Origin of the sequence: Streptomyces sp. NPDC055243, from assembly GCF_044544025.1 — a bacterium.
GTDB lineage: Bacteria > Actinomycetota > Actinomycetes > Streptomycetales > Streptomycetaceae > Streptomyces.
The window spans coordinates 1-112,265 of the sequence record NZ_JBITWR010000001.1; the positions used below are offsets into that span (position 1 = coordinate 1).

The following is a 112,265-nucleotide window of genomic DNA, read 5'->3' on the forward strand; positions in this document are numbered from 1 at the left end:
GACCAGGTACGACAAGACCGCCTCCTCCTACGAAGCAGCGGTCACTCTCGCGTCATTCCTGCTCTGGGCAAGATCAGTTTGAAGACGGACCCTAGTCGACCAAGGTGCCACGGAGCTTGGGGCTTAGGACGCTGGCGGTCTACGAGCCTGCTCCTGCTGACGCCGTTCGGGATCGCGTGTATCTGATGTAGTGGCGGATGCTGTCGTAGGTAACCAAGTAGTCGTACTGATCCATGAGTTCTGTCCAGATCTGCCTTCCGTTGCGCCTTCGGCTGATCATGCTCTCGATCAGGTCGGCAAGTTCGCCTGTGACGGGGTGGGTCACCGGTCCTGCCTCTGTGGTGGTCAGGCGTGGGGTCTCCAGGGCGAAGCGGACGTCGCAGCTGCGGAGGCTGTAGCGCTTTGCGAGCGTGCGAATGTGGCTGCCGCTGAGGGCCTCTTGGGTGATGCGGTGGGCCAGGTCCTGGCGTCGGGTGAAGGGGTTCTTCCTGGGTAGGCGCCGGCGTGATCTGTTTATGCCGCCCAGGGAATTGGCGTCGGCGAGAGCCCGTTCGAGCGCTTCGGGCGAGTGGCCGGCGGTGGTGGCGAGGTTCTCGAGGAGCGGCCTGCCGAACCACTGCGGTGGGCCGCAGAGATAGCAGTGCAGGAAGCTGGGATGGAGATGGTTGGCGCGGGCCAGGCGCCGGATGTAGGAGTTGGTGGATTCTCCGAGGCAGGGGCGGACTCGGATCGGCAGCGGCGCGTACCGGGGCGGCAGTTCGCTTTTCATCGGGACGTAGCGGTCTTCGTGGCCATCGATGCCGTGGTGCGGGCGGTGTGGTCGAGTGGAATGGCCTGGAGGCTCCTCTTGGTGATCCTCTCGGTGCCGGTGAGGATGGCGTCGAGGGCGGCTCCGCGGATGGCGTGGGAGAGGGATCCGATCATGCCGCCGGTGTGGTTGTGCAGGAAGCGATCCAGGCCCGTGAGTGTGCCGGGGCGGTGGTCGTGCAGCCGCAGGGTGTCTTCCATCGTGGCGACCAGGCCCTTCCATTCACTGTTGCAGGGGAAGGGGCGGGAGGGGAGCAGGGTGAAGCGGCCGGCGATCTGGGCCCCGCGTGTACCGGACAGCAGCCCGGATTCATCGATGTCGATGCCGGCATAGACGAAGGTGGCGGGCAGGCGTTCGGAGAAGTACTTGAGGGTGTCGGCGACTTCGGAGCCGTGGCGGCTGGTGAGCGAGATGTTGTGGAGTTCGTCGACCAGCACCAGAGCGGTGCGGGTGTCGGTGCAGACACCGACGACAGCCTCGATGATGTCCGTCATGTTCGAGCGGGCCCGCACCGGCAGGCCCAGGAAGCGGGCGAACTCGGTTGCGATCATGCGGGCGGTCGCGGCGGGCGGGACCGTGACATAGACGACCGGAATCCGGTCTGTGGCATGGGGGTGCCGGGCCCGGTCCAGAAGCTCAAGGGAGCGCCCCAACTGCGTGATGGCGATGGTCTTTCCGGTTCCCGCTGGGCCGGAGACAATCAGCCCGCGGCGGGCGCTGATCGCGTGCCGGTTCAGCAGCACCAGGCGACGGCCGCAGATCGCCGTCCGCTCGACGAACGAGGTGGCGACGGTGAGCATCCGAGCGTGATGGTCAAGGCGGGACTCGTCATAGAGATCCCGCTCGGCTGGGTTCATCTGCTGCCAGGCACCGCGCGACGCCAAGACCGGGGGAGGGGGTGGGCCGTCGATGAACCTGCGCCATCCAGTCAACGTGTTCAGTTGCCGGTCGGTCTCGGCGTCGGTCTCGTGCAGCACGGTGCGTCGGGCCACCGGTTTGGAGATGGTCACGTGCGCCTCCAAGGATCGGCCAGCGGGTCAAACAGGCCCAGCGGGATGACCTCTGCCAGCGCGGAGTCCGCCGTGCCCTCGTCCATGGGCTCGCTCTCGGCCGATGGATCAGGGATCTCCCGGCTCGGGGCGGTCGCTCGGGTGCGGGCTGCGACCCGGCGATCCTTCCTTGATCGTTTGACCGGAGGGTGCTCCTCGCCGTCAGGGCCGTTGTGGGCGCGCTTGAGCAGGGCGGCTGCCGCTTCCGCGATCTGAGTTTCGTTGCCGTTCGGATTCTGCCGGCGGGCGTGGTCCCAGGCCATCTCGCCGAACGGGACGCCGACGCGGTGCAGGTGCCGCCAGAACACGGTGATCCACCGGTCCCTCTCGCCGCGGCCGTCGCGTACCCAGATCCGCGAGATGTCATAGGGGTCGTAGTGGACCTCCCACAAGCCCTTCTTCTCCGCGACCCCGGAGTGCTGACGGCGCAGCGGATTCAACTCCGTGCTGTCGTAGGTGCGATGCTTGATCCGGATGCCGTATGCGTTGATCGCGTGCCACCGCTCCGGCAGTAACTCGACGTAGTCCTCACCACTCAACGGGGCCGGAACGTAGCCGCAAGACTCCAGCAGCATCGCGTACTTCTCGTTCGGCGAGAACGCCCGCTTCGGCGCGCTGGGATCGCGCAGCGCGTCGTGCGGCCGGTTCTGCCACACCGTGACGATCCACTCGTCCAGCAGGTCCTGCAGCTCGGGCAAGGACCACAGCGGTCCGTCCTCCACATGCCGGCCACGGCGGTCGACCGAGCGGCCGGTGTACCCGGCCACGAACTGCGCGAACAGCGTTGCCACCGATCCCAGCGTCTTCTCGATCACGCCCTTCTCGAAGGGTGACGCCTTGTGCGTCGGCTGCAGCGAGACGCCCAAGAAGCGGCAGGAGGCACGGAAGTTGTGCGAGATGAACACCTTGCCGTGATCGCAGACGATCGTCTCTGGAACGATCACCGGCCGCGCCGCCGCCTGCTCCAGCCGCTCGTCCAGGGCCAGCAGCCGCCGGTGCGGCAGGACCGACCGGGACATCCGCAGCGCCTGTGGCCAGCCCGGTCGCATCGTCTCCGGTGTGATGCTGCGGGCCAGGAGGGAGGAGGCGTCGGCCGCCTTCGTCGTCGGACGCAGCACTGCCGCCGTGATCGACCTGGACGCGATGTCGACCAGCGCGGTCAACTCGACCTTCTCCGCGATGCCGTCATCCAGCCGTACCAAAACGTCCAACGGAGTGGAGTCGATCTGCATCAGCTCGCCTGGCGCGATAGCCGGGACTTCCCCGAACGGGCCGGCCGGACGCGCCTGCAACGAACGGCGTGTCCTCGCCGAACCGGTCGCGTGCGTGCCGACCGCCAACTTGTCGAACAGCCGATAAAGCGTGCGCTCAGTGGGCAATTCGATACCGTCGGCGTCCTCGCGGGAGGCCAGGATCTCCTTCGTCCGCCAGATGGTGAACCGGACCGTCCTCGAGGAAGCATCGGTCGTCTCGGCGATCGCCTGCCTCATTGCCTCGACCACCCACGGAGAAATCTGGCCGAAGTCCGGCAGCTTCTTGGCCGACCGGCCGTCCGCCAGTCCAACCAGCCCGTCGCGCTGATAACGCTGGCGTCGCTGCTTGATTCCACTGGCCGTCATCCGATGGCCCGCTGCTGTCAGCTCGGCGGCCTTGGCCCGCTCCCGCTCGGCCAGGCTACGGTCCCGAGGGTCGAACTCCGGTCGCGGCACTGCCCCGTGGGGAGCATCCGGCGGCAATCCGTGCAGCACCTCAAGGATTTGGCCTTCCCACCAACGGGCCTGTTCAGCAGCCTTCTTAGGGAACTCCGCGATCCGCGCCGTCGGAGGGACCCGACGCTCCTCGCTCGTCATCCGGCACTCCCGCCAGCCCGGCGCACGACCGTGCGCGGCCCGAGAAGTTCGATGTCCATCCGCTCGGCCGACACCTCGTGCCTCCACAAGAGGTGGAACAACACGGGTAGCGTCGCGAGCCGGTCGCCAGCCGCATCAGCCCCGGCCATCAGCGGCCCCGGCTGCGAGAAGATCTCCAACAGCCGAGCTGCGACCGGCTCCCGTCGGCAGCGGGGGTGCCGGTAGCGCGATAGCCACCGGACATTCGCCAGTAGCACTGCCTCCGGCGTCCCCTCCCGCTCGAACCTCCACCCAACTTCCGCGCAGGCCCGGCGCGTCAAGTCGAACGCTTCGGCGTCCCGCGGAGCGATCCAGTCGTCGGCACGGACATCGACGACCGCCGCCGAGCCATCGACCCGGCGCACGAAGAAGTCCGGGGCATGCTGGCGCTCACGTTCCCCGTCGTGCCAGTGCAGCCAGAACGGCTGGGACGCCATCCCCACCACCGCAGGGTCGAAGTCCATGAGCACCAGCCGGTCCCGCTCCAACCACGACTCGAAACCGACGTGCTGTTCTGTCGTCGCCGCCCAGTACCACCCAGGGAAGTGGCGCCCACCCCACGACCACCGAAACGGTCGGACCGGCACCACGTCTTCGAACCTGACCGTCGCGCAGTCCAGCAACGGACGACGCCGCTTACTCCCGCGCTTGTCGTCCACACGACACGACACCTCGACGTACGGGGCAGTGCTCTCCACCCCTGTCGATACCGACATTCGACCCCCCAGCGTGATCACCCCTCCGACTAGATTCACTGTCAGAAAAGCTGAAACGACTGAGTTCGCTGTCAAACGCCTCGATTGGATGACAAAGGACACAAGTTCGCCGGGGGCAGACAGGAAAGAGCGCGGAAAGACTGGCCAAGGTGTGCGAGGGCATGTCAACGTAGACGACCTTGCAAGAAACCCCAGGTCAGAGAGGTGATTGCCCGTGACCGTAGCGCCTGTGGGCCCTGGTTTCGCCACCACCATGGAAGCCCTGCGGCTGCGCGAATGGCAGCTCGGCCCCGGCCGGCCCACGCTCGTAACAGACCAATTCTCCGCAGACGACTTCCACCTGATCGTGGACGACCGCGCGGACGTGCACGTCAGCTCGAAGGACGGCCGTTTCTACCTCGGCTGGTTCCCGAACGGCCGCCCCGGCACCGACGGCGAGGGGTGGACGATCGCCGTCACTGGCACGGCCAAGGTACCCGGCTACCGCCTGTCGTTCGACACCGAGACACCGGCCGACATCGTCGCCGCCGCCGTTGCGCGCGTGCTGGAGACCTCACGTCGCGTATGACCGCGCTGACTCCGACCGGCGGCCCCAACTCGGAGGGCTGGCCTGTGCCAGCGGCCGATCCGTTCCATCGCTCCCCGTTTCCCCCACCTCAGGAGGCTGTTCGTGACGTCCTCGGAGATGACCGTCAACGATCTCATCGACCTGCTGTCCGGCTGCGACCGGAGCGCTCCGGTCCGCCAAGCCATGAACCCGTTCTTTCCGATGGCACACCGCCTGGCGCAGGTCGTGCAGTCGGTGGACGAGACCGGCCGGACCGTCGTCTACCTCGCCGAAGGGCAGGAGGAGGACGCACAGCTCGGCCATCTGCCGCCCCAGGTCGCCGTCGCCCTGACGTGGCAGGGCCCCGTTCAGGCACCCCCGCGCCGCCCCCGCCGCCGCGCCAGCGGCAACTAGACCCGCACCGAGCCCTTGGAGGCGCCCCTGTACCCCGACTTCCCGCTCGACCCGTCCAGCCCGCGTGGCGGCCAGACCGCGTTCTGGGTCGGTCCCCGGCATCTGGCCGGTGACGATGACCGTCTCTACGACGCCGTCGCCGACACGCTCTCCGGTCTGGGCTGGACGAGCCTGACGATCGTCCGCGGACGTCAGGAGCCGGACGAAGCAGCGGAGGACCGCCAGGTCCTGCGCAGCACCGTTCTGCACATCAGCCCCGACACCCTCCGGTGGGCGCAGTGGGTGCTGGCGGACGAGCCGTTCCACCTGGGCGACCTGCCGATCGCCTGGCAGATCTCCGCCCGCGCTGAGACGAGCAGCCCGCTCGCCTCGTGGTCGTCCTACTTCACCCCCGACGTCCCCGGCGAGGCCGTGGCCGACTTCCTGGTCGCGCTCGACGCCCGCGACCAGCCCGTCGTCCCGCTCGCCGACCCCGAGCTCGTCCTCCACGCCGTCGCCGCCCACGGCTGGCTCCGCGACATCGACCAGCCCCACGCGGCAGCGACAGACCCTACGTTCACCTCGCACATCAGCGTCGGCGAGGTACCGCCCCTCATCCAGGACGCCGACCCGCGCGCCCTGACCACCGAGGCCGACGAGGCGGGACCCGTCGGATGGCAGGCATGGGCCGAGCCCGCGCTCGGCGCCCCCTGCCTGTGGGCGGTCTCCTTCGGAGCCAGCGTCCCGCACGACCTCGTGGCCGCCTTCGCCGCATCCCTCAGCTCGACCGCACCGGTCCTGCGCCGGGTGCTGCCCGAGGCCACCCAGGAGCGCCTCCTGCGCGCGCCAGCCATCTAACATCCCGCGCCCAACTCCCGATGCACGCAGCCCGGTGCCCTCCCCGTTGGAGGGCACCGGGCTGCGTGCTCGTTCCCGCAGGCGCGTACCTACTCGTCGACGCCTCCAGCGGCTACCGGCCGCACAGCCACAACCCGAACGTGCTCTACGTACAGCCCGGCCAGGTCCGAGCCTTGGGTGCCGGGCCAAGCGGCTCGCCCCGCTCAGCGGGCCGGCACGTCACGCGCTGCTGCCCCGACCCATGGTCCATCGTGGTCGGGGGCAGCAGCTTGGTGGGCGGAAGGGTTAGCTCGTGGCCGTGGCCTTGGCGAGGGCCTTGTTGAGGTGGCGGTCGACGAGGGCCGGGGAGCCAGAGACGATCAGCAGCAGACTGCCGTCGCGGATCGCGGTCTGCTTGACCACGGTGCTGCGGCCTCCGGTGGAGAACGTTAGGAGCTGGCTCCACTGCTCGTCACCGAGGCCGCGGGGCGCGGTCAGCTTCTGCGAGGCCATATCGATCGGAGTGCCGCCCGCGACGACCTGATACGTGGGGCATCCCGTCATGGCGTCGAAGGTACGGCCGATGCCGTCAGACAGCTTGTTCGCGCTGTCGCTGTACAGCTCCTCGGCGATCTCCGAGGAACTACCGCCGTAGGTGAAGTCCGCCTTCGCCTTACGCGGGAACGTCAGCGTGCCGCCGGTCGCCGCGTCGCCGCCCAGCTCGCTCAGGGCCGGGCAGCCGATGACGGTGACGTCGTCGGGCTGGGTGGGGCGCTCCGGCTTGCGCAGGTAGCCGGAACCGAGGTCGCTCTGGTCGAGCAGGCGCGTCCGCAGCGCGGCCGACGTGAGCGGAGTAACCCGCTGGGCTGCGTCGGCCGGCTGCCCGGCACGGGCGGAGGGGGCGGTGTCGGGCTTGGTGTTGGTGGTGCAGGCGGGCACGGCGAGGAGGGCGGCGGTGATGCCGAGGGCGGTGGTGGTGACGCGAACGCGCATGACGGAACTGACCCCTTGGTGCAAGGTGACGGGTGGTCAGTACGGGCCCGTGGGCCCGGTGGGGTCGTAGGAGTGGGGGTCAGTGCCCGAGGTGGCGCAGGCAGTCCTCGAACGTGGCGTGCGTCGCGTCCGCCGGCCCGGCGTTCCGGTTGAACCAGGCGGTGTCGAGGCGGGTTTCCTGCTGCTGGTGGCCGACCTGGCAGCGCAGCCAGATCTGGTCGCGGGTGGAGAGGATGAGCCAGTCCCGGTACGCACCGCACTCGGCGCAGGAAACCATCTCACCGTCGAGGACCAGCGGCTGTTTCCACGGCATCATGCTGCCGTCGAGCTGGTCGTGGCTGGGCACCCGGAGCTCCGGCGGAAGGAAGTCGTCCACCACCGTGGATGTCGGCTCGGTGCGCTCCGGCTCGGCCCGCGGTACCCGGATCCCGGGCGGGACCTGGTCCTGCATCCGCGCATGCAGCTCGGCGAACTGGCGCTGCGCCTCGCTGGGCTCCTTGGCCCGGCGGCGTATTCGGTGAAACACCCTGGCGTCCTCCTTTGCCTCGTCTGCTCGCTTCATGATCGTGCCCCACGCCCCCGGCGGTTTCAATTCACAAAGTCCACAGTCACCTTCGGGCAGGTCGAATGGTGTTTCCTCGCTTCCCGAGGCCGGCGATGCGAGGACCGTCTACCGTGGCGTGCCATGGCTGTCCTCATCGTCGGCGGCAGCGGGTTCCTGGGCACCGAGTTGGTCCGCCAGGCATCTGCCGCCGGGCATCTCACCGCCGCGACCTTCGCGACCAGGCCGGGCAACAACCCGGAGGCCACTTGGTACGGCCTGGACCTGCGGGACGGCGACCGTGTCGAGGAGGTCGTCGCCTCGCTCGCCCCCTGCCTGGTCATCAACGCGAGCAGCGGCAGCGCCAACTGGGCCGTCACGGCCGAAGGTTCCGTCCGCCTGGCGATGGCCACGGCTAAGCACAACTGCCGTCTTGTTCACGTCAGCAGTGACGCCGTGTTCTCCGGCACCCGCGTCCACTACGACGAATCCTGCCTCCCCGATCCCGTCACCCCGTACGGCGCAGCGAAGGCCGCGGCGGAGACCGGCATCCGGCTTCTGGCCCCGGACGCCGCCGTCGCCCGTACCTCACTGATCATCGGCGGCATCCAGTCCGAGCATGTCCGCCTCGTCCACGCCCTCGCGACCGGGAGCCGAAGCGGATCCCTGTTCACCGACGACATCCGCTGCCCGGTGCATGTCGGTGACCTAGCCGCCGCCCTGCTGGAGCTGGCGTCTACCGACGCGCGCGGCATCCACCACCTTGCAGGTCCCGACGCCGTGAGCCGTCACCGGCTGGGTGTTCTCATCGCCCAGCGCGACGGGCTCGAGGCGTCCCGTCTGCCGGAGGGCCTTCGGGCAGCCACTGCGCTTCCCGGCGCCCTTGACGTCCGGCTGGACAGCCGTGCAACCCAGGGCAAGCTGCGTACCAGATTGCGCGGCGTCCACGAGTTCCTCTGACGTACAAGCGCAGAAACACCGGCGGCGGGGCTCATCGTGCATTGCCCGGCGACTCTTCACCGAAACGGCGGCCAGAAGCGGCGGTGCGAGCCGGCGGGCGTGCGGCAGTCGGGCCCTTTGCCGTGCCGTTCTCCGGCATCCCACTAGCGTCGGCTGGCAGATCGGCCAGGCGCCGCAGTCGCCACACCAGGACGTCGCTGACCGAGTCGGCGGTGTCGAGTTCGCGGCGCTCCACCGTGTGGGACAGGAGCGCCGCTGGGTCGTGGCCGGCGGCTTCGGCGTCGGTGATGGTCGAGGCCAGGGCATGCCAGCCGGGCTCGGCGAGGATCTTTTCAGCGAGCCCCGGCAGCGCCTCGCGCAGCAGGATCGTCTGCCGCTGGAGCACCGGCCGGCTCAGCCTCCGCCCTCGCTGGTAGAGCACGCCGAGGGGTTGTGCGGCGGCGGCCTGGTAGGCGGTGCGCAGATGTGTGGCGGCCCGGGTGGCGGCTTCGGCCTGCTGAGCGTGGCCCTTCCTGGCGTGCCAGTGTGCGGCGGCGGTGATCAGGAAGAACAGCATGTCGATCGCCATCGCCGTGGTGGCGCCGTCTTCACCGCGGCCGAGTGCCGGGCCGCCCTGGATGAGGTCGCGGGCGGCCTGCCGCAGTGCCCGGTCGTGTCCGCGTACGGCGCGGACGTGGGAGCGGGAGGCGCGTTCGAAGGCCGTTGCGGCGTCGCGGAGTTCGCGGCGGGTGTGGGCAGCGGACGTCTTGGCGAGGGCATCCAAGACCTCGCCGGTTGCGGCGATGTGGGCGGCGACGATCGCGTCTCCGCCGTGCTCGACGACGAGTACGGCCTGCCATCCGGCCGAGGCCGTCCTGCGGCGCGCGGCGGCGGGACTGCCCGGCCCCGTACGGATCGCCTCCTCCCGCCGGGTTGTTGTCGGGCTGTCCTGGGCGTCGCCGGACCAGCGCTCGCGGATGCGGGGCAGCGACAGGTCGGGGGCCAGGCGCGCGCCGGGGTAGAACACCGGCTGGCCGTCCTTGTTCAGGTCGCCGGGCAGGGCGACCTTGTATCCGAGCAGGTCACCCGAGGGCGCTTCGCGCTTTCGGAGCAGCAGGCCGGCGGTCGCGAGCCGGTCGAAGAACTCCTCATCGCTTCTCGCCCCGGTCACCGCGCGCCGTACGGTTTCGCGCAGTTCTTCGCGGGCGGTGCGCTCGCGGCCCTGGCGTTCGGCCTTGTGGCGCTCCGCGCTGGTGGGCCGCTGGGCTGCGGTGCCGTCGCCGGGCGCGACCTGGTGGAGGCCGAGTTCCTTCTCGATGAGCCGGGCTTCGGCCTGGGCGCGGGTGCCGGAGCGGAAGTCGTCGGGGCGGTGGCCGTCCTCGGTGACAAGGGTGGCGACGATGTGGATGTGGTCGTCGGCGTGGCGCACGGCCGCCCAGCGGCAGCCGGACTGTCCGTCGCCGGGGTCGATGCCGGTGGCGGCGACGATGCGGCGGGCGATGCTGTCCCACTCCTCGTCGGACAGGATCCGGTCGCCGGGGTCGGCGCGTACCGAGGTGTGCCATACGTGCTTGGCCGGGCGGGCGTGCTTGGGCAAGGCCATCACCGGCTGGTCCAAGAGCCGCTGGAGGTCCGTGAGGCCGTTCGGGTCGCGGCCGGGGTCGGGGGACATGCCGTCGAAGGAGGCGACGAGGCGGGGGTTGATGTGGTCCTCGTGCTTGCCGGTGTCGTAGAGGTAGTAGAGGAGCCCTCTGGTGTCCGATCCGGCCGGGTTGACGCTGGGGATCATGAGCCGTTGGCTCCGATCAGCCGTGCGGCGGCTTCGTGCGTGGTGTCGGCGGCACGCCGTACGGCGGCGACGGCTGCTTCGAGCTGGGGAGCGTCGGCACCGGAGTTGATTGCCTTGACTGCCTGGTTGAGGTTGCTGCCGGCCCAGCCGAGGCGACGACGGCTGTCGAACAGGGCGGTGATCACTTCACGTTCGTCGGCGATTTCGGCACTGGTGCGGTCGAGGTCGCGGGCGGCGGCGAGCGCGGAGCGGGCGAGGAATCCGGCGACGGACAGATTGCACCGGGCGGCGGCGGACTTGATCAGGGCGAACTCTTCGTCGTTGAAGCGTGTGTTGGGCTGATGCAGGCGCTTCTTCTGGGGCGACTGGCGCGGGCGCTGGCGGGCGCGAGACGCGGTCTGCTTCTCCTCCTGCCCCGGCTTCGATCCGCCCCCGGTCGAATCCCGAAGGACCTGCGCCCCCCGGTGCAGGTCCTCTCCCGCCCCCTCGGGGGCGGGTTTGGCGGAAGCTACGCTTCCGCCCCAACTTGCTCGCCCCGAGACCGAGTTGAAGCCGGGATCAGGTGCCGGGGTGGTGCCGTTCGTGCTCGGGTTCGTCATCGGGATTCGGTCCTCGTGGAGCGGATGCGTTGCTGGATGGTGGCGGCCAGGTCGACGACATCGGCCGGCCCCGTGAGGACGCGGACGGGCCCGTCGGGCGTGTGCTGGACAAGCCACTGGCCGGTCGGGGCAAGGACTGCAGCGTGCACGAGGCATCGGCGGACCAGCACCTCCGCCCAGGCCCCGGCCTCGGAGGACGAGGGCTCGGACGAGCGAGTGAGACGCGGGATCACGGTGGCCTCCTGGAGTGGGGCGGTGGCCCGGCGCCAAGCCGAGCCACTGATTGCGGTAGGGCGTTGAGCTGCTGCTTTGCTGGTTCAGCCGCACTCGGGGCAGCGCCCGACGTGGCTATTGAGCGCCCGCGCCATCCGCGCCTTCGTCGATGCGGCTTGCTTCGAGCTGGACTTCGCGGCCGGCCTGCCCTCGTGCCGTACGGAATGGGCGATCATGAAGCCGATCTCCCGCTCGTACTCCGCCCGCACGGTGTCGAACTGGTGGCAGGTCTTCATCGGGCGGTGCTCCTTGTCTTCGTGGTGTCGTCGCTCCGCAGTTCCTGGAGGACGAGGCTTAGTCCGTCGTTCCGGCCGCCCTTCAGGCCCTCGCGGCGGAGGATCTCCCGCAGCTGGACTCGGGTGACGGACTCGTTGCCGTCCCGTGCGAGCAGGGCAGGGACGTGGGGGCGGACCTGCTGGACGAGCTGGTCCACCGACTGCTCCGGCTCGCGTGGCGGGCGCTGTGTCTGTGGGGTGCGGGACCGGCTGCGCTTCCCGTTGTTCTTCGTCCGGGGCTTCGTGGTCGTCTTTCGCCGGAGGGGGACCTTGTGTCCCCGGTCCCCGGTGGGCTCGGTCCCCGTGTCGGTGTCGGTCGGTCCCCGGTCCCCGGTGGGCTCGGTCCCCGACTCGGCGGCGGTCGGTCCCCGATGCGAATCAGAGCCCTGAGCGGGTACTTCTCGCGTAGGAAGGTTGGTCCCCACGCTTCCGCTGTTCCCCGCCGAGGCTTCCGGACCGTCGCGACCGGTCCCCGGGACCGCGTCCGCTTCTGGATCCTCGGTCCCCAGGCTGGTCCCTGCGTCGTCGCCTTCGGTCCCCGCTCTGGACGACGCCTTCGAGTCCGCGGTTTCGGGGACCGGTCCCCTCGGGGCGCTCGGTCCCCGGTCCCCTTCCGACTCGTCGGGACCGGCTACGGGGACTGGCGAGGGGACCGTGGCTGCCATTGCGGTGCTGTGCACCGGGGACCAGGGAGAGGGCAGCGGGACCGTGGCGAGCGCGAGTGCATGCCGACGGGCGGCGAGCTGGTCGAGCAGCTGCGCGCGCTGGAGCGGGTCGGTGCCGACCGAGGCCCTGCCGACCGCCTTCGACAGGCGCCGCGTGAGCCGACGGCCGCGCCGGCTCCGATGCTGCTCGGGTGTGTGCTCGGCGAGACGGGCGGCCAGAGCGACCGCGCGGGTAGTGGCCCGGTCCCGGGTGATCTGCGCGGCGTCGCGGTCTCGCGCGGCGATGCCCAGGCGGGACAGCAGCCGCTCGCGTGCCTCCCGGCCCAGGACGGCGATCAGTCCGCGGGAGGCGGCGCCCGGGCTGCGCAGGCGCAGTTCGATTCCCATAGCGAGGTGCCACAGCATGGCTGCCATGACCGGCCCGACGAAGGCCCGGACCGTGCCGCCGACGGGGCCGCTCTCGGCGTAGGCGGGGATCACCTGCACGCCGGTGATCATCCAGACCAGCGTGCCCGGCAGACCAGGAGCACCCTGAGCAGTCAGATTCTGCCGTGCCATCAGCGCGGTCGCGAACAGGGCGAGCTCGGCCGCGGCGAACATCCCGACCCGTTCGGCGGTCCCGGCCATGTCGAGATAGTCGGCGGCGAAGCGCCAGCTCGTGTCTGCGCTGTAGGCGGTGCAGCCGAGGGCGGCAAGGGCGGCGACCTTGACCGCCGGACCGCCGAGACGCTTCTGCGTGCGGGTTCCCCGGCGACGGACCGTCCAGGCGGTCAGCACCAATACGAGGGCGGCGGGCACGCCGGCGGCGAGGAGGAGGAGGTCCGGAGCGGCGCTGAGGGCCAGGACGGGGTGGGTCATGCGGCCTTTCCGAGAGGGACGTGCGCCGGAGTTGATGCTGCCGGGCGGGCTGCCGACTGCTGTGTGGCGGGTGCGGCGGGTGCGGCGGGTGTGGGGCGGCCTGCTGTCGGGGTGGTCTTCTTCCGCTTCTTCTTGAGCCTCGGCACGCCGTAGGTGCGGTCGCGGTTGAACACCTTGTCGGCCGCTTGCCGGAGCAGGTCACGGGCGTGCTTGTGGCTGATCTGCAGGGCGGCGGCGAGCCGGTCGGGCCGCCAGCCGCGGACATAGGCGTGGCCGATGACGACCTGCCGCTCGGCCTCGGTCAGGTGCACCTCGCGCCCTTGGAAGAAGGCCGTCACACGCCGGTAGTCGAGGCGCTGGGGCAGCCCGTCGTGCCAGGGCCGCCGCTCGGCTTCGGTGAGGCCGCCCCAGATGCCCTCCTTGAGGACGTTCTGCAGGGCGAAGTCGAGGCAGTCGCGGCGTACTGGGCACCAGCCGCACAGTTCCTTCGCCTCGGCGATGGCTTCGTGGTCCCGAGGGAGAGGGAAGAAGACGGCGTCGGCGTCCTCGACGTCCATGCCGTGGCACGCTCCATGGCTGTGCCAGCTGGTGTCTGCGATGCCGCGCAGGCCGGTGGCCGGCGCGTCGTGAGTGGTGATGTGGCGCAAGGGGGTCTCCGATGTGCTGCCGCGTCGGCCGGCTGGGGCGGTGCTGGGCGGATGCGGCGTCGGGTGCCGGCTGCGGCGCGAGGGCGGGCGTCGCAGCAGGGGCGGGACGGTGGTGTTGTGTGGCGGTGCACCGGACGGGATGCACGGGCCGGCTGCGCTGCTCAGGCCATGGCGGGCTGCTGGACCTGCCCGGTCTGCTCGGCCTGCTGGGCGGCGGCGACGTCGAGGCGGCCGGGGTGCGGGGTGGCGCGCGGGGCGGTTCCGCGTGCCCCGCCGTCGGGGCCGATCCGGCGGCGACGACACGGCTCACCGGGCTGGGCCAGGCACCACTCGCACCTAACACTCAGGGCGTCGGGCAGCCCCTGCGCGACGGCGGCCTCGCGGGCTGCTCGGGCGGGCCGGTAGGGCACAAGGGCGGCACGGGCGGCGGGCGGTATGCAGGAGCCGATCTCCCGCAGCCGCGCCTGCAACTCCGGGTCGATCCCGTCACGACCGCTGGTGATCGCCTTGGCCTGCGAGGGCTGCGCGGTGCCGGCGGCCACGGCGCGACGGGCGCCGACCAGCTCGGCGGTCCAGGCGGCCTGGTCGTCCGGGTCCACGGACGGCGTGGGATCGGAGTGCCGGGCCACACGGTCGCGCCGATAGTTCTCCCAAGGCCGGCCGACATCCGCCGGCAGGATCTGGTACGGCGAGGTACGGATGTGCTGGCGGGCGGCGACGCAGGCATCCCAGCCGTGCGGGGTAGCCATCGGCACGTCGCCGAGCAACTCGTGCCACTGGGCGAGCTGGTCACGGGCCTCGCCCTGGTCGGTGCGGATGGTGCGAGGGTCGAGCCGGCCGATGTAGGCCAGCAGAGCGGCGATTTCGCGGCGGTCCACGGTCAGCCCTCCGTTCCGGTCGGCTCGTCGAGGGCGGCGAGAAGGGCGGCGGTGTGGGCCTCAGCCCGCGTCATGCCGCCCGGTGCAGCCGGGCCCTTGCCGGGCATGGCGTAGAGGTTCGGGCGGCCAGGGGCGTGCTCCCGGGCGACCCAGGAGCGCCAGTCGGCAGCCCAGCCATCCGCCGACCTTGGCTTGAAGTCGGCGCGGTGGGCACGCCACTTCGCGTCGGATGCCTGCAGGCCCTGCTCGCCGAGCCGATCGAGGTGTCCCTGCTGGCGGGCCCAGGTGTGGGTGGCGGAGTCGACCTGCCACTCGGCAGCCGAGAGGACGGCAGCACCACCACTGCTGTACCTCCGGTTCAAATCCCGTTCACTACGGTTCTGTGTGCCGGTTTCCGGTACATCGCTGTGCCGGATTCCGGTATGCCGGGGTGCCGGTTTCCGCCGGGACCTGCCGGTTTCCGGTACTGCCGGTTTCGGGACCCTCGCGGGGGATTCCGGCACCTCACGCGGGCGGATTCCGCACCGGCGCAGGGCCGAGATCCGAAGCGTCGGGGCGGCCTCGGGCAGCTCCTCCGACACCTGCTCGGCGCCCCCGTCGTCCTCAGCGGTCGCTGCCGCAGCCTTGGCGGCGAGGGGGAGGCGGTAGACCGTGCTGCGCTGGGGGCCGGTGAGGTCGTCGAGCTGCTCCAGCTCACCGGCGTGGACCAAGCGGTCGATGGCTTCGCGCACCGTGGAGACGGAAGCGCGCGTGCGCTTGGCCAGGCTCGACAGCGAGGCCCAGGAGATGCACTGCTCATCGGCCACACGGTCGGCGATCGACAACATGACCAGGCGCGCGGTGCCCCGGCTGGAGCTGTGCTCCCACACCCACTCGCGGGCTTCGCCGCTCATCGGCCGCTCCCGGTGAGCGGGCTGGGCCGACGGTTCGCCGGGGCCAGGATGGTGTGGTCCGGCTCGGGACACTGAAGCGCCCAGACGGAGGTGGCTGCCGCGCAGGCCAGGCGGAAGGGCCTCTTGCGCAGGGCAGGAGACATGCGATACTCCCCTTTGCAGTGTTGCCACGCTGAAGCGCCCCTCGGAAGGGATCAGCGTGGTGATGGTGGGCAACCTCCGCCCTTGCCGGGGCGGGTATGCCACTTAGCGTTCGGCGTCCGGGAGTTACCGCTCTCGGGCGCCGTCGCTGTTTTACGGGGACCTACTCGGTCCGTCTGTGCTCGCGGCTCCTTACATCCGTCGTCGCGGGCGGGCTGCCCGGGGGACGACGAACATACGCACGGACTCGGGTCAAGATCCAGAGTTGGTTCTTAAACCCTGTAGAAGTCGCGTGAGCTGGGGCGACGAGGGCGGAGTGATCATGGGCGGGTCCTAGCGTGTGCGTGCATGGTGAACGCCGGCTGAGGCAACGTCGCCGCACCCCACCCGGCGTCACAACACTTTGGTGATGCCGTGGCTGGAACTTACGCCAAAGTGATCCCGGCCTGTCAATACCAAAGTGGCCCGTCTCAAGGTTTGGCTGCTCGCCCTACACTGAAGTACTGTCCTGCCTTGGATGTGTAAGCGAGATGGGGTGGCGATGGTGGAGCCCGGTGGATCGGCGGAGGCGCCCGCCGACGCGGTTGATGCTCGGCAGGTGTCTCTGACTGACAAGCTCAATCATCTGTTCGACACCGTGAAGAACCCGGCGACCGGCAAGCGCTACACGAACGCCGAGGTCGCCCGAGCGATCCGCGAAAGCGGAGAAGCTGACGGGGTCACGGTGTCCGAAAGCGCGATCTCGCAGCTACGTTCCGGCGCCAAGCCCAACCCCACCGTGCGAACGGTTGAGGCTCTCGCGCGCCACTTCCATGTCACGCCGCAGTACTTCTTCCCGGACTACGACGGGGAAGAAGCTGACAAGGTCCGTGCCTCTATGGAGTTGATCGCGGCCGTTGGGGACAGCGAGGTGCGGGGGCTCGCGCTCCGTGCCAACGGCCTTTCCGCGGACAGCCTGAAGATGATCACCGAGGTCATCAACCAAGCGCGTCGCTGGGAAGGGCTCGACAGGTCCGGAGAGTGACGTGACCTCTCTCACCCCACGGGTGATTTGGCCTGTATGCCTTCGGGGTCCCAAAGATCGCGTTGAGCGAACTGCTGTGCATGTGTAAAGCTCCGCTGGAACCTAGTGGAAACTTTGTTCCGTTTAACGCGCGCCGTGCAAGCGCGCTAGCTCGGGGGCTACACAGCAAGGATCTCGGCCCATGTTTCACCGGCGATATGCACGCCGAGAGGCGCAGCTAAGGCGACACTGCGCGGAGCGGCTACAGGGGATAGAAATTTCCGACCCCTATGCGGTGGATGAGATATGCCGACAGCTAGCCGACAAACGTGGCCGCCCTTTGTATCTCCATGAATTGCCGCAGACCGGTGGGGCTAACGCTCCCTGCGGGATGGTGCTCTCCTTCGACTCCGGAGATCACGTATTCCATGTCGCGGCGACCAGCGAACGGCACCGCGCGCAGATCGTGCGGCACGAACTGGCTCACCTACTGCTTGGCCATGCCGGCAGCAACGCCAGTGTCGTCGATTCTCTGCTAGGCGTTCTCCCTGAAGGTGTAGAGCCAGCAGCTGTGTTTGCCGCGTTCGCGCGGACACGCTACGACAGCGAGACCGAGTACGACGCGGAAATGGCTGCCTCCTGCCTGGGGGAGCTGTTTGAAGAACTTGCCCACTCGGGCCGTGACCGAGGTCGGCCTGGCGCCATGTCACGGCTGGACGACGCCTTGGTGCACCCCCGGAGGAACCGCCGCTCATGACCACATCCACCGTCGTTGCCGGGGCTCTCTGGCTCGTGGCCTTGTGGCGACTGCCGTCCATCCGGCACTCCCACAAGCAGCGAAGCCTAGCGCTCACTCTCGTGGCGCTGGCTGCCGCGATGACGTTCGAAGTTCCCCAGGTCAGAGACGTGATCAATGCAGCCGTCGGCGCAGACGTCAGGCTGCCCCCGCTACTCAAACACCTGTTGGGTGTCACCTCTGCGGCCTACCTGCTCGACTTCGTCGTCGCTGTCGTCCGGCCGCAGGGTCTGGCGCACCGCACCCGACTCGTTGCGGCTGGTGTAACGCTGCCCCTCATGATCGTCTTCTACGCGCTGGCCAACTGGCTGCCGGGGGGCCCGATCAGGCTCGGCGAGGGCCGTGGCGCACTCTTCCCCGTCCTCTACATGGCGGTGTTCACGCTGTACATCGGTATCGCCATGGTCGTGGCGACGTGGCTGTTTCTCGGCGGCGTACGCCACAGCCGAACCTTCCTGGGGAAGGCCGGACTCGGGCTCCTGGGCCTGGGGACTTTCCTCGGCAGTGTGTATGCCTTGCAGCGCACCGTCTTTGTGGCGGTTCAGCTCTCCACCGGCACTCAGTACCCGGCTCTTGAGAACCTTCTTTCCACGACGCTCAAGCAGGCGGCGATCCTGTCTATTGCCCTCGGTGTCTGTCTGCCCCCTCTCTCCGTCGCCGTGGAGTACGTCCGGGCCTGGAACACCCTTCGCAGACTTCGCCCTCTGTGGCGGCAACTCACGGAGGCCGCCCCGTACGTGGTGTTGTCGGCGGGCATTGGCAAGGGACGCGTGCCTTTCCGGTTGGAGCGCTGCGTCATTGAGATCGAGGACGCCTGCCTCGCCCTTCGCGAGTACGTTACGGAGGACGTGCGCTCGCGGGCTCAGGGATTTGCACGACAAAAAGCGGTCGCTGCACAGGAAGTTGACGCGGTAGCAGAAGCAGCCTGGCTGCATGTGGCTACACGGCGTTCTTCAACCGGCGAGCGATTGGCGGGAGTTGACTACCCGCCTCTCGGTGCCACTGGCCGGGACAGGGCAAGTGAATTGACCTGGTTGCGCACCGTGGCCCGGGCCTACCTGTCGTCCCCTGTCGTCGCAGAATTCACCCGCCAGGAACAGTCGCCCACGCTTCACGCTGTGGGCAGTTCGGAAAGGTTTTCCTCCCATGACAGCTGAGGTCCGCCCCGCAGAATCGCGCATTGCCCGTCGTGTCACGGACTGGCTTGAGCCGAAGAACTGGATTATCGCCGTCACGCTGCTCGTTGGCTGGCATGCGGCGCAGTGGACTGGCGTGGCATGGGGAGTGGTCGGCGCATTCTTTGCTGCCGTGATCCCCATTACGTTCATCAAGTACGGCATTCGCAAGGGGCGCTGGGGCGACCGACACGTCGGAGCCAAGCCGGCGCGCCTTGTAGTGATGGCCGTGATCCTGCTCTCCGTAGCCACGGGCATCGTCCTGATGATCGTCGGCGGAGCACCGCGCACGATGATCGCTCTGATCGTGTCGATGCTCGTGACCCTCGCGATCCTTGCTGCGATCACCTTCGCTTGGAAGATCTCCGTCCACCAGGCCGTCTCCGCCGGCGCCTGCGCGATGCTCGTGCAGACCTACGGAATGTGGATGGCCCTCGGCTTCCTGCTGGTCGCTATTGTCGGCTGGTCCCGAGTTGAGCTGCGCGACCACACGCGCAATCAAGTGATCGCAGGCACGATCCTCGGCACCATTGTGGCTGCCGCTGTGTTCCATCTGGCGCGCTGATTCGCCGCGGGCCCCGTCGGAGGAGATGTCGCGAAGTCCCCCCGTGCTGCGAGCGGTGTGACAGGCCGCCAGCTGCCGGCACCCCGCACCTCGGATCGAGGTGCGGGGTGCCGGCAGAGGGTCTCGGCCTTCGGTGGTCAGGCGAGTTCGGTCAGGAAGTCGGCGTTGGCCTTCACGTCGTGCCCGAGCGTGAGCCCGTGACGAGGCAGGCTGTTGAGGGTCTGGGCGAGACGCTCGCGTACACCCCGGTTGGTGTGGGTCCGCAGTCCTGACAGTCGGCGCCCGCCGGGACGAGCTGGTCACGCAAGCGGAGCGGGAGGGCAACCCCCTGTGGGCCGAGGCGTGGCGGCAGACGCGCACCGCGTCCCGGCCCCCCCCCCGTGTTCGGGGACGAGAAGTTCACTCCGCCCTGGTCCACCCTGGACGTCGGCTCCGACTACGTCGAGGCCGCGGGGGCCTTGGTGATCAGCCTCTACCTGCTTGCCCGCGAACGCTCCTGGCCCCGGCCGACATCACGGTTCAGGATCTGGACGAGCTGGCTGACTCGGCGACCGGCGCCGGGAGGCTGCGCACGCAGGAGCAGATCCGAACTCGACTCGTGGCGCTGGGCCACGCGTTGGATGATCCCGTCGCGGTGCGCTCGGCTCCGGTGAGGACCGCGTCGGCCGCCGCTTCGCGGATGAGTTCCGTGAGGGAGCTGATGTTGCCTCCGGTTCGGCGATACAGGTACTCCCACAGGCCGACGAGGGTGCCGGGGCGGTTTGTACAGGACGAGGGCGTCTTCCATCGCGGTGATGACGGAGACCAGTCGCCTTTGTCGTCCCTGGTCCCTGATGTTGTAGGGGGTCATGTGGAGCAGGGTGTTGCGGTCGGCGGTCTGGGTGACGCGGGCGGCTCCAGTGCCTTCGAGGAAGAACCCGGAGTGCTTGAGGTCGACGCCGGTGTTGATGGAGGTGGCGGCGGTGTGGTTCGCGATGAGGTCGTTGACGACCTTGGCTTCTTTGAGGGAGAGGTCCATGAAGTGCGCGTCGTCGATGATCACGAGTTCGACACCGGTGCGGCGCATGTTGTCCAGGATGACGCGGGTGATGTCGCTCTTGGTGGCGCCGGACCGGTAGTTCTGGCCGAGGTTCTGGGCGAGCGCGATCGAGAGGACCTTCGGACTGGCCTGCGAGGGGATGTTGACGTACACGACGGCTGTGTAGTCGACCACCCGTCCGTCATCTGCGTTGGTGGGGCGACGCGCGCACCGGTCTGGACGCCCCACGTCGGGCTGGTTTGGGGCCCGCGGCTCCGTTTCCCGCCCGGCGAGGGGCCGCGTCAGCTTCCCGGTGAGGCATACGAAAGCCCTGATCACCCAGAGCGGTCAGGGCTTTCGTGTTGTGAGGCGGTGTTCCCTACGAACCGGCCGGGTGAGGGACTGGTGGGGCCGCCGGACCGGCGGGGCCCAACCAAGGTGTCACTGGTCCGGTAGCCCGGGAGTGCGGTGCCGGTGGGCGCCAGCAGGCTCCCCGGGGGTGCGATGCGGGGGCGGTGGGGGCCGCGCCCGCACCGCGCGGTCAGCGAGTAGGCCAGGGGTAGCGGCGGGCGAGGATCGTCCACTCCTCATCCGCCCGGCCGGGGACGAGCCGGCCGTCGTTCTCCCACTGCTCGGCGAGGGCGGTGAAGATCGGCTCCAGCTCGGGGCACGCACCCGTTTCACTGCCGCTTCGCTGCATGCCGATGAGGGGTGTGATCCGCATGGTCGTGGTCACGCCTTGTTCAACGCCGTCGGGGCGGTCGGGGTTACCCGCGGGCGCGGTCGGCTTCCCGCAGAGCGGTGCGGGCCTGGTCGGCGGCGAGGAGCAGGGCGAACTCTTCGAACTCCACCGCCATCACCTGCTCGGGGGTGGCCGGCTGGCCTTCCGGTGTTCGGCGGGCGGCGAGCTGGGCGGCGCCGCGGGCCACGATCGACTTGCGCTCGGCGTCGTCGAGGGCGGGCGAGGGCCTCGGCCCGGACGTGCGGCAGGCCGAGGCGGGCGGCGAAGTCCGAGGCCCAAAGGCTGACCAGCCGGAGCGTGTCGTCGGAGCGATCGGGCAGGGTGTGGACGTGCCCGAGGAAGAGACACGGGCCATCGCCCCAGCCCAGGGCGGGCTCACGGTCCAGGAGCATGCAGGCGAGCAGAAGCCCGTCCTCGAACAGCCCGGCCGGCTCCGTCGCTGGGGCACGAAAGAGAGCCGGGACAGCGTCTTGGGCGGGTGCAGGCAGACCGCGCAGGGTGAGCCAGCGCTGCCGGTCCTGGACGAGTGCGACGGCTTCGGCTCGTTCGGCGTCCGTGTGCAGAGAGCGCACCTCGTACGCGGCCGGTATCGCCGCAGTGCGCTGGAGCAGGGGAGCGGGGGTTTGCCAGGCGGCTGCGGAAGGGGATGGTGCGCTCATTGGCTCGCTCCGCTTTGCACTGTGCTGGTCGGGCTGGCGCCGAGCAGGCCCCATGTGTGGGCAAGGACGACGAGCTGGGTGGCGTCGGCCGTCCGGGTCTTGTCCAGGAGTTCGTTGAGGGCGGAACGGACATCGGCCGGGGCGATGTTGGCGGCCAGTGCGATGTCGCGGGGCTTGCTGTGCTCGGCGACTGCCTGCAGCAGGCTCTCCTGCTCCGGGCTGAGATCGGGTACCGGCATACCCGTCGTGGGAAGCTCGACCTCTTTGGCGGTGCACAGGAAGTGCACGAGCACCGGCGGCTTGCAGCGGGGTGGGCAGTGGACGCTTCTCCGGATCTCATAGACGTACTGGCGGATGGAGTTTGCCGACAGTCCTGTCCTCGTGGCGATGTCTCGGGTGGTGAGCCCTTCCACGAGGTGCTGGGCGATGCGCTGCAGGGTCGGTTTCAGCGGGGTGATCGGTGCGCTGGACGTCATGGGCAGGGTCACGGGTGTCTCTTTCTCGCTGGATTGACGGTCACCGGAAGAGGTGTCGCCGCCCCCTGCGGGGTCGGTGACACGGACCCGTGCGCGGCGGTCTGGATTCACGGAGTGCCGCGCACGGGGGCTCATGCGGCGGTGGGGTCGGGTTGCGCCCAGGCAGTTTCGGCGGCGAGGCGTTCGGACCACTGGATGTGGTCCTCGTTGAGTGCGGCGTCGGCGAGGTGTATGCGCTGGACTTCGCCGGTTCCGGCCGGTGGGTAGGTGTACTGGATGTCGCGCCACAGGCGCTGGAGGACGTAGGCGCCGTCGAGGGCGTGGGCGCCGTGCAGTTCCATGGCGTCCTGGGCTGACGTCCTGGCCCACTGGTGGCCCAGGTACTTTGCGTTGATCAGATCGGCGTCGCATGACAGGCCCTGGTCGAGGAGGTGCACGGACTGGTAGGCCAGGATGCGTCCGGCGCGCAGCCGGGCCTCCATGTCACCGACGCGGTGCCGCAGGACCGGCAGGTCGGACAACGCGCCCCGGTAGCGGGGGCGTGCCTTGAGGCGAGCAGTCGTGGTGGCGACGACCGCCTCGTGGATCCCGAGGCTGACCGCAGCGATGTTGGGCCGGCCGTACAGGATGCTGCTGCTCTGGGCCACGCTCAGCCCTTGGCCGATCTCTCCGACCACGTTGTCCGCGGGGACGCGGACCTGGTCGAGGGCGAGGCGGCCGACGGAGAAACCGTGTAGGCCGAGGCCAGGGCGGTGGTCGCCGACGGAGAGCCCGCGGCGGTCGGATTCCACCATGAACGCGGTCAGCGCCTGGGAGGTACGCACGCCGGCCTCAGCGGTTCGGGCGACCACGAGGTGGGCTCCCGCGAGATGGCTGTTTCCGATGTGGACCTTGCTGCCGGTGATCACCCACTGGTTCCCGGCGCGCTCGGCAGTGGTCTCGCTGCCGCCGATGCGCCCGCCGGCGGTCGGTTCGGTCACGGCGATCGACAAGAGCAGCGAACCGTCCGCCACCCGCGGCAGCCAGCGGTCCTTCTGCTCGTGAGTGGCGAAGTGCAACAAGGAGCCGACGGGGATGAGGGTGGCCTGAAGGATGGCCGCGGCAGCCGCCGAGACGCAGGCGATGCGGTGAATCAGGACCGTCTTGGCCACATGACCAGCGTCGAGACCGCCGAATGCGGCCGGGACGGTGACGGCGAACCAGCCCCGTGCGGCCATCAGGTCGGCGACCTTGCGCTCCACCCTGCCCGGAGCGGCCTCCATCCGTACGGCGCGCGGCGCGATGTGCTCGGCCGCGAAGGCGTCCGCCTCGTCCCACAGCAGTTCGTGGCGGGCGGTGAGGTAGGGGCTCAGAGCTGGCGGCGGCGTGGTGGGTGTGGCGGGCATGGTCGTCTCCCTCTCCCTGGGTGAAGGTCACACGGTGGAGTGGCTGGGTATCGTCTGCGGCTCCCGGGTGGTGGTGAAACGGCCTAGCTGGCGGGCACGCGGGTGATCAGGTCCATCGCCTGGGTGCCGGTGCTGATGGTGATGTCTCTGATCCGGCGGGCCTGGCTCAGGTGCCGCCTCTCGGGGTCGATGACGCCCACCGTGCCCAGCACGATGCCGCTGTCGTGGATGAGCGGTGCGCCGAAGTAGGAGCGGATCCCTACGGCGTCGACCACGTGGTTGCCGCTGAAGCGCGGGCTGGCGTGTACGTCGTGCAGCGGGAGGGCTTTCTTGCGGGCCATGACGTTCGGGCACCAGCCGTGGTCGCGGCTCATGGTGCGGCCGATGATGACGTACCCGCTGTCCTCGGGCGGCTGGTGCAGGCCGACGAAGGTCTGCTTCTCCAGGAAGAGGTTGACGAACCCGTACAGGAATCCGGTCTGCGTGGCCATGTCGTGGGCCAGCTCGTCGAAGTCCTGACTGGCCGCGGTGGGCACGCCCAGGCGCTCCAGCAGCTCATATCGCCGCGCCAGTTCGACCGCCTGCTGGGCTGGCGGGCCAGTGACGGCGTCGCCGGGCGAAACGGATGGCCCATGGGCGTTCTCCCGCATGCCGCGTCGCGGCAGTGACAGCGCGGGCGGGGCGGTTTGCGGTACGAGGTGTGGGTCGTTGGGCTGATATGACATCAGGCGTCCTGGAGGGTGGTAGTGGGTGTGAGGCGGACGGGGTCTGCCGGTGCGTTCTCGGCGTGGGCGACGAGGGTCAGCAGGACGCCGGCGACGTGGTTCGGATTGCGGGCGTCGCAGGTGACCACCGGTACGGAGCTGGGTAGTTCGAGGGCGCTGCGGACCTGCTCGGGGTGGTAGCGGTGGGCTCCGTCGAACTGGTTCAGGGCGACGACGAAGGGCAGGCCGATGTCTTCGAAGAAGCTGACGGGGGTAAAGCTGCTTTCCAGGCGGCGGGTGTCGACCAGGACGACCGCACCGACGGCTCCGCGGGAGAGGTCGTACCAGAGGTTGATGAACCGGTCCTGGCCGGGCGTGCCGAACAGGAACAGTTCCAGGGGTACGGGCGGGTCGGGCAGGCTGAGGCGGCCGAAGTCGAAGGCAACCGTGGTGGTTTGCTTGGCCTCGACGCCCTCCAGGCTGTCCACGTCCGTGCTCGCCTCGGTCAGGTACTCCTCGGTGCTCAGCGGCGTGATCTCGCTGACGGCGCCCACGGCGGTGGTCTTGCCCGCGCCGAAGCCCCCGGCGATCACGACCTTCAGCACGGTCGGTGGATCGGCATGCGGGCGCGATGGAGTCCGGAGCACCATGGCCGGGTCAGCCGGCCTGCGGGTAGGCGATGGCATTGGGCCACTTTCTTTTCAGGCCCGCTGAGAGGGCCGCCAGCAGTTGTGGGGAGGGACGTGCTTCCGCGCCTGTGCCGGATGCGGCGTAGGCAGCACTGACGGGAACGACCAGGGCGTCAGCGTCCAGGAGGTCCGAGACGAGGATCTTGACGGCGGTGACGGGGCGGCCGAGTTGCCCCGCCAGCTCGGTCACCGAACGCCGGTGCTCGCGGCACAGGGCGAGGATCTCTGCGCATTCCTCGGCCTGGCCTGGGCCGGGCCGACCGGGCCCTGTGTCCAGCACGGTGTCCAGGGCCAGCAGGTGCCGTGGCTGGGTGCGCCCTCGCGTCAGCGTGTAGGTCCGCACGAACGCTGCATCCTCGGCCGCGCCGCCGTGCGTGCTCACCGGACCTCATCGCCCGTGCCGACGCGGACGGGAATCTGCATGTAGGGGGCGAACTTCTGCACCAGGCGCCCCATCTCGAACCCGACGGTTCCGGCATCGGCGTGGGCGGTGGTGACGACAGCGAGGACCGTGTCCACCACGCCGCGCTCGTTGCCGGGATGTCCCTCGAAGGCCGCACTGCGACCGGCGCTCTGGACGAAGAACAGGCAGTCCTCTCGCTCGATGACGACCTGCCTGGCCGGGCTCTTTTTGTGGCTGGGACCGGTGATGTTCGCCGCGAGGGAGGCCACTCCGCTGAGCGCGGCCGATAGTTCGTCCGCCCAGTCCTTGGCGACGTCGCTGTCCAGCAGTCGCAGCCCGTCTCGCGACAGCAGGACGGCGTGCGTGACGCCCGGAACCTCGTCGGCGAACTGCAGCAGCAGCCAGGCCATGTCCTTCCGCTGACCACTTGCTGTCGCCTCGGATGCGGGCGCGACGCCGGTCACGTTGTTCATCTCAGGGGGGATGCTCATAGGAATCGCTCCAGAAGGGGGAAGGGCCAGCGGTATACCCGGGCCAGCGGGAACGCGCAGAGGGGGGAACGGGCGATGGTCAGGGCCTGGGTTGCTCTGCTGAAGCGGGAGGAGAACCAACGGTCCCGCCGGCCTCGATGCCGTTACGGAAGGCGGCTGCGAGCCCTGGCGTCGCCGCGCTCGCAGGGGCTTGCTCTCGCTCAAGCGGAGGACGGAATGAACCGGGTCGGCGCGTACGTCTCGGAAGGGCGGGTTCGATAGCAGAGTGACCTGACTCCCCGGCTTCCGGTGCTCCCATGGTGATCGGGCGTGTGACCTGGCCTGCCGACGGGTCGGCCGCCGCCGCAGCAGCCTGCTGCGGCGGCGGGGGCGCGGAGGGGCGTGCTTCCCTGCGGCGGGCGCCCGCGTCACCCCCGGAAGGAACCGCTACGAGGAGCCTTCCCGGAATGACGACGAGGGCGGTGGTGCCTCCTGTTGTGTTCTCCTGCAGGAGAACGGACAGCCCGTGCGACTGGGCGATCTTCGCGGCGACCAGCAAGCCGAGCTGTCCCGCGCGTACCTGACCGCTGACGTCGACTTCGTCAGGCGCCTCGAGCAGACGGTTCATCTGTGCGCGCGTCTGCGGATGCATGGGGATGGCGCGGTCCTCGACCTCGATCGCCAGCCCATTCGCCACGCGCTGGGCTCGCACGGTCACCCGTGTGCTCGGATCGGAGCACTCGCAGGCGTTCTCGATCAGCTCTGCCAGGAGGTGCGTCAGGTCTGGACCCACATGTCCCGGAAGACCCAGCTCGGCACCCACGGATCCGGCCGCGACCGCCACACGCGGATACTGCACCACCTCGGAGATCGCACCGCGCAGCGCGGTCGTGACGGGAACCGGCCGACGCACGTTGCGCAGGGACTGCCCGCCCAGCACCGCCGTGCTCTCCACCTGACGACGCATCCGCGTCACGAGGTGATCGATCTCGAAGATCTTCGACAGCAGCTCCGGGTCGTCGGTCAGCATTTCCAGCTGACTCAATGCCTCCAGTGCCTTTCCGACCAGGGCGTGCTCCCGCATGGCCAAGCGGCGCAGCACTTCCAGGAGGACGACGGACTGGGACTCGTCGTGCACGCGTATCAGCGAGGCGACGGCCTGTACTTGGAGCGTGCTCAAAGCCTTGCCGATCTCCGCGGTCGGACTGGCCGGCTGCGGCATCTGGATGTCCGGCAGCGGCGGTCGTGCCCCTCGGCACAGCTCGTCTGCTGACCACTGGACCGACTTCTCGACGGCCGCCGCGACCCCCACGACCGCTGTCAGCTCAGCTGCCCGTTCTTCCTCGATGGTTGTCTGCACGGCCCATGCGGCCGTTTGCGCTCCACGGGCCGCCACCAGCGCGACCCCGATCAGCCCGATTACAAGGCCGGCCAGAAGCCAGCCGAGAGCTACCGCGGACGTCGCCCCGACCGTGAAGGCAGCGCCCAGGAGCGCCGCAACAAGCAGCAGGGGCAGTGCCACGGCACGACGGACACAGTGCACCGTGAATGCGTCGATCCGTGGAGGCCGCCGTCTGCGGCGGCCGGTAGCGGCCGGCCGTGTCGGGAACGTGCTGTCAGGCATGGGAATCCTCGTCGGTGGGTGGGCGGCTAAGCGTGCTGCGACGTCAGGTCTTTGCCGGTCTGGCGCGACCTGCGTGATGTCGAACGGGGCACGGGAACCGCGATCGCGCCCCGGTGCGGAGTCCTCGTCCTGTCGAGCGGCGGGACCGGTTGCTCGACCACCGCGGAGAATCAGCCACGCCACCGGGCCGAGAATCAGCGCGATCAGAATCGCCCCGGTGACGGTCATGCCCGGGGCGAGGACGCGGCCAGAATCCAGCAGGCGCAGGCAACAGCGAAGACGGGGCCGCGCAGCACGTTGATCCGCGGTTTCCACCAGCGCCGTCTGCGCGTCGGCTTCGCGGGGTCAGCGCCGTGGGCTTGCACGACAGCGATAAGTGCCTGGGTTGCCTCGGCAAGCTTGACCAGATGCACCCTGCTGGGCATGTAGCCGTCGGGGACACCCGCCGAAGCGAGCTGCTGCGCGCCGCGCAGCGCGGATGCTTCCGGCGGCGCCACGACCCCAAGTTGGCTGATGTGCCCGCGAAGGAGCCGCGCGAGTTCCTCCACGTCGCTGGTGCTCTCCGGTAGCGGCGAGTCCTCGCCCAGCACGAGCGCCACTGTCTCCGCCGCGGCCACCGTTTGATCTCGCTGCACATCGGCCGACTCCATGGTGATGTGGCCCCGTCTGCCTCGCCCATCGCGGTGACAGGATTCCCGACGTAGGAACAGCGATAGACGCATGGCGCAACTCCTTTTTGGACCAGCCAAGTTGACTGGTGTTCGCGGTGGAATACCGACGGTTGACGTGCGAAGTGAGTGATCCGGCCGCTACGTTGAGCGAACCGTGAATCCCCGACGAGGGGTATGCCTGCATGGCCGCCAAGGCCGCCAAGGCCGCCAAGGCCGTCAAAGGCGTCAAAGATCATTTCGGAACCGAGGGGCAGTCCATGGCCCGTGAGCGAAACGTCGCCCTCGCCGAACTCCTGCGGGAAGCGGGCTGGTCCCAGTCCCAAGCAGCCGCTGCGGTTGCCCGTATCGCCGCGGAGAGCGGCGTACGGGAGCTGGAGGCCATCTCCCGCTCGCACATCGCCATGTGGGTCCAGGGCACGAAGCCCAGCAGAAGAGCGCGGCATATCCTGCGCGAGACGCTGTCCCGCAGGCTCCGCCGCCCCCTCGCCCTGGCAGACCTCGGGCTGGAAGAAGAGCCGACAGGCACGACCGACAGCGGTTCCGACTGGAGCGTCGACCCTCTGACCGTGCTGGCTGAGCTGGGAAGCGACGATCTGGACATGCACCGACGCAAGCTGCTCGCGACCGCCGCGTACTCCGCCGCCGGCCTCGCCCTGCCCACCGCTCCGTGGTGGGCCGCCGCTCCTGCCGCAGCAGCCAGGCGCACGGCAGTTTCCCCCCGGCTGGTGGCCCAGGCCGACATCGACGACGTCCGCGACCTCACGAACTTCTACTCCGCGCGTGACCAGCAGCGCGGTGGAGCCTCCGGGCGCTCGGCCCTGGCCGGCCACCTTCGCGACGAAGCAGTTCCCCTGCTCGGCAGTCGATTTAGCACGGAACGGCACCGCTGGGACACGTACTCCGCCGTCGCGGAGATGGCCTACCTCGCCGGCTGGATGGCCTTCGACGCCTCCGAGCACCGCACGGCCCAGCGCTACCTGACCCTTGCCGCCCGCATCGCAGCCGAAGCCGGGGACGGACCGCTCGGCGGCCACATCCTGCGCGCCCTCGCACACCAAGCAGTGGACCTCGGACACCCGCGCAGAGCACTCGCCCTGGCCGACGCCTCCATGTCCCGCGACCGATACGGCCAGGCCAGCCACCGCGAGAAGGCCCTGCTCGCCATCGTTCACGCCCGAGCGCTCGCAGCCGACGACGACCGGCCCGGCACCCTCGCGGCCATCACCCGCGCGGAGCGGGACCTCGCCCGCGCCGACAACGACGAAGCGCCGGGCCGCGTGGGCTTCTTCCAGGAAGCCTCTCTCGCCCACGAGACCGCCTGCGCCCTGCGCGACCTGGGTCAGCCACTCGACGCGGAGATCCACTTCCAGCGCAGCGTTGCCACCCGCCGCCAACAGCAGTACGCCCGCACCCACAGCGTGACGCTCGGCTACCTCGGCGCCGTTCAGGTCCAGCAAGGACGCCTCGACGAGGCGTGCGCCACCTGGGGTCAAGCTCTCGATGCCATGGTTGGCGTCCAGTCTGGCCGCGCCCGCGATGTCATCGTTCGGATGCAGAGCGATCTCTCGCCCGTTCGGCAACGAGGGGGACGCCATGTCGCCGAACTGGACCGCCGGGCAGGGGAGATGCTGCGCGCCATAGGCTGACCGCGGAGCAGGCCCGTCGCTTCGAGTGACGGCCACCGAATGTGCAACTCTGAGGGAGAGGAACAAGCCTCGATGGCGACGTACGAGGTCGAATCGATCGCAACGGTGGTTGGGGGGCACACCCGCGTTCAGGACGACTACCAGGGCGGGGTCGAATCGGTCATCCGGCTCAACGCCGCGTACCCACTCGAAACGCTGCAGGGCATCGAGGAGTTCTCCCACTTGACGGTGACGTGGCGCTTCCACCTGGCGCGGCCGGAAGACGTCCAGCTGCACGCGCGTAGCCCCCGGGGCAACCCGATGTGGCCGACGGTAGGCACGTTCGGCCACCGCAACCACCGGCGGCCCAACCAACTGGCGACCAGCTACCCGCGGTTGCTGAGAGTGGAGGGCCGGGATCTTCTGGTCACGGACCTTGACGCCGTCGAGGGGACGCCGGTCATCGACCTGGCGCCGTACTTCGCGGAGATGGGGCCGCGAAACGGCGTCCGTCAGCCAGCGTGGCCGGGCGAGATGCTTGCCACGTACTGGATGAATGCTTCGGAGCGTCCGTAGCCCGGCTTCCCGTAATTCTTCGACGGTGGCTCTCGCAGGGGCGGTCACCAGGGCCTGCCCGCAGGGATGCGGAACATTGACCACGTTGTCCGGCCGCAGTGGTTCCTTGGTCATTGTCAGGCTCCGAGCTGAAAAGCGGTCACGTGGACGGTGGATGAGCATGGAGTGCACCGTCACGGCGGTGGCCTGATCGCAATGCATGACGCGAACTCACGTGGTGGGGGCGTGGATACGAGGCACGGGTCGACGACGGGCAGCACGGTGACGAGGTGCGCGGTCCACATCCAACGGTGGATCTCTGCTTGGATCCTGAAGCCGTACGGGCGCCCACAGCGCAGCTCGTACGTGGCCACTCCGACACCCTGGTGGTCACCGAGCCAGGCCCAGGCGGACGCGAAAGACTCACGATCCAGTTGGGGCGCGATATCCCTCACGGATTCGCGCAGCCAGGTGATCGCGTGGCCTGGGTGGGGAGTCAGCGCGCTCTGCGGAGCCAGGCCGTCGACCGCGGGGCCGACGTAGTCCACATGGCACCAGAAGCTACGCGGCAGCGTCATCACTGGCCTCCACGTCGTCATCGGCCAGCAGGTCGAGGAGGTCGGACGCCGCCATCGCCAGGCGCCGCAGATGAGCTCGGTCGGCCGCGAATTCGCCAACTGGCTTCTTCTGCTTGGCCCGTACGCGCTCGGCTCGTGCGATGGCTGCTGCGACGCTCGGGTACGGAGGGTTCCATTCACGTTCTCGGGCGATGGCCACGAGATGGAAGAGCATTCGGTCCAGGCGGGTGACGGAGCGACTTAACTCGGCCACCGTTCCGGGCTCGGGGGTGCGTCGACGGAACGGCTTGTGCTGCTGACTCAGCTGGCGCTTGGCGCCAGCCACACCAGTGGGACCTGCTGAGGCACCGAGAACGGCGTCCAGATCGCCCGTCAGGTCCTCGTCTCGAAGAAGGGCGTCTTGCAGCATACGGATGGCACTCCGGGCGCCCGGAGTGAGCCTCTCCATCGGAAGCCGGGTGGGCGGGTAGCCCATGCCACTGCTGACTCCGGTGCCACGGCTGCGGTCAGCGGTCCCGGCTTGGAGAGCTGGTGAGGTGATCACGCAGCACCTCCCGTACGGAACTCGACCCACACGTCCTTGCCGTTGCCGGTCGGATCGGCACCCCAGGCGTCGGCGGTCTCACTGAGCAGGAACACCCCTCGGCCGTTTTCGCTGTCCCAGTCCGGCTTGCGCACCACGGGTAGCTCCGGACTGTCGTCACTGACGACGATCCGCACACCGGACGCGGAGGACTGAAGGAGAAGTACGCACTCGTTGGAGTCAGCGTGCTTACTCACGTTGGACAGCAGCTCCGTCACGCACATGACTGCCGCGTCCGCTACCGGGGCCCAACCCCAGCCCCGCACGTGCGTGATGACAATCCGTCGTACGAGACCGAGCCTTTTCGGGTCGACGGTCATCTCTTGTCTGTACTGCTTTGTGCCTGCCTCTGCCATGACGGTCATGGCTCCTCCATCGCCCTGACGCCGGATCCCCAGTGGACCGGCCTACGCCGGCCCGTTCGATGCGCATCCGGAACGGCGAGGGGGATCAAGATTCCCGTCACGCTGTGAGGTTCGCCATGTCGCGGCGAGTGCCACTTCGCACACCACCGGGTGACGCGGGTATCACCGACATGTCATCTGAGCCCCACTTGCGCTCAAGATCCCTATGCCTGGCTCAGGTTGGGCAATAGTGGGTTGCGGGGCCACCAAAGCTGCTTCGGCCCCACCGTGAACACATCGGCTGGAAAGGAAGCGTCGGCCATGGACGCGCGGACACTGCTCCAAGTGCTGGTTCGTGAGCGGGGCTGGACATATGACATGTTCAGACGGGCCTATGAGAAGGCCGCCCGAGAGGTCGCAGCAGCAGCCGGTGAGCCACCCTCTACCGCGACGGTGGAGGAGCAAACCTTTCGTCGATGGACATCAGGTCGCGTCAAGGGACTCCCGAACCGACCGGCCCCGCAGATCCTGGAGCGCATGCTCGGCTACTCCGCGCGGCAGCTCTTGGACCCGCCGACCGATCTGCCTCCGGCTCCGCCCGGAAACCACATACTTGCGCTCAACGAAAGCGAACTTGCAATGACTGCTCGGGACGCAGCCGCACATGCCGGTGACGCCGCCTCCCTCAGCGTTCCAGACATGACGCTCGATCAGCTGGACGACGACGTCGTGGCCCTGGCTCGGGACTACAACTGCACCTCGCCGATCGAGGTCTACCGCCGGGCAAAGGAACTCCTGGACACCGCCCAGTCCCTGTTGGAGCGGACCCAAGTACCCCGCCAGCGAAGCCGGGGATACCTCGCCGCAGGTCAGTCCGCAGCTCTGCTCTCCGCGATCGCCTTCGATCTTGGCTCCCTGCCCACGGCCGTATCGCTGTCTCGCACCGCGGCGCTCTACGGCCAGGTCATCGAGCATGGCCCCCTCCAGGCATACGCTCACGGCGCGCTGGCATTCCTGGCGTACTGGGGTGGTCGCCCATCTGAAGCCGTGCGGCTCGTACACACAGCGCAGCAGTTCGGAGGGCTCGGCGACACCGCGCGCACCCGTCTGTCCGTTATCGAAGGCCGCGCGTACGGGCACCTGGGGAATCCAGCCGCAGCAGAGCGCGCTGTACGCAATGCTCTTGAACAGCAGACCGGGGCCCGAGACGAGCTCCACGACGACATCGGCGGCGAGTTCGGGTTCTCGGACGACCGCGTCGCCATGAGCAACGCCACGACCTACTTGCTGCTGCGCGACTCTGAGGGGGCAGAGACAGCCGCGCATAGCGCGCTGCGCCTCTTGGGCAGTAGGCCCGAAGACCAGCGTCCTCTGCTCATCTCGACCCAAGCGTCGGTGGATCTTGCCCACGCCCGGCTCCTGCGCGGTGAGCTCGACGGGGCCCGCGATGCCCTGGGCCCCGTCTTCGAAGTGCCCACGGTGTGGCGCGGCGCGGGGACGCTGGAGCGTCTGGCCGCCGTTCGCTCCGGCCTCTGCCATCCCACCTTCGCTGGTGCCGCCGCGGCCAGCGCACTCGGCGAACAGATCGAGGAGTACAGCGCGGCGGCAACAGCGCACAGGCTCGGCGCCGTCACGCCGCTGGCCATCGAGAGCTGACGCTTAGGCTCCCAGCCTCGCCAGGATCTCGGTCTCCTTCGCCGTCGAGATGCCGTGCTCAGCCCAACGCGGGTGCTCAACTGGTGTACCACCGCCTTGCATCCACTCCCACGTGGCAGCAACCGTATCCGCCAAGGGGCGACACTGCAGGCCAGCGGCTTGGGCTCCAGAGGAGTCGATGTTCCACACGCCGGCATGGGTACGCCAGAGCGGCATCTCGGTCCACTGCTGCACCCCGTGCTCGACCAGAAGGCCGTCTGGCGCCCAGACAAGGCGCCCCGCACTCCCTGTCGCTTCCAGGCAAGCTGTAAGGAAGCCCCCCATGGTCTCGCGGCCCACTGGGGCCGTCACGTTGAACGCTCCGCCGCCCGTTGTGGCGGCCTGGTCCAGTGCGAACTCCGCGACGTCCCGGGCGTCCACCGGCTGAATCGACTTGTCTGGCTCGCCCGGGGCGAGGATTGTTCCGCCTTTTTCTGCCCGACGGAGCCACCAGGGGAGACGCCCCACATACTCGCCCGGTCCCAAGATCACTCCCGGCCGGAGGGTCGACACCCGCTCCGCGCCGAAAGCTGCCAACGACGCACGTTCAGCCCCCGCCTTCTGCCGCCCGTAGTACCAATCAGGTCCGTCCCAGTTCGCAGGCAGCCGCCCGTAGCCAGCGTCGGCATCAGCGGGCCCGTCGAGAACCTCGGACGACTCTGTCAACGGCTCGTTCGGCCACCCTCGGTACGCATTTACCGTGGAGATGTACACGTACTTCCCGGCCACGGGCTCCAGCGCCTTTGCGCCGCTCAACACATCCCTCGGTGCCAGTTCGGAGGCAGAGGTATCGATCACGGCGTCCCACGGGCCGTGCTGGGCGAGCGCCGACAGGTCTTCAGGGACCGTCCGGTCTCCGTGAACCTCCCGTGTCCCCTGCGGTGCTGTGCCTGACCTCCCTCTGTTGAACGCCGACACGGACCATCCGCGATCAAGTCCGGCCTGAGCAACAGCTCGCCCCAAGAACCAGGTCCCACCAAGCACGAGAATCTTCATGAGGATGATCCTGCCTGTTGCGACTACGGCCGCGCCACGATCTTCTCATGCCGAAGTAGGGCACGAGGAGGGCCGGTGCCCGCGCTGAGTGCTCGGGAGGGGAGGGGCCTCGACACCTCTGAGGGTGACCGCTACGACCTACGGTGCATCGATCCTCGGACGTGGAAGTGACCGAGATTGTGCTCAAGGCCCGGAGCCTTCGCGTGGCGAGACACAGCTGAGTCGGGAACGGGTGCGCCGGTAGGTATGCGGCGGCCCCGTTCCCGTATTAGCTGCACCGCTGGAGTCAGAGGGAGAGCGACCGGTCTGACAGGACCAGGCTGTGCAGGACGCGCCATCGGTACGACGTCCTTCCCGGCGCAGTTCGACGAGGTCGACCCGCTCAACCGGGAGCGTGCTGGACGGGCGGTCCTCAGAGGGGCCACGGCGTCGATCACGGGTCCGGCATGCCGGCCCCGGTTGTTGTAGAGAGTTCCGAGGCGAGAGCGGAAGAGACTGCTCGGCTTTCTGGAAGGATGTGTCCGCAAGGTGCGGCTTCTGGATCAGCGCCCCTGAAGACACTGTGCGAGTAGCGACGGACGGGCGGCTCATCGCCGACATCGCACGGAGGTAGTGGCTGTCACTGGTTGGGCGACCATCGTTTCTCCGTGACAGGAGCTGCCGAACGAGTACTTGTGGCAAGTCGAATGCCTCGTTGGTGACACCCGGGCTGCCTCGTCCAGCTCTACTCGCCAGCTCAGCTGGCTTCGCCGGTGACAACTTCTGAGCTTCGGCTCACCGGCGGACGCTGCCCGCCGCCCTGAATCAACTAGTTGCCTACGGCCTCCACTGTACGGAGTGGCGGTGCAGGCGCGCCAATGGACGTGCGCGCAACATAGCCGACGATCGCCGGTTAGGGAAACCGGCGTTGTTCCGGACCCTGGTAGCTCTGTAGGCCGCATGGGGCCACAGGCTAGGCAATGAACAGGAAGCTTCATCGATGTATGGATACCTCGGTCCCCGAGTCAGAGGGAATCAGACTTGGCAAGAAAGCGCGGCATGTGCGGTGGCTGTTGGGGCGAGAAACGATCCCGAGCTCTTCTTTCCTGGCAAGTTCGCAAGTGATCAACGTACCCGCCTTGCCAAAGGGATCTGTGCGTCCTGCGCAGTCAGGGTGAAGTGTCTGGAAGCTTCTCTGGAATCTAGTGAGGCTGCTGGCATATGGGGCGGCATGACGGAGGAGGAGCGTAGAGCCATCCGAAAGCGATTCGAGTTGCGTTGTGACCCTGCCAGGGTCGCGGCGGCCCTGGCAGGGAGGGACGTGTATCTCACCAAAACGGAGACGCAAGAGGTAGTCCGGCGGGCTGCTGATGCCGAGACGCCTACTGCCCTACTGGCCCGAGTCCTCAAGGTATCTGAAGGGCACGTGCAGAAGCTGCTCCGGCGGGAGCGTCGCGCCAAGGTCGATGACCACTTGGAGGCACCGAGCGCCGTGGGTGCCACTTGCGGTGCGGCGTCAGCATGAGAAAGAAGGATTCGGTTCATGAGGCACCAAGTGGGTGGGCTAACCGGTATCTAGCGGTTCATGAAGCCGCCGCGTATCTCAACATGAGTCCGCGTTGGATGTACAGGGAATCCCAGCGTCACGGGCTGCCAAGGTACTACTTCGGCGGCAAGCTCAGGTTCAAGGCCACCGACCTCGACAGTTGGGCGCAGCAGCAGAAGGTCACTTGAAGGAGGGGCGGGCGCTAACCCGCCCCTCCTTCGTCTACAACCTTTCGTTCAGCAACTTCGCAGCCCGGCCGATCGACGCAGGCATCAGGTGCCGATAAATTTTGAATGTCATGTTGATATTCCTGTGCCCCATCCACTCGGCGACGTCCGTGATAGGTATCCCTCTGGCCAGGCAGTTGGAGGCGAAGAAGTGGCGCAAGGAGTAAGTGGTTAGCCTCCTGGTGATGCCTGCCCGCTTCTTCGCGGCGCCCCATTGATAGTTGAGCGTCGTGTGAGCCCAGTAGTGGGAGCGCTGGGTTCGCAATAGATAGCCGTTCGTGTCAGCGCCGTGCTCCTTCTCGAAGCGGAGCAGGGCGTCTCGGACGGTCGATGGCATCGGGGCCTCGCGGAACTCTCCGAGCTTCCGATGCTTGAGAGGTACCCGCTCACGCGTCTTCCCTTCAATCTGTTCGGTGATGCGGTAGACGTCGTCGGCGACCATCCGCTCCATATTCGCGGCGTATGCCTCCCCGTTGCGGAGACCGCAACCGGACATCAGGTCGATCACGAGCCCGACACCATCGCTTGCCGCGGCCTTGAGAGCGTGGACCTCGTCCAAGGTTGGGATGGTGATCTTCCGGGGGATGTACTCAGGCGGGATGACCCCCTCGAACGGGTCCTCGGCGATGCCGCCGCGACGTCGCGCGTCGAGAAGGATCTTCTTCAGGGTGTCGAAGGCGTTCTGTTGCGCTGCCAGTCCGACGGAACGTTCCTCCATCGACATGATGAAGTCGTCGACCACCGTCGCCGTGAACGTGTTGATCCGCCGGGATTCAAGCACGGGCAAGATCTGTCGGTCGAGTATCTGCTTGACTGTGCGTACGCTGCCGGCCGCGTAATGACGCTGCCGCGACAGCCAAGCGGAGGCGTAGGGTCCGAAACGTTGCTTGCCGATCTCACGCTTGAGGTCGGCCTGTGCACGAGGAGTGGTCCGCTTCTCCTCGTAGACCTTGGTCAGTCGGTCGAGTGCCGCCTGCTGTGTCGAGTACCCGGTCTCCTCGCGTTGCCGCCCGGCGGCATCGCGGTAGCGAATGACGTACGGGTGGGCGCAGCGGTTCTGGCGGGCGCAGGCGCAGCCTTTGAAGAAGCTGCCCATTCCGCGGACGAGCTGGGTCGCCAAGTACACGTCTCCTGACTCATGCTGGGAGTTTGCTGACCAAGGGCCTCCAAGCATGGCCGTGACCTGCGGCCGCGCCAAACTAAGGGACGTTGATCAGCATCTTCACGGGTACCTCCTGGTGGGCGTATCAGCTGGGCCACTGCACTGGATTTTCGCAGGGCAGGCTGTGCGTGACTAGTTCTCGATCTTGGCGATTCCCGATGCGGCGTGTCCCGGCGGGCGGCTGGGCGATGCTGAGAGGTGCGGGACCTGAGGTCAGTATCAAGGGAGCGGCGCCAGGAGGTGCGCCCCATGAGGGAAGAGTTTCCGCCGGGGCCCCGAGGGGCGCGAACCGGGCGTCCCACCGGGTCCCCCATGGGGCAGGAGGCGCACGGCGCGCTCTGGGTCCAGGGTCGAACTGCGGGGAGACCCGGTCTGCTCGGCACGTCGAGACACGGGAGGCGATCCCCCATGTCGACCCCGGCGCCCACGGCACCGGACGGGGCGCGGCCTCTTGTTTCGCCGGTGCGGTCCCCCACCGAGTGGGACCCGCTGGACGCGGCCTCTTGTTTCGCCGGTGCGGTCCCCCACCGAGTGGGACCCGCTGGAAGAGATCATCGTCGGGCGTCTCGAGGGTGCGACCATCCCCTCCGACCATCCGGTGGTCGCCTGCAACATCCCGCCGTGGGCGGCGCGACTGCAAGGGCTCGCCGGCGGCTTCGAGTATCCGGGCCTGCTGATCGAGCCGGCCCAGCAGGAGCTCGAACAGTTCATCGCTCTCCTGCGGTCCCTCGGCGTCACGGTCACGCGCCCGGACGCGGTCGACCACCGGCAGCGCTTCGGTACCCCCGACTGGTCGTCGCGCGGATTCTGCGACACCTGCCCGCGGGACAGCATGCTCGTGATCGGCGACGAGATCATCGAGACCCCGATGGCCTGGCCGTGCCGGTACTTCGAGACCCACACGTACCGCACGATCCTCAAGGCCTACTTCCGGCGCGGGGCGCGCTGGACGGGGGCGCCGCGACCGCAGCTCACCGACGAACTCTTCGATGCGGACTTCAGCGTCCCCGAGGCCGACGAGCCCATGCGCTGCATCCTCACCGAGTTCGAGCCGGTCTTCGACGCCGCGGATTTCGTCCGCGCGGGACGCGATCTGTTCGTGACGCGGAGCAATGTCACCAACCAGATGGGCATCGAGGTGGCTGCGCCGTCACCTCGGGCCCGGCTACCGCATCCACGAGGTCGAGAGCCGCTGCCGGACGCCGATGCACATCGACACGACATTCCTCCTGCTCGCGCCAGGCAAGGTGCTGGTCAATCCCGAGTACATCGACGTCGACCGCCTGCCCGATGTCCTGCGCTCGTGGGACGTCCTGATCGCCCCCGAGCCCAACCCCCTGGACGAGCGCCTGCTCAAGATGACCTCGATGCGCGGCAAGTGGCTCAACATGAACGTGCTCATGATCGACGAGAAGCGGGTCGTCGCCGATCGGCACCACACCGACACCCTGCGCGCCCTGGAGAAGTGGGGGTTCGAGCCGATCCCGTGCGACCTGCTGGACTACGCGCCGTTCGGCGGCTCTTTCCGCTGCGCGACCCTCGACGTCCGACGCCGCGGCACCCTCGCGTCGTACGTCGACTAGGGCATGTGCCAGTGGCCTCTTTCGGCCGTTGTTCCGGGGTGTGCTCCTGACGGTCTTCGGTCGTCGAAGTGGCTTGTTGGAGATGGGTGCCGGGTCCCTCCGCGGCCGCGTGTCCCGCAGGCGCGCCCTTGGGCCACCAGCGCTTGGAACGTCAAACTCCGTTGAGCCGGGGCAGGGGTGAGGCGTCTTATTGCGAGTAGTTCGCAACTACTTATCGGTGGCCAGAAGGTGACCGGGGGGCCTTTGCGCCACCCGGGAGCAGGGGTGATCGTGTGAGAACCGGAGGGGATCACTCGCCGGAGTCCGCCCCGGTCCGACCCCCCGTGGCGCAGCACGAATCCACCCTCACCCCGACGTGGCATTCCCTCCCCGCACTCACCCGACAGGGGCCACACCCCGGCCCCAGCAAGGGAGTTGGACAGAACGATGCATGGTGCAAGCCGTCCGGATGCGCGAGACGTCCGGGAGAAACCCGTCCCCGTCCCGGGCGCACCCGTCGCCACCGCCGGCACCGAGCCGGCCACCGTCGCCGTCGCGGGCGCCGAGTTCGGCTGGGGCAGCTCCGGCAAACTGAGCGCCGTCCTGGCCGCGCTGCGCGCACGGTCCCCCCGCCCGCTGCGGTTCGTCGGCCTCGCGTCGGGCCTGGGCCGGCCGCTCCTGTCCCAGCACGCCGTCGACCGCTGGTACGACCTGCCGGCCGGGGTGTCCGCGGGGGAGGGCGCCGACGCGATGGCGAAGGTCGTGGCGGCGGAGGGGATCGACGCGGCCGTCGTCGTGCTCGACGGTCCCGCGGCCATGGCACTGGAAGCGGCGGGTGTGCCGACCGTGTTCGTCGACAGCCTGCCGTTCCTGTGGACCGAGGGGGACCTGGCCGAACTCCCGCTCGAGGCCTCCGTCTACTGCGCGCAACAGTGCGTCGAGTTGCCGCAGGAGTGTCTCGGCGTACTCGCCTCCGTACGCGAACTGCGCTGGGTCGAAGCCGTGATCGGCGCTCCCCCCGAATCGCCTCGGCCCCGGGGCAGCCGCCCGGAACCCTTCCGGAGCGCTCTGGTCAACCTGGGGGGCCTGCGCGCCCCCGGCCTGGCCGACTGGACGCGCTATCCGGAGATCGTCGTGCCCGCGGTGCTCGAAGTCCTCGGCGCGTACGGGGTCCGCGAGGCGCATGTGGCGGGCAATCTCCCCGCCGATCTGGCCCGGCGGCTCTGCGGGGCGAGCGACAGCGCCCTCAGCGTCACGGCCGGTCCGCTCGACCACGGCGAGTTCCTCCACCGGCTCGCCGCCTGCGACCTGCTGCTCACCTCGCCGGGTCTGACCACGCTCCTGGAGGCCGGGAGCCTCTCGGTGCCCACGGTCTGCCTGCCGCCGCAGAACCTCAGCCAGATCTTCAACGGCCGCTTCCACAGCCGGGCCGTCATGGCCGACGTCAGAGTCGTCTGGCCGCCGACCGTGTTCACCGAGGACGCGGCCCTGGCCCATCGACCACAGGGCGAGGACGCGGCCCTGCGGGTCATCTACGGGGGGATCACCGCCGCCGCCGAGGCGCCCAACGCCCCGCGCACCGTGACCGCCGTACGCGACGGCGTCCTTGAGGCGCTGCGGCGCGCGGCGGACGGCGCCGACTGGGGAGGGCTCGCCGCCCGCGTCGGCACCGGTGGCGCCGCGCAGGTGGCCGACGCCCTGCTCGACGTACTCGACAGGGAGCCGCTGCCCGGGCCCGCCCGGCTCGCGGTTCCGCGCACCGTCCAGGAAGGCATCGACGTACATGACTGAACGTCAGCGCTACCTCTTCATCAGAATCCTGGAAGCCTGCAACGCGGACTGCTTCATGTGCGAGTTCGCGCTCTCCCGCGACACGTTCCGCTTCTCCCTCGAGGACTTCGCCGAACTGCTGCCCAAGGCCCGTGCGGCGGGAGTGGCCTATGTGCGGTTCACCGGCGGCGAACCGCTCATGCACCGGGACGTCGTCGAGCTGGTGCGGGCGGGCACGGACGCAGGCATGAAGATGTCCATGATCACCAATGGCATGATGCTGCCGAAGAAGGCCCCGCGCCTCGCCGAGGCGGGCCTCGCCCAGGTGATCGTCAGCCTCGACGGCGGATCGGCCGCCACCCACGACGTCTACCGGCGTTCCCCCGGCATGTTCGACAACGGCCTGCGAGGGCTGCGCGACGCCGCCGCCCTCGGTGTCCTGCCCCGGGTCAACACCGTGGTCGGGCCGCACAACTACACCGAGATGCCGGACCTGCAGAAGGTGCTGACCGAGGCCGGCGTCAAGCAGTGGGAACTCTCCGCCCTGAAGCTGGAGCGCTCCATCACCTATCCCGACCCCGATCACGTGCGCGCGGTCTGCGACCCGATCTACGACGCCGATCCCGGCACCCTGCTCGTGCCGCTCGGCAAGCGCTTCTACGGAGACACCCGTGCGGAGCAGGATCGCTATTTCGGTGAGTCGCTGACCCCGCGCGCCTCCGAACCCCTGTGTCATGTCGTGGACGACGTGATCTACATCGACGGCAAGTACGGACGCATGTACGCCTGCAGCTGCCTCCCGCACCGCGAAGGGGAGGAACTGGGCGGCGCCCCGCTGCGCGAAGGCGGCACCATCCACCTCGATACGCCGGTCTTCCGCACCCACGCGGACTTCTTCCGCGAGCGCGGACCCGACATGTGCGGCGGCTGCTCCACCACGGCCGCCGGTTACAGCGACGACGTCGCCCGGCTCGGGACGGCGGCACCATGGCAGTACTGAGCACCGGCGGGCCCACCCCGCCGCCGACCGGCCCCGCACCGCGCCGGGTGCTCCTGGTGTCGCGGGACGACGAACTGGACTCGCTGCTCGCCGGACGGCGCGTCGCCGCGCACCTGGCGGGACTTGAGGAGACCGGCGACGAGGCGCGGCCCGGCGGCGACGGGCCGCCGCCGGACGTGGCGCTGGTCTGCGACGACGATGCCGCCACCCGCCGCCTCCTCGACCTCGGCGTACCGGTCGTGCGGCTGAGCTCGGGACACCGGGCCGCCGTCGAACCCGCCGCCGACCGGGCCCTGCACCGGGTGCACCGGCCGGGCTGGCTTCCCGGACCGTGGCCCGCGACACCGGGCGGCGCCCGCACCACCGGGGTCCTCGCGCCCGCCCGGTCGGCGCGCGGACGCGACCGGCACGGCAGTCTGCTGCTGCTCTCCCTGTGGGGCGTCCCGGACGCGGAGGCCGACCCGTTCACCTCCGGGCCGCTGCGACAGCTGGCCGCCGAGGCGGTACGCCGCACACAGCGGTGCGAGGTCGTCTGCGACACCCGCCTCGACCGGGTGTGTGACGCGCTCGAAGGACTCGACGGCGTACGTGTCCGGCGCGCCGCCGACACCGATGTCGACGCCCTGCACGCCGGTGCCGAACTGCTCCTGGCCGCCCCCACCCTGGGCGCGGTGGCACTGGCCCAGGCCCGGCGCGCGCCGCTCGCCCTGCTGCCGCCGCTCGGTGACCGCCAGCGCGACCTGGCCGAGCGGGTCGCCCGAGCCGTCCCGGTCCCGGTGGCCGCCGACCCGCACGATCCGTCCCTCTGGGCGCCCGGGGAACCAGGCGCACCGGACCCGTGGGCCGCGCTCGACGGCGCCGCGGACGACCTGCGGGGCGCCCAGCGCGTCGCCCGCACCCTGCGCCAGCTCTCCCTCGCACCCCTGTGACAGGTCACTCACCCGCCGAACCAGGAGAAACCATGCCCCGCACTCCCGGAGACACAGACGCGGACCGCCACCTCTTTCCGGACCGGCCGGAGATCACCGAGATCACCGAAGCGGAGTGGAACGACTGGCGCTGGCACATGCGCAAGCGCGTCACCAACGTCGACAAGGCACGGCAGTGGATCAACCTCACCGCCGACGAGGAACAGGCCATCGAGAAATCGGCGGGCAAGTACCGCTGGAGCGTCACCCCCTACTACGCGTCCCTGATGGACCCGGACGATCCCACCTGCCCGATCCGTCAGCAGGCCGTACCCGCGCTCGGGGAACTCGCGGAGTTCAGCGGCGCCGAGGTCGACCCCGTCGGCGACATGTTCTACCGCAAGACCAACCGGGTGGTGCACAAGTACCCGGACCGCGTGATCATGCTGATCACCGAGGCCTGCCCGGTCTACTGCCGGCACTGCACCCGCAAGTTCCACACCACCGACGTCGACGGCAGCTACTTCCGGGACAACGAGGGCGAGTCCTTCGAAGAGGACCTGCGCTACATCGCCGAACACCCCGAGATCCGGGACGTGTTGCTCACCGGTGGCGACCCGCTCTCGTACCGGGACGGGAAACTCGAAGAGATCATCTCCGGGCTGCGGGCGATCCCCAGCGTGGAGATCATCCGGATCGGCAGCCGGTTCCCGGTCCTGCTGCCCCAGCGCGTCACGGACGAGCTGTGCGAGATGCTCGCGCGCTACCACCCGGTCTGGCTGAACACGCACTTCAACCATCCCAAGGAGATCACCCCCGAGTCCGCCGCCGCGGTCGACCGACTGCTGCGCCACGGCATCCCGGTGGGGAACCAGACCGTCCTGCTGCGGGGCGTCAACGACGACGTCACGACGATGCGCACGCTGATGACCGAGCTGCTGCGCATCCGGGTCCGGCCCTACTACCTCTACCACTGCGACAACGTCACCGGCGTGTCCCACTTCATGACCTCCATCGAGAAGGGCTGGGAAATCATGGAGGGCCTCCAGGGGCACATCACCGGCTTCGGCGTGCCGCAGTACGTCCTGACGACCAGGATCGGCAAGATCCCCATCGCCCAGCCGTACTTCACCCGCATCCCCGAAGGTCTGCTGCTCCGCAACTACCGAGGCCAGGAGATGGTCGTCGACGCCGCGGTGCACCCCATCACGGAGGCTGACGCGACATGAGCATCGACAAACGGCTCGGCTTACGGTTCCTCCCGTACGGCGCCAACTATCTCGACTGGCCCGACATGCACGAGCTGCGGGCCGCGATCGAGCACGGGGTCCTCTTCCGCTACCAGACGGAGAGCGAGAGCGTCGCATCGCGGCTCGAACGCCGGGTCGGCGAACGGCTCGGCGCGGGCCACGTCCTCGCGGTGCACAACTGCACCGAGGCGCTGCGGCTCGCCCTGGTCTCCACCCGGCCGCGCGTCGGGGACCTCGTGCACATACCGGCGGTCACGTTCGTCGCCGTGGCGGGCGCCGTCCTCTCCAGCGGCCTCATACCGGTCCTGGTGGATGTCGACGAATCGCTGTCCATGGACACCTCGCTGCTGCCCGATGGCACCCAACGGGCCGTCGTCGCCCATATGGAGGGCACGGTCGCGCCCCTGCCGGACGGCGTCCCGTACGTCATCGAGGACAGCGCCCAGGCGCTCGGCGCCACGTTCCCCGACGGGCGGCACACCGGCACCCGCGGCTACGCGGGCACCTTCAGCTTCCACCACAACAAGGTGCTGACCTCGGGCGAGGGCGGCCTGCTCGTCACGAACGACGCGGCCGCGTGGGAGACGATGCGCTGCTACCACGACCACGGCTCCGCGCGAGTGCCCGGCCGCTACCCCACCTGGAACGAGGACGCCTACTACGGCGAGAACCTGGTCACCAGCGAGGAGGTCGCGGCGATCCAGTACCAGCAGTTCCGCCACCTCGACGAGGTGCTCTCCGGCCTGGAGCGCCACCACGCCATCGCCATGGAGGAACTGCCCCACCGCGCCGGCCTCGACATCCTGCCCCGAGCCGCGGGCGACGTGAAGATCAGCCTCCGGTTCCGCTGCGAGAGCCGGGAGTTGCGCGACGCGGCCGTGTCCGCCCTCACCGAGCGGTCCATCGCCAACTGGACGCTCAACAAATACCTGCTGCCCGACCATCCGGTGGTCGCCGGACGGCGCTCCCTCTACGCCGACGGCTTCCCCTGGAACCTCGCCCCCGACCAGCCGCTCGCCCTCAGCCGCGACGGCTTCGCAAGGACCAGGGACCTCCTCGACCGCACCCTGTGCGTGCCGCTCTCCCCCGAGCTCTCCGAAGCCGAACAGGTCCTCGCGGTCAAGTCGGTCCGCCAGGCACTGGAGACCGCGTGAACACGCCCGCGCCGGTGCTCCTGATGGCGGACGACCGCGCCTCCTCCTTCACCCGGTACGCGGCGGACGCCCTGCCCGGCCGCCTGGTGCTGCTGCGGTTCGCCTCCGCCCGCAAGGACCTCACCGACGCGTACATGCGCCAGACCGAGCACCTGCCCGCGTTCTGGGTGAACGAGCGGCTGCCCCTGGAGGAGGAGGCGGCCCGCTACCGCGTCTGGGCCACGCACCTGCCCGTCGCACCCACCCGGTTCTGCAACCCCTCCGAGCCGCGCCAGGACATCGCCCAGCGGTTCGCGGAGCTGGCGGGCCTGCCACACATGACGGAACGTCAGGTGAGCTGGGTGCGCGACAAGGCGGCGATGAAGGACAAGTTCCGCGAGCTGGGGCTGCTCACCGCCCGCTACGCGCGCGTCTCCACCGCGGAGGAGATCGAGGACTTCGCCGCGCGGTGCGGCTGGCCCGTGGTACTCAAGCCCGTGGACTCCTTCGCCTGCGTCGACACCTTCCGGCTCACCGGCCCCGGGCAGCTGCGCGACGTGGCCCTGGGCGACCGGTCCTGGCTGGTCGAGGAGCATCTGGGCGGGACGGAGTGGGAGGTGTGCGCGCTCGTCCACGCGGGCGAGGTCCTGGACGCGTGGCCGAGCGCGATGCCGTGCCGCCCGCTGGACATCGTCGACGGCGCGATGAACGCCAACATCAGCGTCGCCACCGACGAAGGACCGCCCTTCGACCTGCGGGGCATGCTCCAGCGGATCGTCACCGGCATGGGGATCGACCACGGGTACCTGCACATGGAGTTCTTCCTCGTCGGCCACGAGATGTACGCGGGCGAGATCGGGGTCCGTCTCGCGGGCTGCGAGATCACCGCCAACCACGGGTACGCCTACGGCTTCGACGTGTTCGGCGCCACGCTGGACGTCTACCTCGGCCGCCGCCCCGCCCTGGCCTACTCCGAGCGCGGCTGCGCGGGCGACCTGCTGCTTCCGCTGCCCGGCTCGGGGACCGTGCACCGGATCACCCCCGAGGACGAACTGCTGCGCCTGCCCGGCGTGGTCAGAAGCGTCCTCAGATTCCGCGAGGGGGACCTCGTGGAGGCGCGCCGCGCCTCGCACAACGCGTCCGGATACGTCCACGTGACCGGAGGGTCGATCGCCGAGGTGGAAAAGCGCATGCGCGGCGTACTCGACGCCTTCAGGATCGAAGTGATCACCCAGGCACCGGCGGTCAGAACACTCCAGCGCTGAGCCGCCCCCCTCTCCGGCCCGCCCCGGGCCATTCATGCGCCGCACCCGCACGCCCGCAACGGGCCACCACGGAACAGGAACCATGGAAGTGAAGCCGAACGGTCTCGCCCGCCGTCTCGCCGCCCTGCTCACGCGCCGTCAGGTGGCCGGACCCGCCTGGTGGAGCGTCGTCTCCAGGCTGCCGGTCTACCTCATGTCCCTGGCCATGGTGCTCGTCGTGCGCGAACAGGGCGGCAGCTACGCCCAGGCGGGCCTGGTCTCCGCGCTCTACACCGTCGGCATGGCGCTGGGCAGCCCGCTCATCGCCCGCCGGGTCGACCGCCGGGGCCGCAGGACCGTGCTCGTGCTGACCGGCGTGATCTATCCGGCGGCGCTCGCCGCGCTGGTGTGGACGACCGAACCGGGGGAGTGGGCGCAGCCTGCCCTCGCGGTGCTCGCCGGCATCACGCTGCCCCCGGCGAACGCCTGCATGCGATCGCTGTGGGCGCGCCTGCCGCTGCGCGACGACGAACGCGAGACCGCCTACCTGTGGGAGGCGCTGCTCACCGAAGTCCTGGTGATCGGGGCGCCGTTGATGCTCGCGGCGCTGATGCTGACGGGATCGGCCGGGACCGCGCTGACCACCGTGTCGGTCATCGGCGGCGTCGGAGCGATCGGTCTGGCCTTCACGCGGGTGCCCGACGGCACCGAGAGCGCGGCACGGGCGGCGGGCGACGACCCGGGGGACAAGACCGGCCACGGTGGTCTGCTCGGTCCTCTGCGGTCATCGCCGATGCTCGCGCTGACCGCCGTCATGGCGCTCAGCGCCGTGCCCATCGGGCTGATGACGCTGGCGATCCCCGCCTTCGTCGACGACCACGGCTCGCGGGGCAGCACCGGCCTGGTGTACGCCTGCTGGGGCATCGGCAGCGCCCTGGGAGCCCTCTGGCTGGGACGCTCCCAGTCCGAGGTCGCGGTGCACGTGCGCTTCCCGCGCCTGGTGCTCGCGTTCGCCGTCGGGACCGGCCTTCCGCTCCTAGCGACGTCCCAGGTGACCCTGGCGCTGGCCCTCGCGGTCGGCAGCGTGCCCATCGCGCTCGTCTCCGCCAGCGAGATGACGCTGGTCAGCCTCCTCGCGGACGGCCGTTCCCTGACGGAGGCCTTCACCTGGGCTTCCTTGGCCACGGTGGTGGGGGACGCGCTGGGCCAGCAGGCGGGCGGCCTCCTCATGGAACCGGCCGGACCGCGGGGCGTCTTCGCCGCCGCCTTCGGCATGTCGCTCGTCGCCGCCTGCGTGGCCTTCGCCTGCCGGAGCCTGATGGGCCGCGCGGCCACGGCCCCCGAGCCCGCCGACGCGGGGGGCCGGTGACCGGGCGGGGGGCGGCACGGCCGCCGCCGGACACTTTCCGACGCCAGACAGCGCGACCACCAGCCAGTCATCCGTCCCACACACGTCACTCCTCGCAGGGTCAGCGTAAGAACACGAGGTAACGCTTCATGAAGTCTGCCGTCTCCCGACAGCGCCACGAGCCGTCGGACCCAGCACCGGAAACCGCGCTCTTCAGCCCGGTGAAGTACGCCGATCTCGCCCCGGCCGTAGGTGAGTTCCTCGACGCGCCCGACCGGACGCCGATCCCCGTCCCGGTCGACGACCGGGCCGACCTGGTGCACAGCGTGGCCCTGGCGTCGCGCCTCTACTCCGGTGTGCGCCGGCCGGCCCCCCTGGACTTCGGCGTCGTACTCGGCCGGTCGGATCTGGCCGACGCCGTCGTGGACCTGGCCCGCCCGCTCGCCCGCGAGTGGCTCACCGAGGACGACCTCGCTGGCTTCGTCGACCGGGCCCCGGGCACCCTCCTGCTGGTGGGCACCTACGCCCGCCTCAACCTCGATCCGGTGCGCTCGCTCCTCCTGGCCACCTACCGCGACGCCCGGCGCGGCCTCTCCCTCCTGAGCGGCCGCGACGGCGCGTCGGTGGCGTGGAACGTCGCCAAGCAGTACGCCCAGGTGCCCGAGGGCCTCGACGCGCTCGGCCTGTTCACGGACACCGACCGGCCGCCGCACCTGCCCGGCGTCAAGGTCTTCGACGACCGCGACTTCGAACGCGCGGACATCCAGGCCGAGATCCTCGGCACCCGGTGGCGCCGCGTCGTCTTCCAGGGCCACGGCAAGGACGACAGCATCAACCTCGGCGAGTTCACCATCTGCGGCCTCAACGAGACCGCACCCGCTCAGCCGGGCGTCCTCGCCCCCCGCTGCGCCTACGGACTGCCCTGCTACAAACCCGAGGACAAGCTCGTCCCGCTCAACCGCGTCGAGGCGGCGGAACTGGTCCTCAGCGCCTGCAACAGCGGCCCCCTCGCCGACCTCGCGCTCTACGACCCCAAGTACCAACTCCTGCTCAACGCCCTGGACAGCCCCGCCCGCACGGTCGTGTCGGCCGTCTCCGTGCACGACTCCGACCGGCCCGAGAACGTCGCCTGGATGCTCGCCGCCGCCACCGGCGCGGACTCCGTGGACACCCTCAACGCCAGCCTGGCCGGCTCGCATCCCTACCCGGCGTTCATGCGCTTCGGGCTGCCGGGACAGCCCGAGGAGACCCCGGCGGCCCCGCCGCCCTCCGAGCACGCGCCCGACCGGCTGGTCCTCACGGTCGGCCACCGGCTCGCCGCGCTGCTCGGCTCGGAACTCCTTCCGCACAACCACACCCTGCGCCCCCGCCTCGGCAAGCTCGCGCGCAAGGTGGACCTGTGGGTGGCCCGCCCCACCCACCTCGCCGACCAGTCGCCCGACGAGGTCCGCAAGTCCCTCTCGGCGGACCTGCAGTCCCTCGACCACGTGATCGCCGGGCAGGTCGCGGAGAACCCCGAGAACGAGATCATGAACTACCCCGCCCACTTCGGTGACCGCAGCTCCCTGGACCCCGACGTGCGCGAGGTGGTCTGCCACTGCGGCCGTCCCGCCCAGGAGTTCGCCCGGCGAGGACTGCTGCCGCACATCCTCGACACCGTCTGCGTGGTGTGCATGCGCTGCGGCGACGTCACCTTCCGCGTGCCCGACGCACCCCACGTGCTGGCCTACGCGGCCGACGAGGTGGAGCAGGGCGGCGTGCTCGAAGTGCGCGCCTCGCTCACCGCGGCCCGCCCCGGACCCGTACGCCTCGGCCTGTTCCTGCCGAGCTATCTGCGCGACGACACCACGGTGGAACCCGCCCGGGTCAAGGTCCGGGCCTCCGACGAGCACGCCAGGGACGTCCTGTTCAGGGTGCGCTTCGCTCCCGACACCGCCCCGCAGGCCTACTACTTCACGGTGTTCGCCGTGCAGGACCTCGCCGTCTCGACCGCCCGGCGGCACTTCGGCGTCGTACCCGGCCATGGCTGAGACGGCCCCCGCACCACCTCGGCACCACGTACCCCCCACCCGACCCCCATTACCGGCCGGACCACCGGCCGGACGAAGGACGGTTGACATGGAGAAGACCCCCGCACCGACCCCCGCACCGGAGATCGAGCTCATCGACCACGACGGCGAGGTGACACTGAGCATCGGCGGCGAACAGGCCATGCAGGCCTGGGAACGCGACCTGATGTGGGCCAGCGCCGACATGCTCTGCCGCCACGGCAAGGACTTCTACGAGGTGGGCCTTGGCCTGGGGCTCTCGGCCCTGCGCATCGCCGAGAACCCCGCCACCCGCAGCCACCGGGTCCTCGAACTGTTCGGCGAGGTCGAGGACCTCTTCCGCGAGCAGCACCCGCGGCTGCCCGGCACGCTCTCCATCGAGCGCGGTGACTTCTTCCAGCGCGTCTTCGAGCTGGAGTCGGAGAGCATCGACGGGATGTTCTTCGACCCCGCACTCGACATGGAGGTGTGGAAGGACGAGGAACTGTGGCGCAGGACCATGCCCGAGGTCGTCCGCGCGCTGCGCCCCGGCGGGGTCTTCATCCCCTTCTTCAGCACCAAGCCCGAACTGCGCTGGCAGTACGTCAAGCACTTCCGCACCATCCACGTGGAGCGCCACCCGTACACCGCGTACGACACCACCGAGTACACCTACGGCACCTCCGGTGACGCGTACATCCAGTGCTTCTACAAGGACTGATGGGGGGCCACGTGCACAGCACCTACGAAACCGTCGAGGACGCCTACCTGACGGAGCTGCGGAGCACCTATCTCGGCGCGTCGTTCCGCAACGCCCCGCGCGGCTTTCCCAGCCGGGAGCGGCTGGGCGCCGGATTCCTGGTCCGGGACCCCGTGCAACGCCATGTCGCGCTGCCGGGGCGCAGATCCAACCTGGTCTTCAACTTCGCCGAGGCCCTGTGGTACCTGTCCGGCTCGGCCGATCTGGAGCTCGTCGCCCACTACGCGCCGAGCATCCGCAAGTACTCCTCCGACGGCGCCACCCTGACCGGCACCGCCTACGGGCCACGGATATTCGACTACCGGGGCACGGGCCTCGATCAGTGGCGCAGCGTCATCGACGTCCTGGCCGAGGACCCCGACAGCAAACGCGCGGTCGTGCAGATCTTCCACCCGGGCGAGCTGCGCGAGCCGGGCAACATCGACGTCGCGTGCACCCTCGCCCTGCAGTTCATGCTCCGCGAGGGCCAGTTGCACGCCGTCGGCTACATGCGTGCCAACGACGCCTACCGGGGCATGGTGAGCGACGTCTTCTCCTTCACCTTCCTCCTGGAGATGCTCGCCAGGCAGCTGGGCGTGGAGGTCGGCGGCTACGTCCACCAGGTCGGCTCCCTGCATGTGTACGACAGTGACGCCCCGCTCGTGGAACGGGTGCTGCGGGAGGGCATGAACGACACCGCCCCGGAGGCGTTCCCCGCGATGCCCGCGGGGGACAACTGGCCGCATGTGCGCGAGGTGCTGCGGATCGAGGCGCAACTGCGCACCGACCGGCTGCGGCTCGGCCCCGCCGCGCTGCGCGCCCTCGCCCTGCCCCGCTACTGGCAGGACGTGCTCGGCCTCTTCGAGCTGCACCGTCAACTGACCCACGAGGCCGGGACGGACCACGAGCTGCTCGACGAACTCCCGCCCCTGTACCGCCGGATGGTGCTCTGCCGATGGCCCCGGACCGCTGCCGAACACGAGGTGTCCGCATGACGACGACCCCCGCCCACGACCTCGCCGGAGAGCTCGGCGTCACCACCCTGTTCCTCGCCGGGCCCTTCCTCCAGCTCCTCGACCCCGCCACCGGCGAGATGCCGTCCGGAACGCGGGCACCCTTCGCCTCCTTGATCGAGCACTTCGAGGGCCACGGGTTCAGCGTCCACAACGCGCACCGCCGTGAGGCGTGGGGGGCCGAACTGATGGCCCCGGCCCAGTGCACCCCGCTCGACCAGGAGGAGATCCGGAAGGCCGACGTGTTCGTGGCCTTCCCCGGCCTGCCCGCCTCTCCCGGCACGCACATCGAGATGGGCTGGGCCAGCGCCTTCGACAAACCGATCGTGCTGTTGCTGGAGGAGGGCCAGGAGTACGCGTTCCTCGTCCGGGGCCTGCACGCGGTGGCCACGGTCGAGTACGTGGTGTTCAGCGACCTTCCATCGGCCCTCCCCGAGATCGACGAGGCGGTACGGCGTGCGGTCGCGCGGCAGCGGGAGACGGAGGAGAGGAGCCGCTGAGACCTGCTGCCGGGTGATGGAGGCGGCGCCACTGGCGGGGTGTGGCGCCGTAGGTCTCGCGGAAGCGGCGGGAGAAGTGGGCGGGGTTGGAGAAGCCCCAGGACCGGGCGACGGCCTCGATCGTGCGGTGGGCGTGCTCGGGCGCGGCCAGGTCGTGGCGGGTGCCTTCCAGACGCCGGCGAATGATCCATTTCTCCAGGCCGAGGCCGCCCTGCTCGCACAGCCGGTAGAGGGTCCGTACGGAGATGTTGTGGGCCGCGGCGATGCGGTGGGGGGTGAGACCGGGGTCGGTCAGATGCGCGCGGATGTAGGCGAGGACGCGGGTCAGGAGCGTCTCCTGGGCGACCGAGCGCCGGGTGCGTTCGTCGGCGGCCACCGAGACGATGAGGGCGCGGGTGAGTTCCAGGGTGGCGGAGGCGAGCGCCTCGGCGCCGGGGCCCGCGCTGAGCCGGTCGGCGCGGTGATGCAGTTGGCGCAGGTGATGCAGCAGCAACGGCGCGACGTCGCTGTGGTGCAGGAGCGGTATCGCGGCTTGGACCTGATGTTCGGGCAGGCCAAGACGCTCGGTGTCCACCATGAACGCGAGGGACAGGCCGGACCCGGACCACGCGTACTCGTAGCCCGCCGTCTTGTGGGCCAGGGCCAGGCCGTCGGGCCCCACGTGCTGCTGATGGCCGTTCCAGGTGAACGCCCCCGTCCCCCGGCTCTGGGTGATGACCGAGACGGTGTTCATCGCGTCGCGTCGCGCGTGCCGCGGGGTGCGCCAGATGCGCATGCCGGAGCCGTGCGTGGCGAACAGGGTCAGCGGACCGAAGTTCCAGACCTCCAGCTTCTTGCGGATGCCGGCATCGCCATGCTCCTGCTCCACCGAGCAGGAGCCGCTCTCCCCGACGGCCACGGCCTCGAAGGCCTCGATCCGGTCGGCCGCGGGTAAGTCGTCGGTGTCCAGAACCAGCATGGTCCCCCCAGGGCGACAGCAGCGGCCCCTCCGCTGCCGTGCCGTCCTCGGGATTCTTCAGCACCCTTGGCGCGCAGGGAACAGTTCTCGGCGCGTACGGCAAAGAACCTCGCCCGCGGAACTGGCACGATTTCCCGCTACCTGAGTCGGTCACCGACACCGACACCGGCTGCTGACGGGAGCGCTCCCATGGGCACCATCACGACGCACGACGGCACGGGGATCCACTACAAGGACTGGGGCAGCGGACGGCCGGTGGTGTTCAGCCACGGCTGGCCGCTGAACGCCGACGCCTGGGACGACCAACTGCACCTGGTCGCCTCGCACGGCTACCGTGCGATCGCGCACGACCGGCGCGGCCACGGCCGCTCCGACCAGCCGTGGCACGGCAACGACATGGACACCTACGCCGACGACCTGGCCCAGCTGATCGAGGCCCGCGACCTGCACGACGCCGTGCTGGTCGGCCACTCGACGGGCGGGGGTGAGGTGACCCGCTACATCGGCAGGCACGGCACCTCCCGGATCGCCAAGGCCGTCCTGCTCGGCGCGGTGCCGCCCCTCATGCTCAAGACCGACGCCAATCCGCGGGGACTGCCGATCGAGGCGTTCGACGCCATCCGAGCGGGCGTGTCGGAGGACCGGTCGCAGTTCTACAAGGAACTGAGCCTGCCCTTCTACGGGTTCAACCGCCCCGGTGCGAAGGTCTCGCAGGGTGTGTCGGACGCGTTCTGGCTGCAGAGCATGCAGGTCGGGCTCAAGGGCGCGCTCGACTGCATCCGCGCGTTCTCCGAGACCGACTTCACCGAGGACCTGCGGCGCTTCGACGTCCCCACCCTCGTCGCCCACGGCGACGACGACCAGATCGTGCCGATCGTGGCCGCGGGACCGGAGTCGGCCAAGCTCGTCAAGGACGCGACGCTGAAGGTCTATCCGGGTGCTCCGCACGGTCTCGTGGGCGCGTTCAAGGACGAGTTCGACGCCGACCTGCTCGCGTTCCTCGCCTCGTGATCCCGATCGGCTCTCCCCATCGGCTCTCTCCGAAAGGGTTCGTCATGCGTGTTCCGGCACCGCGTCGTCTGCTGACGGCACTGGCCGCCGCCGTTCTCCTCGTCACCGGTGCGGTCTCCGCCCAGGCGACCTCCCAGGGAACCGTGCGGGCCGAGAAGCAGGGCCCCAAGCCGACCGTCGTGCTCGTGCACGGGGCGTTCGCCGACGCCTCCGGCTTCAACGACACGATCGCTCTGCTGCAGAAGGCCGGCTTCCCGGTCATCGCGCCGGCCAACCCGCTGCGCGACACCGCGGCCGACGCCGCCTACGTCTCCAGCGTGGTGGACACCATCGACGGGCCGGTCATCCTGGCGGCCCACTCCTACGGCGGCGTCGTCATCACCAACGCCGCCCGCGGCCACGCCCATGTGAAGGCACTGGTCTACCTGGGGGCGTTCGCGCCCGACAAGGGGGAGAGCGCGCTGCAACTGGCGGGCCAGTTCCCCGGCAGTGAACTGGGCGCCGCCCTGATCGGCCGGGAGTACCCCGTGCCCGGCAGCGACCCGGGCACCGACGGCTACATCGACGCCGCGAAGTTCCGCGCCGTCTTCGCCGCCGATCTGCCCGCCTCCCGCACCCGCCTCATGGCGGCCACCCAGCGCCCCGGCAGCGTCCAGGGCCTCAGCGGCCCCAGCGGCGCGCCCGCGTGGAAGACCGTCCCGTCCTGGTATCTGATCCCGACCGAGGACAAGGTCATCCCCGCCGCCGCCCAGCGCTTCATGGCCGGGCGCGCAGGCAGCAGGGTGACCGAGATCCGGTCCTCGCACGTGGTCATGATCTCCCACCCGGAAGCCGCCGCGAAGATCATCAAGTCGGCGTACACCGCCACTCGTTGAAGGAGCGAACGCGCATGAAACCCGACACCATCGTCCTCATCCACGGCTTCTGGGTGACACCCCGCAGCTGGGAACACTGGATCACCCGCTACCAGTCCCAGGGATTCAGGGTGCTGGCCCCGGCCTACCCCGGTTTCGAGGTGGAGGTGGAGGCGCTCAACGCCGACCCCACCCCGATCGAGGAACTCAGCGTCCCGTCGATCATCTCGTCGCTGGAGAAGCTGATCGACGGCCTCGGTACGCAGCCGATCATCATGGGTCACTCCGCCGGCGGCGTGTTCACCCAGATCCTGCTCGACCACGGATACGGCCGCGCCGGAGTGGCCATCAACTCCGCGCCCACCGAGGGAGTGGCGACGGTTCCGCTCTCGCAGCTCAAAGCGACGTTCCCGGTCCTGAAGAACCCGGCCAACCGGCACAAGGCCGTCGGCTTCACCTACGACCAGTGGCGCTACGCCTTCACCAACACCTTCCCCGAGGACGAGTCCCGCGCCCTGTACGAGCGCTACCACATCCCCGCCTCCGGCCATGTGTTCTGGGGCAGCGCCCTTGCCAACATCCACCCCGGCCACGCCGACTCGTACGTGAACTACCGCAACGACGACCGGGCACCGCTGCTGTTCGTTTCGGGCGAGAACGACCACCTGATGCCGCCGAAGATCCAGCAGTCCAACGCCAAGCACTACAAGTCGAACACCGTCACCGAGATCGTGGAGTATCCGGGACGATCCCATCTGATGCCCGCCCAGAGCGGCTGGGAGGAGATCGCCGACCACGCCCTGGCCTGGGCGCTCGACCACACCTGACCACCCCACTGGCCGGGCCGGTCTCGCCGCGGATCGGGTACATGACCTGTATGCACACTCACAGCCACACCGTTCTGGCCGTCGAGGGCGGCGGTTCCCTGATCTTCATCATCGTCGGGATCGCCGTCGTCGTCGGCCTGCTCACCATGTTCGTCAGCGGACGGCGCCGCGCCGCCCGCGGCACCGAGCCCACCAAACCCGCCCAGGGCGCCGAGCCCGCCAGCGGCGAAGCCCAGCGCGGCACCACCTGGCAGACCCCCGACGACGACCCCGACCAGGGACACCCCCACCCCTGACCTGCCCACCCCTGACCTGCCGGGGCTGAACCTCAGGAGGAGCCGGAGGAGCCGAGGGCGGCCCGGACGAGCGCCGCGGCCGTCACGCCCGGCTTCTCGTCGCCCGCGAGCCGCAGCAGCGCGGACGTGTCCCGGGGCAGGCCCAGGCGCTCGGCCCCCTGAAGGACCTTGGCGTCGAAGCAGGGCCCGTACTCGGTCCATACGTCCTGCACCTCGCGCAGGAAGATGTCCGCGCCGACGGGGCCGAGGCCCGGCACCTTCCGCAGCAGCCGCTTCAGGGCCGCGGCATCCCCGTCGGCCTTCTCACGGACCTTGCGCAGGTCCCCGCCCCACTCGTCGAGCACCAGATGGGCGCCGTCGCCGAGCTGGGTCGCGGTCCGTTCGTCGTAGCGCCGGTAGCCGCCGCGTCCCAGGGCGTCGACCCGCTGCTGCCAGGTGGCGTCGGCCATCTGCCGCGGACCGCGCATCCCGGCCTCGTACAGCGCACGGGTGCTCGCCACCGCGACGGAGGCCCTGATCCGGGCGCTGAGCAGGCAGGACAGCACCAGCGTGCGGTAGAGCGGCTGGGGAGTGTCCGTCAGCCGGATGCCCGCCTCCGCCGCGTACGTCTGTCCCGACGTCGTGAGCAGTTCTCGCATCACAGCCTGCTGGCCTGCCATGTCGTCCCTTCCTGTTTCAGTGGTCCCGGTGGCGGTGGTGCAGGGCCGAGAAGACGGCCAGGGCCAGGAGGGCCAGCACCGCGAAGAGGAGCGCGAGGACCGCCAGCGCCCAGGGGCTGGGCGGGTCGCCGCCGAGGGAACGGATCGCCCACACCCCGAAGAGCACGGCCAGGGCCAGGAAGAGCGGCATGTAGAGGTGGGTGAGCAGGTGGCCCAGGCGACGCGCGCGGTGCGTGTGCAACGGGGGCTCGCCGACGTGACGGCCGGGGCGTTCGCCTTCCATGGCTACCTCCAGCAGCTGAGGGCACAGGCTGCCGTTGGTCCTTGTCACGCTCCAGGATAGTCCCGCCGTCGCGCCCTTCCGGGATCACGCCGGGGGGTCAGGGGTCTCGCGGGGTTCCAGGGGGTGTGTGGCGGGGCCGTGCAGGACCGAGCCGTCCGTCGCGAAGCGTGAGCCGTGGCAGGGGCACTCCCAGACCCTTTCCGCGTCGTTGAACTGCACCAGGCAGCCCAGGTGGGTGCAGCGCGCGGAGAGCGCGGTGGCGTGCCCGCTCTCGTCGCGGTAGACCGCGCACCGCTTGCCGTGCAGGCGTACGACGGCTCCGCTGCCCGGCGGGATGTCGGTCAGGGAGTCGACGTGGCTGGTGTGCAGCCGGTCGCCGACGAAGTGCTTCGCCGCGGACGCCTGGTAGGAGGCGATCTGGCCCGCGTCGCGGATCGGGGGCAGGCGGCGCGGGTCGTACAGGTCGGTCCAGGCGGGCCGGGGCCCTCCGGCGATATGCGCGGTGAGCAGGCGGGCGGCCATCACGCCGTTGCTCATGCCCCAGCCGCCGAAGCCGGTGGCGACGAAGACGTGCTGGGTGCCGGGGTGGGCGTGGCCCACGTAGGGCAGGTGGTCGGCGGAGTCGTTGTCCTGGGCGGCCCAGCGGTAGGCGCTGTCCGCCTCGGCGAAGTGCGGCAGGTGCTCGCGTGCCCAGGAGTCGAGCCGGTCGAACCGTTCGCGCACGCCGCCCGCGCCCGGCTCGAACGACTCCCCGGTGACGATGAGCAGCCGTCGCCCCGCGTCGTAGGGGGCGCTGCGCAGGGAGCGGGTCCCGTGCTCCGGCGTGATGTACATGCCCGTAAGCGCCGTGTCCGACGGGACGGGCGCCGCGATCACCAGCTCCCTGCGGGGTTTGATGCGGGTGAAGAGCAGGGTGCGGTCGAAGACCGGGTAGTGCGTGGCGACGACCGCGTCGCGCGTCCGGATCGTGGCGCCGGACTCGGTGGTCAGGCGGCACCGGGCGCCGTCGTGCAGGCCGGTGACCCGGGTGCGCTCGAAGATGCGGCCCCCGGCGCGGGTGATGTTCTCGGCCAGGGCCAGCAGGAACTTGCGCGGATGGAACTGCAGCTGGCCGTCGACGCGTACGCCGCCGGCGATGTCGAAGGGCAGTTCCGTCTCGGTCACGAACGAGGCATCGAGCCCGGCCCGGCGCGCCGCCGCTGCCTCCTGCTTCACCTCGTCGACACGTCCGGGGTCCTGTACGTAGGTGACGGCGGGGGCCTGCTCCAGGTCCGCGTCGATGCCGAGCTCCGCGCAGAGGGCGGCGGTCCGCTCGACCGCCTCCTGCTGCGAGAGCGCGTAGAGGCGGGCGTCGTCGGCGCCGTGTTTCGCCTCGATGCCGGCATAGACGAGGCCGTGCGCGGCGGTCAGTTTGGCCGTGGTGTAGCCGCTCACGCCCGCGGCGATCCGGTCCGCCTCCAGGACGACGACGTCGAGGCCGGCGCGGACCAGGTCCCAGGCGGTGCAGAGCCCGGCGATGCCACCGCCGACGACGGCGACCTCCGCCGTCAGATCGGTGTCGGGGGTGGGATACCCGGTACCGGGCGTGGTCGCCATCCAGTACGACTCGTCAACCGTCTCGCGTTGCGGGGTCATGTCTTCTCCTGATGGACCGATGGGGCACCACGGCGAAGCCTCGGTACGTGGTCAGCACGGCGCTGGTGCAGCCGGGTACCCCCCGCGAGGCCGTTTCTCCCATCACCATCGGACAAGGGCCTTCGCCCAGCCTCGCGGAGACGGCGGCGAGCCACACACCGCAGGGGGCCCGACGGGTGAATCGGACCCCCTGCGGTGTGGCACGGCTATCCGCGCTGCGAGCCGGACGCGCGGGCCGTCACATCGGTCACCTTCCAGCGCTGGTTGGCTCCGGAGTTCGGTGTCCACGTCGTGACGGCGGCTCCGTCGTGCGTGGCCTGGCCGCCGACCTCCAGGAGCCTGCCCGTGGCCGCGTTGACCAGGGTCCACGTGCCGTCACCGGTCGTGGACATGATCCACTGGACGGCCTTGTCGCGGGGCCCTGTGTCGGGTTCGGCCACCGGGGCGCCGTCCCGGACGGCCAGCCGCTTCTCTCCCGCCGGGTCGGTGAACACGTACCGCCGCTGGTTGCCGGTGTCACCGCTGATCTGCCGCAGCCGCCACCGCTGCCCGTCCGTGTCCGCCGCGGTCTTGATGACCAGGCCGGTGCCGTCGTCGGCGACGGTGAGGTCCTTGCCGCTCTGGACGCCGGTCAGCTCGTACGTGTGGTTCTTCCGCAGCAGGGCGGCGTCCTTCGCGACGCCCGAGACTCCCTCGACGAGGAACGAGGTCACCGACTGGGCGGGCACCGTGAAGGTGGCCTTCTTGCCGCTGACATCGAGGGCGGCGTGCCGTTCGAGCTTGCCGTCGGCGCTGGTCACCACGGGGGTGACGGTGGCTCTGCCGCTCACCTGGCCGAACTTGGACAGGTCGACGGTGACCGCGCGCTCCTCGGTCGTGCTGTTGACGTGGACGACCGTCGCCCCGTTGCCCTTCTGGGTCACCGCGGCGGCGCTGGAGGTGTCGTCGACCTTGACGAGGCGGTCGCCGGGCTTGATGAAGTGGGTGAAGTTGCGGGCCGTGTCGAACTTGGTGTTCGTCCGGATGGGGCAGGTCTCCAGGGTGTCCTTGGAGGTGCAGCTGAACGGCAGCTGGATGCTGCCCCAGTTGCCGCCCTTGGCGGACTCGCCACCGGGCTTCATGTTGTCGTAGTCCTCCACCGGCTGCCAGAACACCCAGGCCTTGGGCTCCAGTTCCCGCAGGTCGTCGACCATCCGCTGGGCCATGCCGAGGCCCGGGCGCATGTCGTCGAAGTCCTGCCCGTCGCCCCAGTCGCCCTCGACCTCGCTCATCCACAGCGGCTTGTCCGCCGCCTTGGCCAGGTCGCGCACGCTGGTGCGTCCGTCGGTGCCGTAGGTGTGGACGTTCATCTGGCCGACGGCGTCCCGCACCTCCCGCGGGTAGGTGTTCCAGTTGCGCGTGAAGGTGGTGGGGTTGGTCTCGTCCATCGCGGCGATCTCCGCGCCGGTCGTGGACTTCTCGAGCGCCGGGTCGAGCGCGCCGATCACCTTCTGCTGGAGCTCGGGGCCGATGTGGGCGCCTTCCTGGCGGCCCCCGACCGGTTCGCCGTCCACTCCCAGGCGGGTGCCCCAGTAGTTCGTGTTGGGTTCGTTGAACGGGTCGAGGGTGTCGACCTTGATGCCGTGGGCCTTCTCCAGGCGCTGGGTCGCGCCCACCAGGTAGGAGGCGAAATCGTCGACGGACTCCGTCTTGAGCTGGTCGGTGCTCGCGTCGAAGCCGCCCGAGACGTAGCCGCTCTCGGTCATGAACCAGGGCGGAGAGTTGCTGAACGTCTCCCAGTGGTCGACGTCGTCCTTGATCCGGTCGACCCACCAGCGTTGGGTGGCGTCCGCCTTCGGGTTCCAGTCCGCCGGGTCGGTGGCGCTCCACCAGTCGGTGTCCTCGCGGGTGGTGCCCGCCGGGGCCTTCCACCAGCCGTCGACCGCGCCGCCGGGGCGCAGGTAGTCCTTGACGTCGGGGGCGTTGCCGCCGCCGATGTTGTAGCGGGCGATGTTCAGGGCGAGCCCGTCGTCGCCGAACAGGAGCCGGGCCAGCTTCTCGCGTATCTCCTTGGGGTAGTCGCCGGTGGCGTTGGCGAACCAGACCAGGCTCGTGCCCCAGCCCTCGAACTTCTCGTGCTGGTAGGAGGGGTCGGGCCGGACGGTGACGGCCGCGGACCCCGCGGCGGCCGACTGCGGCGGGGCGGTGAGCAGGGCGGCCCCGGTGGCCAGGGCGGTGATGCCGACGATGCCGAGGAGTCGTCTCGTACGGGGACGACTTGTGCGCGTGCGACGCGTGCGGGTACGAGGTGCCAACGTGTGCTCCCTACGTAGGTGCGCTTCGGTGGTGTCAGGGGTTGGTCGATCGCAGGTTGGTCGTTCGCAGGACCGCGACGTCCCTGGGCGGCAGGACGAGACCGCCGTCCGCGGCATCCCGGGACCCGCCGATCAGGACGTCTCCGGTCAGTCCGGGCAGCGGCACGGTGTCGTCCGTCCGGTTGACCAGGAACAGGTAGCGGCTGTCGGCGTCCCGGCGTACGGCCAGCTCGACGCGTCCGCGCGCGGGGGCGGGCAGTTCGCTGCCGACTCCGGCCGCGGCGAGGAGCCGCGGCAGCAGGGCGGCGAGGCCGTCCGTGCCGAGCCGGGTGGAGACGTACGCCGCCGAACCCCGCCCGGCCGCACGGCGGGTGACGGCCGGACGCTCGGCGTACGCACCGGTGCGGTACCGGGCGAGGACCTCCACCTCCGGCCCCGTGACGGTGATCCGGTCGCTCCACACCGTGCCCGTGGTGGCGTTGTCCAGCTCGACCGTGTCGTCGGCGAGCAGCGGCCCGAACTCCTCGACGCGGATGCCGAGCAGGTCGCGCAGTGCTCCTGGATAGCCGCCGAGCCAGATGTGGTCGTTCTCGTCGACGATGCCGGAGAAGTAGGTCGTGATCAGATGGCCGCCGCCCTCGGCATAGCGCGTGAGGTCCTTGGCCAGCGCCTCGGGGACCACGTGCAGCACGGGCGCGATCAGGACGTCGTACGGGGCGAGTTCGGTCCGCCTGGTCACGACGTCGGCGCGGACGCCGAGGGCCAGGAGCGCGGAGTACCAGTCCAGGGCCTCCTGATGGTAGTCGAGGAGGGAGGTGGGGTGGGAGTCCTGCTCGCTTGCCCACCACGAATCCCAGTCGAACAGGACGGCCACGCGCGCCGGTTCGCGCTCGGTCCCCGCGACGGGCGCGAGCGCCTTCAGGGTCTGCCCCAGGCCGGTCACCGCGCGGAACAGCTCACTGTCGGCTCCGGCGTGCGGCACCATCGCCGAGTGGTACTTCTCGGCGCCGGCCGCCGACTGGCGCCACTGGAAGAAGCACACGGCGTCGGCGCCGTGCGCGACGTGCAGCAGGGAGTCGCGGGCCAGGTCGCCCTCGCGCTTGGCCAGGTTGACCGGCTGCCAGTTGACGGCGCTGGTGGAGTGCTCCATGAGGAACCACGGGCGGTGGCCCGCGATGGAGCTGGTGAGGTTGGCGGAGAAGGACAGCTCGTCCCGGGCCTGCGGCCCCGGCACCACGTAGTGGTCGTTCGAGACGAAGTCGATCTCACCCGCCCAGTCGGCGTAGTCCATGCCCTTGGTGCCGCCCATCACCATGAAGTTCGTGGTGATGGGCACCTGCGGTGTCAGCTCGCGCAGGACGTCGCGCTCCGCCCGCAGGTACTCCTTCAGCGCGTCCGAGGAGAAGCGCTTGAAGTCCAGTTGCTGGGTGGGGTTCGGGTGCGAAGCCGCGAGCCGAGGGGGCAGGATCTGTTGCCAGTCGCTGTAGCGCTGCGCCCAAAAGGCCGTGCCCCAGGCGTGGTTGAGGCCGTCGAGGGTGGTGTAGCGGGCGCGCAGCCAGTCGCGGAAGGCGCGGGCCGCGTCGTCGGAGTAGTCGTAGATGTTGTGGCAGCCCAGCTCGTTCGACACGTGCCAGGCCACCAGGGCCGGGTGCTCGGCATAGCGCCCGGCCATCGCGCGCACCAGGCGCAGCGCGTGCTCGCGGAAAACGGGCGAGGTCGGCCTCCAGTGCTGGCGCGCCCCCGGCCACACCGTCTCACCGGACGCGGTCACCGGAAGGATCTCCGGGTGCGCCGCGGTGAGCCAGGGCGGCGGGGACGCGGTGGCGGTGGCCAGGTCGACCCCGATGCCGCCCGCGTGCAGCAGGTCCATGACCTCGTCGAGCCATGCGAAGTCCCAGGTGTCCCGGTCCGGTTGGATGCGGGCCCAGGAGAAGATCCCCACGGAGACGATGTTCACGCCGGCCTCGCGCATCAGCCGGACGTCCTCCTCCCAGACCGCGCGCGGCCACTGTTCGGGGTTGTAGTCGGCGCCGTACACGAGCCGGGGTGTGGCGTCACCGTCCGGTCCGCGCAGCAGCCGGGACGGGAGGGTGGGGGGCATGGTGGTCCTTCCGGGGAGTGTTGCTCGGGGGTGCAAGGGAGTGCTCGGGGGTGCTGGGGACGTACCAGGAAGTGCGGTCGTGGCGCCGCGTCACTTCTGGACGCTGAAGCCCTGCTCGGAGCCGTACTTCACGGAGGCGTCCTGCCAGGACTTCAGGCCCTTGGACAGGGGAGTGCCGGAGACGTAGGCCTTGCCCGCGGTGTCGTTGAAGACCGAGTTGGCGTACACCTGGTAGGGCAGGTACTTCCAGTCGTCGGCGACGTTCGCCGCGGACTCGGCGAAGACCTTGTTGGCCTTCTGGCCGCCGAAGTAGGGGAACTCGGTGTCCTGGAACGCCTTGGACTTCAGGTCCTTGGTGGTCGCCGGGAAGGCGCCCTCCGAGATGCGGGTCTGCACGCCCTTGCCGGAGTTGGCGTACTCGACGAAGGCGTACGCCAGTTCCTTGTTCTTGCCGAGCTCCGGCAGGGCCAGCGAGCTGCCGCCGTTCTCGGCGCTGGCCTTGGCGCCCGCGGTCCACTGCGGCAGCGGCGCCGCGCGCCAGTCGCCGGAGGCCTCCTTCACGCCGGAGGCGAAGTTGGCGGGCATCCAGGCGCCGGTGGGCAGGGTCGCGACGGTGCCGTCGCCGAAGGCCTTGTACCACTCGTCGGTCCACGGGTTGATCGACGCGACGAGCTTCTCGTCGATGAGCTTCTGCCAGGTCTCGGTGTAGGCGCGGGCGCCCTTGTCGGAGAAGTCGATGCCCACCTTGGTGCCGTCGACCTTGTAGGGGCGTGAACCGGCCTGCCACAGGAGGCTGGTGGTCAGGCCCGCGTCTCCGGTGTCGCTGGCGATGTACGCCTTCGGGTCGGCCTTGTGCAGCTTGCGGGCGGCCTGGAGGTACTCGTCCCAGGTCGTCGGCACCTTGATCTTGTGCTTGTCGAAGACCTTCTTGTTGTAGAAGAGGGCCATGGGGCCGGAGTCCATCGGCAGGGCGTAGACGCCGTCACCGGACTTCACCGCGTTCCACGGGCCCGGCGAGTAGGAGTCGGCGAGCTTGTCCGCGCCGAAGGGGGTGAGGTCGGTGACGGACTTCGTCAGGGCGTACTGGCTCAGCGCGTAGTACTCGACCTGCGCGACGTCGGGGACGCCCTTCTTCGCCGAGATGGCGTTCTGGAGGGCGGTGTACTGGTCCTTGTTCGTGCCGGCGTTCACCAACTCGACGTCGACGCGGGGGTGTTCCTTCTCGAAGTCGGTGACGACCTTGTCGAGGGTGGGCTCCCACGCCCACACCTTGACCTTGCCGCCCTTCTTCAGGGCCGCCTCGATGTCCGCGGCCGAGACCTGCTTCTGGCCGGAGTCGTCGTCGGAGCCGCCGCAGGCGGTCGCCCCCAGGGCGAGGGCGCAGACGAGACCTATGCCGCGCAGCAGGCGGCGGGTGTTCTTGGGCATGGCGATGCTTCCACTTCTCCGTGGTCCTACAAGGGGGTGGAACAGGGGTCGACTGGCGTGCGGGAGTTACTCCTTGACGCTTCCGGCGGCCAGCCCCGACTGCCAGTACTTCTGAAGCAGCAGGAACGCGGCGATCAGCGGCAGGACGGTGATGAGCGAACCGGTGATCACCAGGTGGAAGACGGGGTCGCCGCCCGCGGTCGCGGCCTGGGCGTTCCAGCTGTCCAGGCCCAGGGTCAGCGGGTACCAGTCCGGGTCCTTGAGCATGATCAGCGGCAGGAAGTAGTTGTTCCAGGTCGCGACCATCGTGAACAGCAGGACGGTCACGGTTCCCGGCGCGAGCAGGGGCAGGGCGACCTGGAAGAAGGTGCGCAGCTCGCTGGCCCCGTCGATGCGGGCCGCCTCCATCAGCTCGGTGGGGATGGCCTCGGTGGCGAAGACCCACATCAGATAGAGGCCGAAGGGCGAGATGAGCGAGGGGATGAGGACGGCCCAGGGGGTGTCGGTCAGGCCCATCTTGCTGAACATCAGGAAGGTGGGCACCGCGAGGGCCGTACCGGGCACGGCGACGGCACCGATGACGACGGCGAAGACGGCGCGCTTGCCGAGAAAGTCGAACTTCGCGAGCGCGTAGCCGCCGAGGACCGCGAGGAAGGTGGCGCCCCCGGCCCCGACCACCACGTACAGCAGGGTGTTGAGGAACCAGCGGGTGAAGACGCCGTCGTTGTACGTGAACGTGGCGCTGATGTTGTCCCACAGGGCGAAGTCCCCGCCGAACCACAGGCCGAACGAACCGGCGAGCCCCTCCTGGGTCTTGGTGGCGCTGATCACCAGCCACAGCAGCGGTACCAGGCTGTAGAGCAGGACGAGGCTCGTGAGCACGGTGAGCAGGACGCTGCGCCGGGGGCGGCCCGCGGTGTGCCGGCGGGACGTGCGGACCCGCGGTGTGCGCAGCCGGGGCGCGGCGCCCGGGGCGCGGGCGGGGGCGGGAACGGTGGGGGAGGCGGTGGTGACGGGGCTGCTGGGTCCGGTCATCGGGTCACGCTCCCTTGCGCATGCCGCGCAGCTGGACGACGTACGCGATGACCATGGTGATCAGGCCCATGACGATGGCGACCGTCGCGGAGTAGTTCTGCTGCTGGCCGGAGAAGGACAGCGAGTACGTGTAGAGGTTCGGGGTGTAGTCGGTGGTGATGGCGTTGGGCGCGAGGTTCTGCAGGATGCTCGGCTCGTTGAACAGCTGGAAGCTGCCGATGATCGAGAAGATCGTCGCGATGACCAGGGCGCCGCGGATCGCGGGGAGTTTGATGGCCGTGATGACGCGGAGCTGACCGGCGCCGTCGATCTCCGCAGCCTCGTAGAGGGAGTGCGGGATGACGCGGAGCGCCGAGTAGAAGATCAGCATGTTGTAGCCCACGAACTCCCAGGTGACGATGTTGCCGATCGACGCGAGGACCAGCGAGGGCGAGAGCGGGTCGGGCAGCGAGACGCCCAGGGCGTCGTTGATGTCGCCCACGAGCCCGAAGCGGGTGCCGTACATGAAGCCCCACATCAGCGAGGCCACCACGGCGGGTACGGCGTAGGGCAGGAAGACCGAGATCCGGAAGAAGTCCTTGCCGTACAGGCGGCCGCTGTCCAGCGCGAGGGCCACGAGCAGGGCGATGCCCAGCATGATCGGGACCTGGACCGCCAGGAACAGCGAGACCCGGCCCAGGCCCGCCCAGAACTGGCTGTCGGTCAGGGCCTGTTCGTAGTTGTCGAGGCCCACGAACGTGGTGCCGCCGATGAGTTGGTCACGGAAGAGGCTGAGGTAGACCGAGTAGGCGAGGGGCGCCAGGAAGACCAGGGCGAAGACCGCCACGAAGGGGCCGATGAAACCCCAGCCCGTCCAGGAACGGCGGTTCCGTGGAGAGGGGGGTGGAGCGGGACGCCGCGCCGCGGCCCCCTCTAGGTGAAGCGTCGTCATGTTCTTCCTCGCTCGTCCATCTCGGAGCCGGCGTCACGTGCCGCGATGTTTGCGTAAACATCGCGGTGTGACAAGGGCCTGAGCCAGGCGCCGCTGAGTGTTATGTTTACGTAAACATTCGGTGGCGGAATGTCTACACCGCCCCGATGGCGACGGTCAAGGGTCGCTGGAGAAGACTGAGTTGGACGCGGCGGGCGAGACGGTGGGAGCAAGGGAGACAGTGGAAGCAACGGACAGCACCCCGGTGAGCGGCACTCCGGCGAGCGGCATTCCGGTGAGCAGCGCCCCGGGGGAACGCACGGCAGAACGCATGGCGGAACGGGCCGGGCGCCGCGGGCACAGTGCGTCCATGGCCGACGTGGCCCGGCTCGCCGGCGTGTCCTCGCAGACCGTCTCCCGCGTCTCCAACGGGTACTCGGGCGTCACCGAGGAGACCCGCATGCAGGTGCTCGGCGCCATGAAGGAACTCGGCTACCGGCCCAACAGTGCGGCCCGCGCCCTCAAACGCGGCGAGTTCCGCACCATCGGCCTGATCACCTTCACCCTCTCCACCACGGGCAACGTACGCACCATCGACGCGATCGCCACCTCCGCGGCGCAGGAGGGGTACGCCGTCACCCTGCTCCCCGTCGCCGTCCCCACCCAGGACGAGGTGCGCGGCGCCTTCTCGCGGCTCGGGGAGCTCGCCGTCGACGCCGTCATCGTCATCATGGAGAAGCACCTGCTCGACGCGGCGGCCCTCTCCCTGCCTCCCCATGTCCAGGTCGTCGTGGCCGACTCGGACGCGGGGGACCGCTACACCGTGGTCGACACCGACCAGGCGGGCGGCACCCGCGACGCCGTCAGGCACCTGCTCGACCTCGGCCACCGGACCGTGTGGCACCTCGCGGGACCCGAGGACTCGTACGCCGCGCAACGCCGCGCCGACGCCTGGCGAGCGACGCTGGAGGAGGCCGGACGCGTCCCGCCACCGCTCGTGCGCGGCGACTGGTCGGCGGAGTCCGGCTACCGGGCCGGGCTCGGCATCGCCGAACAGGCGGACTGCACGGCGGTGTTCGCCGCCAACGACCAGATGGCCCTCGGCCTGCTGCGCGCCCTGCACGAACGCGGCCGCGAGGTGCCCGCCGACGTCAGCGTCATCGGCTTCGACGACATCCCCGAGTCCGGTTCCTTCCAGCCGCCCCTGACCACCGTCCACCAGGACTTCGCCGAAGTGGGGCGCCGCTGCGTCGAGGGCGTCCTGCGCCAGATGCGGCAGAGCACGCCGGAGCGCGGCACCACGCTGGTGCCCACGAGGCTCGTCCAGCGCCGGAGCACCGCACCGCCGCCTGCGCTCTGATCGCCCTGACAGCCCTGACAGCCCTGACCGCGCGCGAGAGGCCGTCCCCGGGAGATGGTGGAGCCGAGGACTGGCGGGACGTGGCGTGACTTGAGGCCGGAGGTGCCCATGGACAGCGGCGAAGGTGCGCAGGGGCTGCGCTGCCTGGTGACCGGGGCGACCGGTTACATCGGGGGGCGCCTCGTCCCCGAGCTGCTCGACGCCGGGCACCAGGTGCGGTGCCTGGCCCGCTCGCCCGAGAAGCTGCGCGACTACCCCTGGGCCGGGCGGGCCGACGTGGTGCGGGGCGACGCGTCCGACGCCGAGTCGGTCGGCGCGGCCATGCGGGACATCGACGTCGCGTACTACCTCATTCACGCGCTCGGCACCGGATCCGGCTTCGAGAAGACGGACCGCACCTCGGCCCGGATCTTCGCCGAGCAGGCCCGCGCCGCCGGCGTGCGGCGCATCGTGTACCTGGGCGGGCTCACCCCCGAGGGCGTACCGGAACAGGAGCTGTCGCCGCACCTGCGCTCACGGGCCGAAGTGGGCCGCATCCTCCTGGAGTCCGGCGTACCGACCACCATGCTCCGCGCCGCCGTCATCATCGGCTCCGGCTCCGCGTCCTTCGAGATGCTGCGCTACCTCACCGAGCGCCTGCCCGTCATGGTCACGCCGAGCTGGGTGCGCACCCGGATCCAGCCGATCGCCGTGCGCGACGTCCTTCGCTACCTCGTGGGCAGCGCCACCATGCCCGACGAGGTCAGCCGCGCCTTCGACATCGGCGGCCCGGACGTCGTCACCTACCGCGACATGATGCGCCAGTACGCCATCGTGGCGAAGCTGCCCCACCGCCTCATCGTGCCCGTCCCCATGCTGACCCCGCGCCTCTCCAGCCACTGGGTCGGCCTGATCACCCCCGTACCGGCCTCCATCGCCCGGCCCCTCGCCGAGTCGCTGCGCTACGAAGTCGTCTGCCACGAGCACGACATCGCCGACCACGTCCCCGACGCACCCGGCGTCCCGATCAGCTTCGACAAGGCGCTCGCCCTGGCCCTCGAACGCGTGAAGGAGGCCAAGGTCAGCACTCGGTGGTCGTCAGCCTCCGTGCCCGGCGCCCCCAGCGACCCGCTGCCCACCGACCCCGACTGGGCGGGCGGCAGCCTCTACACCGACCGGCGCGAACAGACCGTGGCCGCCTCGCCCGAAGCCCTGTGGCGCGTGGTCGAAGGCGTCGGCGGGGACAACGGCTGGTACTCCTTCCCGCTGGCCTGGGCGGTGCGCGGCTGGCTCGACCGGCTCGTCGGCGGGGTCGGCCTGCGGCGGGGCCGCCGCGACGCCGAGCGGCTGCGGGTGGGCGACTCGCTGGACTTCTGGCGCGTCGAGGAGATCGAACCGGGGCGGCTGCTGAGGCTGCGGGCCGAGATGCGACTGCCGGGTCTCGCCTGGCTGGAGATGTACGCGGAACAGGACGACAAGGGCCGCACCCGCTACCGGCAGCGGGCGCTGTTCCATCCGCACGGCCTGCTGGGGCACGCATACTGGTGGAGCGTCTCGCCGTTCCACGCGCTCGTCTTCGGCGGCATGGCCCGCAACATCACACGGACGGCCGAACAGCGCACCGCGGGAACCACGCGGAAATCGTGACCCACGGCCAATCCGGCGACGCACCGGCTCCGAATCACCTGTGAAGGCGACCAGCGTCCAGGAGGATCACCGGGTGAACGAAGTGGTGCACATCAGCGGGGCCCCCTCCGCGGGCCCCGATCTGGCCGAGCTGCTGAGCCGGGTGGCCCGCGGCGACCAGCAGGCGTTCGCCTCGCTGTACGACGCGGTCAGCTCCCCCGTCCTGGGCCTGGTGCGCACGGTGCTGCGCGATCCGGCCCAGTCCGAGGAGGTCGCCCAGGAGGTGCTCGTGGAGGTGTGGCGCACCGCCGCGCGCTACCGCCAGGAGCGGGGAAGCGTCATGAACTGGGTCCTGACGATGGCGCACCGCAGGGCGGTGGACCGCGTGCGGTCCGTACAGGCGTCGGCCGAGCGCGACCACAAGGCGGCGCTGCTCGAACGCACACCGGCCTTCGACGAGGTGAGCGAACAGGTGGAGAACCGCTTGGAGCGCGAGCAGGTGCGCCGCTGCCTGCGCAACCTGACCGAACTGCAGAGACAGTCGGTCACCCTGGCCTACTACCGCGGGCTGACCTACCGGGAGGTCGGAGAGCTGCTCTCCGTGCCCCTGGGGACGGTCAAGACCCGGCTGCGGGACGGCCTGATCCGGCTGCGCGACTGCCTGGGGGTGAGCGCATGAGCACCGCCGATCTGCACACGATGACGGGCGCGTACGTCCTGCACGCCCTCTCGGACGAGGAGCGCACGGACTTCGAGCGGCACCTGGAGACGTGCGAGGCCTGCGCCCAGGAGGTGCGCGAACTGGCCGCCACGGCAGGACGTCTTGCCCGCGCCGTGTCGGTCGCCCCTCCGCCGGCCATGAAGGCCGAGGTGCTGCGGCAGATCGCCACGGTCCGCCAACTGCCCCCGCATACGCCCGCACCGGGGAGGACCACCGGCGGGACGGGCCGTGGACGGCAGCTGTCCCGCTTCGCCCTCGCCGCCTGCCTGGCGGTCGCCGCGGGGTTCGGCGGGATCGCCGTGTGGCAGCACCAGCGGGCCGAGGACGCGGGCGAGCGTACGCAGCAGGCGCAGCGCCAGGCCGAGCAGCTGGCCCAGGTGCTCGCCGCGCCGGACGCCAAGGCGTCCACCGCCCGGCTCGCCGACGGTGCGACCGGCACGGTCGTGGTGGCCAAGAGCCTGGACCAGGCCGCCTTCGTGGCGGCCAAGATGCCCCGGCCGCCGTCCGGCAAGGTCTATCAACTGTGGTTCAACGACGACGGGACGATGCGCTCGGCCGGTCTGATGGATCCGGCGCGCGGCACCGAAGCGGTGCTGCTCGACGGCCCGGTGGACCAGGCGTCCGGCATCGGCATCACCGTGGAGCCGACGGGCGGCTCCGAGGAGCCGACGTCCGACCCGGTGGCCCTGATGAACTTCCCCACGGCATGAGGAGCCGCAGCAAGTGACTGTCTCGATCGTTCTGTTCACCTCCGACCTGCGCCTGCACGACAATCCGGCGCTGCGGGCCGCCCTGCGCGAAGCGGACCGGATCGTGCCGCTGTTCGTGTACGACGACGGGCTGCGGGCCACGGGCTTCGCCGTGCCCAACCGCGATGCCTTCCTCGCCGACTGCCTGGCGGATCTGGACACGGGCCTGCGCAAGCGCGGCGGTCGCCTCGTGGTCCGCAGCGGAGACGTCGTCGACCAGGTCCGGAGGGTGGCTTCGGAGACCGGGGCGGAGCGGGTGCACGTCGCGGCCGGGGTGAGCCGGTACGCGACGCGGCGCGAGGAGCGGCTGCGGGACGCGCTGGACGGCTCCGGCTGCCGCCTGGTCGTGCACGACGCGGTCGTCACGGCCGTCGCCCCGGGCGAGCTGCTCCCGTCCGGGAAGGACCACTACGCCGTGTTCACCCCGTACTTCCGGCGCTGGACGGCGGAGGGCGTACGAGATGTCCTGGCCGCACCGCGCACGGTGCAGGTCGCCGACGTGGCGTCGGACCCGGTGCGGCCGCGCGCGGAGATCACCGGAGTCTCGCCGGGACTCGACGCCGGGGGCGAGAACGCAGGGCGCAAGCGGCTGCGGGCCTGGCTGTCCGGCGACATCGCGGGGTACGAGGACGGCCAGGACGACATCGCCGCCGATGCCACCTCGCGCCTCTCGCCCCACCTCCACTTCGGCTCCCTCTCGGCGACCGAAGTCGTCCACGAGGCCACCCGTGAGGGCTCACCGGGGGCGCAGGCCTTCATCCGGCAGCTGGCCTGGCGCGACTTCCACCACCAGGTCCTCGCGGCCCGCCCGGACGCGGCCGCCCAGGACTACCGCTCGCGCGGCGACCGGTGGCGCACCAACAAGAAGGAGACCGCCGCCTGGCTCGACGGGCGCACCGGCTACCCCTTCGTGGACGCGGCGATGCGGCAGCTGCGCCACGAGGGCTGGATGCACAACCGCGGGCGCATGGTGGTGGCGAGCTTCCTCACCAAGACCCTCTACGTGGACTGGCGGGTGGGCGCCCGGCACTTCCTGAGCCTCCTGGTGGACGGCGACGTCGCCAACAACCAGATGAACTGGCAGTGGGCGGCGGGCACCGGGACCGACACCCGGCCCAACCGGGTCCTCAATCCCGTGATCCAGGGCAAGCGCTTCGACCCGGGCGGCAGCTACGTACGCCGCTGGCTGCCCGAACTCGCCGCGGTCCCGGACCGGTTCGTCCACGAGCCGTGGAAGCTCCCGGACGCGGACCGGGCGGACATCGACTACCCCGACCCGATCGTCGAACTGGCCGAGGGCCGCGCCCGCTTCGAGCAGGCCCGCGGCGCCTGACCACGGCAGGGGCGCTTGAAGGGCACCGGCACGCCTGCCCGGCGCAGGGGCGGGTGTGCCCGATCGGGTGAATGTGGTCCGAGACCAATCCCCGGCCCGCCCGGTGACGAATTCCCTGTGTGAGCGAAGAACGGAAGACGTGGGGACGGTGCGCACGGTCGGTGCGCCCGGCGCTCGGTGCCGAAGGCCCCGGGGCCGCTTCCGCCGACGCGACCGGCCGGTACCCGGCGGCGGCCCCCGTGCCCTGATGCCGCCTGCTTCCGGCCACCCCCATGCCTGCAACGACGCAAGGAGAAGACCATGTCCATGTACTCCACCCGAATTCGCCGCACCGCGGTCGCCGTCGCCGCCGCCGCGATGCTGCCGATCGCCCTGACGGCGTGCTCGGACAGCGGCGACAAGGACACCAAGGCCGCGGACGCCACGCCCAGCGCGAAGCAGTCCGAGGCGGACGACGCCATGACCGCGGACGAGCCGTTCGGACCGGCCTGTTCGTCGGTCCCCAAGAGCGGCTCGGGCTCCTTCGACGGGATGGCGAAGGACCCGGTCGCCACCGCCGCGTCGAACAACCCGGAGCTGTCCACCCTCGTCACCGCGGTGAAGAAGGCCGGTCTTGTCGACACCCTGAACAACGCGAAGGACGTCACGGTGTTCGCGCCGACCAACGACGCCTTCGCGAAGATCCCGAAGGCCGACCTGGACAAGGTCCTCAACGACAAGGCCATGCTCACCAAGATCCTTACGTACCACGTGGTGGGCCAGAAGCTGACGCCGCAGCAGCTGGAGAACGGTTCCTACGAGACGTTGGAGAAGAGCAAGCTCACCACCGCGGGCTCCGGCACGGAGTACAAGGTCAACGACACGTCGAAGGTGGTCTGCGGCAACGTCCCGACGGCCAACGCCACGGTCTACATCGTCGACACCGTCCTGATGCCGAAGAGCTGACGGTCACCGCCGGAAGCCTCCGCAGCCCCGTCCGGGGGCTGCGGAGGCTTCCGGCGGTCTGGGCTCTGTGGTCCGCGCGGTCGGTGCGGTCGGTGTCGTGTGTGTGGTCGGTGTGGTCCGTGCGTGATCGGGAACCCGGCCCTGGCCCGTGCGCACCCTGCCGGGGTGAGAGCCTTGGCGCAACGAAAGGACGGCCCCCCACATGACTCCCCCCACCGATCTGGCCCCCACCGATCTGTCCCCCGCGCAGGCGGCGGCCCACCTGGGCGACTACACCGTCGTCGACGTCCGCACCCCCGGCGAGTACGCATCCGGGCACCTCCCCGGAGCCCACAACATCCCCGTGGACCAGCTGAACACGGCGCTGCCCGAGCTCAAGGCCGCCGCCGCCCGCGGTGTGCTCCTGATGGTCTGCGCCTCCGGCGTCCGCTCCGCCACCGCGTGCGCCGAGCTGGCCGCCGCCGACATCCCCGCGGCCATCCTCGTCGGCGGCACCACCGCCTGGGCCGCGCAGGGCCACCCGCTCCAGCCCTCCGAAGGCGCACCGACGGCCTGGGCGATGGATCGCCAGGTCCGTCTTGCCGCCGGGTCCCTCGTCGTCCTCGGTCTCGCCGCCGGAACCCGCTTCCGGCCCGCGCGCTGGCTGGCCGCCGGTGTCGGCGCGGGCCTGGTCTTCTCGGCCGTCACCGACACCTGCGGCATGGCGGCGGTCCTCGCCCGGCTTCCCCACAACCGCCCTCGCGCCACGGACCTCCGCACCACGCTGGAAGCCCTGTAGCCGAGGCCTGACGGCCAAGGCCCTGTACTTCAAGCCCTGGAGTCGTCAGTGGATGCGGCGCGTCCGGTGCGGGCGGGTCGTGAGGCGCACCTCCGCCTCCAGGGAGCGGGGCGCTGCCGCCGCCCGTGCCTCGGCGACGGTGTCCCGGGCGAGCTCGCGCAGCACCGCTTCCGGTGCGGCGTCGGGGTCCAGGACCAGCGTGATGCGGGCCCGCAGCCGCCGCGGCCGTCCGAGCAGGCGCACGTGGGCGCGGGCCACGCCGTCCACGGTCCGGGCGCGCTCGGCCATCACGGAGGCCAGCGCCGTGGCGGAGAGAGTGACGCCGGGCTGCCCGAGCGGGAGTTCGCGCAGCCGTCCGGTGCGGATCTGGGCGGCGGCCCAGCAGAGGAACAGGACGGCGCCGACGGCCAGCGCGGTGATCACGACGGGCGTCCACCAGCCGTGCTCGCGCCAGCGGTCCAGCAGCTCTTGATCCAGCCACACCCGGTCGTCGCCGACGCGGGGCAGGCCCGAGGGCAGCCGATCGCGCACGGGAGCGGTCGCGGTGGCCAGCGCGGCTCCCGCGGTCAGGAGAACGGCCGCCACGCAGAACAGAGTCGAGCGGTTGGCGCCGCCGCGGAGCCGGCTCATCAGGGGGTGCTCCGTTCCGCCGCGGCGGGCCCGCTCCCGGGCCCGCTCCCTGACTCGATCCCGGGCCCGGGGGCACGCCAGGCCGGTTCGGTCTTCAACCGGACCCGCAGCCGCAGCGGTCTGGCGAGGCCGAGCCCCGCGGTCGCCCCCTCTGCGGCCTCGGTCACCGCCCGCCGTGCGCCGTTCAGCTCACCGAACTGCAACCCCGCGCGCACCCGTGCGGTACGGCGGCCGACCCGGACCCGGACCCGGCCCACCCCGGGCACGTCGGTCACGGCGTCCCGCAGGAACACCGCGACCGCCCTGCGCTCCAGGACCGCGCGCACCCCCGGCAGCGGCGGCCTCATCGGCAGACCGCTGCGGCGCCCCGGCGTGACGGCCGCGACCAGCAGCCACACGCCGAGCGCGAACACGGCGAGCGCCGCGAGGGCGCCCGAGGTCGTGGGGTCCGGGCCGTGCGTGGAGAGCCACTCCAGCGTCTCCACCCGCCACCGCGCGGGAGCGCGATCGGCCGCGTGCACGGACACCACGTCGAACAGCAGCACCGCGCAGGCAGCGGCGGCGGCGAGGGCGAACACCGCGACAGGAAGGCGGCGTTGGGACCACGGGCGGTGCGCGCGGGCCGGGGCCGCCCCCGCGGAATCGGAGGCGGCCACCGGCGGCGCCGGCTGCCCGGCGGACCGCTCCCGGCGGGACAGACGCCGGACGCGGATCCGTGCCGAGGGCACGGTGAGGCCGGTGAGCCGGGCGGTGCGCTCGGCGACGTGCGAGCGCACGCTCTCGCCCGCCTCGTCGAGGACGGCCGGATAGGGCAGGCTCACGGTGACGCCCACCTGGGCCCGCCGGCCGCGTACGGTCGCCGATCCCCGGCTGACCTCGACCGCGCCAGGTGCCAGGGCCTCGGTCGCGGCGCGCTCGGCGATGCGGCGCACCGCGCGGTCCGCGACCGTGGTCGTACCGCGCTCCGCGGCGGGCGTGGTCATCGGCGCTCCCGGTCACGCCCGCCGAGGAAGGCACGCACATCCGTGCCCTCGTCCACGAGCCGTCCCAGGACGAAGCCGACCGCGCCGAGCGCGGCGACCAGCAGGAACGCGCCGAAGCCGCCGAACCATCCGGCGAATCCCAGGGCCATGCCCGCCAACAGACCGACCAGAGCTGTGCTCACCACTCACCTCACACCACAGAAAAGGGACGTCTCGCACGACCGGAAGGTGGCCCGCGTGGGGCTGGGCGCTACTCGACGCGCGTCTCGCCGCCGGAGTCCCCGCTGTCGTCGTCGGGCAGGTGGACGTCGTTGACGGCGACGTTCACCTCGACCACCTCGAGGCCGGTGATGCGCTCCACCGCCGAGATGACGTTCTCGCGCACGTCGTGGGCGACGTCCGTGATGGGCACGCCGTACTCGACGACGATGTCGAGGTCGATCGCCGTCTGCCGCTCGCCGACCTCGACCTTCACTCCGCGGCCGACATTGGGGCGCCCGCCGGGGACACGGTCGCGTACGGCGCCGATGGTGCGGGACAGGCCGCCGCCCATGTCGTACACGCCGGGAATCTCGCGGGTCGCCATTCCGGCGATCTTCACGACCACGACATCGGCGATGGACGTCTTGCCCCGCGTCGCAGCGGGCTCGGTCGCGCCCGTGCTGCCGGTGACGGTGGTGGCTCCCAGGGTGCTCTTCTGGGACCCGCCGGTGAGGTTCTTCTCGGTGCTGCCTGATACGGCAGTGTTCGACGTGAGGTCCTGCGTCGCCATGGTGGCATCTCCTAGTCGTCGTCAGGGATTTCTCGGTGACTGTGCTGCCGGTGCCGGACCGTGTGAAGGCTTGTTCCGGCTCTTCTCCTGCTCCGACCCGGGTGCCGTATGTCTGTTACGCGCCTCGCGGGAATTTCTTCCGGCGGCATGTAGCGTTCCTGGGCCGCGTAACGCGGAGTGCCTTTCGTGTGTCGTAGGAGCACGACCGAAGTGAGAGGAGCCGCGTGTGCCGGGCGACCGGGGCGGAACACCCGAGGAAGCGGACGCTTCGTCGAGACGTGAGGACGGACTGCTCGCGGTGCGGGCGGCCGAGGGTGACGAGGAGGCCTTCGAGGCGCTCGTGCACCGCCACGCCCCCATGGCGCTGCGGCTGGCCACGCGCCTGCTCGGCAGCCGTCCGGAGGCGGAGGACGCCGTGCAGGACTCCTTCGTCAGCGCCTGGCGCAAGCTGCCGGAGTTCCGCGGAGACGCCCAGTTCGGTACGTGGATCTACCGCATCGTCACCAACCGCTGCCTGAACCTCCTGCGTACGCGGCGGCCGGTGGTGGCGCTGGACAGCCTGCCCGAGCCGTCCGCGCCGGAGCACGAGGTCTCGCCCGCGCGGGCGGCCGAGGGGCACGCCGCCGTGGCGGACCTGGCGCGGGCGATGGAAGGGCTCTCGCCGGAGCAGCGGGTGTGCTGGGTGCTGCGTGAGCTGGACGGCGCACCCTACGAGTCCATCGCCGAGACGGTCGGTATCAGTCCGGAGGCGGTCCGCGGCCGGGTCTTCAGGGCGCGGCGCTATCTGACGGAGGCGATGGCGGCATGGCGATGAACGGGGAATCCGTACCGGACGACGAGCGGGAGGCGGGCTTCGGAGTGCTGCCTGAGGACGAACTGCTGCCCTGCGGGCGCGCGTTGTCACACGTGTGGGAACAGGGGGAGGCGGGCGTGCCCGACCCCCACGCCGACAGCTGCCCGCACTGCCGGCAGGCCCTGGACGCCTTGCGGCACCTGGAGGGGATCGTCACACAGACGCGCGACACGGCGCCCCAGGAGCCGGACACCTCCGCGCTCACCGGCCGTGTCATGGACGTGGTGCGCCTGGAGCTGCGGCCGGGCCGGACGCTGCCGCTGGGCGACGAGGACGAGGACGCGTGGATCGTGGAGGCCGCCGCGGCCCGCACGGTGCGGGCGGCGGCCGAGTCGCTGCCGGGAGTGCGCGCGGGCAGCTGCCGCATCGATCCGCTGGAGGACGAGGCGTCCCCGGCGCCTGCGGGGCGCCTGGCACGAGGGCCGGTCAGGGTCCGCGTCGACGTCCAGGTCCCGCTCGCGTGGCACCTGCCGGAGGTCGCCGACCGGGTGCGGGACCGGGTCCTCGACGCGGCGGACGGTGAGCTGGGCATGCGGATCGCGGCCGTCGACGTGACGATCACCGATGTCATCGACGACGACAGTGACGACAGTGAGGAAGGGCGGCAGCGGTGAGCGATCGAGACGTTTCCCGCGTACTGGCGGACGCCGTCATAGAGGCGGTCCTCGACACCCCGGGGGTGGCCTTCCTGCGGCCGGGGCTCGCGGATCTGCTGCGTACCTCGGCCTTGCTCAGACGGGGGCTTCCCAGTACTCCGGCGGGCTCCGCCGGTGTGCAGGTGCGGCGGCCGAAGGACACCCAGGGCTGGAGCGTGGAGGTGTTCGTCGTCCTGCACCGGGGGCGGCGGGCCCTGGACGTGACGCGCGAGGTGCGCGCGGCCACGGCGAAGGCCTTCGAGCGGGTGACCGGGGAGCAGACCGCGCCCGGCATCGCCGTCACGGTCACCGGGCTGGTCTGAGGCGCCCTGTCGGTGGCGTGCACGGCAATCTGGGGCGGGGGAGGGGGCTGACATTCAAGCTACTGGTGAGTAAGGTCGCGGGTCGAGGATCGGAGTGGTCATGACCCGCACGTTCACAGTGTCCCGCAGCATCCTGGTCCAAGCGTCACCGCAGTCGGTGTACGAGCAGGTCAGCAGGCCCGATCTGATGGGGCGGTGGAGCCCCGAGAACCTGGGGGCGACCGTGCCCGGGGGCGAGGTGCCCGCCCACGTCGGCCTGGCCTTCGACGGGCACAACAAGCGCGGCCCGTTCCGCTGGACCACGCGCTGCACGGTGACCAAGGCCGAGCCGGGCCTGCGCTTCGCCTTCCGCGTGCACGCGATCGGGCTCAAGCGCCCCCGGCTGCGCGCCCCGATCGCCACCTGGGAGTACCGGTTCGAGGACAGCGACGGCGCCACCAAGGTGACCGAGACCTGGACGGACGACCGGCGCTCGTGGCCCACCTTCGTGGCCAACGCCTTCGACCGTCTTGCCACGGGCGGCAAGACCTTCGCGGTCTTTCAGGTCGGCAACATCGACCGGACGCTGAAGAACCTCAAGCGGGAGCTGGAGACGGCCCGCTGAGCCCGGCGGCGCGCCGCCCCCTAGAGAGGGCGGCGCGCCGGGGGCTATGCCTGCGCCTTCGCGGCGGCCTCTTCGCGGCCGCCGCCCGGCGGGCCGGTGATCGGGGCGATCGGGGTGTCGGCCGCGCGCACCCAGCGCGGCCCCTCGGGCCCGTACACCCCGCGCGGCTCCGGGAAGGCCGCGAGCAGGGCGAGGTGGACGACTGCCGCCACGGCCGCCCCCAGCGGGAGGCTGATGTCGGCGCCGTCCGCGAGGTCGCCGAGCGGCCCGACGAACTGTCCGGGGATGTTGGTGAACAGCACGCCGGTCACCGCACCGGTCCACCAGGCCGCCATGCCCCGCCAGTTCCAGCCACGGGCGAACCAGTAGCGGCCGCCGTGCTGGCGGCGCGTGAAGACCTGTAGCGCCTCGGGGTCGTACCAGCCGCGCCGGGTGACGTAGCCGAGCATCATGACGATCATCCACGGCACGGTGCAGGTGATGATCATCGTGGCGAAGGTGGAGATCGCCTGGACCAGGTTGAAGCCGAACCGGCCCACGAAGATGAACGTGATGGACAGGACGCCGATCAGGACGGTGGCCTGGACGCGGCCGAGCCGCGGGAAGACCGAGGAGAAGTCCAGGCCGGTGCCGTACAGCGCGGTGGTCCCGGTCGACATGCCGCCGATCAGCGCGATCAGGCAGACCGGCAGGAAGTACCAGCCGGGCGCGATCGCGAGCAGCCCGCCGACGAAGTTCGGGGCGGCCGGGTCCATGTACTTCGGTGCCTGCTCGGCGATGATCGCCGCCGTCGCCAGGCCGAAGCCGAACGGCAGCACGGTGGCGATCTGGGAGAGGAAGGCCGCGCCCATCACCTTGCGGCGGGGCGTGTGGGCCGGGATGTAGCGCGCCCAGTCACCCAGGAAGGCGCCGAAGGAGACCGGGTTGGACAGCACGATCAGCGCGGCGCCGATGAAGGACGGCCAGAACAGGTCCTGGGTGGCCCGGTCGGCGTCCGGCGTGAAGATCCCGGCGTACGAGGGATCGAAGTCCCCCGCGAAGGCGGCAAGGCCCAGGACGAACAGCAGGGTCGCCGCCACGACCGCGATCTTGTTGACGAGCAGCATGAAGCGGAAGCCGTAGACACACACGGCGAGCACCAGCGCGGCGAACACGGCGTACGCGCAGCCGTAGGCCACATCGCTCTCCGGCACGCCGAGGAGCCGGTGCGCCCCGCCGATGAGGGCATCGCCGGAGCTCCACACCGACAGGGAGAAGAACGCCACGGCGGTCAGCAGGGAGAGGAAGGAGCCGACGATCCTGCCGTGCACGCCCAGGTGCGCCGACGACGAGACGGCGTTGTTCGTGCCGTTGCGCGGCCCGAACACCGCCATCGGGGCGAGCAGCAGCGCTCCGACGAGCAGCCCGATGAGCATCGCCGCGAGCCCCTGCCAGAAGGAGAGGCCGAAGAGGATCGGGAACGCGCCGAGCACGCAGGTGGCGAACGTGTTGGCGCCGCCGAACGCGAGCCGGAACAGGTCGAGCGGCCCGGCCGTGCGGTCCGCGTCCGGGATGCGTTCGACTCCGTGCGTCTCGACCTCGGTGACGGACGGCGATGACTCCTTGGGCACAGGCAGCTCCCTGGGTGTAGGCACCACGACGTACGCGGTGGTGGGGGAAATGCAGGGACCGTAGACGCCGTTCGCCCCACCGCGCCAGTGCCCGATTCGCACCGCGCACGGCGAGGCGATGGACGAATCGCACACTCACCCGCGTGATCGTCCCTACAGCGCGTCGAGTTCGCGCACCACCGTCATGTCGTCGAAGGCGATGAGCCGGTCGCCGACGATCTGGTACGGCTCGCTGCCCTTGCCCGCGACGAGGACGATGTCGCCCTCCTGCGCGGCGGACAGCGCGTGCGCGATCGCCGAGCGGCGGTCGGCCACCCGCTCGAAGGGCGTCCCGGTGGACGTCAGACCGGGCACGATCTGGTCCAGGATGGTCTCGGGGTCTTCGTTGCGGGGGTTGTCCGACGTGAGGACGCACAGGTCGGAGAAGCGGCCCGCGATCTCGCCCATCAGCGCGCGCTTGGTGATGTCCCGGTCGCCGCCGCAGCCGAAGACGGTGATCACCGATCCGGTGGCGAAGCCGCGGACCGTGGCGAGGACCTTCTCCAGCGAGTCGGGCGAGTGCGCGTAGTCGACGATGACGCAGACGCCCTGCGCGGTGGTGAAGCGCTCCAGGCGGCCCGGTGTGGGCGGCATCCGGTCCAGGGCCTCGACCAGCGCGGGCAGTTCGTGCCCCAGCAGATGGCACGCGGCCAGGGTGGCCAGCGCGTTGGACACCGAGAAGCGGCCCGGTATCGGGATCGCGGCGGGGTACTTGCGGCCGTCGTGGTGGAGCGTGAAGCGGGTGCCTCCGGCGTCCACGACCAGGTCGCTGGCGCGGTAGTCGGCCTCCGGCGCGTCGATGCCGTAGGTGGTCACCGCGCCCGGCATCAGGGCCTGTATCTCGGCGCCGACGGGGTCGTCGGCGTTGACCACCGCGCGCTCGCACAGCCCCGCGAACAGGCGCAGCTTGGCGTTCTTGTAGTGCTCCATGGTGCCGTGGTCGTCCAGGTGGTCCTGCGTCAGATTGGTGAAGACGCCGACGGAGACGGGCACATGGTCCAGGCGCTGCTGGAGCAGACCCATGGACGTGGCCTCGAGCACCACGCTGCTGGTGCCCCGGTCGCGCATGTGGCCGAGGAGGTACTGCAGGTCCGGCGACTCGGGGGTGCTCAGGACCGACCGCGGCATCGGGATCGGCTCTATGCCGATCCGGCTGCCCGAGGTGCCGATCACGCCCACCTTCGCGCCCGCGGCCAGCCTGAGCGCCGACTCGATCATGTACGAGACGGAGGTCTTGCCGTTCGTGCCCGTGATCGCCACGACGTTCATCGCGCGGCCCGGATCGCCGTAGTAGCGCGAGGCGACGAGCGAGGCGGCCGCGCGCGCGTCGGCCACCCGCACCACGCACACCCGCCCGGCAGCGGCCTCGCCGGGCAGCGCGTCGCCCTCGGCGAGGACCGCCACCGCCCCTCGTTCCAGTGCCCGGCTGATGCCCCCGGGCCCGCCCTCCTCATGGCCGGGTACGGCGACGTACAGCGATCCGGACGTCACTTGTCCGGCATCGAAGGTCACTCCCGCGGTGACCGGGACATCCGGGTCCCCGTGCAGAACGTGGTGGTCGTACCCGTCGAGCAGTGCACTGAGCTTCACAACAGTCCCCTCGAAGGCGGCTCACGGCACACCGCGCACGCCCGGTCTGAGGGGCGAGGGCGACGACGAGCCGGAGTCCGCGGTGAAACGCGTAAGGCGAGCGGGGCCCCACAGGGGGATATCTGCGTGCGGGCCGAAGGGCCAAGGCGGCCGAGGAACGCTACCCGTGCGCCGCACGACCGGTCGCTGAGGACCGGATCCGGGTCGTGGAGGGCTGAGCACGGGTGGCCGGGCGGAGCAGGGACCTGCCCGACACCGCTTCAGTGTACGTCCGCGAACGCTCGCGGCAGACGTGTCGGAAACTCGCTGGTCCCGCGGGGGTGGCGGTTCCTACGATCATGACCGGTTCATCCCCCGCTGCCGCACATCTCCCCAGGAGGAAGGGCTTCAGTGACCCAGACCGAGGACACCGTGCACCTGGTCCGCGAGACGCTCGGCGCGGACGTCGTCGGCATCTATCTGTACGGTTCCGCCGTGCTCGGCGGATTGCGGCCGCACAGCGACATCGACGTGTTCGCCGTCGTGGAACGGCCCGTGCCGGCCGGGCGGCGCGGACGGCTCGTCGAGGGGCTCCTCGCCCTGTCCGTCCACCCGGCCCGGGGAGATGCGGCGCGCCCCGTCGAGCTGACGATCGTCGTCCGGAGCGAGGTCAGGCCCTGGAGCTACCCGCCGCGCCGCGAGTTCCAGTACGGGGAGTGGCTGCGGGAGGAGTACGAGCGCGGGCTGCTGCCGTCGCCGGTGCTCAGCCCCGATCTCGCGCCCTTGATCGCGATGGTGCTGCTCGCGGACACCCCGCTGGCCGGGCCGCCGCCGGGACAGGTGCTGGTTCCCGTACCGCCCGATGATCTGGCGCGCGCGATCGTCGCCGGGGTGCCGGATCTGCTGGCCGACCTGGCGTCGGACACGCGCAACGCCGTCCTGACGCTGGCCCGGATCTGGATGACGCTGGCGACCGGGGCCCTGACGTCCAAGGACGCCGCGGCCGACTGGGCTCTGCCCCGGCTCCCGGCGGCCCACCGGCCCGTGCTCGCCCACGCGCGGGCCGTGTACGTCGCGGGGGAGGAGGAACACTGGGGCGACATCCGGCCGTTGGTGGGGCCGTACGCCGCCTATGTCGCCGAAGCGATCGAGGTTCTCGCCGCGGAGAGCATGGCCTGAGACGCCTCGCGGCACCTCTCAACTGCCGTTATCCGACGACCTCTTGACGTGAATGCGTCACTCGGTATGGTCTAGTCCAACGGCGGGAGGTATTCCGGATATCCGCGGCCCCGGTGTGTCCGGCGTCCTTCCCGACCGCACATCCCCCCACCGCCCGGCGGTCGGTCGCGCATGCGCCGGCCCGCCCAAGGAGTGATCTCCCATGCGTCTTCGTGTCCTTGCCGCGCTGACCGCGACCGCGTCCGCCGCCGCGCTCACCCTGCTGACCCTCGCGCCCAACGCCTCCGCGGAGAAGGCGGCGCCGGACAAGCGGGCCGCGGCGGAATTCCTCGTCAGCGAGGCCCAGTTCAACCAGATGTTCCCGAACCGGAACTCCTTCTACACCTACGGCGGTCTCACGGCGGCGCTCAGTGCCTACCCCGAGTTCACCGGGACCGGCAGCGACACCGTGCGCAAGCAGGAGGCCGCCGCCTTCCTGGCCAATGTCAGCCACGAGACCGGCGGCCTGGTCCACGTCGTCGAGCAGAACACCGCGAACTACCCGCACTACTGCGACAGCTCCCAGCCCTACGGCTGTCCGGCGGGCAACGACAAGTACTACGGCCGCGGCCCGATCCAGCTCAGCTGGAACTTCAACTACAAGGCGGCGGGCGACGCCCTGAACATCGACCTCCTGAACAACCCCGACCTCGTGCAGACCGATCCGGCCGTGGCGTGGAAGACCGGCCTCTGGTACTGGAACACGCAGAACGGCCCGGGGACCATGACGCCCCACAGCGCCATGGTCAACAGCAAGGGCTTCGGCGAGACGATCCGCAGCATCAACGGCAGCCTGGAATGCGACGGGAAGAACCCGGAGCAGGTGCAGAGCCGGATCAACAACTACACCCGGTTCACCGGGATCCTCGGCGTCGCCCCGGGCGACAAGCTCAGCTGCTGAGGCTTCCGGCGGCGGAGTGTCGCTGCCCCCCTCGCCCCGCCGGTTCGACCGGCGGGGCGAGGGGTGATTTTCAGCCAACATTAGTGTAGCGCTCAACAGTCGGCCGGGAGGGGCTGGTTGGCTCCGTAAGTGATCAATAGCCTGGTGCGCGTTGCTTGTTTCTGACATAGGAGCTCCATGTCCACTGCGCAGCAGGCCCCCGACATCCTCTCGCCCGAGTTCGCCCAGAACCCGTACCCGGCCTATCAGGCGATGCGGAAGAACGCGCCGCTCTTCTGGCACGAGGCGACGCAGAGCTGGATCATCTCGCGGTACGAGGACGTCGAGCGCGTGTTCAAGGACAAGAGCTCCCAGTTCACCACCGACAACTACGACTGGCAGATCGAGCCCGTCCACGGCAAGACGATCCTTCAGCTCAGCGGCCGGGAACACGCCGTGCGGCGCGCGCTCGTGGCCCCGGCGTTCCGCGGCAGGGACCTCCAGGACAAGTTCCTGCCCGTCATCGAGCGAAACTCCCGCGAACTCATCGACACCTTCCGGCACACCGGCAGCGTGGACCTGGTCGCGGACTACGCCACCCGCTTCCCGGTGAACGTGATCGCCGACATGCTCGGCCTGGACAAGTCCGACCACGCGCGCTTCCACGGCTGGTACACCACCGTCATCGCCTTCCTCGGCAACCTGTCGGGCGACGCCGAGGTCGCCGCGGCCGGTGAGCGCACCCGGGTCGAGTTCGCCGACTACATGATCCCGATCATCCGCGAGCGCCGGGACAACCTGGGCGACGACCTGCTCTCCGCGCTGTGCGCCGCCGAGGTCGACGGCGTCAGCATGAGCGACGAGGACATCAAGGCCTTCTGCAGCCTGCTGCTCGCGGCGGGCGGCGAGACCACCGACAAGGCGATCGCCAGCATCTTCGCCAACCTCCTGATGAACCCCGAGCAGCTCGAAGCCGTCCGGCAGGACCGCACCCTGATCGCCCGCGCCTTCGCCGAGACCCTGCGCCACACGCCGCCCGTCCACATGATCATGCGGCAGTCGGCGACCGAGGTGGAGGTCACCGGCGGCACCATCCCCGCCGGTGCCACCGTCACCTGCCTGATCGGCTCGGCCAACCGCGACGAGCGGCGCTACCGCGAGCCCGACCGCTTCGACATCTTCCGGGACGACCTGACCACGACGACCGCGTTCTCCGCCGCCGCCGACCACCTGTCCTTCGCCCTCGGCCGGCACTTCTGTGTGGGCGCCCTGCTGGCCAAGGCCGAGGTGGAGATCGGGGTGGACCAGCTCCTCGACGCGATGCCCGACGTACGGCTCGCCGAGGGCTTCGACCCCGTCGAGCAGGGGGTGTTCACCCGCGGCCCGCAGTCGCTGCCGGTGCGGTTCACCCCCGTCACCGCCTGACCCCACCGGGGCGCCGCCCGCCGGCGGCGCCCCGGCGCCGTCTCAGTGTGCCGCAGGCGTGAACTGCACCGGCAGCGACGTCAGGCCGCGCATCCAGATGGACGGCCGCCAGGTCAACTCGTGCGGCTCCACCGCGAGGACGAGGTCGGGCAGCCGCTCCAGGAGCGTCTCGACCGCGGTCCTGGCGATGACGTCGGCCAGCAGCGGAGCGGGGTAGGGGCAGCGGTGCTCTCCGTGGCTGAACGAGAGATGCGCCGAGTTCTCCGGGCCCACATGCGACTCGGGCCAGATCTGCGGGTCGGTGTTGGCCGCGGCCAGACCGAGCACCAGACAGTCGCCCGCCCGGATCTGCCGGCCGCCCAGCTGGGTGTCGCGCACCGCCCAGCGGCCGATGAAGTTCTGGGTCGGGGTGTCGAGCCACAACACCTCGTTGAGCGCGTCGCCCACGCTCAGGCGCCCGCCGGACACGTTCAGCGCGAACCGCTCGTCGGTCAGCATCAACCGCAGCGTGTTGCAGATCCAGTTGGCCGTCGGCTGCTGGGCCGCCGCGATGATGGAGATCAGGTCCTGGACGATCTCCTCGTCGGTGAGGCCCGCCGCGTGCTGGAGCATCCGCGAGGTGACGTCCGCGCCGGGCTTCTCCCGCTTCTCCTTGACCAGGAGCTGGATGCGCTCCGCGACGCGCGTGTACGCCGCCACGGGGTCGTCGCCCACGTGCGCGTCCAGCGAGATCCGCAGGTCGTCCACGAGTTGCTGCGTGTCCGTGCTCGCGTCCGGCATGCCGCACATCTGCACCGCGGCGATCATCGGCAGCGCGTGCGCGTACGCGTCCATCAGCTCGGCCTGGCCGCTGCCGGCGAACGCGGCGATGAGCCGGTCGGCGATCCGGGCGCTGTCCCGCGCCAGCTCGAACTGGTCGACCCCTTCGAGGGCATCCGTGATGACCCCGGCCCGCCGCCGGTGCTCCTCGCCCTCGGTGAAGAGCACCGAGGGCTGATAGCCGACGAACGGCATCAGCGGCCAGTCGGCGGGAATGTTCTCCCACTGGTTCCAGCGGCGCGAGTCACGCGCGAACAGCTCGTCGTGGCCGGTCACATAGCTGACCTCGGAGTAGCCGAGCACCAGCCACGCGGGCACGTCCCCGTCCAGGAGGACCGGCGCGACCGCGCCGTGCTCCCTGCGCAGGGCCCGGTAGAGCTGCGACGGCGTCTGCTGGTACTCGAGACCGCCCAGGCGCACCGCGCCCGCGCCCGCGTGGGCCGGGCACCCGGGCGGCGGGCTCTGCAGGTGGGGGGATCCGGTCGGCTCGGTCACGGTGTCATCTCCTGGGCCATGGCCAGTGCGTAGAGGTGGTCCACGAGGGTGATCAGGACGTCCTTGCCCGACGACCTGACCCGTGCGTCGCAGTCGATCAACGGCACATGGTCGGGCAGCGCGAGCGCCTGGCGGATCTCCTCCAGCGAGTGGGCGGAGCTGTCGTCGTCGAACCGGTTGACGGCCACCACGAACGGCGTCTTGTGGTGCTCGAGACGGTCGATGGCGTACCAGGAATCGTCCATCCGTCGCGTGTCGACCAGCACCACCGCGCCCAGCGTGCCGGAGAAGAGCCGGTCCCACAGGAACCAGAAGCGCTCCTGTCCGGGTGCGCCGAACAGATAGAGCACCACACGCTCGTTGAGGCTGATGCGCCCGAAGTCGAACGCCACCGTCGTCGTGGTCTTGGCGGCCACGTCGGCCGTCTCGTCGACGCCGATGCCGGCCTGCGTCATCACCTCTTCGGTGTTCAGCGGCCGGATCTCGCTGACCGACCGGACCAGTGTGGTCTTGCCGACCCCGAAACCGCCCACCACGACGATCTTCAGGCCGGTCTCGGCAGTGTCGGACAGGGGCGTACGGGAGGGCAGCTCAGATGTTGCGGAGCCCATGGAGCACCTCCTTGAGAAGGTCGGAATCGGGGATCGACGCGGCCGAACCGGCCGCGCGGGGATGACGGGCGGTGATCCGGCTCATCGCGAGCAGGTCACCCAGCAGGATCCGCACCACCGTGATCGGCAGCTTCATCTCCGCGGCGATCTCCACCACGGCCGTCGGATGCCGGCACAGTTCGAGGATCCGTACGTGCTCCGACTGCATCCCGGCAGTGGGCTCGCACTCGCTCACCACCAGAGTGACCAGGTCGAACGAATCGTCGTCGGCGCGGCTGCGACCACCGGTGACCGTGTACAGCCGGTCGGGATCACCGATGTCCACGGGCCTGCGTGGCGTCACGAGGAGCCGCTGCCTTCGCCCTGAGCGCGCGGTTCGGCGCGCAGATGCTCACCGATCTGCTCGACCAGTTCGGTCATCTGATGGCCCACCACTCCCGGATCGGCGTTCTCCTCGGCCACGACCGCCAGGTGCGCTCCCAGGCCGGCCTCGACGATGAAGAGCAACCCGCCGTGGAATTCGGTCATGGAGTGCCGGACGCCGCCGGTGCCGTCGCCGAACTCCATGGAGGCGCCCTGCGCCAGGGCCTGGATGCCGGAGCAGATCGCCGCCAGCTGGTCAGCCTGGTCGAGCGTCAGATGCTCGCTCCAGCACAGCTTCAGGCCGTCCCGGGAGAGCACCAGGGCGTGCCGCGTACCGGGGGTGCGCTTCAGGAGGCTCTGCAGGAGCCAGGTCAGGCTGTTGTCAGTGGTCTGCATGGTAGGCGGGGCGAGATGCGCCGGGTCTGCCGGTCACCTGCCCGTCCCTCCAATCTCACGATCTTGAGCGGGGAAGGGGGCGCCAGAGCCCGGGCGCCGTGCGGGTGGCTTCGGTCTACTCGGCGGGCGGCGGCCCGGAATCGGCGGGGGACTCGGGCGTCGCGGGGGAGCCGGGCACGTCGCCCGCCGCCCGCCGCGCACGGTGGAAGGCACCGAAACGGGAACCGGCGTCACGCGGCGCGAGACCCGCCTCACCGGAGATCGCCCCGGCACCCGACGCGGCGTCGGACGCCGCCCTGCGCTGCTGCCGCTCACGCTCGGCCTCGGCCATGGTGCGGCCGGGGGCGCGCACGGGCAGGCCGTTGGGCGTGGCCGCCGCGGGGCGGGCGTGCGCCGGGCGGGGCGTGGCGCCCGCCGGGGGCGGTACGGGGGCCACGGGCGCCTCCGGAGCGGCGGGCCGCTCGGGGGCGGCCGCGATCTCCGGGGCCATCGGCGCGGGCGCTGCCGGGGCCATCGGCGCGGGCGCTGCCGGGATCGGTGCGGGCGTCGGCTCGATGCTGCGGGGGGCGAGCTGCTGCGGAGCGGGGTCGCGCTGCTGGGCGAGGAGCTGCGGGGGCAGGAGCACCACGACGCCCGTGCCGCCGCGCGAGGAGGGACGGAAGTTGATGCTCATGGCGTACTTGGCGGCGAGGCGTCCCACCACCGCGAGGCCCAGGCGGGTGCCCTGCAGCGAGGCCAGGTCCGTCACATGCCCGGAGACCGACTCCTCCGCGCGGCGCATCGCCGCGTCGGCCATCTTCAGGCCGCTGTCCTCGATCGTCACGACGATCCCGGCGCTGCGCTCCTCGACATAGACGTGCACCTCGTCGATGGGCGGGGAGAAGTTCGCGGCGTTGTCCATGAGCTCGGCGAGCACGTGCATGACGCCCTCGGCGGCGAACCCGGCGATCGCCACGGTCGTCGAGCAGTGCAGCCGCACGCGCTGGTAGGCGGAGATGCGGCCCACCGCGCCGCGCAGGATGCTCTCCATGACGATCGGCTTGTTCCACGCGCGGCTGGAGCGGCCGCCCATCAGCAGGGCCAACCGGTCGGTCATCAGGCCCAGTTGGGAGGTGCTGTGGTCGAGCCGCAGCAGATCGCCGAAGACCTCGACGCCGTGCCGCTCCTGCATGTCCCGCAGATCGGCGAGCATGCCCACGGACTTGGCCTGCACCCGGCTCAGCGCCTTGGCGGAGGCCGCCTGCGCGGCAGCGGCGCGCCGCTCGCTGTAGGCGAGTTCCCGTACGAACGACTCGGCGGGCACCCGCAGCAAGGGGTTGCGCGGCCAGTCGAGTCCGGCAAGGACGGTGTCGGCGGACGCGCCGTCCCGCAGCCGCTCGATCGCGGCGGGCAGCGTCACCACCGTCAGATGGTCCAACTCCTCGGCGGCCTGTGCCAGTTGCCCCTGCGCCTGGTCGTGCCGGGACTCGACGGCGGCGGCCTGCCGCACGGTCTCCTCCACCACGGACGCGAACATCTGGACGACCTGGCGCAGTTGCGGGGCCGACGGCGGCGCCGTCTGCGCCAGGGCCTCGCTCGCGCTCGCCCCGTCACGCAGCCGTTTCACGACGGTCGGCAGCGTGACGTTCACCAGGTGCGCGGACTCGGCGCCCTGGTGCGCCAGCTGCGCCTTGAGGGAGGCTGCCTCCGCGTGGTCCGCGGCGGCGGCCGCGCGGACCCGCTTGACGAGCAGGGAACCGGTCACGAGGGCGATCGCCAGACACAGCCAGCCGGCCGCGAGCGAAGCCGCCGTCCAGACCCGGGCGTTGTCCGGGGCCGAGAGGCTCGCGATGGCACCGGCCGCAGCGGTCACCACCAGCACGACCACAGGCACGGCCGACGCGGGCCGCCGCGCCTTCGCTATTCGGTGCGGGCTGGGAGGAGCAGGCACGGGCATTCAGCGGTCCCTCGGTCCTTGAGTGCAGGTAGGCAACGAGCCGACCGATGTACGCATCGGTCGCAGGCCCGGCGGAACACCAAAGAGGACGGTGATCTTCCGGGCCATACTCCGCGCCATGCTAGTCACCCCGCCGAGCGCGGAGGACGGAGAGGTGGAACAGACCGCGCAGAAGAGCACTTCGTCGTGTTCTCGCCCCTCGAACATGGCTCCGTGGTAGTGGAGTTCGACTTTACAACGAAGATCACGCGGTGGATCAGTCGACCGTGGACGTCTCGGCGATCTCGTACGCCTCCAGGCCCGGAGTCGCGAGGAGATCCGCGACGCAGGCCGCCGAACCGCCCACGTACGTGCTCACCAGGTCGACGTCACCGGCCACGCACCAGGCACGGTCCTCGGGCCACCACAGGTCGGGGAGCTCGGGCGCCGCCTCGTCGGGATCGCCCGCGGGCGACGCGGGCGAATCGGCGTCGGCCAGCGGCCCGGCGAGCAGGATCTCGTCGCGGCCCGGGGTGCGGAAGACAGGGAAGCCGTCCCAGTTGTAGCTGCCGTAGCCCTCCCAGAGCCCGAACCAGCAGCGGTCGGGCGTCCGGGTGTGCCGGGACAGCACGGGGATCAGGAGGCGGGCCACGTGCGCGGGGGTGGGGCCCTCGTGCGGGTGCTCGTCCCAGAGGCCGGGGACGGCCGGGGTGTCGTCGTTGCGGTAGGGGAGGCGGTCCCCGACCCCGATCAGCTCGTGCCAGCGTGTCGCCGCCGACACCGACCGGCCGTACTCCGTGGCCACGCGGTCCCACCGCACCGGCTTTGCGCCGAGCAGGGCCGGGTGCAGGATGCGCGCGTACGCCTCGAAGCCCGGCGCGCAGACACCGGCCACCGTGCCGAATCCGTCGTCGTGGGGCGGGCGTTGTTCCAGCCAGCGGGCGGGCGTGACGTCGAGTCGCTCGACACGCAGACGGCCGTAGACGGAAGGGGGCGGGTACTGGTCGACGAGGCGCATGCCCCCAGTGTCGCCTGCGCCGGGGTGCCGACCCGCCGTTGGGGGACGCCGATTGAGGCGGGTGGACCGGGGCACTCGGAGGATCACGCGGTGGCCGCGTGCGACCGCCGCCCGCTGCGGTGCCGATCGGTGCCGACAGAAGACGATGGAAAACGACAGAAGAGGGGCCCCATGGGTGTGAAGAAGACCGCGGTCATCGTCCTGGACTGCGCGAAGCCCGAGGAGCTCGCGGAGTTCTACGCGGAATTGCTCGGCGGCACGTCCGGCATGGGCGAGGACCCCGACTACATCGAGGTCTTCGGCGCCGACGGCATCCGCCTGGCAGTCCACCGGGACAACGGATACGCACCCCCGAGCTGGCCCCGGCCGGAGGACGCGCAGCAGGCGCACCTGAGGATTCTGGTGGACCGCGGCGACATGGACGAGGTCGAGCGCGAGGCCGTCGGTCTGGGCGCCCGGCCCGTGGACACCAAGGACAACTCCGGCCCCCGGGACACCCGGACCTACAGCGACCCGGCCGGCCATTCGTTCACCCTGGCCGTGGCCGCCGAGGCGCGGGTGCCCCGCTGAGCGTGCGCCTCAGCCGGAGGGCTCGTCCGGCACCGGCTGGTCCGAGAGCGCGCCCTGCGAGTGCGGTGTGCCGCGTGGCCCCGTGCCCGCCTCGTCCGTGTCCGGCACGTCGTCGTCGGCGTCCGGGGCGTTGCCGGTGGTGGCCGACTCGTCGTCCGGCTCCCAGTGGTCCTCCTCGTCCGACGCCTGCTGATCGGGCAGATCCCTCGGTACGGGCGTCTCGTCCTCGCCCCGGGTCTCGGGCTGCTCCTCGCTCACGGTGTTCCTCCAGTACTTCGTCACTGCGTCCCGCGTGGTCCCACGGCGGTTTCCGGTGCGGTGGCCCCGCTACCCGCCGTGCTCGCGGCAACACCTCGTACGGGTTCACGGTGGACCTCGGAGGCCGGGTCGGCCACAGGAGCGGGGCCGGTTGCCCGGCCGCATCCGGACCGAGACGGTCAGCGCGGCGGCGGTCGTCGCCGACAGCAGACCCCAGACGGGTACGAAGCTGTCGGCGAGGTCCTTGAGCAGGCCGAGCACGGGCGGCATCACGACGATGGCGATCTGGTTGACGGACATGGCGAGGCCGAGCGCGAACCCCGTCCGGTCCGGCGGCGCCGATTCGGTCACGTAGGTGACCCACGGGCCGTACCAGCCGAAGCCGAAGAAGCCGAGCCACACGAGCGTGCAGCAGGCGACCGCCGGTGAGCGGCCCAGCGGGGTCATCAGCACCGCCATCCCCACGAGCACGGCGGCCATGCACAGGACCAGCGCGCCGTACCGCCCGTATCTGCCGCGATCGCTCCAGGCCGCCAGAGCGATACGGCCGACGATGCCCGTGCCCTGCACCGCCACCAGGACGAGAGCCGCGGTCCCGGCACCGACGGAGGCCCTCTCGTGCAGATGCAGCACCGTCAGGATGCCGACGCCGTACTGCACCGAGATCAGGCTCGTCCCGCAGAGCAGGATGCGCCCCATGGACGGTTCGCGCAGCATCCGCAGCCGGTCGCCGAGCAGCGCTCCGAGCGAGGCGCGCGGCCCGACAGGCGGAGGAGCGGCAAGGAGGGGCGGCCTGCGGTAGAAGCCCATGAAGACGGCGGACCCCAGCAGCGCGACGAGCCCGCCGGCCACGAGCGTCGCCCGCCAGCCGAAAGCCTCCGCGACAAAGGGCAGCGCGGCCGATGCCAGCGCGGCGCCCAGCGGAAGGCCCGCCTGACGGATGCCCATCGCGAAGCCCCGCTGCGAGGTGTCGAACCAGGACGCCACCGATTTGCTGCCGCCGGGCTGAACGGTGCTGTACCCCGCGCCGACCAGCAGCAGCACCAGGAGCAGGGACAGGTACCCCGGCGCCGTGCTTCCCGCGAGCAGGCCCGCGCCGACCACCCCGGCCCCCGCCCCCACGACCCAGCGCTCGTCGCGGCGGTCGAGCAACTCACCGGCCACCAGCAGCCCGGCCAGCGGCACCAGCTGGGCCGCCGAGACCAGCAGCCCCAACTGGACCGTGCTCAGCTGAAGGTCGCGCTGGAGGTGGATGCTTATCGCCCCGATGCCCTGGACGAAGAAGCCGGCGGCGGCCTGGGTGAAGGTGGCGATGCCGAGGACGACCCAGCGGTAGCGCCAAGCGCTGTGCGCCCCCGCGCCGACGGTGGTCACGGGCGCCTGTACAGGGCCGGGTCGGGGTGGTCGACGAAGCCGAGGTCGCGGTAGAGCGGCTCGCCCTCGTGGGAGGCGTACAGGTCCACGCGGGACACCTCGCGCTCCCGGAACCAGTCGAGCAGGCCCCGCATGAGCGCCCGGCTGTGCCCGCGCCGCCGGTGTGCCGGGTCGGTGACCACGCCGATCACGAGCCCGACCCGGCCGCTGCGCAGGTGCGGCCCCGGCAGCCGCTGCTCGACCGAGCCGATGGCGCACGCGGCCAGACCCGCGTCGCCGTCCACGACGAGGATGCGCATGGCGCCCGTGGCCAACTGCTCTTTCAGGACCACGGCCAGGGCGCCCTGCCAGGAGCTGTCGCCCGACGCCGGGTTGAAGTAGTCGCCGCCGAGATGCTCGAAGAGCGAGGCCCGCAGGCGTACGAGCTCCGCGATGTCCCCCTCCGTCGCCGGGCGTATGTCGCTGCGGTGCGCGGTGCGTTGTGGCATGAAGATCAGCCTGATGTAATGGTCTTGTGCACCTCAACCCTTACGGCGAGGAGGTCGTGAACCTGGCCGCCGACCTCGCCAACCGGCGCCCGGAGACCGTCGAGGAACTCGCGGACCGCTGCCGCGCCGCCGGACTCGTGCTGGAACGGCCCGTCGTGCCGCAGGACCTCGACCGCACCCTGGACGCACTGGACGCGTGGGAGAAGGTCGTCGACGCCGCCGGCGAGGACGAACGGGCCGAGCTGCTCAACGGGATGCTGGCGGCGTCCGCCGCGCACCCGCGGATGACCGACCACGCGGGCACGGGCTGGCACCTGCACTACCGCGACGACCGGCAGCCGCTCGGCGCCCTGCTGTTCCAGCTGATCTCCGTCGGCACGGCGCTGCACCTGGCGGGGCGGGGCATGCACCGGCTGCGGCGGTGCGCCGTGACCGGGTGCGCCACGATCTTCGCCGACACCTCCCGCACCGGACGCCAGCGCTACTGCTCCCAGCGGTGCGCCAACCGCGACGCGGTCCGCAGGCACCGTGCGCGCTCCACAGGGCGAGGCGACTGAATCCCGCCCCCACATGCGGGGAGCGGGCCCCGAATACGGGCACAGAGCCCTGTTTTCCGGCCGGACTTCTGGTATTCACTCCTGGGATCGATCGCCGTCCGCGCGCTCGCGTTCGCTGCGTGACGACGCGCGTTTCCGAGCGCTCCGCACCTGTGAACGCAGGTGTGCCCATGTGCCCGCAGGTGTACCTACGCTCCCCAGGAGTTCTTGTGGCCCTCGTACGCCGTCCGTTCAGAGCCGCCGCGCAGGCGTCGGTGGTCGCCGTCGCCGCGGCGGGACTCCTCGCCCCCGGTGTCGTCGTCGACCGGTACGGGCACACCGCGGCCGCCGCCGCGCCGACCGCCGCTGTCCCGGGGCCGATCGCCGACTGGCAGCACGAACGCCTGGCCTCCGGGGCCGATCTGTACCAGGGGAGCGTCGCGGGCCGTCCCGGCGCCGACCACTGGACGGTCACGGTCCGCGCGAACGGCGCTCACCTCGCCGGGCAGCAGGAGGCGAAGGCCCTGGCGGAGCGGGTGCGCGGCGCGGGGTTCGCCGCGCGTGCCGAGCCCGTGTCGTGGCCGCGGGGCTCCGACCGGACCGGGGTGATCGGGGTGCGGGTCCGGGTGGGGGAGTACGACGCACGGGCCGATGCCGACGCCCGGCGCAAGGCCCTGGCCGCCGCCGGGTTCGACGCGGTGAGCGAGTGGACCGGCGCCGACGGCGTGCCCGGCACCGGAGTCGCCCGCGTCAAGGTGGCGATCGTCGACCCGAAGCGCTACCGCGGCGCGCTGAAGGGCACGTACGGCAAGGGCGTCGCCGGCCGCGAGACGGTGAGCGCCATGGCAGCGGGCGAGGACGCCCTGCTCGGCGTCAACGCGGGCTTCTTCGTCATGGAGGGCAAGGACGGTGTGCCGGGCGCGGCGGCCGGCATCGCCGCCTACGACGGGGAGTTGCAGAGCGCGGCGACGAACGGCCGCATCGCGGCGGTGCTGCGCGGCGACGGCCTGCGCCCGCAGTTCAAGAGGCTCAGCACGCGGCTGCGGGTCCGCGCGGGCGCGGCCTCCGCGGTCGTGGACGGCGTCAACCGCGTGCCGGGCCTGGTGCGCAACTGCGGCGGCGTCGGCGGCGACGCCCCCACCGAGCGTCCGCAGCACGACGTGACCTGCACCGACCCCGACGAGATCGTGAAGTTCACCGACGAGCTCGGCGCGGACACCCCGGCGGGCGACGGGGTGGAGGCGGTGCTCGACGCGAGGGGACAGGTGCGGGAGGTGCGGGCGCGCGGCGGCGCCGTACCGGACGGCGGCAGCGTCCTGGCGGGCATCGGCGCCGGAGCCACCTGGCTGACCGCGCACGCCGAGCCGGGCAGGGCCCTGACGGTGCGCGAGCGGATTCTGGACGAGCGGGGCCGTGAGCTGAAGCTCGGCCCGCGGGACGACATCGTCAACGGCGGCCCCGAACTGGTGCGCGGCGGCAAGGTCGCGGTGAACTACGCCGCCGACGGCATCGAGCGCGCCGGCGACCGCTCCTTCGCGTACACCTGGGGCATCAAGCGCAATCCGCGCATGCTCCTGGGCGTCGACCGGCAGGGCCGCATGCTCCTGGTCGGCGCGGACGGCCGGCAGCCCGGCTACAGCGACGGGTTCGGCCTGGGCGAAGGGGCGGAGCTGATGAAGTCGCTCGGTGCGGTGCACGCCATGGCCCTGGACGGCGGCGGCTCCGTCACCATGGCGGTGAACGGCAAGGTGATCAACTCGCCGTCGGACGGCACCGAGCGCGCGGTGGGCGACGCACTGCTGCTCACGCGCTGACGGCCCGCACGGGCAGGGGAGCGGTGGTGACGGGGACGCGACGCGGACCGCGGACCAAGAGGCCCGGCCGGTAGGGGAGTTCGGCCGGGTCGGCCGTCAGGCGCAGCCCCGGGAAGGCCGCGAGGAGCCGGGGCAGCGCGATCGCCGCCTCAAGGCGGGCCAGCCGTGAGCCCACGCAGAAGTGCGGTCCGTGGCCGAAGGCGGCGTGCGGCGCGGTGCGCGGCTCACCGGCCCCTGCCAGATGGCGGTCCGGCCGGAAGGCGTCCGGATCCGGGAAGTGCCGGGGGTCGCGGTTGGCGGCGGCGAGCACCGCGAGGACGGAGGCGCCCGCGGGTATGACCACGCCTTCGCCGAGGTCCACGTCCTCGGTCGCGTGCCGCCACGTCGTGCCCTCCAGCGGGCTGGCGTGCCGCAGCGTCTCCTCGACGACGGCGGGCCAGCGCGCGGGGTCGCGGCGCGCGGCCGCCAGCTCGACGGGGTGGGTGAGCAGCAGCAGCGAGGCCGACGCCAGCAGGTTCATCGTGGTCTCGTATCCGGCGAACAGGAGGAGGAACGCCATGGCGAGCAGCTCCCCGTCGTCGAGCCCGCCGTCCGTGGCGTCCTGCGTGAGCGCGCTGAACAGATCCGATCCGGGCGCGCGCCGCTTGCGGGCGATCAGCTCGGTGAAGTAGGCGTACAGGCCGGTCCAGGCCGCGTCCACCGCGCCCGGCTCCAGCGCGTCCGCGGGCGAGCCGACCCGGTAGGTCCACTCCCGCAGATCCGCCCGGTCGGCCTCCGGCACCCCGAGCACCTCGCCGATCACCAGGACGGGCAGCGGGAAGGCGAAGGCGTCCACGAGGTCCACGCTCCCCTCCTGCCGCAGCCGCGCCCGCATCTCCCGCAGGAGCCCTTCGGTCAGGTCCTCGATCCGGGTCCGCAGCGCGTCGACGCGGCGCGGGGCGAACGCGGCGGTGGTCAGCCGCCGCAGCCGGGTGTGGTCGGGGGCGTCGGTGTTGAGCATGTGCCGGGCCAGACAGGCGCGGGCGTGCTGCGCGGGCGAGTCGCCCTTCGGACGTCCGGCGCCCTGCGGGGGCACGTTCGAGAAGCGCGGGTCGGCGAGGACGGCCCGCGTCGGCCCGTATCCGGTGACGAACCAGACGTACGTCCCGTTGGCGAGCGGGACCCGCACGGCGGGCCCCTGGGCGCGGAGGCGTGCGTAGTACGGATACGGGTCGCGTGCGAAGGAGGGGTCCGCGGGGTCCAGGGAAGCGATCACCCGCACATCCTCGCCGGGGCGGCCCCGCCATGGAGATCAGGCCCATCACCAGGAACGCCGGGCCGGACCTGTGGGAACCGGACAGCAACCATCGGTGACCGCCAGGACTACGGAACGTGATTGACGTCACGGGCTGTGACGTCCGAGAACCGGGGCCGCTTCGTGGCAGGATGCGATCACGAGATATCTTGATGTCGAGCAATGTTGCAGACGTGGAGCGGAGCACCCGGTGACTGACTCGACCATCATCTACACCCAGACTGACGAGGCCCCGGCCCTCGCGACGTATTCGTTCTTGCCGGTGGTCAGGGCCTACGCCTCGACGGCCGGGGTCGCCGTGGAGAGCCGTGACATCTCCCTGGCGGGGCGCATCATCGCTCTCTTCCCCGAGTTCCTCGAGGAGAGCCAGCGCATCGACGACGCGCTCGCCGAGCTGGGCGAGCTGGCCAAGACGCCCGGCGCGAACATCATCAAGCTGCCGAACATCTCGGCCTCGATCCCGCAGCTGAAGGCGGCCGTCGCCGAGCTGCAGTCGCAGGGCTACGCGCTGCCGAACTACCCGGACGACCCGAAGACCGACGCGGAGAAGGACATCCGCGCCCGTTACGACAAGGTCAAGGGCAGCGCCGTCAACCCGGTCCTGCGCGAGGGCAACTCGGACCGCCGCGCCCCCGCATCGGTGAAGAACTACGCCAAGGCGCACCCGCACCGCATGGGCGCCTGGTCGTCCGACTCGAAGACGAACGTCGCCACCATGGGCGTCGACGACTTCCGCTCCACCGAGAAGTCCGTGGTCATCGCCGAGGCCGACACGCTGCGCATCGAGTTCACCGGCGAGGACGGCAGCACCACCGTGCTGCGCGAGTCCGTACCGGTCCTCGCGGGCGAGGTCGTCGACGCCTCCGTGCTGCGGGTGGGCCCGCTGCGCGAGTTCCTCACCGCCCAGATCGCCAAGGCCAAGGCCGATGGCGTGCTGTTCTCGGTGCACCTCAAGGCCACGATGATGAAGGTCTCCGACCCGATCATCTTCGGCCACGTCGTGCGCGCCTTCTTCCCGAAGACGTTCGCCGCGTACGGCGAGACGCTGGCCGCCGCGGGCCTGACCCCGAACGACGGTCTCGGCGGCATCCTCAACGGCCTCGGCGCGCTGCCCGAGGGCGAGCAGATCAAGGCGTCCTTCGAGGCCGAGCTGGCCGAGGGCCCCGAGCTCGCGATGGTCGACTCCGACAAGGGCATCACGAACCTGCACGTCCCCTCGGACGTCATCGTCGACGCCTCGATGCCGGCCATGATCCGCACCTCCGGCCACATGTGGGGCCCGGACGGCGGCGAGCACGACACCCTCGCGGTCCTGCCCGACTCCAGCTACTCCGGCGTGTACCAGGTCGTCATCGACGACTGCCGCGCCAACGGCGCCTTCGACCCGGCGACGATGGGCTCGGTGCCCAACGTCGGCCTCATGGCGCAGAAGGCCGAGGAGTACGGCAGCCACGACAAGACCTTCGAGATCGCCGCGCCGGGCACGGTGCGCGCGCTCGACAAGGCCGGCAACGTCGTCCTGGAGCAGGCCGTCTCCACCGGTGACATCTTCCGGATGTGCCAGGCCAAGGACGCCCCGATCCGCGACTGGGTCAAGCTGGCCGTCAACCGCGCCCGCGCGACCGGCTCGCCGGCCGTCTTCTGGCTCGACGAGACCCGCGCGCACGACGCGCAGCTCATCGAGAAGGTCAAGGCGTACCTGCCCGAGCACGACACCGAGGGCCTGCAGATCGAGATCATGTCGCCGGTGGACGCGACCGCGTTCTCCCTGGAGCGCATCCGCCGCGGCGAGGACACCATCTCGGTCACCGGCAACGTGCTCCGTGACTACCTCACGGACCTGTTCCCGATCCTCGAGCTCGGCACCAGCGCCAAGATGCTCTCCATCGTTCCGCTCATGAACGGCGGCGGCCTCTTCGAGACGGGCGCGGGCGGCTCCGCCCCCAAGCACGTCCAGCAGCTGGTCCGCGAGAACTACCTGCGCTGGGACAGCCTGGGCGAGTTCCTCGCCCTCGCGTCCAGCTTCGAGCACCTCGCGCAGACCACGGACAACGCCAGCGCCCAGGTCCTCGCCGACACCCTCGACCGCGCCACGGCGACCTTCCTGGAGAAGGACAAGTCGCCGACCCGTCGCGTCGGCGGCATCGACAACCGCGGCAGCCACTTCTACCTGGCCATGTACTGGGCCCAGGAGCTGGCCAAGCAGACCGCGGACGCCGAGCTCGCCAAGGAGTTCGCCCCGCTGGCCAAGACGCTGGTCGAGCAGGAGCAGACCATCGTCGACGAGCTGAACGCGGTCCAGGGCTCGCCCGCCGAAATCGGCGGCTACTACCGGCCCGACTCGGTCAAGGCCGCGGCCGTGATGCGCCCGTCGGCCACGCTGAACAAGGCGCTCGGCCTCCTCGGCTGAGTGACCTTCGGCTGACAGAGGTCCGCCCCGGCAGCGACACCGCTGCCGGGGCGGACCTCTGTCCGCGTCCGGGGCCGGGCCCGGTCCGCGTCCGGCGGGAGCGTCCGGCAGGATCAGGGCATGTCACGGTCACCGAGTACGTTCCCCTGGCCCGCCACCCTGACCGCGGACCGTCTCGTCCTGCGCCCGATCGAGGCGGGCGACGTCCCGGCCATGGTGCGGCTCTGGACGGACGCGGAGGTGCGCCGCCACCTCGGCGGGCCGGTCGACAAAGAGACACTGCGGGTGCGCGAGCGGCACTGTGTCGGGGTGCGCGGCGCCTTCAGCGTGACGTTGCGTACGGACGGGTCGGTGATCGGCGGCGTACAGCTGGAGCCGGACGCGCGTCGGGCGGGACGGGTCGAGGTCTCGTACCAACTGCTGCCCGAGCACTGGGGCTTCGGGTACGGCCGTGAGGCGGTCGCCGCCGCGGTCGACTGGGTACGCGACTGGGGACGTGAAGCGACCACCTCCGGGGGTGAGGAGGTGGTCGCGGTCACGCAGGAGGCAAATGTCCGGTCGCGTCGCCTGCTGGAGTCGATCGGGATGCGGCAGACGGAGGCCTTCGTCGAATGGGGCGCGGAGCAGGTCCTGTACGTCGCCGGGCCGCGGGACTAGCCGAAGGTCACCGAGCTGATCTTGTTGTCGAAGCCGATGGCCGACAGGTCGGCCACGTCGCCGTTGATGACCTTGGACGTGCCCTTGCAGTTCGGGGCCGACCAGAGCTTCATCGAGCCGCTCACGGAGATGGACGACGTCACCTTCGGGCGGGCGACGTTCTGGCAGCCCTCGCCCGCGACGCCCTGCGCGGGGCCGTTGTCCGAGAAGTTGGCGTCGTCGAAGAGGATGGCGCTGCTGGCGGGCGCGGCCTGGGTCTGGTCCGGCGCCTCCTCGGCGGGCTCGGCGGGCTCGGCGGGCTCTGCCGGTGCGGACGGCTCGGCCTCGGCCGGAGCGCCGGACTTCTGGCCGTCGGGCTGGACGCCGAACCACGTGCCGCCCACGCCCTGGCCGTTGGTGTCGCCGGGCTTGAGGTCCTTGCTGAAGCGGTAGACCGGCCAGCCGCCGACGGTGACCTGGCGGGTGCCGTCGTCCCGCCTGACCACGCCCACGTCCGAGGCGTTCACGCCGTCGACGAAGATCTTGCTTCCCGGGTCCACGAGGACCGGCGGCCAGGTGGTGGCGCAGGGGCCGTTGCAGGTGGACTTGGAGGGCGACGCGGTGTCGTTGTCGAAGCGGTAGAGCGTGAAGCCGGAGCCGTTGACGACGACGGGATCGAGGTTGCCCGCCCGGGACGCCGAGAGCTGAACCCACTTGCGCTGCACCGGCTTCGAGGCCGCCTTGCCGGGCGGGTTGGCCCAGTCCCCGGTCTTCTTGGGCGCGTTGTTCTGTTGAGCGGTGCCGGACTTCAGCGCGAGGTCCATGGAGCCGTCGGCCGCGGGGGAGGAGGCGGCGGGCTTGGAGGCGGGGGTCTTCGCGGCGTCGGAGCCGTCGTCACCGCCGCCACAGGCGGAGAGCAGCAGGGCTCCCGCCGCGGCGAAGGAGGCGAAGAAGGCGGTGTTCTTGCGGGTGCTGTTCTTGCTGAGCATCGGAGATCTCCTTAAATCGGCGTTCAGATCACTTCAGGTCACTTGCGATCACTTCGGTCTGCTTCAGGTCGCTTTGGCCGTTCGAAGCGTGAGTACGGACGCCGCTCAGCCCGGCACTCATCGATTTGGCGACCGAGACCAAACCGAGACAATGTCTAAACTGGGATCTCATCCGGGCGGCACACGCGGGCGCATGCGTCACTGCCATTCCCTATTTCTGAAACGCGTTCTACTGTGTGCGCCGTCAAGCCCGAGCCCGGGGAGCCAGCGAAAGCAGGAGGGGCCGTGCACCTCGAATACACGCCTGAGCAGCGGCAGTTGCGCACCGAGCTGCGCACGTACTTCGCCGAGCTGGTCCCCGACAACGCCTACGCGCGCTACGGCGACCCCGCCGAGCAGAAGCGGTTTTACCGGGAGACCATCCGCAGGCTCGGCGCCGACGGCTGGCTCGGCGTCGGCTGGCCCAAGGAGTACGGCGGGCGCGGGCTCTCGCCGATGGAGCAGTTCATCTTCTTCGACGAGGCCGCACAGGCCGGTGTCCCGCTGCCGCTGATGGCACTGAACACCGTCGGGCCGACCCTGATGCAGTTCGGCACCGACGAGCAGAAGGCGTACTTCCTGCCGAAGATCCTCTCCGGCGAACTCGACTTCGCGATCGGCTACAGCGAGCCGGACGCGGGCACCGACCTCGCGGCGCTCAAGACGAAGGCGGTCAGGGAGGGCGACGAGGCCACCGGCCACTACACGGTCAACGGCCAGAAGATCTGGACAACCAACGGCGACACCGCCGACTGGGTCTGGCTCGCCGTCCGCACCGACCCGGACGCCCCGCCCCACAAGGGCATCACCATGCTCCTCGTGCCGACGAGCGACCCGGGCTACTCCTGCACCATCATCAACACCCTCGCCTCGCACGACACCACGGCCAGCTACTACGAGAACATCCGCGTCCCGGCCTCGCGCCGCGTGGGCGAGGAGAACAAGGGCTGGCGGCTCATCACCAACCAGCTCAACCACGAACGCGTCACCCTCGCCGCGCACGGCACCATGGCCATCCGTGCCTCCACAACGTGCAGCGCTGGGCCGCCGACACCAAGCTCGCCGACGGCCGCCGCGTCATCGACCTCGGCTGGGTCCGCCAGCGCCTGGCCAGGACGCACACCAAGCTGGACGCGATGAAACTCCTCAACTGGCAGATGGTCAACGCCGTCCAGGAGGGCACGCTCACCCCGCAGGACGCCTCCGCCGTGAAGGTCTACGGCTCCGAGGCGCGCAGGGACGCGTACGCCTGGCTCATGGAAGTGGTCGGCTCGGCCGGCTCACTCAAGGAGGGCTCGGCGGGCGCGGTCCTGCACGGCGAACTGGAACGCGGCTACCGCAGCGCGGTCATCTTCACCTTCGGCGGCGGCAACAACGAGATCCAGCGCGAGATCATCTCCTGGATCGGCCTCGGAATGCCACGCGTGCGCCGCTGACGCCGTGTCACGAGGGCCGGGTGCTGCCCAGTTCGTCCAGCAGCGCGATGCTGACGGTGATGCTCTTGCCGACCGGCTCCTGCCGGGCCTCGAAACGCTGGGCCACGGCCATCACGATCTCCAGACCGTGCTGGCCCACCCGGCCCGAGTCGGCGGCGCGGGCCCTGGGCAGGACAGGCCCGGAGTCCCAGACCACCACCTCGACCGACCCGGCCGTGACCCGCAGGTTCACCAGGACGGGGCCGGGCGCGTACTTGAGGGCGTTGGTCACCAACTCGCTGACGACCAGCTGCGTCAGATCCGTGGCGCGCCGGGGCAGGGGAAGCCCGCGATCGGCCTGCGTCCGGGCGAGGAAGTCGGCGGCCAGACGCCGCGCCTGGGCGATGCACCCGCCGGTCCCGTCCAGCTCGAAGGTGAACTCCGCGGCCTTCGCGGCCGCCGTGTTCCACGCGGCCGGTTCGTCCGGCGCCTCGCCGTCGTCACGCACGGCCTGGTTCGCAGATCACTCGCCCCATGTACCCGTTCCCGATCGTGCCGGCATTCCGTGTCCGCGATGTCGGCCCGATGCGCCTTTCCGTACGTCCTTGCCGACTTACACGGCATCGTGTGTACGTTACCGCCGACGCGTCACACGGGGCGCCGGATGTGGAAGCATCATCAGCATGGCTGAGGAACGAATGGCTAGCAGCGAACGAGCCCAGCGGACTGATCAGTTCTCAGTCGTGTCCACGCCGCTCGACGACGTGACGGTTCTGACGCTCGCCGGTGAGATCGACCTGGACACCAGTACCCACGTACAGCAAGCGCTCGAAGCCGTCGACGTGCCCGGTGCCCGCGTCGTCGTCGATCTGCGACGGGTCACCTTCATAGACTCCAGCGGCATCAACATCTTCATCGCCGGCCACCGGGCGCTCACCGAGGCGGGCGGCTGGCTGCGTCTTGCGGGCCCCGCCGAGTCCGTGACCCGCACCCTGGAGATCGTCGGCATCGGCACCCTCATCGACATCTGCCCCACGCTCGGCGAAGCCCTCGACGGGTGACCCGTCCTGCCACCCCCGGCCGGCCCGGCCGTTCATGATCCGAGCAGATCCGCGGCGAGCAACGCGATGTCGTCGTCCTTGCCCCTTCCGAACGTCTCCAGGAGATGGTCGCTGAGGTCCTGCAGCCCGGCCGGGCCGGCCGTGACCGCCTCCATGAAGGCGTCGAGCGTGGCGTTCAGCGAGGTGTTGCGGACCTCGACCAGGCCGTCGGTGACCAGGAGCAGCCGGGTGCCCGGCGGGGTGGACAGGACCGTCGGGGCCGGGTGGGGCGCACGCAGTCCCAGAATCGGTCCGTGCGGAGTGTGGAAGCGCGCGCGGCCTTCCGGGCTGATGACGAGCGGGGGGATGTGACCGGCGTTGGCGACCTGGAGACGCCGCCCCCCGGGCTCGACGAGGGCCAAGCAGAGGGTGGCCGTCACGGTCGGCTGTGAGTGGGCCAGGAGGGTTTCGAGGTGGCCGAGGACCTGCTGCGGCGGGTGTCCTTCGATGGCGTAGGCGCGCAGCGCGTGGCGCAGCTCGCCCATCACGGTGGCCGCGCTGAGCGAGTGGCCGAGCACATCCCCTATGGCCAGCAACAGGCCGCCGGCGGTGGGGATCGCCTCGTAGAAATCGCCGCCGATCTCCGCGTTCTCCGAGGCGGGCAGATAGCGGAAGGCCAGGTCGATGCCGTCGACGGTGGGAAGGTCGCTCGGCAGGAACGAGCGCTGCAGGGCGAGGGCGAGGGTGTGTTCCTCGTTGTAGGTCCTCAGCGCTTCCAGCGCCAGCGCGCAGGCATGGGCCAGCTGTTGGAGCAGATGTTCGTCATCCGTTCCGGTGAGCACGTCGGAGGGGACGGCGAGGCAGACAGGGGGGCGCCCGCGCTTGGTCCGCGCCACCGCCATGGCGATGTTCCCGCCGAGGTGATCGGCGCTCAGCAGCGCCTGCCACTGCCCCCGTGAGATCCGGGCGACCGTCGCGCCGGTCCCGTCGCCCAGGCTCTGCTGGAGCAGCCGGTCGAGTACGTCCGGCCGTGCCGCGTACGTCCGGGTCGGGGTGGCCGGCCCGTCGCTCGTGCTGTGGACCGCCTGCCCCTCCGGCGACAGGAAGACCGCGCTGGCCGGGGACGACAGCAGCCGGGCGGCGCCACCGGTGGCCGCGGAGGCGAACGAGTGGAAGCCGATGGCGCTGTAGACGGACATGGTCGCCTGGTTGAGGGTGAGGAGCCGCTGCGCGAGTTGCTCCGCCCGGCGCCGCGCCCTGGCGTAGCGCAGCGTGGCCGTGACCGTGGCGAGCAACTCGCCGGGGTCGAGGGGCTGGTTGAGGTAGGCGTCCGCGCCGCGCTGAAGTCCTTCGGCGTGATCCTCCGCGCTGACGGCCGACGCGGAGATGTGGATGACGGGCAGCGCGGCCGTACGGGCGCTGCCCTTGATCTTCTCGCTCAGCTCGAAGCCGCTCATGTCCGGCAGACGTACGTCCACGATGGCGACCTCCGGCAAGGGGCCGCCTGTCGTGGCGAGATGCTTGAGACCCTCGCCCGCGTTCCGCGCGCCGATCACGATGTGTCCCGCACGCTCCAGCCAGCTGGTGAGGAGGTACAGGTTGGTCTCACTGTCCTCGATGACCAGGATGGTGGCGGGTGCGCCGTCCTGAGAGCTGTCGGTCACAGGGCGCCTCCGCCGGTCTCCTCGTTGCCGTCGTCCGGTCCGTGCACCGGGACGGCCACTTCCACACGGGTGCCGACCCCGAGCGTGCTGGTGAGTCTGAGTGTGCCCCCGAGGAGTTCGGTGAGGGTGCGGGCGTAGGGCAGTCCGAGCCCCGTCCCCGCATGGCCGCTCTGGTGGGGGCCTCGGACCTGGTAGAACTCCTCGAAGACACGGCCGAGTTCGGCGGCCGGGATGCCGACCCCCGTATCGGTGATGGTGACGCGCAGCGACGGCGACGACCGGTCGCCGCTCATGCCGACATCCAGCCGCACCTCGCCCTCGTCGGTGAACTTGCAGGCGTTGGACATCAGGTTGCGCAGGACGTGGGTGAGGAGTTTCTCGTCCGTGATCACCGTGGGGAGATCCTTCAGGTCCGGGGTGACGAGGGGGACACCCTTGGCTCCGTAGGTGCCCTCGAACGTGGCGCTCAGCTGGGTCACGAGCAGCCGCAGGTCGACCGGGGCGTGGTGGACCTCGAGCAGACCCGATTCGGCCTTGACGACGTCCAGAAGATCGCTGACCAGCGACAGGACGGTCTGCCCCGACGCCTCGATCAACGCGATCTGCCGGCGTTGCTCGGGTGACAGCGGCTCCGAACGGGGGTCAAGCAACAGGCGGGCCAGGGCGACGACGGAATTGATCGGTGCGCGCAGTTCGTGGCTGATGTTGGTCCAGAACCGCGTCTTGGCCTCGCTGGCCTCGCGGATCTGCCGGGACTTCTCGTCCAGTTCCGAATGCAGGGCGAGCACACCGATGTTGGTGGTCTCCAGTTCCTTGGTGAGCTCCGAATAGAGGGCGAGCACACCCCGGTTGGTCTCCTCGAGCTCCTGGTTGAGCCGGAGCAGTTCCACCTGCTGGGCTCGCGTCTCCTCCAGCGTCGCGATCAGGTCTCGCGTCTGGGCCCGGAGGAAATCGGCCTCCGTGATCGGACCGGCCTGGCCCAGGGACTGGGCCAGGCGCTCATCCATTTCGGTGACCGTGAGGCGGTTCGCCGGCAGCGGCTGGAGGATGGTGACGCGGCCGCGCGTCCCGTGCGGCTCGTACTCGATCACCACGAGCCTGGAGACCAGTTGCAGGGTCTCGGGCGTCGGCTCCAGACCGCGGCCCCATTCGAGCGTCACGACGAGAGTGGCCTGCTCGCCGGAGTGGGCACGGAAGGAGACGGTGCCCGCGCCGCAGCCGAGGCGGTCACGGCCCAACTCGCTCAGCGCGGTGGCAAGGCGGACCTGGTCCTGATGTTCGAGGCCGAGTGCGGCGGCGGCCCGCTGCGCGCCGCGTCTGAGCCGGAACACGTCCTGCGCCGAGACGAGTCCGAGGGAATTCGCCGTGCGCAGACCGTGGCCCGCGCCGGTGGCACGGGCCCCGGGGACCTTTCGGGGAGAGTCAGCAGCCACGTCCGTCCCGTCCTTCGTCGGTCACCAAATCCCCTTCACCACCACCACGCTGGCATCGTCCCGGCGTACACCGGCCTCACGCAACAACTGCCCGGCCACGACGAGCGGCGAATGGTGCAGAAGCCCGGGGAGCGCCCTGTGGTCCCACCGCTCGGTGAGTCCGTCGGAATGCAGGGCCAAGGCGCCCCCTTCGGGCAGCGGTTCCTCGAAGGTCCGCAGGCGACGCATGTTCACGCCGACGATGCCGGGCACCGAGAGCAGGGTCTTGCGGGCGTCGTGACCGAGGAGGAAGCCGCTGATGTTGCCGATGCCGCAGTACCGCACGCGTCGTCTCGCCGGTTCGATCCTGGCAACTGCCGCCGCGCCGCCCCGGGTTCCCCGAAGGGCGCGGTGGATCGCTTCCATGATCTCTTCCGGATCGGTGGCCGGAGTGTCGTGGAACGCCTCAACGGCCGCCGCACTGGCGCGGGCCGCCAGCGGACCGTGCCCCAGGCCGTCGCACATGAGGACGAGAACGGCGGGATGACCGGTGCCGGTGCCGGCACCGATGTCTGCGTCTGCGTCTGTGGCTGAGTCCAGCCGGGCACTCCAGGCATCACCACAGGTGCTCTCGCCGCTGATGGGCCGTGTCACACCGGAGACGCACTGCTGCCCGGCCGACAGGGCCGCCGTCACTCCCTGGTCGTCCGCCTGACGCGACCAGAACTGCGCCGCCATGACCGTCCCCTTGCCGGGCACGGAGTGCACGTCGAAGTGGTCGGCCAGCCTGGCCACGGCTCCGAGCCCGATGCCGAGCGTGCCCGCGCTGGAGGCTCCGTCGGCCAGCGAGGCGGACACGTCGACCATGCCGGGCCCCGAGTCGACGGTGACGAACTCGACGGCGGTGTCGTCCTTCGTGTGCAAGGTGCGCAGGAGCAGCGCGCCGTCCGTGGCATGTCGCTGGATGTTGGTGGCGGCCTCGGTGACGGCCAGGGCGACTTCCGCGACACGATGAGCGTCGAGACCGACTCTGCGGGCCAGCGCGGCCGCCGCTCCGCGCGCCGCGGTCGACAGGGAAGGACCATCCCGGAACCAGCTGACGTCCCTGCCGGCCAGTATGGTCCGGGTCTTCACCGGGCCCACTTGATGATGGTGACCGTGGTGCCCACGCCGACTTCCGTCACGAGTTCGAACTCGTCTACGAGGCGGCGGGCGCCACTGAGTCCCAGGCCCAGGCCGGCGCCCGAGGTCCAGCCGTCCGTCATCGCCAGACCCACGTCCTCGATGCCGGGCCCACCGTCCTCGAAGAGCGCCGCGACTCCCTGGCGGCCGTCCCTCTCGACGACTCCTGTCCTGACGGCCCCGCCACCCCCGTAGACGAGGGTGTTGCGCGCCAGTTCGCTCGCCGCCGTGATCATTTTTGTCTGGTCCACGAGCGAGAGACGGCACCGCTGCGCCAGGGCGCGGATGGTCTGCCTGATGCTCACCACGTCCCTGTTGTGCGTGATGGAGTAGACCTGCGGCGCCTCGCCGGGCAGCCAGGGCGCGCTCACGCCTCGACCGCGGAGGTGGAGCGCCGCAGCCGCGCCAGTCCCTTTTCGAGGTCGAGAGCCGTGCTCACCCCGCCCAGCGAGAGCCCGAGTTCGACGAGCGTGATGGCGACGGCGGGCCGCATCCCGACCACCACGGTCTCGGCGTCGAGCATGCGGGAGATGGCCGCGATCGTCGCCAGCATGCGCCCGACGAAGGAGTCCACGATCTCCAGCGCCGTGATGTCGATGATGACGCCCTGAGCGGAGCGGTTGACGATCTGCTCGGCCAGGTCCTCCTGCAACAGCAGGACCGTCTGGTCCTCCAGGTCGAACTGGATGGACACCACCAACACCTCGCCGATCCGCAGGATCGGCACCCGGTCGGTCACAGCTGCCCCGCCTTGCGGGCGACCATCTCGATGCCCGACCTCTTCAGGGCCAGCTTGAGCGCGTCCGCCAGGCTCGCCTTGGTGACGATGCCCTCGAACTCGATGCCCAGCGCCACGATCGTCTGCGCGATCTGCGGGCGGATGCCCGAGACGGTGCATTCGGCACCCATGAGGCGGGCCGCGACGATGGTCTTCAGCAGATGCTGAGCCACCTGTGTGTCCACCGCCGGTACGCCGGTGATGTCGATGATGGCCTGCTCGGAACCGGTGTCCACCAGCGCCTGGAGCAGCTTCTCCATGACGACCTGGGTCCGCGCGGAGTCCAGCGTGCCCACCAGGGGCACGGCGATGACGCCGTCCCACAGCCGCACCACGGGCGTGGACAGCTCCATCAGCTGTTCGGCCTGGGCGGAGATGAGCTCCTCACGGGTCCGGGTGTAGGTCTCGATGGTGAACAGGCCGAGGCTGTCCAGTACGCGGCTGAGGCGTCCGAAGGCACGGATCTCCTCGGCGGTCCCGTCCTGGAGCACGGGTTCGAGGACCTCCTTCAGCGCGAAGACGCCCACCGCCGTCTCCGTGGGCGAGAAACCCTGCCGTGCCCTGCTCCTCGACAGCTCCGTCAGGAGGGCTCGCACCTCCGACATCTGTTCCTCGTGCACGTCGTCGGCGCCCTGGCTGAGCGCCTGCACCAGAGCTTCGTACAACTCGCCCAGCTCACGGCTCAGTTCGGCGATGCTCACCCGGCCCTTCAGCGACCCCGAGACCTCCTGCACCCACTCCCCGGCCACGTCCCGGCCCTTGACCGACAGCAACCCCGCCAGCTCGACCGCACCGCCCTGTTCCGCCACGCGACGACTCCCCACATTTGTCATATTTGGCCTGGCGCCGCAGCGTACGACAGGGCGATATGGCGAGTGGGCCGATCCGGCAAAGCTCACCGGTCCGTGTTCCGTCGTGCTTGCCGTGCACGGCACTCTCCGGTACCGGGACACTGTGGGCGCCGGAGGGCGGCTAGGCCCGCAGGATGTACGCCCCCTCTGTGAGGGACTCCTCGACCGACCCGGCAGGGGCGAACCGGCCCCAGCTGGGGACATTCGGCCCCTACCGAGGCCGTCAGGCCATCCGCACAGTGGCAGGGTGGCCCGGCGGAAGGAGGCCCCGATGTTCCCTCGGACGCGCATCGCGGTGATCGGCGTCGGCAACGAATTCCGGCGCGACGACGGCGTGGGCTGGGAGGTGATCGCCCGGCTCCGCGAGCGGGCCGCCGACCGGCCCCTGCTCACCGGCACGGTTCTCGCCACCTGCGACGGCGACCCCGGCCGCCTGATCGGCCTGTGGGAGGGAGCGGACCTCGCGGTGGTGGTGGACGCCGCGCACGCACACCCCGCCCACCCCGGCCTCGTGCACCGCCTGGTCCTCGACGCGGACGCACTGGACCGGCCACGGACGACCAGCTCGCACGGACTCGGGCTCGGCGAGGCCGTCGAACTCGCCCGTGTCCTGGGCCGGTTGCCGGGCCGCCTGGTCGTGTACGCGGTGGAAGGTGCGGACAGCGCGCTGGGCACCGGGTTGTCGCCGAGCACCGAGGCCGTTGTGGCACCGCTCGCCGAAGACATCGAGGACGAGATCGTGCGGCACCGCGACGCCGCGGCGCGCCGTTGAAGGAGGGCCATGCAGGAGCGCAGCGCACTCCGCTTCGAGGTGTTCGGCACCGTGCAGGGGGTCGGCTTCCGCCCCTTCGTGCACCGGCTCGCCACCGGGTTGGGGCTGGACGGCTGGGCCGCCAACACCGGGGGCCACGTGCACGGTGAGGTCGCCGGATCGGCGTACGGGGTCCAGGAGTTCACCTCACGGCTGCGTTCCGATGCTCCCGCGCTGGCCGAGGTGCGGCAGGTGCGGGTGACCGCCGGGCGCGGGTATCTCCCGCTGCCCGCGTCCGGCTTCGTCATCCGGCACAGCGCTGCCGACGGCGCCTCGCCCGAAGGACCGCGGGAGATCCCGCCCGACGCCGCGATCTGCACCGCGTGCCTGAGCGAGCTCCTGGACCCGGCCGACCGCAGGTTCCGCTACCCGTTCATCAACTGCACCGACTGCGGCCCGCGTGCCACCGTCATCGACGACCTTCCGTACGACCGGATCCGCACCACGATGCGGCGCTTCCCACTGTGTGCCCAGTGCGCGGCGGAGTACGGCGACCCCACCGACCGTCGGTTCCACGCCGAACCCCTCGCATGCTCCGCCTGCGGGCCACAGCTTTCCTGGGGGGAGTCGAGGGGGGAGGCCGCCTTGCGTGCCGCGGTGAAGGCCGTGGAGAGCGGGGGCATCGTCGCGGTGAAGGGACTCGGCGGATATCAACTGGTGTGCGACGCCACCGACCAGGCCGCGGTGCGGACGCTGAGGGAGCGCAAACACCGCCCGGCCAAACCCTTCGCGGTCATGGTCCAGGACCTGAATGCCGCTGGAGAGCTGGCCCGGCTCTCGCGAACCGAGCGGGCCGCACTCTCGTCGGCGGCGCGCCCCGTGGTGCTGCTCGCCGCGCGGGGTCCGGGACTCGCACCCGCCGTGCACCCCGGCACAGGACGGATCGGCCTGTTCCTGCCCACCACCGGGCTGCACCACCTCCTGCTCCGCGAGCTCGCCAGGCCGCTGGTCGTGACCAGCGGCAACCTCGCGGACGAGCCCATCGCCACGGACGATGCCGACGCCGTTCGCGCGCTTGCCGCGGTCGCCGACGGATTCCTCGCCCACGACCGGCCGATCCGCGCCCGCTACGACGACTCCGTCGTCCAGGCCGTCGGCCGCTCCGTGTTCACCGTACGCAGGGCGCGGGGCCTCGCTCCGACGCCGCTGCCCCTGAAGGTCGCCGCCCGCACGCCCCTGGTGGCAGCCGGCGCCCAGCTCAAGCACACGTTCACGCTCGCGGACGGGCACGGCGCACATGTCTCCCCGCACGGCGGGGATCTGGCGGATGCGGCGACGATGGACGCCTTCACGCACGCGTACGACGATTTCGTCCGGCTCACAGGCATCCGGCCGAGCGTCGTGGCGCACGACCTTCATCCCGGCTATCTCTCCACCCAGTGGGCACGGGCCCGGCCGCTGCCCCGCATACCCGTCCAGCACCACCACGCCCATCTGGCGGCCTGCGCCGCCGAGCACGGCCTGCGGACCCCCTTCGTCGGTGTCGCCTACGACGGCCTGGGATTCGGCGACGACGGGACGCTGTGGGGAGGCGAGATCCTCGTCGCCGACCTGACCGGATACCGGCGCGTGGGCCGCTTCGCGACCGCCCCGCTGCCGGGCGGCGAGGCCGCGGTCCGGCACCCGTACCGGATGGCCCTCGGCTACCTGAAGGGACTGGAGCGCCTCGGCAGCCCCCACCCGTACCCCTGGCTCACCAAGCAGTTCACCGACCGTCTCGACCCGGGGGAAACCGCGGTCGTGCACGCCATGATCGCCCGGGGCATCAACTCCCCGCGCGCATCGAGCGCCGGACGTCTCTTCGACGCCGTGGCGAGCCTGCTCGGCCTTGCCGACTCGGTGAGCCACGAGGGCGAGGCCGCCGTGGCCC

The 112,265-nt window shown here is 70.4% G+C and carries 112 protein-coding genes and 2 pseudogenes (1 of these 114 running past the window's edge); 51 read left to right on the forward strand and 63 right to left on the reverse strand.

Features of this window, described 5'->3' with window-relative positions:
• Positions 1-139 precede the first annotated feature (139 nt).
• From ACIGXX_RS00005 to ACIGXX_RS00020, 4 genes are read right to left on the reverse strand one after another with little or no spacing between them, the layout of a single operon-like run.
• The gene (locus ACIGXX_RS00005; RefSeq protein WP_399971272.1) at positions 140-769 is read right to left on the reverse strand and encodes a TniQ family protein; all 630 of its coding nucleotides are present in this window, start codon (positions 767-769) and stop codon (positions 140-142) included.
• Positions 766-1,818, reverse strand: coding sequence for a TniB family NTP-binding protein (locus tag ACIGXX_RS00010; RefSeq protein ID WP_399971274.1), 1,053 nt, complete (start codon positions 1,816-1,818; stop codon positions 766-768). The genes ACIGXX_RS00005 and ACIGXX_RS00010 overlap by 4 nt, the downstream gene beginning before the upstream one ends.
• Positions 1,815-3,707 carry a Mu transposase C-terminal domain-containing protein gene (locus tag ACIGXX_RS00015; protein WP_399971276.1) on the reverse strand — a complete coding sequence of 631 codons (1,893 nt, stop codon included), beginning with the start codon at positions 3,705-3,707 and terminating at the stop codon, positions 1,815-1,817. Before ACIGXX_RS00015 ends, ACIGXX_RS00010 begins: the two co-directional genes overlap by 4 nt.
• On the reverse strand, positions 3,704-4,462 hold the full coding sequence (locus ACIGXX_RS00020) for a TnsA-like heteromeric transposase endonuclease subunit (protein WP_399971278.1): 759 nt from the start codon (positions 4,460-4,462) through the stop codon (positions 3,704-3,706). Before ACIGXX_RS00020 ends, ACIGXX_RS00015 begins: the two co-directional genes overlap by 4 nt.
• A gap of 214 nt (positions 4,463-4,676) precedes the next feature.
• On the opposite strand from ACIGXX_RS00020, the gene ACIGXX_RS00025 reads away from it, so the two are divergent.
• The 3 genes from ACIGXX_RS00025 to ACIGXX_RS00035 all read left to right on the forward strand — a co-directional run bounded on the left by ACIGXX_RS00025 (position 4,677) and on the right by ACIGXX_RS00035 (position 6,260).
• Positions 4,677-5,030 (forward strand): DUF317 domain-containing protein, encoded by a 354-nt coding sequence (locus tag ACIGXX_RS00025; protein WP_399971280.1) that lies wholly within the window; start codon positions 4,677-4,679, stop codon positions 5,028-5,030.
• A 102-nt stretch (positions 5,031-5,132) separates the two neighbouring features.
• Positions 5,133-5,423: a hypothetical protein gene (locus ACIGXX_RS00030; protein WP_399971282.1), complete on the forward strand. Its 291-nt coding sequence runs from the start codon at positions 5,133-5,135 to the stop codon at positions 5,421-5,423.
• Between the two features lie 15 nt (positions 5,424-5,438).
• A complete protein-coding gene (locus tag ACIGXX_RS00035) occupies positions 5,439-6,260 on the forward strand; it encodes a DUF317 domain-containing protein (RefSeq protein ID WP_399971284.1) in 822 nt (273 codons plus the stop codon).
• Positions 6,261-6,545: 285 nt separating this feature from the next.
• Here the strand turns inward: ACIGXX_RS00035 and ACIGXX_RS00040 are convergent, their stop codons facing one another.
• Entirely contained in the window at positions 6,546-7,232 is a 687-nt protein-coding gene (locus ACIGXX_RS00040; protein ID WP_399971286.1) for a hypothetical protein, read from the reverse strand.
• A gap of 79 nt (positions 7,233-7,311) precedes the next feature.
• Positions 7,312-7,758: a hypothetical protein gene (locus tag ACIGXX_RS00045; protein ID WP_399971288.1), complete on the reverse strand. Its 447-nt coding sequence runs from the start codon at positions 7,756-7,758 to the stop codon at positions 7,312-7,314.
• 159 nt (positions 7,759-7,917) lie between these two features.
• On the opposite strand from ACIGXX_RS00045, the gene ACIGXX_RS00050 reads away from it, so the two are divergent.
• Positions 7,918-8,733, forward strand: coding sequence for an SDR family oxidoreductase (locus ACIGXX_RS00050; protein WP_399971290.1), 816 nt, complete (start codon positions 7,918-7,920; stop codon positions 8,731-8,733).
• Between the two features lie 31 nt (positions 8,734-8,764).
• Here ACIGXX_RS00050 and ACIGXX_RS00055 read toward each other — a convergent pair whose 3' ends face one another.
• The 8 genes from ACIGXX_RS00055 to ACIGXX_RS00090 form a co-directional block, all read right to left on the reverse strand.
• Positions 8,765-10,501, reverse strand: a complete 1,737-nt coding sequence (locus ACIGXX_RS00055) for a relaxase/mobilization nuclease domain-containing protein (RefSeq protein WP_399971292.1) — start codon at positions 10,499-10,501, stop codon at positions 8,765-8,767.
• On the reverse strand, positions 10,498-11,100 hold the full coding sequence (locus ACIGXX_RS00060; RefSeq protein ID WP_399971294.1) for a plasmid mobilization protein: 603 nt from the start codon (positions 11,098-11,100) through the stop codon (positions 10,498-10,500). The genes ACIGXX_RS00055 and ACIGXX_RS00060 overlap by 4 nt, the downstream gene beginning before the upstream one ends.
• Positions 11,097-11,333: a hypothetical protein gene (locus ACIGXX_RS00065; protein ID WP_399971296.1), complete on the reverse strand. Its 237-nt coding sequence runs from the start codon at positions 11,331-11,333 to the stop codon at positions 11,097-11,099. The genes ACIGXX_RS00060 and ACIGXX_RS00065 overlap by 4 nt, the downstream gene beginning before the upstream one ends.
• Before the next feature lie 84 nt (positions 11,334-11,417).
• On the reverse strand, positions 11,418-11,609 hold the full coding sequence (locus tag ACIGXX_RS00070; RefSeq protein WP_399971298.1) for a hypothetical protein: 192 nt from the start codon (positions 11,607-11,609) through the stop codon (positions 11,418-11,420).
• Entirely contained in the window at positions 11,606-13,171 is a 1,566-nt protein-coding gene (locus ACIGXX_RS00075; RefSeq protein ID WP_399971300.1) for a hypothetical protein, read from the reverse strand. Before ACIGXX_RS00075 ends, ACIGXX_RS00070 begins: the two co-directional genes overlap by 4 nt.
• Positions 13,168-13,818 carry a WhiB family transcriptional regulator gene (locus ACIGXX_RS00080; protein WP_399971302.1) on the reverse strand — a complete coding sequence of 217 codons (651 nt, stop codon included), beginning with the start codon at positions 13,816-13,818 and terminating at the stop codon, positions 13,168-13,170. The genes ACIGXX_RS00075 and ACIGXX_RS00080 overlap by 4 nt, the downstream gene beginning before the upstream one ends.
• 161 nt (positions 13,819-13,979) lie before the next feature.
• A complete protein-coding gene (locus ACIGXX_RS00085) occupies positions 13,980-14,696 on the reverse strand; it encodes a hypothetical protein (protein WP_399971303.1) in 717 nt (238 codons plus the stop codon).
• A 2-nt stretch (positions 14,697-14,698) separates the two neighbouring features.
• Positions 14,699-15,589 carry a helix-turn-helix domain-containing protein gene (locus tag ACIGXX_RS00090; RefSeq protein WP_399971305.1) on the reverse strand — a complete coding sequence of 297 codons (891 nt, stop codon included), beginning with the start codon at positions 15,587-15,589 and terminating at the stop codon, positions 14,699-14,701.
• Positions 15,590-16,271: 682 nt separating this feature from the next.
• Between ACIGXX_RS00090 and ACIGXX_RS00095 the strand changes: the two genes are divergently transcribed.
• From ACIGXX_RS00095 to ACIGXX_RS00105, 3 genes are all read left to right on the forward strand, one after another.
• Entirely contained in the window at positions 16,272-16,754 is a 483-nt protein-coding gene (locus ACIGXX_RS00095; RefSeq protein ID WP_399971307.1) for a helix-turn-helix domain-containing protein, read from the forward strand.
• Positions 16,755-17,486: 732 nt separating this feature from the next.
• Positions 17,487-18,686: an MAB_1171c family putative transporter gene (locus ACIGXX_RS00100; RefSeq protein WP_399971310.1), complete on the forward strand. Its 1,200-nt coding sequence runs from the start codon at positions 17,487-17,489 to the stop codon at positions 18,684-18,686.
• Positions 18,676-19,269, forward strand: a complete 594-nt coding sequence (locus ACIGXX_RS00105; RefSeq protein WP_399971312.1) for a hypothetical protein — start codon at positions 18,676-18,678, stop codon at positions 19,267-19,269. The genes ACIGXX_RS00100 and ACIGXX_RS00105 overlap by 11 nt, the downstream gene beginning before the upstream one ends.
• 472 nt (positions 19,270-19,741) lie before the next feature.
• On the opposite strand, the gene ACIGXX_RS00110 is transcribed toward ACIGXX_RS00105, so the two are convergent.
• The 11 genes from ACIGXX_RS00110 to ACIGXX_RS00160 form a co-directional block, all read right to left on the reverse strand.
• Positions 19,742-20,482: an ATP-binding protein gene (locus tag ACIGXX_RS00110; protein ID WP_399971314.1), complete on the reverse strand. Its 741-nt coding sequence runs from the start codon at positions 20,480-20,482 to the stop codon at positions 19,742-19,744.
• A gap of 346 nt (positions 20,483-20,828) precedes the next feature.
• Positions 20,829-21,011: a hypothetical protein gene (locus tag ACIGXX_RS00115; protein WP_399971316.1), complete on the reverse strand. Its 183-nt coding sequence runs from the start codon at positions 21,009-21,011 to the stop codon at positions 20,829-20,831.
• Between the two features lie 43 nt (positions 21,012-21,054).
• Entirely contained in the window at positions 21,055-21,384 is a 330-nt protein-coding gene (locus tag ACIGXX_RS00120; protein ID WP_399971318.1) for a hypothetical protein, read from the reverse strand.
• A gap of 300 nt (positions 21,385-21,684) precedes the next feature.
• Positions 21,685-22,176, reverse strand: a complete 492-nt coding sequence (locus tag ACIGXX_RS00125) for a helix-turn-helix transcriptional regulator (RefSeq protein ID WP_399971320.1) — start codon at positions 22,174-22,176, stop codon at positions 21,685-21,687.
• A 119-nt stretch (positions 22,177-22,295) separates the two neighbouring features.
• On the reverse strand, positions 22,296-23,549 hold the full coding sequence (locus tag ACIGXX_RS00130) for an acyl-CoA dehydrogenase family protein (RefSeq protein WP_399971322.1): 1,254 nt from the start codon (positions 23,547-23,549) through the stop codon (positions 22,296-22,298).
• A gap of 83 nt (positions 23,550-23,632) precedes the next feature.
• A complete protein-coding gene (locus ACIGXX_RS00135) occupies positions 23,633-24,274 on the reverse strand; it encodes a GAF domain-containing protein (protein ID WP_399971324.1) in 642 nt (213 codons plus the stop codon).
• Positions 24,274-24,903, reverse strand: a complete 630-nt coding sequence (locus ACIGXX_RS00140) for a GTP-binding protein (RefSeq protein ID WP_399972773.1) — start codon at positions 24,901-24,903, stop codon at positions 24,274-24,276. Before ACIGXX_RS00140 ends, ACIGXX_RS00135 begins: the two co-directional genes overlap by 1 nt.
• 7 nt (positions 24,904-24,910) lie before the next feature.
• Positions 24,911-25,324 carry a DUF742 domain-containing protein gene (locus ACIGXX_RS00145; protein ID WP_399971326.1) on the reverse strand — a complete coding sequence of 138 codons (414 nt, stop codon included), beginning with the start codon at positions 25,322-25,324 and terminating at the stop codon, positions 24,911-24,913.
• Complete coding sequence (locus tag ACIGXX_RS00150; protein ID WP_399971328.1) at positions 25,321-25,836, reverse strand: roadblock/LC7 domain-containing protein; 516 nt, start codon at positions 25,834-25,836, stop codon at positions 25,321-25,323. Before ACIGXX_RS00150 ends, ACIGXX_RS00145 begins: the two co-directional genes overlap by 4 nt.
• Positions 25,837-25,915: 79 nt before the next feature.
• Complete coding sequence (locus ACIGXX_RS00155) at positions 25,916-27,439, reverse strand: sensor histidine kinase (protein WP_399972776.1); 1,524 nt, start codon at positions 27,437-27,439, stop codon at positions 25,916-25,918.
• A gap of 224 nt (positions 27,440-27,663) precedes the next feature.
• A complete protein-coding gene (locus tag ACIGXX_RS00160; RefSeq protein ID WP_399971330.1) occupies positions 27,664-28,161 on the reverse strand; it encodes a DUF6415 family natural product biosynthesis protein in 498 nt (165 codons plus the stop codon).
• A gap of 206 nt (positions 28,162-28,367) precedes the next feature.
• On the opposite strand from ACIGXX_RS00160, the gene ACIGXX_RS00165 reads away from it, so the two are divergent.
• Both ACIGXX_RS00165 and ACIGXX_RS00170 read left to right on the forward strand, forming a co-directional pair.
• Positions 28,368-29,756 carry a Tat pathway signal protein gene (locus tag ACIGXX_RS00165; RefSeq protein ID WP_399972779.1) on the forward strand — a complete coding sequence of 463 codons (1,389 nt, stop codon included), beginning with the start codon at positions 28,368-28,370 and terminating at the stop codon, positions 29,754-29,756.
• A gap of 72 nt (positions 29,757-29,828) precedes the next feature.
• Positions 29,829-30,311: an SAM-dependent methyltransferase gene (locus ACIGXX_RS00170; RefSeq protein ID WP_399971332.1), complete on the forward strand. Its 483-nt coding sequence runs from the start codon at positions 29,829-29,831 to the stop codon at positions 30,309-30,311.
• A gap of 173 nt (positions 30,312-30,484) precedes the next feature.
• Here the strand turns inward: ACIGXX_RS00170 and ACIGXX_RS00175 are convergent, their stop codons facing one another.
• The 3 genes from ACIGXX_RS00175 to ACIGXX_RS00185 all read right to left on the reverse strand — a co-directional run bounded on the left by ACIGXX_RS00175 (position 30,485) and on the right by ACIGXX_RS00185 (position 31,816).
• Positions 30,485-30,868, reverse strand: a complete 384-nt coding sequence (locus tag ACIGXX_RS00175) for a hypothetical protein (RefSeq protein WP_399971334.1) — start codon at positions 30,866-30,868, stop codon at positions 30,485-30,487.
• Entirely contained in the window at positions 30,852-31,277 is a 426-nt protein-coding gene (locus tag ACIGXX_RS00180) for a DUF6415 family natural product biosynthesis protein (protein ID WP_399971336.1), read from the reverse strand. The genes ACIGXX_RS00175 and ACIGXX_RS00180 overlap by 17 nt, the downstream gene beginning before the upstream one ends.
• Before the next feature lie 131 nt (positions 31,278-31,408).
• A complete protein-coding gene (locus ACIGXX_RS00185) occupies positions 31,409-31,816 on the reverse strand; it encodes an ATP-binding protein (protein WP_399971338.1) in 408 nt (135 codons plus the stop codon).
• A 678-nt stretch (positions 31,817-32,494) separates the two neighbouring features.
• Here ACIGXX_RS00185 and ACIGXX_RS00190 point away from each other — a divergent pair.
• Positions 32,495-33,451: a hypothetical protein gene (locus ACIGXX_RS00190; RefSeq protein WP_399971340.1), complete on the forward strand. Its 957-nt coding sequence runs from the start codon at positions 32,495-32,497 to the stop codon at positions 33,449-33,451.
• Between the two features lie 3 nt (positions 33,452-33,454).
• Here the strand turns inward: ACIGXX_RS00190 and ACIGXX_RS00195 are convergent, their stop codons facing one another.
• Entirely contained in the window at positions 33,455-34,486 is a 1,032-nt protein-coding gene (locus tag ACIGXX_RS00195; protein WP_399971342.1) for an NAD-dependent epimerase/dehydratase family protein, read from the reverse strand.
• 979 nt (positions 34,487-35,465) lie between these two features.
• Between ACIGXX_RS00195 and ACIGXX_RS00200 the strand changes: the two genes are divergently transcribed.
• Both ACIGXX_RS00200 and ACIGXX_RS00205 read left to right on the forward strand, forming a co-directional pair.
• A complete protein-coding gene (locus ACIGXX_RS00200; protein WP_399971344.1) occupies positions 35,466-35,990 on the forward strand; it encodes a WhiB family transcriptional regulator in 525 nt (174 codons plus the stop codon).
• Positions 35,987-36,199, forward strand: coding sequence for a helix-turn-helix domain-containing protein (locus ACIGXX_RS00205; protein WP_399971346.1), 213 nt, complete (start codon positions 35,987-35,989; stop codon positions 36,197-36,199). Before ACIGXX_RS00200 ends, ACIGXX_RS00205 begins: the two co-directional genes overlap by 4 nt.
• 34 nt (positions 36,200-36,233) lie before the next feature.
• On the opposite strand, the gene ACIGXX_RS00210 is transcribed toward ACIGXX_RS00205, so the two are convergent.
• On the reverse strand, positions 36,234-37,358 hold the full coding sequence (locus tag ACIGXX_RS00210) for a tyrosine-type recombinase/integrase (RefSeq protein WP_399971348.1): 1,125 nt from the start codon (positions 37,356-37,358) through the stop codon (positions 36,234-36,236).
• Positions 37,359-37,851: 493 nt separating this feature from the next.
• On the opposite strand from ACIGXX_RS00210, the pseudogene ACIGXX_RS00215 reads away from it, so the two are divergent.
• From ACIGXX_RS00215 to ACIGXX_RS00270, 12 genes and pseudogenes are all read left to right on the forward strand, one after another.
• Positions 37,852-38,983: pseudogene (locus tag ACIGXX_RS00215) on the forward strand (amidinotransferase).
• A 426-nt stretch (positions 38,984-39,409) separates the two neighbouring features.
• On the forward strand, positions 39,410-40,753 hold the full coding sequence (locus ACIGXX_RS00220; RefSeq protein ID WP_399971350.1) for a hydroxymethylcytosylglucuronate/cytosylglucuronate synthase: 1,344 nt from the start codon (positions 39,410-39,412) through the stop codon (positions 40,751-40,753).
• The gene (gene blsE, locus ACIGXX_RS00225) at positions 40,746-41,732 is read left to right on the forward strand and encodes a cytosylglucuronate decarboxylase (RefSeq protein WP_351157379.1); all 987 of its coding nucleotides are present in this window, start codon (positions 40,746-40,748) and stop codon (positions 41,730-41,732) included. The genes ACIGXX_RS00220 and blsE overlap by 8 nt, the downstream gene beginning before the upstream one ends.
• The gene (gene blsF / locus ACIGXX_RS00230; RefSeq protein ID WP_399971353.1) at positions 41,720-42,661 is read left to right on the forward strand and encodes a CGA synthase-related protein; all 942 of its coding nucleotides are present in this window, start codon (positions 41,720-41,722) and stop codon (positions 42,659-42,661) included. Before blsE ends, blsF begins: the two co-directional genes overlap by 13 nt.
• 32 nt (positions 42,662-42,693) lie before the next feature.
• Positions 42,694-43,869 carry an arginine 2,3-aminomutase gene (gene blsG / locus ACIGXX_RS00235; RefSeq protein ID WP_351157375.1) on the forward strand — a complete coding sequence of 392 codons (1,176 nt, stop codon included), beginning with the start codon at positions 42,694-42,696 and terminating at the stop codon, positions 43,867-43,869.
• Positions 43,866-45,044 (forward strand): DegT/DnrJ/EryC1/StrS family aminotransferase, encoded by a 1,179-nt coding sequence (locus ACIGXX_RS00240; protein WP_361473203.1) that lies wholly within the window; start codon positions 43,866-43,868, stop codon positions 45,042-45,044. The genes blsG and ACIGXX_RS00240 overlap by 4 nt, the downstream gene beginning before the upstream one ends.
• Complete coding sequence (locus ACIGXX_RS00245) at positions 45,041-46,288, forward strand: ATP-dependent carboxylate-amine ligase (RefSeq protein ID WP_361473206.1); 1,248 nt, start codon at positions 45,041-45,043, stop codon at positions 46,286-46,288. The genes ACIGXX_RS00240 and ACIGXX_RS00245 overlap by 4 nt, the downstream gene beginning before the upstream one ends.
• Before the next feature lie 82 nt (positions 46,289-46,370).
• Positions 46,371-47,636, forward strand: a complete 1,266-nt coding sequence (locus tag ACIGXX_RS00250; RefSeq protein WP_399971356.1) for an MFS transporter — start codon at positions 46,371-46,373, stop codon at positions 47,634-47,636.
• A 128-nt stretch (positions 47,637-47,764) separates the two neighbouring features.
• The gene (locus tag ACIGXX_RS00255) at positions 47,765-49,645 is read left to right on the forward strand and encodes a hypothetical protein (RefSeq protein ID WP_399971358.1); all 1,881 of its coding nucleotides are present in this window, start codon (positions 47,765-47,767) and stop codon (positions 49,643-49,645) included.
• Between the two features lie 88 nt (positions 49,646-49,733).
• Positions 49,734-50,363 carry a class I SAM-dependent methyltransferase gene (locus ACIGXX_RS00260; RefSeq protein WP_351157362.1) on the forward strand — a complete coding sequence of 210 codons (630 nt, stop codon included), beginning with the start codon at positions 49,734-49,736 and terminating at the stop codon, positions 50,361-50,363.
• Between the two features lie 11 nt (positions 50,364-50,374).
• Positions 50,375-51,376, forward strand: a complete 1,002-nt coding sequence (locus tag ACIGXX_RS00265; protein ID WP_399971361.1) for a thymidylate synthase — start codon at positions 50,375-50,377, stop codon at positions 51,374-51,376.
• Complete coding sequence (locus tag ACIGXX_RS00270) at positions 51,373-51,894, forward strand: hypothetical protein (protein ID WP_351157358.1); 522 nt, start codon at positions 51,373-51,375, stop codon at positions 51,892-51,894. Before ACIGXX_RS00265 ends, ACIGXX_RS00270 begins: the two co-directional genes overlap by 4 nt.
• Here ACIGXX_RS00270 and ACIGXX_RS00275 read toward each other — a convergent pair.
• Entirely contained in the window at positions 51,803-52,852 is a 1,050-nt protein-coding gene (locus tag ACIGXX_RS00275; RefSeq protein ID WP_399971364.1) for a helix-turn-helix domain-containing protein, read from the reverse strand. The two genes, ACIGXX_RS00270 and ACIGXX_RS00275, sit on opposite strands and share 92 nt — an antisense overlap.
• A 189-nt stretch (positions 52,853-53,041) precedes the next feature.
• Between ACIGXX_RS00275 and ACIGXX_RS00280 the strand changes: the two genes are divergently transcribed.
• Genes ACIGXX_RS00280 through ACIGXX_RS00295 form a run of 4 tightly spaced genes read left to right on the forward strand, consistent with a single transcriptional unit; the run spans position 53,042 to position 55,840 of the window.
• Positions 53,042-53,863, forward strand: coding sequence for an alpha/beta fold hydrolase (locus tag ACIGXX_RS00280; RefSeq protein WP_399971366.1), 822 nt, complete (start codon positions 53,042-53,044; stop codon positions 53,861-53,863).
• A gap of 44 nt (positions 53,864-53,907) precedes the next feature.
• Positions 53,908-54,738, forward strand: a complete 831-nt coding sequence (locus ACIGXX_RS00285; protein WP_351157350.1) for an alpha/beta hydrolase — start codon at positions 53,908-53,910, stop codon at positions 54,736-54,738.
• Positions 54,739-54,752: 14 nt separating this feature from the next.
• Positions 54,753-55,544 (forward strand): alpha/beta hydrolase, encoded by a 792-nt coding sequence (locus tag ACIGXX_RS00290; protein WP_351157348.1) that lies wholly within the window; start codon positions 54,753-54,755, stop codon positions 55,542-55,544.
• Positions 55,545-55,594: 50 nt separating this feature from the next.
• On the forward strand, positions 55,595-55,840 hold the full coding sequence (locus tag ACIGXX_RS00295) for a DUF6479 family protein (RefSeq protein ID WP_351157346.1): 246 nt from the start codon (positions 55,595-55,597) through the stop codon (positions 55,838-55,840).
• Between the two features lie 32 nt (positions 55,841-55,872).
• On the opposite strand, the gene ACIGXX_RS00300 is transcribed toward ACIGXX_RS00295, so the two are convergent.
• From ACIGXX_RS00300 to ACIGXX_RS00335, 8 genes are all read right to left on the reverse strand, one after another.
• Positions 55,873-56,499: an endonuclease gene (locus ACIGXX_RS00300; RefSeq protein WP_351157344.1), complete on the reverse strand. Its 627-nt coding sequence runs from the start codon at positions 56,497-56,499 to the stop codon at positions 55,873-55,875.
• 16 nt (positions 56,500-56,515) lie between these two features.
• Positions 56,516-56,782, reverse strand: a complete 267-nt coding sequence (locus tag ACIGXX_RS00305) for a hypothetical protein (RefSeq protein ID WP_399971369.1) — start codon at positions 56,780-56,782, stop codon at positions 56,516-56,518.
• 84 nt (positions 56,783-56,866) lie between these two features.
• Positions 56,867-58,417 (reverse strand): FAD-dependent oxidoreductase, encoded by a 1,551-nt coding sequence (locus ACIGXX_RS00310; protein WP_351157340.1) that lies wholly within the window; start codon positions 58,415-58,417, stop codon positions 56,867-56,869.
• Between the two features lie 206 nt (positions 58,418-58,623).
• Positions 58,624-60,711, reverse strand: coding sequence for an RICIN domain-containing protein (locus tag ACIGXX_RS00315; protein ID WP_399971372.1), 2,088 nt, complete (start codon positions 60,709-60,711; stop codon positions 58,624-58,626).
• A gap of 34 nt (positions 60,712-60,745) precedes the next feature.
• Complete coding sequence (locus tag ACIGXX_RS00320) at positions 60,746-62,812, reverse strand: beta-galactosidase (protein WP_399971374.1); 2,067 nt, start codon at positions 62,810-62,812, stop codon at positions 60,746-60,748.
• Positions 62,813-62,902: 90 nt separating this feature from the next.
• Entirely contained in the window at positions 62,903-64,240 is a 1,338-nt protein-coding gene (locus ACIGXX_RS00325; RefSeq protein ID WP_383816414.1) for an ABC transporter substrate-binding protein, read from the reverse strand.
• Positions 64,241-64,306: 66 nt separating this feature from the next.
• Positions 64,307-65,275 carry a carbohydrate ABC transporter permease gene (locus ACIGXX_RS00330; protein ID WP_399971376.1) on the reverse strand — a complete coding sequence of 323 codons (969 nt, stop codon included), beginning with the start codon at positions 65,273-65,275 and terminating at the stop codon, positions 64,307-64,309.
• A 4-nt stretch (positions 65,276-65,279) separates the two neighbouring features.
• Positions 65,280-66,206 carry a sugar ABC transporter permease gene (locus tag ACIGXX_RS00335; protein WP_351157329.1) on the reverse strand — a complete coding sequence of 309 codons (927 nt, stop codon included), beginning with the start codon at positions 66,204-66,206 and terminating at the stop codon, positions 65,280-65,282.
• Between the two features lie 349 nt (positions 66,207-66,555).
• Between ACIGXX_RS00335 and ACIGXX_RS00340 the strand changes: the two genes are divergently transcribed.
• The 7 genes from ACIGXX_RS00340 (at position 66,556) to ACIGXX_RS00370 (ending at position 73,676) form a co-directional block, all read left to right on the forward strand.
• Positions 66,556-67,545: a LacI family DNA-binding transcriptional regulator gene (locus ACIGXX_RS00340; protein ID WP_361473253.1), complete on the forward strand. Its 990-nt coding sequence runs from the start codon at positions 66,556-66,558 to the stop codon at positions 67,543-67,545.
• Between the two features lie 108 nt (positions 67,546-67,653).
• Entirely contained in the window at positions 67,654-69,171 is a 1,518-nt protein-coding gene (locus ACIGXX_RS00345; RefSeq protein ID WP_351157327.1) for an SDR family oxidoreductase, read from the forward strand.
• A gap of 73 nt (positions 69,172-69,244) precedes the next feature.
• Positions 69,245-69,829 (forward strand): sigma-70 family RNA polymerase sigma factor, encoded by a 585-nt coding sequence (locus ACIGXX_RS00350; RefSeq protein ID WP_351157325.1) that lies wholly within the window; start codon positions 69,245-69,247, stop codon positions 69,827-69,829.
• Complete coding sequence (locus ACIGXX_RS00355) at positions 69,826-70,581, forward strand: anti-sigma factor domain-containing protein (protein WP_399971380.1); 756 nt, start codon at positions 69,826-69,828, stop codon at positions 70,579-70,581. The genes ACIGXX_RS00350 and ACIGXX_RS00355 overlap by 4 nt, the downstream gene beginning before the upstream one ends.
• A gap of 13 nt (positions 70,582-70,594) precedes the next feature.
• Positions 70,595-71,953, forward strand: a complete 1,359-nt coding sequence (locus ACIGXX_RS00360; RefSeq protein ID WP_366463523.1) for a deoxyribodipyrimidine photo-lyase — start codon at positions 70,595-70,597, stop codon at positions 71,951-71,953.
• 306 nt (positions 71,954-72,259) lie between these two features.
• Positions 72,260-72,898 (forward strand): fasciclin domain-containing protein, encoded by a 639-nt coding sequence (locus ACIGXX_RS00365; RefSeq protein ID WP_351158009.1) that lies wholly within the window; start codon positions 72,260-72,262, stop codon positions 72,896-72,898.
• A 202-nt stretch (positions 72,899-73,100) separates the two neighbouring features.
• The gene (locus tag ACIGXX_RS00370) at positions 73,101-73,676 is read left to right on the forward strand and encodes a rhodanese-like domain-containing protein (protein WP_351157318.1); all 576 of its coding nucleotides are present in this window, start codon (positions 73,101-73,103) and stop codon (positions 73,674-73,676) included.
• A gap of 45 nt (positions 73,677-73,721) precedes the next feature.
• Here ACIGXX_RS00370 and ACIGXX_RS00375 read toward each other — a convergent pair whose 3' ends face one another.
• From ACIGXX_RS00375 to ACIGXX_RS00390, 4 genes are all read right to left on the reverse strand, one after another.
• On the reverse strand, positions 73,722-74,306 hold the full coding sequence (locus ACIGXX_RS00375; protein ID WP_399971383.1) for an alkaline shock response membrane anchor protein AmaP: 585 nt from the start codon (positions 74,304-74,306) through the stop codon (positions 73,722-73,724).
• Positions 74,306-75,289: a DUF6286 domain-containing Asp23/Gls24 family envelope stress response protein gene (locus ACIGXX_RS00380; RefSeq protein WP_399971385.1), complete on the reverse strand. Its 984-nt coding sequence runs from the start codon at positions 75,287-75,289 to the stop codon at positions 74,306-74,308. Before ACIGXX_RS00380 ends, ACIGXX_RS00375 begins: the two co-directional genes overlap by 1 nt.
• A complete protein-coding gene (locus ACIGXX_RS00385) occupies positions 75,286-75,471 on the reverse strand; it encodes a hypothetical protein (RefSeq protein WP_351157312.1) in 186 nt (61 codons plus the stop codon). The genes ACIGXX_RS00380 and ACIGXX_RS00385 overlap by 4 nt, the downstream gene beginning before the upstream one ends.
• Before the next feature lie 68 nt (positions 75,472-75,539).
• Positions 75,540-76,061 carry an Asp23/Gls24 family envelope stress response protein gene (locus ACIGXX_RS00390; RefSeq protein WP_351157310.1) on the reverse strand — a complete coding sequence of 174 codons (522 nt, stop codon included), beginning with the start codon at positions 76,059-76,061 and terminating at the stop codon, positions 75,540-75,542.
• 226 nt (positions 76,062-76,287) lie between these two features.
• Here ACIGXX_RS00390 and ACIGXX_RS00395 point away from each other — a divergent pair, with 226 nt between their 5' ends.
• From ACIGXX_RS00395 to ACIGXX_RS00410, 4 genes are all read left to right on the forward strand, one after another.
• Entirely contained in the window at positions 76,288-76,875 is a 588-nt protein-coding gene (locus tag ACIGXX_RS00395) for an RNA polymerase sigma factor (RefSeq protein ID WP_351157308.1), read from the forward strand.
• On the forward strand, positions 76,866-77,528 hold the full coding sequence (locus tag ACIGXX_RS00400) for an Asp23/Gls24 family envelope stress response protein (RefSeq protein ID WP_351157306.1): 663 nt from the start codon (positions 76,866-76,868) through the stop codon (positions 77,526-77,528). Before ACIGXX_RS00395 ends, ACIGXX_RS00400 begins: the two co-directional genes overlap by 10 nt.
• Complete coding sequence (locus ACIGXX_RS00405; RefSeq protein ID WP_361473271.1) at positions 77,525-77,872, forward strand: Asp23/Gls24 family envelope stress response protein; 348 nt, start codon at positions 77,525-77,527, stop codon at positions 77,870-77,872. Before ACIGXX_RS00400 ends, ACIGXX_RS00405 begins: the two co-directional genes overlap by 4 nt.
• 100 nt (positions 77,873-77,972) lie before the next feature.
• Positions 77,973-78,476: an SRPBCC family protein gene (locus ACIGXX_RS00410; RefSeq protein WP_351157302.1), complete on the forward strand. Its 504-nt coding sequence runs from the start codon at positions 77,973-77,975 to the stop codon at positions 78,474-78,476.
• 44 nt (positions 78,477-78,520) lie between these two features.
• Here the strand turns inward: ACIGXX_RS00410 and ACIGXX_RS00415 are convergent, their stop codons facing one another.
• Both ACIGXX_RS00415 and ACIGXX_RS00420 read right to left on the reverse strand, forming a co-directional pair.
• Positions 78,521-80,086, reverse strand: a complete 1,566-nt coding sequence (locus ACIGXX_RS00415; RefSeq protein WP_366464838.1) for a cytosine permease — start codon at positions 80,084-80,086, stop codon at positions 78,521-78,523.
• 153 nt (positions 80,087-80,239) lie between these two features.
• A complete protein-coding gene (locus ACIGXX_RS00420) occupies positions 80,240-81,715 on the reverse strand; it encodes a UDP-N-acetylmuramoyl-L-alanyl-D-glutamate--2,6-diaminopimelate ligase (RefSeq protein WP_399971390.1) in 1,476 nt (491 codons plus the stop codon).
• A 390-nt stretch (positions 81,716-82,105) separates the two neighbouring features.
• Between ACIGXX_RS00420 and ACIGXX_RS00425 the strand changes: the two genes are divergently transcribed.
• From ACIGXX_RS00425 to ACIGXX_RS00435, 3 genes are all read left to right on the forward strand, one after another.
• Complete coding sequence (locus ACIGXX_RS00425; RefSeq protein ID WP_399971392.1) at positions 82,106-82,873, forward strand: aminoglycoside adenylyltransferase family protein; 768 nt, start codon at positions 82,106-82,108, stop codon at positions 82,871-82,873.
• Between the two features lie 202 nt (positions 82,874-83,075).
• Positions 83,076-83,813 carry a chitinase gene (locus ACIGXX_RS00430; protein ID WP_383816446.1) on the forward strand — a complete coding sequence of 246 codons (738 nt, stop codon included), beginning with the start codon at positions 83,076-83,078 and terminating at the stop codon, positions 83,811-83,813.
• A gap of 177 nt (positions 83,814-83,990) precedes the next feature.
• Positions 83,991-85,217, forward strand: a complete 1,227-nt coding sequence (locus ACIGXX_RS00435; RefSeq protein WP_351157290.1) for a cytochrome P450 — start codon at positions 83,991-83,993, stop codon at positions 85,215-85,217.
• A gap of 42 nt (positions 85,218-85,259) precedes the next feature.
• On the opposite strand, the gene ACIGXX_RS00440 is transcribed toward ACIGXX_RS00435, so the two are convergent.
• The 6 genes from ACIGXX_RS00440 to ACIGXX_RS00465 all read right to left on the reverse strand — a co-directional run bounded on the left by ACIGXX_RS00440 (position 85,260) and on the right by ACIGXX_RS00465 (position 90,834).
• Entirely contained in the window at positions 85,260-86,531 is a 1,272-nt protein-coding gene (locus ACIGXX_RS00440; RefSeq protein ID WP_399971394.1) for a cytochrome P450, read from the reverse strand.
• A complete protein-coding gene (locus ACIGXX_RS00445) occupies positions 86,528-87,142 on the reverse strand; it encodes an ATP/GTP-binding protein (protein WP_351157285.1) in 615 nt (204 codons plus the stop codon). Before ACIGXX_RS00445 ends, ACIGXX_RS00440 begins: the two co-directional genes overlap by 4 nt.
• Complete coding sequence (locus ACIGXX_RS00450) at positions 87,123-87,485, reverse strand: DUF742 domain-containing protein (protein ID WP_351157282.1); 363 nt, start codon at positions 87,483-87,485, stop codon at positions 87,123-87,125. Before ACIGXX_RS00450 ends, ACIGXX_RS00445 begins: the two co-directional genes overlap by 20 nt.
• Positions 87,482-87,901, reverse strand: a complete 420-nt coding sequence (locus ACIGXX_RS00455; protein ID WP_399971397.1) for a roadblock/LC7 domain-containing protein — start codon at positions 87,899-87,901, stop codon at positions 87,482-87,484. The genes ACIGXX_RS00450 and ACIGXX_RS00455 overlap by 4 nt, the downstream gene beginning before the upstream one ends.
• Positions 87,902-88,016: 115 nt before the next feature.
• Complete coding sequence (locus ACIGXX_RS00460) at positions 88,017-89,837, reverse strand: sensor histidine kinase (protein ID WP_399971399.1); 1,821 nt, start codon at positions 89,835-89,837, stop codon at positions 88,017-88,019.
• Between the two features lie 256 nt (positions 89,838-90,093).
• Entirely contained in the window at positions 90,094-90,834 is a 741-nt protein-coding gene (locus ACIGXX_RS00465) for a hypothetical protein (protein ID WP_361474513.1), read from the reverse strand.
• Between the two features lie 171 nt (positions 90,835-91,005).
• Between ACIGXX_RS00465 and ACIGXX_RS00470 the strand changes: the two genes are divergently transcribed.
• The gene (locus tag ACIGXX_RS00470; protein ID WP_383816455.1) at positions 91,006-91,404 is read left to right on the forward strand and encodes a VOC family protein; all 399 of its coding nucleotides are present in this window, start codon (positions 91,006-91,008) and stop codon (positions 91,402-91,404) included.
• A 9-nt stretch (positions 91,405-91,413) separates the two neighbouring features.
• Here the strand turns inward: ACIGXX_RS00470 and ACIGXX_RS00475 are convergent, their stop codons facing one another.
• From ACIGXX_RS00475 to ACIGXX_RS00485, 3 genes are all read right to left on the reverse strand, one after another.
• Positions 91,414-91,662, reverse strand: a complete 249-nt coding sequence (locus ACIGXX_RS00475) for a hypothetical protein (RefSeq protein WP_351157272.1) — start codon at positions 91,660-91,662, stop codon at positions 91,414-91,416.
• Between the two features lie 105 nt (positions 91,663-91,767).
• On the reverse strand, positions 91,768-93,036 hold the full coding sequence (locus ACIGXX_RS00480) for an MFS transporter (protein WP_366464844.1): 1,269 nt from the start codon (positions 93,034-93,036) through the stop codon (positions 91,768-91,770).
• A complete protein-coding gene (locus ACIGXX_RS00485; RefSeq protein ID WP_399971402.1) occupies positions 93,033-93,524 on the reverse strand; it encodes a GNAT family N-acetyltransferase in 492 nt (163 codons plus the stop codon). Before ACIGXX_RS00485 ends, ACIGXX_RS00480 begins: the two co-directional genes overlap by 4 nt.
• A gap of 26 nt (positions 93,525-93,550) precedes the next feature.
• On the opposite strand from ACIGXX_RS00485, the gene ACIGXX_RS00490 reads away from it, so the two are divergent.
• Both ACIGXX_RS00490 and ACIGXX_RS00495 read left to right on the forward strand, forming a co-directional pair.
• Positions 93,551-94,081 (forward strand): CGNR zinc finger domain-containing protein, encoded by a 531-nt coding sequence (locus ACIGXX_RS00490; RefSeq protein ID WP_351157264.1) that lies wholly within the window; start codon positions 93,551-93,553, stop codon positions 94,079-94,081.
• 209 nt (positions 94,082-94,290) lie between these two features.
• Entirely contained in the window at positions 94,291-95,874 is a 1,584-nt protein-coding gene (locus ACIGXX_RS00495; RefSeq protein WP_399971405.1) for a phosphodiester glycosidase family protein, read from the forward strand.
• Here the strand turns inward: ACIGXX_RS00495 and ACIGXX_RS00500 are convergent.
• Positions 95,864-97,129, reverse strand: coding sequence for a cytochrome P450 (locus tag ACIGXX_RS00500; RefSeq protein WP_399971407.1), 1,266 nt, complete (start codon positions 97,127-97,129; stop codon positions 95,864-95,866). The genes ACIGXX_RS00495 and ACIGXX_RS00500 overlap by 11 nt on opposite strands.
• 229 nt (positions 97,130-97,358) lie before the next feature.
• Between ACIGXX_RS00500 and ACIGXX_RS00505 the strand changes: the two genes are divergently transcribed.
• A complete protein-coding gene (locus ACIGXX_RS00505) occupies positions 97,359-99,578 on the forward strand; it encodes an NADP-dependent isocitrate dehydrogenase (protein WP_399971409.1) in 2,220 nt (739 codons plus the stop codon).
• Positions 99,579-99,698: 120 nt separating this feature from the next.
• The gene (locus ACIGXX_RS00510) at positions 99,699-100,235 is read left to right on the forward strand and encodes a GNAT family N-acetyltransferase (protein WP_351157253.1); all 537 of its coding nucleotides are present in this window, start codon (positions 99,699-99,701) and stop codon (positions 100,233-100,235) included.
• On the opposite strand, the gene ACIGXX_RS00515 is transcribed toward ACIGXX_RS00510, so the two are convergent.
• Entirely contained in the window at positions 100,232-101,203 is a 972-nt protein-coding gene (locus tag ACIGXX_RS00515; protein WP_383816472.1) for a hypothetical protein, read from the reverse strand. The two genes, ACIGXX_RS00510 and ACIGXX_RS00515, sit on opposite strands and share 4 nt — an antisense overlap.
• A gap of 285 nt (positions 101,204-101,488) precedes the next feature.
• Between ACIGXX_RS00515 and ACIGXX_RS00520 the strand changes: the two are divergent.
• Positions 101,489-102,678, forward strand: a pseudogene (locus tag ACIGXX_RS00520) (acyl-CoA dehydrogenase family protein).
• Between the two features lie 7 nt (positions 102,679-102,685).
• On the opposite strand, the gene ACIGXX_RS00525 reads toward ACIGXX_RS00520, so the two are convergent.
• Positions 102,686-103,165, reverse strand: a complete 480-nt coding sequence (locus tag ACIGXX_RS00525) for an ATP-binding protein (RefSeq protein ID WP_399971412.1) — start codon at positions 103,163-103,165, stop codon at positions 102,686-102,688.
• A gap of 235 nt (positions 103,166-103,400) precedes the next feature.
• Between ACIGXX_RS00525 and ACIGXX_RS00530 the strand changes: the two genes are divergently transcribed.
• Entirely contained in the window at positions 103,401-103,718 is a 318-nt protein-coding gene (locus ACIGXX_RS00530) for an STAS domain-containing protein (RefSeq protein ID WP_351157247.1), read from the forward strand.
• Positions 103,719-103,750: 32 nt separating this feature from the next.
• On the opposite strand, the gene ACIGXX_RS00535 is transcribed toward ACIGXX_RS00530, so the two are convergent.
• The 6 genes from ACIGXX_RS00535 to ACIGXX_RS00560 all read right to left on the reverse strand — a co-directional run bounded on the left by ACIGXX_RS00535 (position 103,751) and on the right by ACIGXX_RS00560 (position 109,542).
• Positions 103,751-105,361 (reverse strand): SpoIIE family protein phosphatase, encoded by a 1,611-nt coding sequence (locus tag ACIGXX_RS00535; RefSeq protein WP_399971415.1) that lies wholly within the window; start codon positions 105,359-105,361, stop codon positions 103,751-103,753.
• Positions 105,358-106,734, reverse strand: a complete 1,377-nt coding sequence (locus ACIGXX_RS00540; RefSeq protein ID WP_361472917.1) for a HAMP domain-containing sensor histidine kinase — start codon at positions 106,732-106,734, stop codon at positions 105,358-105,360. Before ACIGXX_RS00540 ends, ACIGXX_RS00535 begins: the two co-directional genes overlap by 4 nt.
• Before the next feature lie 81 nt (positions 106,735-106,815).
• Positions 106,816-107,916 carry an ATP-binding protein gene (locus tag ACIGXX_RS00545; protein ID WP_399971417.1) on the reverse strand — a complete coding sequence of 367 codons (1,101 nt, stop codon included), beginning with the start codon at positions 107,914-107,916 and terminating at the stop codon, positions 106,816-106,818.
• A complete protein-coding gene (locus tag ACIGXX_RS00550; protein ID WP_351157241.1) occupies positions 107,904-108,326 on the reverse strand; it encodes an ATP-binding protein in 423 nt (140 codons plus the stop codon). The genes ACIGXX_RS00545 and ACIGXX_RS00550 overlap by 13 nt, the downstream gene beginning before the upstream one ends.
• Positions 108,323-108,694: an STAS domain-containing protein gene (locus ACIGXX_RS00555; protein ID WP_351157238.1), complete on the reverse strand. Its 372-nt coding sequence runs from the start codon at positions 108,692-108,694 to the stop codon at positions 108,323-108,325. The genes ACIGXX_RS00550 and ACIGXX_RS00555 overlap by 4 nt, the downstream gene beginning before the upstream one ends.
• Positions 108,691-109,542 carry an STAS domain-containing protein gene (locus ACIGXX_RS00560; protein WP_351157236.1) on the reverse strand — a complete coding sequence of 284 codons (852 nt, stop codon included), beginning with the start codon at positions 109,540-109,542 and terminating at the stop codon, positions 108,691-108,693. Before ACIGXX_RS00560 ends, ACIGXX_RS00555 begins: the two co-directional genes overlap by 4 nt.
• A 313-nt stretch (positions 109,543-109,855) precedes the next feature.
• On the opposite strand from ACIGXX_RS00560, the gene ACIGXX_RS00565 reads away from it, so the two are divergent.
• Together ACIGXX_RS00565 and hypF are read left to right on the forward strand one after the other, a co-directional pair.
• The gene (locus ACIGXX_RS00565; RefSeq protein ID WP_399971420.1) at positions 109,856-110,356 is read left to right on the forward strand and encodes a hydrogenase maturation protease; all 501 of its coding nucleotides are present in this window, start codon (positions 109,856-109,858) and stop codon (positions 110,354-110,356) included.
• Between the two features lie 9 nt (positions 110,357-110,365).
• Positions 110,366-112,265, forward strand: the 5' portion of a protein-coding gene (hypF, locus tag ACIGXX_RS00570) for a carbamoyltransferase HypF (protein WP_399971422.1). 395 nt of this gene lie beyond the right edge of the window; the window shows 1,900 of its 2,295 coding nt (coding positions 1-1,900); it begins with the start codon at positions 110,366-110,368; its stop codon lies off the right edge, out of view.

Coding starts and splice junctions, on each gene's coding strand:
- blsF (WP_399971353.1), top strand. CDS start 41,720: ATGGCAGTACTGAGCACCGGCGGGCCCACCCCGCCGCCGACCGGCCCC.
- ACIGXX_RS00430 (WP_383816446.1), top strand. CDS start 83,076: ATGCGTCTTCGTGTCCTTGCCGCGCTGACCGCGACCGCGTCCGCCGCC.
- ACIGXX_RS00365 (WP_351158009.1), top strand. CDS start 72,260: ATGTACTCCACCCGAATTCGCCGCACCGCGGTCGCCGTCGCCGCCGCC.
- ACIGXX_RS00140 (WP_399972773.1), bottom strand. CDS start 24,903: ATGGTGCTCCGGACTCCATCGCGCCCGCATGCCGATCCACCGACCGTG.
- ACIGXX_RS00020 (WP_399971278.1), bottom strand. CDS start 4,462: ATGTCGGTATCGACAGGGGTGGAGAGCACTGCCCCGTACGTCGAGGTG.
- ACIGXX_RS00130 (WP_399971322.1), bottom strand. CDS start 23,549: ATGCCCGCCACACCCACCACGCCGCCGCCAGCTCTGAGCCCCTACCTC.
- ACIGXX_RS00565 (WP_399971420.1), top strand. CDS start 109,856: ATGTTCCCTCGGACGCGCATCGCGGTGATCGGCGTCGGCAACGAATTC.
- ACIGXX_RS00295 (WP_351157346.1), top strand. CDS start 55,595: ATGCACACTCACAGCCACACCGTTCTGGCCGTCGAGGGCGGCGGTTCC.
- ACIGXX_RS00095 (WP_399971307.1), top strand. CDS start 16,272: ATGGTGGAGCCCGGTGGATCGGCGGAGGCGCCCGCCGACGCGGTTGAT.
- ACIGXX_RS00185 (WP_399971338.1), bottom strand. CDS start 31,816: ATGACCGTCATGGCAGAGGCAGGCACAAAGCAGTACAGACAAGAGATG.
- ACIGXX_RS00050 (WP_399971290.1), top strand. CDS start 7,918: ATGGCTGTCCTCATCGTCGGCGGCAGCGGGTTCCTGGGCACCGAGTTG.
- ACIGXX_RS00335 (WP_351157329.1), bottom strand. CDS start 66,206: ATGACGACGCTTCACCTAGAGGGGGCCGCGGCGCGGCGTCCCGCTCCA.
- ACIGXX_RS00015 (WP_399971276.1), bottom strand. CDS start 3,707: ATGACGAGCGAGGAGCGTCGGGTCCCTCCGACGGCGCGGATCGCGGAG.
- ACIGXX_RS00155 (WP_399972776.1), bottom strand. CDS start 27,439: ATGCCTGACAGCACGTTCCCGACACGGCCGGCCGCTACCGGCCGCCGC.
- ACIGXX_RS00305 (WP_399971369.1), bottom strand. CDS start 56,782: ATGGAAGGCGAACGCCCCGGCCGTCACGTCGGCGAGCCCCCGTTGCAC.
- ACIGXX_RS00115 (WP_399971316.1), bottom strand. CDS start 21,011: ATGCGGATCACACCCCTCATCGGCATGCAGCGAAGCGGCAGTGAAACG.
- ACIGXX_RS00200 (WP_399971344.1), top strand. CDS start 35,466: ATGTATGGATACCTCGGTCCCCGAGTCAGAGGGAATCAGACTTGGCAA.
- ACIGXX_RS00275 (WP_399971364.1), bottom strand. CDS start 52,852: ATGCTGGTTCTGGACACCGACGACTTACCCGCGGCCGACCGGATCGAG.
- ACIGXX_RS00250 (WP_399971356.1), top strand. CDS start 46,371: ATGGAAGTGAAGCCGAACGGTCTCGCCCGCCGTCTCGCCGCCCTGCTC.
- ACIGXX_RS00310 (WP_351157340.1), bottom strand. CDS start 58,417: ATGACCCCGCAACGCGAGACGGTTGACGAGTCGTACTGGATGGCGACC.
- ACIGXX_RS00320 (WP_399971374.1), bottom strand. CDS start 62,812: ATGCCCCCCACCCTCCCGTCCCGGCTGCTGCGCGGACCGGACGGTGAC.
- ACIGXX_RS00075 (WP_399971300.1), bottom strand. CDS start 13,171: ATGACCCACCCCGTCCTGGCCCTCAGCGCCGCTCCGGACCTCCTCCTC.
- ACIGXX_RS00220 (WP_399971350.1), top strand. CDS start 39,410: ATGCATGGTGCAAGCCGTCCGGATGCGCGAGACGTCCGGGAGAAACCC.
- ACIGXX_RS00460 (WP_399971399.1), bottom strand. CDS start 89,837: ATGCCCGTGCCTGCTCCTCCCAGCCCGCACCGAATAGCGAAGGCGCGG.
- ACIGXX_RS00260 (WP_351157362.1), top strand. CDS start 49,734: ATGGAGAAGACCCCCGCACCGACCCCCGCACCGGAGATCGAGCTCATC.
- ACIGXX_RS00390 (WP_351157310.1), bottom strand. CDS start 76,061: ATGGCGACGCAGGACCTCACGTCGAACACTGCCGTATCAGGCAGCACC.
- ACIGXX_RS00270 (WP_351157358.1), top strand. CDS start 51,373: ATGACGACGACCCCCGCCCACGACCTCGCCGGAGAGCTCGGCGTCACC.
- ACIGXX_RS00255 (WP_399971358.1), top strand. CDS start 47,765: ATGAAGTCTGCCGTCTCCCGACAGCGCCACGAGCCGTCGGACCCAGCA.
- ACIGXX_RS00150 (WP_399971328.1), bottom strand. CDS start 25,836: ATGAGCATCCCCCCTGAGATGAACAACGTGACCGGCGTCGCGCCCGCA.
- ACIGXX_RS00355 (WP_399971380.1), top strand. CDS start 69,826: ATGAGCACCGCCGATCTGCACACGATGACGGGCGCGTACGTCCTGCAC.
- ACIGXX_RS00485 (WP_399971402.1), bottom strand. CDS start 93,524: ATGCCACAACGCACCGCGCACCGCAGCGACATACGCCCGGCGACGGAG.
- ACIGXX_RS00170 (WP_399971332.1), top strand. CDS start 29,829: ATGGCGACGTACGAGGTCGAATCGATCGCAACGGTGGTTGGGGGGCAC.
- ACIGXX_RS00370 (WP_351157318.1), top strand. CDS start 73,101: ATGACTCCCCCCACCGATCTGGCCCCCACCGATCTGTCCCCCGCGCAG.
- ACIGXX_RS00375 (WP_399971383.1), bottom strand. CDS start 74,306: ATGAGCCGGCTCCGCGGCGGCGCCAACCGCTCGACTCTGTTCTGCGTG.
- ACIGXX_RS00325 (WP_383816414.1), bottom strand. CDS start 64,240: ATGCCCAAGAACACCCGCCGCCTGCTGCGCGGCATAGGTCTCGTCTGC.
- ACIGXX_RS00090 (WP_399971305.1), bottom strand. CDS start 15,589: ATGAGCGGCGAAGCCCGCGAGTGGGTGTGGGAGCACAGCTCCAGCCGG.
- ACIGXX_RS00285 (WP_351157350.1), top strand. CDS start 53,908: ATGCGTGTTCCGGCACCGCGTCGTCTGCTGACGGCACTGGCCGCCGCC.
- ACIGXX_RS00060 (WP_399971294.1), bottom strand. CDS start 11,100: ATGACGAACCCGAGCACGAACGGCACCACCCCGGCACCTGATCCCGGC.
- ACIGXX_RS00515 (WP_383816472.1), bottom strand. CDS start 101,203: ATGCTCAGCAAGAACAGCACCCGCAAGAACACCGCCTTCTTCGCCTCC.
- ACIGXX_RS00290 (WP_351157348.1), top strand. CDS start 54,753: ATGAAACCCGACACCATCGTCCTCATCCACGGCTTCTGGGTGACACCC.
- ACIGXX_RS00330 (WP_399971376.1), bottom strand. CDS start 65,275: ATGACCGGACCCAGCAGCCCCGTCACCACCGCCTCCCCCACCGTTCCC.
- ACIGXX_RS00100 (WP_399971310.1), top strand. CDS start 17,487: ATGACCACATCCACCGTCGTTGCCGGGGCTCTCTGGCTCGTGGCCTTG.
- ACIGXX_RS00300 (WP_351157344.1), bottom strand. CDS start 56,499: ATGGCAGGCCAGCAGGCTGTGATGCGAGAACTGCTCACGACGTCGGGA.
- ACIGXX_RS00240 (WP_361473203.1), top strand. CDS start 43,866: ATGAGCATCGACAAACGGCTCGGCTTACGGTTCCTCCCGTACGGCGCC.
- ACIGXX_RS00435 (WP_351157290.1), top strand. CDS start 83,991: ATGTCCACTGCGCAGCAGGCCCCCGACATCCTCTCGCCCGAGTTCGCC.
- ACIGXX_RS00055 (WP_399971292.1), bottom strand. CDS start 10,501: ATGATCCCCAGCGTCAACCCGGCCGGATCGGACACCAGAGGGCTCCTC.
- ACIGXX_RS00465 (WP_361474513.1), bottom strand. CDS start 90,834: ATGCGCCTCGTCGACCAGTACCCGCCCCCTTCCGTCTACGGCCGTCTG.
- ACIGXX_RS00340 (WP_361473253.1), top strand. CDS start 66,556: ATGGCCGACGTGGCCCGGCTCGCCGGCGTGTCCTCGCAGACCGTCTCC.
- ACIGXX_RS00510 (WP_351157253.1), top strand. CDS start 99,699: ATGTCACGGTCACCGAGTACGTTCCCCTGGCCCGCCACCCTGACCGCG.
- ACIGXX_RS00165 (WP_399972779.1), top strand. CDS start 28,368: ATGGCCCGTGAGCGAAACGTCGCCCTCGCCGAACTCCTGCGGGAAGCG.
- ACIGXX_RS00070 (WP_399971298.1), bottom strand. CDS start 11,609: ATGAAGACCTGCCACCAGTTCGACACCGTGCGGGCGGAGTACGAGCGG.
- ACIGXX_RS00160 (WP_399971330.1), bottom strand. CDS start 28,161: ATGCGTCTATCGCTGTTCCTACGTCGGGAATCCTGTCACCGCGATGGG.
- ACIGXX_RS00105 (WP_399971312.1), top strand. CDS start 18,676: ATGACAGCTGAGGTCCGCCCCGCAGAATCGCGCATTGCCCGTCGTGTC.
- ACIGXX_RS00040 (WP_399971286.1), bottom strand. CDS start 7,232: ATGCGCGTTCGCGTCACCACCACCGCCCTCGGCATCACCGCCGCCCTC.
- ACIGXX_RS00195 (WP_399971342.1), bottom strand. CDS start 34,486: ATGAAGATTCTCGTGCTTGGTGGGACCTGGTTCTTGGGGCGAGCTGTT.
- ACIGXX_RS00345 (WP_351157327.1), top strand. CDS start 67,654: ATGGACAGCGGCGAAGGTGCGCAGGGGCTGCGCTGCCTGGTGACCGGG.
- ACIGXX_RS00470 (WP_383816455.1), top strand. CDS start 91,006: ATGGGTGTGAAGAAGACCGCGGTCATCGTCCTGGACTGCGCGAAGCCC.
- ACIGXX_RS00380 (WP_399971385.1), bottom strand. CDS start 75,289: ATGACCACGCCCGCCGCGGAGCGCGGTACGACCACGGTCGCGGACCGC.
- ACIGXX_RS00135 (WP_399971324.1), bottom strand. CDS start 24,274: ATGTCATATCAGCCCAACGACCCACACCTCGTACCGCAAACCGCCCCG.
- ACIGXX_RS00410 (WP_351157302.1), top strand. CDS start 77,973: ATGACCCGCACGTTCACAGTGTCCCGCAGCATCCTGGTCCAAGCGTCA.
- ACIGXX_RS00455 (WP_399971397.1), bottom strand. CDS start 87,901: ATGCAGACCACTGACAACAGCCTGACCTGGCTCCTGCAGAGCCTCCTG.
- ACIGXX_RS00190 (WP_399971340.1), top strand. CDS start 32,495: ATGACGCTCGATCAGCTGGACGACGACGTCGTGGCCCTGGCTCGGGAC.
- ACIGXX_RS00400 (WP_351157306.1), top strand. CDS start 76,866: ATGGCGATGAACGGGGAATCCGTACCGGACGACGAGCGGGAGGCGGGC.
- ACIGXX_RS00120 (WP_399971318.1), bottom strand. CDS start 21,384: ATGGCCCGTGTCTCTTCCTCGGGCACGTCCACACCCTGCCCGATCGCT.
- ACIGXX_RS00445 (WP_351157285.1), bottom strand. CDS start 87,142: ATGGGCTCCGCAACATCTGAGCTGCCCTCCCGTACGCCCCTGTCCGAC.
- ACIGXX_RS00205 (WP_399971346.1), top strand. CDS start 35,987: ATGAGAAAGAAGGATTCGGTTCATGAGGCACCAAGTGGGTGGGCTAAC.
- ACIGXX_RS00005 (WP_399971272.1), bottom strand. CDS start 769: ATGAAAAGCGAACTGCCGCCCCGGTACGCGCCGCTGCCGATCCGAGTC.
- ACIGXX_RS00180 (WP_399971336.1), bottom strand. CDS start 31,277: ATGCTGCAAGACGCCCTTCTTCGAGACGAGGACCTGACGGGCGATCTG.
- ACIGXX_RS00175 (WP_399971334.1), bottom strand. CDS start 30,868: ATGACGCTGCCGCGTAGCTTCTGGTGCCATGTGGACTACGTCGGCCCC.
- blsG (WP_351157375.1), top strand. CDS start 42,694: ATGCCCCGCACTCCCGGAGACACAGACGCGGACCGCCACCTCTTTCCG.
- ACIGXX_RS00280 (WP_399971366.1), top strand. CDS start 53,042: ATGGGCACCATCACGACGCACGACGGCACGGGGATCCACTACAAGGAC.
- blsE (WP_351157379.1), top strand. CDS start 40,746: ATGACTGAACGTCAGCGCTACCTCTTCATCAGAATCCTGGAAGCCTGC.